The organism is Arthrobacter sp. UYEF20, assembly GCF_040546335.1.
Classification (GTDB): Bacteria; Actinomycetota; Actinomycetes; order Actinomycetales; family Micrococcaceae; genus Arthrobacter.
In genome coordinates this window covers 1-114,986 of the sequence record NZ_JBEPNP010000012.1, presented here as the reverse complement: position 1 = coordinate 114,986, position 114,986 = coordinate 1, and the positions used below count along the sequence as shown (strand labels likewise).

General features: G+C 67.6%; 104 protein-coding genes and 1 tRNA gene (1 of these 105 running past the window's edge). 45 read left to right on the top strand and 60 right to left on the bottom strand.

Going from position 1 to position 114,986, the window contains the following annotated elements; genetic code table 11:
* From ABIB26_RS14585 to ABIB26_RS14575, 3 genes are all read left to right on the top strand, one after another.
* Positions 1–909, top strand: partial view of an extracellular solute-binding protein gene (locus ABIB26_RS14585; protein ID WP_354244403.1) — the 3' portion only. Its footprint begins 318 nt before the window's first position; the window shows 909 of its 1,227 coding nt (coding positions 319–1,227); its start codon lies beyond the left edge, outside the window; the stop codon is at positions 907–909.
* Positions 910–1,173: 264 nt separating this feature from the next.
* Positions 1,174–2,229 carry a LacI family DNA-binding transcriptional regulator gene (locus ABIB26_RS14580; RefSeq protein WP_354244401.1) on the top strand — a complete coding sequence of 352 codons (1,056 nt, stop codon included), beginning with the start codon at positions 1,174–1,176 and terminating at the stop codon, positions 2,227–2,229.
* 179 nt (positions 2,230–2,408) lie between these two features.
* Entirely contained in the window at positions 2,409–3,500 is a 1,092-nt protein-coding gene (locus ABIB26_RS14575) for a metallophosphoesterase family protein (RefSeq protein ID WP_354244398.1), read from the top strand.
* Positions 3,501–3,571: 71 nt separating this feature from the next.
* On the opposite strand, the gene ABIB26_RS14570 is transcribed toward ABIB26_RS14575, so the two are convergent.
* Positions 3,572–4,762: a carboxylate-amine ligase gene (locus ABIB26_RS14570; RefSeq protein WP_354244397.1), complete on the bottom strand. Its 1,191-nt coding sequence runs from the start codon at positions 4,760–4,762 to the stop codon at positions 3,572–3,574.
* A gap of 577 nt (positions 4,763–5,339) precedes the next feature.
* Between ABIB26_RS14570 and ABIB26_RS14565 the strand changes: the two genes are divergently transcribed.
* The 3 genes from ABIB26_RS14565 (at position 5,340) to ABIB26_RS14555 (ending at position 7,863) form a co-directional block, all read left to right on the top strand.
* Complete coding sequence (locus ABIB26_RS14565) at positions 5,340–6,149, top strand: DUF4386 domain-containing protein (protein WP_354244396.1); 810 nt, start codon at positions 5,340–5,342, stop codon at positions 6,147–6,149.
* 198 nt (positions 6,150–6,347) lie between these two features.
* Positions 6,348–7,070, top strand: a complete 723-nt coding sequence (locus ABIB26_RS14560; RefSeq protein ID WP_354244394.1) for a DUF2306 domain-containing protein — start codon at positions 6,348–6,350, stop codon at positions 7,068–7,070.
* Positions 7,071–7,221: 151 nt separating this feature from the next.
* Positions 7,222–7,863, top strand: a complete 642-nt coding sequence (locus ABIB26_RS14555) for a hypothetical protein (RefSeq protein ID WP_354244392.1) — start codon at positions 7,222–7,224, stop codon at positions 7,861–7,863.
* Between the two features lie 388 nt (positions 7,864–8,251).
* Here ABIB26_RS14555 and ABIB26_RS14550 read toward each other — a convergent pair whose 3' ends face one another.
* The gene (locus ABIB26_RS14550; RefSeq protein WP_354244389.1) at positions 8,252–8,674 is read right to left on the bottom strand and encodes a hypothetical protein; all 423 of its coding nucleotides are present in this window, start codon (positions 8,672–8,674) and stop codon (positions 8,252–8,254) included.
* 289 nt (positions 8,675–8,963) lie between these two features.
* Between ABIB26_RS14550 and ABIB26_RS14545 the strand changes: the two genes are divergently transcribed.
* Positions 8,964–11,180 carry a S9 family peptidase gene (locus ABIB26_RS14545; RefSeq protein ID WP_354244386.1) on the top strand — a complete coding sequence of 739 codons (2,217 nt, stop codon included), beginning with the start codon at positions 8,964–8,966 and terminating at the stop codon, positions 11,178–11,180.
* Between the two features lie 678 nt (positions 11,181–11,858).
* On the opposite strand, the gene ABIB26_RS14540 is transcribed toward ABIB26_RS14545, so the two are convergent.
* The 3 genes from ABIB26_RS14540 to pta are packed head-to-tail and all read right to left on the bottom strand — an operon-like array spanning position 11,859 to position 15,736.
* Complete coding sequence (locus tag ABIB26_RS14540; RefSeq protein WP_354244383.1) at positions 11,859–12,422, bottom strand: GNAT family N-acetyltransferase; 564 nt, start codon at positions 12,420–12,422, stop codon at positions 11,859–11,861.
* 3 nt (positions 12,423–12,425) lie between these two features.
* A complete protein-coding gene (locus tag ABIB26_RS14535; protein WP_354244381.1) occupies positions 12,426–13,595 on the bottom strand; it encodes an acetate kinase in 1,170 nt (389 codons plus the stop codon).
* 8 nt (positions 13,596–13,603) lie between these two features.
* The gene (gene pta / locus ABIB26_RS14530; RefSeq protein ID WP_354244378.1) at positions 13,604–15,736 is read right to left on the bottom strand and encodes a phosphate acetyltransferase; all 2,133 of its coding nucleotides are present in this window, start codon (positions 15,734–15,736) and stop codon (positions 13,604–13,606) included.
* Between the two features lie 185 nt (positions 15,737–15,921).
* On the opposite strand from pta, the gene ABIB26_RS14525 reads away from it, so the two are divergent.
* From ABIB26_RS14525 to ABIB26_RS14510, 4 genes are all read left to right on the top strand, one after another.
* Positions 15,922–16,464, top strand: coding sequence for a hotdog fold thioesterase (locus ABIB26_RS14525; protein ID WP_354244376.1), 543 nt, complete (start codon positions 15,922–15,924; stop codon positions 16,462–16,464).
* Between the two features lie 16 nt (positions 16,465–16,480).
* Positions 16,481–17,809: a phenylacetate--CoA ligase PaaK gene (gene paaK / locus ABIB26_RS14520; RefSeq protein WP_354244373.1), complete on the top strand. Its 1,329-nt coding sequence runs from the start codon at positions 16,481–16,483 to the stop codon at positions 17,807–17,809.
* A 43-nt stretch (positions 17,810–17,852) separates the two neighbouring features.
* Positions 17,853–18,458 carry a TetR/AcrR family transcriptional regulator gene (locus ABIB26_RS14515; RefSeq protein ID WP_354244370.1) on the top strand — a complete coding sequence of 202 codons (606 nt, stop codon included), beginning with the start codon at positions 17,853–17,855 and terminating at the stop codon, positions 18,456–18,458.
* 122 nt (positions 18,459–18,580) lie between these two features.
* Positions 18,581–19,435 (top strand): DUF427 domain-containing protein, encoded by an 855-nt coding sequence (locus ABIB26_RS14510; RefSeq protein ID WP_354244367.1) that lies wholly within the window; start codon positions 18,581–18,583, stop codon positions 19,433–19,435.
* 153 nt (positions 19,436–19,588) lie between these two features.
* Here the strand turns inward: ABIB26_RS14510 and ABIB26_RS14505 are convergent, their stop codons facing one another.
* Positions 19,589–19,996 (bottom strand): VOC family protein, encoded by a 408-nt coding sequence (locus ABIB26_RS14505; protein WP_354244364.1) that lies wholly within the window; start codon positions 19,994–19,996, stop codon positions 19,589–19,591.
* Between the two features lie 208 nt (positions 19,997–20,204).
* On the bottom strand, positions 20,205–22,316 hold the full coding sequence (gene paaZ, locus ABIB26_RS14500) for a phenylacetic acid degradation bifunctional protein PaaZ (protein WP_354244361.1): 2,112 nt from the start codon (positions 22,314–22,316) through the stop codon (positions 20,205–20,207).
* A gap of 157 nt (positions 22,317–22,473) precedes the next feature.
* Here paaZ and ABIB26_RS14495 point away from each other — a divergent pair, with 157 nt between their 5' ends.
* A complete protein-coding gene (locus tag ABIB26_RS14495; protein ID WP_354244358.1) occupies positions 22,474–22,890 on the top strand; it encodes a PaaI family thioesterase in 417 nt (138 codons plus the stop codon).
* A gap of 254 nt (positions 22,891–23,144) precedes the next feature.
* A complete protein-coding gene (locus ABIB26_RS14490) occupies positions 23,145–24,353 on the top strand; it encodes a globin domain-containing protein (protein WP_354244355.1) in 1,209 nt (402 codons plus the stop codon).
* A gap of 9 nt (positions 24,354–24,362) precedes the next feature.
* On the opposite strand, the gene ABIB26_RS14485 is transcribed toward ABIB26_RS14490, so the two are convergent.
* Both ABIB26_RS14485 and ABIB26_RS14480 read right to left on the bottom strand, forming a co-directional pair.
* Complete coding sequence (locus ABIB26_RS14485) at positions 24,363–26,738, bottom strand: trypsin-like serine protease (RefSeq protein ID WP_354244352.1); 2,376 nt, start codon at positions 26,736–26,738, stop codon at positions 24,363–24,365.
* Positions 26,739–26,747: 9 nt separating this feature from the next.
* Positions 26,748–27,440 carry a tyrosine-protein phosphatase gene (locus ABIB26_RS14480; RefSeq protein ID WP_502913675.1) on the bottom strand — a complete coding sequence of 231 codons (693 nt, stop codon included), beginning with the start codon at positions 27,438–27,440 and terminating at the stop codon, positions 26,748–26,750.
* A 261-nt stretch (positions 27,441–27,701) separates the two neighbouring features.
* Here ABIB26_RS14480 and ABIB26_RS14475 point away from each other — a divergent pair, with 261 nt between their 5' ends.
* Complete coding sequence (locus ABIB26_RS14475; protein WP_354244349.1) at positions 27,702–28,541, top strand: SGNH/GDSL hydrolase family protein; 840 nt, start codon at positions 27,702–27,704, stop codon at positions 28,539–28,541.
* Here ABIB26_RS14475 and ABIB26_RS14470 read toward each other — a convergent pair.
* The 6 genes from ABIB26_RS14470 to ABIB26_RS14445 form a co-directional block, all read right to left on the bottom strand.
* On the bottom strand, positions 28,538–29,161 hold the full coding sequence (locus ABIB26_RS14470; protein WP_354244346.1) for a GNAT family N-acetyltransferase: 624 nt from the start codon (positions 29,159–29,161) through the stop codon (positions 28,538–28,540). The genes ABIB26_RS14475 and ABIB26_RS14470 overlap by 4 nt on opposite strands.
* Positions 29,162–29,187: 26 nt before the next feature.
* Complete coding sequence (locus ABIB26_RS14465) at positions 29,188–29,997, bottom strand: 3-hydroxyacyl-CoA dehydrogenase family protein (protein WP_502913681.1); 810 nt, start codon at positions 29,995–29,997, stop codon at positions 29,188–29,190.
* Between the two features lie 101 nt (positions 29,998–30,098).
* The gene (locus ABIB26_RS14460; RefSeq protein ID WP_354244340.1) at positions 30,099–30,968 is read right to left on the bottom strand and encodes an enoyl-CoA hydratase/isomerase family protein; all 870 of its coding nucleotides are present in this window, start codon (positions 30,966–30,968) and stop codon (positions 30,099–30,101) included.
* Complete coding sequence (locus ABIB26_RS14455; protein ID WP_354244337.1) at positions 30,968–32,197, bottom strand: thiolase family protein; 1,230 nt, start codon at positions 32,195–32,197, stop codon at positions 30,968–30,970. Before ABIB26_RS14455 ends, ABIB26_RS14460 begins: the two co-directional genes overlap by 1 nt.
* Before the next feature lie 182 nt (positions 32,198–32,379).
* Positions 32,380–33,069: a pentapeptide repeat-containing protein gene (locus ABIB26_RS14450; RefSeq protein WP_354244333.1), complete on the bottom strand. Its 690-nt coding sequence runs from the start codon at positions 33,067–33,069 to the stop codon at positions 32,380–32,382.
* Positions 33,069–33,578, bottom strand: a complete 510-nt coding sequence (locus ABIB26_RS14445; RefSeq protein ID WP_354244330.1) for an SRPBCC family protein — start codon at positions 33,576–33,578, stop codon at positions 33,069–33,071. Before ABIB26_RS14445 ends, ABIB26_RS14450 begins: the two co-directional genes overlap by 1 nt.
* Before the next feature lie 123 nt (positions 33,579–33,701).
* Between ABIB26_RS14445 and ABIB26_RS14440 the strand changes: the two genes are divergently transcribed.
* Positions 33,702–33,878, top strand: coding sequence for a CsbD family protein (locus ABIB26_RS14440; protein WP_354244327.1), 177 nt, complete (start codon positions 33,702–33,704; stop codon positions 33,876–33,878).
* A gap of 474 nt (positions 33,879–34,352) precedes the next feature.
* Here ABIB26_RS14440 and ABIB26_RS14435 read toward each other — a convergent pair whose 3' ends face one another.
* Complete coding sequence (locus ABIB26_RS14435) at positions 34,353–35,813, bottom strand: amino acid permease (RefSeq protein ID WP_354244324.1); 1,461 nt, start codon at positions 35,811–35,813, stop codon at positions 34,353–34,355.
* A 263-nt stretch (positions 35,814–36,076) separates the two neighbouring features.
* The gene (locus tag ABIB26_RS14430; protein WP_354244321.1) at positions 36,077–37,738 is read right to left on the bottom strand and encodes an ABC-F family ATP-binding cassette domain-containing protein; all 1,662 of its coding nucleotides are present in this window, start codon (positions 37,736–37,738) and stop codon (positions 36,077–36,079) included.
* A gap of 251 nt (positions 37,739–37,989) precedes the next feature.
* On the opposite strand from ABIB26_RS14430, the gene ABIB26_RS14425 reads away from it, so the two are divergent.
* The 5 genes from ABIB26_RS14425 (at position 37,990) to ABIB26_RS14405 (ending at position 42,439) form a co-directional block, all read left to right on the top strand.
* A complete protein-coding gene (locus ABIB26_RS14425) occupies positions 37,990–38,751 on the top strand; it encodes a CPBP family intramembrane glutamic endopeptidase (RefSeq protein WP_354244318.1) in 762 nt (253 codons plus the stop codon).
* Between the two features lie 155 nt (positions 38,752–38,906).
* A complete protein-coding gene (locus ABIB26_RS14420; RefSeq protein WP_354244315.1) occupies positions 38,907–39,347 on the top strand; it encodes a VOC family protein in 441 nt (146 codons plus the stop codon).
* Between the two features lie 21 nt (positions 39,348–39,368).
* The gene (locus tag ABIB26_RS14415; protein WP_354244312.1) at positions 39,369–40,346 is read left to right on the top strand and encodes a 1,4-dihydroxy-2-naphthoyl-CoA synthase; all 978 of its coding nucleotides are present in this window, start codon (positions 39,369–39,371) and stop codon (positions 40,344–40,346) included.
* An 8-nt stretch (positions 40,347–40,354) separates the two neighbouring features.
* Entirely contained in the window at positions 40,355–41,509 is a 1,155-nt protein-coding gene (locus tag ABIB26_RS14410; RefSeq protein ID WP_502913674.1) for an AMP-binding protein, read from the top strand.
* A 48-nt stretch (positions 41,510–41,557) separates the two neighbouring features.
* On the top strand, positions 41,558–42,439 hold the full coding sequence (locus ABIB26_RS14405; protein ID WP_354244310.1) for a 1,4-dihydroxy-2-naphthoate polyprenyltransferase: 882 nt from the start codon (positions 41,558–41,560) through the stop codon (positions 42,437–42,439).
* A 135-nt stretch (positions 42,440–42,574) separates the two neighbouring features.
* On the opposite strand, the gene ABIB26_RS14400 is transcribed toward ABIB26_RS14405, so the two are convergent.
* On the bottom strand, positions 42,575–42,883 hold the full coding sequence (locus ABIB26_RS14400) for a DUF4229 domain-containing protein (protein WP_354244307.1): 309 nt from the start codon (positions 42,881–42,883) through the stop codon (positions 42,575–42,577).
* A gap of 116 nt (positions 42,884–42,999) precedes the next feature.
* On the opposite strand from ABIB26_RS14400, the gene ABIB26_RS14395 reads away from it, so the two are divergent.
* Positions 43,000–43,431 (top strand): PLD nuclease N-terminal domain-containing protein, encoded by a 432-nt coding sequence (locus tag ABIB26_RS14395; protein ID WP_354244305.1) that lies wholly within the window; start codon positions 43,000–43,002, stop codon positions 43,429–43,431.
* A 250-nt stretch (positions 43,432–43,681) separates the two neighbouring features.
* Complete coding sequence (locus tag ABIB26_RS14390; RefSeq protein ID WP_354244302.1) at positions 43,682–44,671, top strand: hypothetical protein; 990 nt, start codon at positions 43,682–43,684, stop codon at positions 44,669–44,671.
* A 71-nt stretch (positions 44,672–44,742) separates the two neighbouring features.
* Here ABIB26_RS14390 and ccsB read toward each other — a convergent pair whose 3' ends face one another.
* From ccsB to ABIB26_RS14365, 5 genes are all read right to left on the bottom strand, one after another.
* Positions 44,743–45,876 carry a c-type cytochrome biogenesis protein CcsB gene (ccsB, locus tag ABIB26_RS14385; RefSeq protein ID WP_354244299.1) on the bottom strand — a complete coding sequence of 378 codons (1,134 nt, stop codon included), beginning with the start codon at positions 45,874–45,876 and terminating at the stop codon, positions 44,743–44,745.
* Complete coding sequence (gene resB, locus ABIB26_RS14380) at positions 45,876–47,624, bottom strand: cytochrome c biogenesis protein ResB (protein WP_354244480.1); 1,749 nt, start codon at positions 47,622–47,624, stop codon at positions 45,876–45,878. Before resB ends, ccsB begins: the two co-directional genes overlap by 1 nt.
* A gap of 191 nt (positions 47,625–47,815) precedes the next feature.
* Positions 47,816–48,571, bottom strand: a complete 756-nt coding sequence (locus ABIB26_RS14375; RefSeq protein WP_354244296.1) for a cytochrome c biogenesis CcdA family protein — start codon at positions 48,569–48,571, stop codon at positions 47,816–47,818.
* Positions 48,572–48,586: 15 nt separating this feature from the next.
* Positions 48,587–49,198 (bottom strand): TlpA family protein disulfide reductase, encoded by a 612-nt coding sequence (locus ABIB26_RS14370; protein WP_354244294.1) that lies wholly within the window; start codon positions 49,196–49,198, stop codon positions 48,587–48,589.
* Positions 49,199–49,200: 2 nt separating this feature from the next.
* Positions 49,201–49,866: a histidine phosphatase family protein gene (locus ABIB26_RS14365; RefSeq protein ID WP_354244291.1), complete on the bottom strand. Its 666-nt coding sequence runs from the start codon at positions 49,864–49,866 to the stop codon at positions 49,201–49,203.
* Positions 49,867–50,078: 212 nt separating this feature from the next.
* Here ABIB26_RS14365 and ABIB26_RS14360 point away from each other — a divergent pair, with 212 nt between their 5' ends.
* From ABIB26_RS14360 to ABIB26_RS14350, 3 genes are all read left to right on the top strand, one after another.
* Positions 50,079–50,627 (top strand): YceI family protein, encoded by a 549-nt coding sequence (locus ABIB26_RS14360; protein WP_354244288.1) that lies wholly within the window; start codon positions 50,079–50,081, stop codon positions 50,625–50,627.
* A gap of 258 nt (positions 50,628–50,885) precedes the next feature.
* Complete coding sequence (locus ABIB26_RS14355; RefSeq protein WP_354244285.1) at positions 50,886–51,632, top strand: hypothetical protein; 747 nt, start codon at positions 50,886–50,888, stop codon at positions 51,630–51,632.
* A gap of 226 nt (positions 51,633–51,858) precedes the next feature.
* Positions 51,859–52,608, top strand: a complete 750-nt coding sequence (locus ABIB26_RS14350) for a hypothetical protein (RefSeq protein ID WP_354244282.1) — start codon at positions 51,859–51,861, stop codon at positions 52,606–52,608.
* Between the two features lie 51 nt (positions 52,609–52,659).
* On the opposite strand, the gene ABIB26_RS14345 is transcribed toward ABIB26_RS14350, so the two are convergent.
* Together ABIB26_RS14345 and ABIB26_RS14340 are read right to left on the bottom strand one after the other, a co-directional pair.
* The gene (locus tag ABIB26_RS14345) at positions 52,660–53,355 is read right to left on the bottom strand and encodes a redox-sensing transcriptional repressor Rex (protein WP_502913680.1); all 696 of its coding nucleotides are present in this window, start codon (positions 53,353–53,355) and stop codon (positions 52,660–52,662) included.
* A gap of 74 nt (positions 53,356–53,429) precedes the next feature.
* Positions 53,430–53,702: a glutaredoxin family protein gene (locus ABIB26_RS14340; RefSeq protein WP_354244276.1), complete on the bottom strand. Its 273-nt coding sequence runs from the start codon at positions 53,700–53,702 to the stop codon at positions 53,430–53,432.
* 108 nt (positions 53,703–53,810) lie between these two features.
* On the opposite strand from ABIB26_RS14340, the gene ABIB26_RS14335 reads away from it, so the two are divergent.
* Positions 53,811–54,629: an HAD family hydrolase gene (locus ABIB26_RS14335; protein ID WP_354244273.1), complete on the top strand. Its 819-nt coding sequence runs from the start codon at positions 53,811–53,813 to the stop codon at positions 54,627–54,629.
* 102 nt (positions 54,630–54,731) lie between these two features.
* Here ABIB26_RS14335 and ABIB26_RS14330 read toward each other — a convergent pair whose 3' ends face one another.
* The 4 genes from ABIB26_RS14330 to ABIB26_RS14315 form a co-directional block, all read right to left on the bottom strand.
* On the bottom strand, positions 54,732–54,830 hold the full coding sequence (locus tag ABIB26_RS14330; protein ID WP_003792170.1) for a 30S ribosomal protein bS22: 99 nt from the start codon (positions 54,828–54,830) through the stop codon (positions 54,732–54,734).
* A 191-nt stretch (positions 54,831–55,021) separates the two neighbouring features.
* On the bottom strand, positions 55,022–55,234 hold the full coding sequence (locus ABIB26_RS14325) for a helix-turn-helix domain-containing protein (RefSeq protein WP_354244270.1): 213 nt from the start codon (positions 55,232–55,234) through the stop codon (positions 55,022–55,024).
* A gap of 177 nt (positions 55,235–55,411) precedes the next feature.
* The gene (locus ABIB26_RS14320; RefSeq protein WP_354244267.1) at positions 55,412–56,539 is read right to left on the bottom strand and encodes a 3-deoxy-7-phosphoheptulonate synthase; all 1,128 of its coding nucleotides are present in this window, start codon (positions 56,537–56,539) and stop codon (positions 55,412–55,414) included.
* A 247-nt stretch (positions 56,540–56,786) separates the two neighbouring features.
* A complete protein-coding gene (locus ABIB26_RS14315; protein ID WP_354244264.1) occupies positions 56,787–57,476 on the bottom strand; it encodes a FadR/GntR family transcriptional regulator in 690 nt (229 codons plus the stop codon).
* Between the two features lie 295 nt (positions 57,477–57,771).
* Between ABIB26_RS14315 and ABIB26_RS14310 the strand changes: the two genes are divergently transcribed.
* Positions 57,772–58,950, top strand: a complete 1,179-nt coding sequence (locus ABIB26_RS14310; protein WP_502913679.1) for an alpha-hydroxy acid oxidase — start codon at positions 57,772–57,774, stop codon at positions 58,948–58,950.
* A 105-nt stretch (positions 58,951–59,055) separates the two neighbouring features.
* On the opposite strand, the gene ABIB26_RS14305 is transcribed toward ABIB26_RS14310, so the two are convergent.
* Positions 59,056–59,610: an ArsR/SmtB family transcription factor gene (locus ABIB26_RS14305; RefSeq protein WP_354244261.1), complete on the bottom strand. Its 555-nt coding sequence runs from the start codon at positions 59,608–59,610 to the stop codon at positions 59,056–59,058.
* 78 nt (positions 59,611–59,688) lie between these two features.
* Positions 59,689–60,912, bottom strand: coding sequence for an acetoin utilization protein AcuC (locus ABIB26_RS14300; protein ID WP_354244260.1), 1,224 nt, complete (start codon positions 60,910–60,912; stop codon positions 59,689–59,691).
* A 103-nt stretch (positions 60,913–61,015) separates the two neighbouring features.
* On the opposite strand from ABIB26_RS14300, the gene ABIB26_RS14295 reads away from it, so the two are divergent.
* Complete coding sequence (locus ABIB26_RS14295) at positions 61,016–62,449, top strand: TrkH family potassium uptake protein (protein WP_354244258.1); 1,434 nt, start codon at positions 61,016–61,018, stop codon at positions 62,447–62,449.
* 40 nt (positions 62,450–62,489) lie between these two features.
* Positions 62,490–63,128 carry a potassium channel family protein gene (locus ABIB26_RS14290; RefSeq protein WP_502913678.1) on the top strand — a complete coding sequence of 213 codons (639 nt, stop codon included), beginning with the start codon at positions 62,490–62,492 and terminating at the stop codon, positions 63,126–63,128.
* Between the two features lie 16 nt (positions 63,129–63,144).
* Here the strand turns inward: ABIB26_RS14290 and proC are convergent, their stop codons facing one another.
* The 9 genes from proC to ABIB26_RS14245 all read right to left on the bottom strand — a co-directional run bounded on the left by proC (position 63,145) and on the right by ABIB26_RS14245 (position 74,415).
* Positions 63,145–63,978 carry a pyrroline-5-carboxylate reductase gene (proC, locus tag ABIB26_RS14285; RefSeq protein WP_354244253.1) on the bottom strand — a complete coding sequence of 278 codons (834 nt, stop codon included), beginning with the start codon at positions 63,976–63,978 and terminating at the stop codon, positions 63,145–63,147.
* Positions 63,979–64,467: 489 nt separating this feature from the next.
* On the bottom strand, positions 64,468–65,967 hold the full coding sequence (locus tag ABIB26_RS14280) for an FAD-dependent monooxygenase (RefSeq protein WP_354244250.1): 1,500 nt from the start codon (positions 65,965–65,967) through the stop codon (positions 64,468–64,470).
* Positions 65,968–66,046: 79 nt separating this feature from the next.
* Positions 66,047–66,553, bottom strand: a complete 507-nt coding sequence (locus ABIB26_RS14275; RefSeq protein ID WP_354244248.1) for a hypothetical protein — start codon at positions 66,551–66,553, stop codon at positions 66,047–66,049.
* Between the two features lie 34 nt (positions 66,554–66,587).
* Positions 66,588–67,580 (bottom strand): Ppx/GppA phosphatase family protein, encoded by a 993-nt coding sequence (locus tag ABIB26_RS14270; protein WP_354244245.1) that lies wholly within the window; start codon positions 67,578–67,580, stop codon positions 66,588–66,590.
* A gap of 56 nt (positions 67,581–67,636) precedes the next feature.
* Positions 67,637–68,089, bottom strand: coding sequence for an SseB family protein (locus ABIB26_RS14265; RefSeq protein ID WP_354244242.1), 453 nt, complete (start codon positions 68,087–68,089; stop codon positions 67,637–67,639).
* Between the two features lie 116 nt (positions 68,090–68,205).
* Positions 68,206–70,944: a type I DNA topoisomerase gene (gene topA, locus ABIB26_RS14260; RefSeq protein WP_354244239.1), complete on the bottom strand. Its 2,739-nt coding sequence runs from the start codon at positions 70,942–70,944 to the stop codon at positions 68,206–68,208.
* A gap of 229 nt (positions 70,945–71,173) precedes the next feature.
* The gene (locus tag ABIB26_RS14255) at positions 71,174–71,773 is read right to left on the bottom strand and encodes an ArsR/SmtB family transcription factor (protein ID WP_354244236.1); all 600 of its coding nucleotides are present in this window, start codon (positions 71,771–71,773) and stop codon (positions 71,174–71,176) included.
* Between the two features lie 198 nt (positions 71,774–71,971).
* On the bottom strand, positions 71,972–73,609 hold the full coding sequence (locus tag ABIB26_RS14250; RefSeq protein WP_354244233.1) for a DUF7059 domain-containing protein: 1,638 nt from the start codon (positions 73,607–73,609) through the stop codon (positions 71,972–71,974).
* 35 nt (positions 73,610–73,644) lie between these two features.
* Positions 73,645–74,415, bottom strand: a complete 771-nt coding sequence (locus tag ABIB26_RS14245; protein ID WP_354244230.1) for a MerR family transcriptional regulator — start codon at positions 74,413–74,415, stop codon at positions 73,645–73,647.
* Positions 74,416–74,745: 330 nt separating this feature from the next.
* Between ABIB26_RS14245 and srmL the strand changes: the two genes are divergently transcribed.
* The 3 genes from srmL to ABIB26_RS14230 all read left to right on the top strand — a co-directional run bounded on the left by srmL (position 74,746) and on the right by ABIB26_RS14230 (position 77,154).
* Positions 74,746–75,903 carry a PheS-related mystery ligase SrmL gene (gene srmL, locus ABIB26_RS14240; RefSeq protein WP_354244228.1) on the top strand — a complete coding sequence of 386 codons (1,158 nt, stop codon included), beginning with the start codon at positions 74,746–74,748 and terminating at the stop codon, positions 75,901–75,903.
* A 96-nt stretch (positions 75,904–75,999) separates the two neighbouring features.
* Positions 76,000–76,461, top strand: a complete 462-nt coding sequence (locus ABIB26_RS14235) for a DUF6023 family protein (RefSeq protein WP_354244227.1) — start codon at positions 76,000–76,002, stop codon at positions 76,459–76,461.
* Positions 76,462–76,635: 174 nt separating this feature from the next.
* On the top strand, positions 76,636–77,154 hold the full coding sequence (locus ABIB26_RS14230; RefSeq protein ID WP_354244225.1) for a DUF6023 family protein: 519 nt from the start codon (positions 76,636–76,638) through the stop codon (positions 77,152–77,154).
* Between the two features lie 38 nt (positions 77,155–77,192).
* Here ABIB26_RS14230 and trhO read toward each other — a convergent pair whose 3' ends face one another.
* Positions 77,193–78,086 (bottom strand): oxygen-dependent tRNA uridine(34) hydroxylase TrhO, encoded by an 894-nt coding sequence (gene trhO / locus ABIB26_RS14225; protein ID WP_354244223.1) that lies wholly within the window; start codon positions 78,084–78,086, stop codon positions 77,193–77,195.
* Positions 78,087–78,245: 159 nt separating this feature from the next.
* On the opposite strand from trhO, the gene ABIB26_RS14220 reads away from it, so the two are divergent.
* Together ABIB26_RS14220 and ABIB26_RS14215 are read left to right on the top strand one after the other, a co-directional pair.
* Positions 78,246–78,938, top strand: a complete 693-nt coding sequence (locus tag ABIB26_RS14220; RefSeq protein ID WP_354244220.1) for a GNAT family N-acetyltransferase — start codon at positions 78,246–78,248, stop codon at positions 78,936–78,938.
* Positions 78,939–78,993: 55 nt separating this feature from the next.
* A complete protein-coding gene (locus ABIB26_RS14215; RefSeq protein ID WP_354244218.1) occupies positions 78,994–81,456 on the top strand; it encodes a DEAD/DEAH box helicase in 2,463 nt (820 codons plus the stop codon).
* A gap of 123 nt (positions 81,457–81,579) precedes the next feature.
* Here ABIB26_RS14215 and ABIB26_RS14210 read toward each other — a convergent pair whose 3' ends face one another.
* The 8 genes from ABIB26_RS14210 to ssd form a co-directional block, all read right to left on the bottom strand.
* Positions 81,580–81,978: an Rv3654c family TadE-like protein gene (locus ABIB26_RS14210; protein ID WP_354244215.1), complete on the bottom strand. Its 399-nt coding sequence runs from the start codon at positions 81,976–81,978 to the stop codon at positions 81,580–81,582.
* Complete coding sequence (locus ABIB26_RS14205) at positions 81,975–82,358, bottom strand: TadE family type IV pilus minor pilin (protein ID WP_354244212.1); 384 nt, start codon at positions 82,356–82,358, stop codon at positions 81,975–81,977. Before ABIB26_RS14205 ends, ABIB26_RS14210 begins: the two co-directional genes overlap by 4 nt.
* Positions 82,359–82,501: 143 nt before the next feature.
* Positions 82,502–82,786, bottom strand: coding sequence for a DUF4244 domain-containing protein (locus ABIB26_RS14200; RefSeq protein ID WP_354244210.1), 285 nt, complete (start codon positions 82,784–82,786; stop codon positions 82,502–82,504).
* Between the two features lie 325 nt (positions 82,787–83,111).
* Positions 83,112–84,962 (bottom strand): hypothetical protein, encoded by a 1,851-nt coding sequence (locus ABIB26_RS14195; RefSeq protein ID WP_354244208.1) that lies wholly within the window; start codon positions 84,960–84,962, stop codon positions 83,112–83,114.
* A 227-nt stretch (positions 84,963–85,189) separates the two neighbouring features.
* Positions 85,190–85,801: a type II secretion system F family protein gene (locus ABIB26_RS14190; protein ID WP_502913673.1), complete on the bottom strand. Its 612-nt coding sequence runs from the start codon at positions 85,799–85,801 to the stop codon at positions 85,190–85,192.
* A complete protein-coding gene (locus tag ABIB26_RS14185; protein ID WP_354244206.1) occupies positions 85,798–86,643 on the bottom strand; it encodes a hypothetical protein in 846 nt (281 codons plus the stop codon). The genes ABIB26_RS14190 and ABIB26_RS14185 overlap by 4 nt, the downstream gene beginning before the upstream one ends.
* On the bottom strand, positions 86,640–87,887 hold the full coding sequence (locus ABIB26_RS14180; RefSeq protein WP_354244203.1) for a TadA family conjugal transfer-associated ATPase: 1,248 nt from the start codon (positions 87,885–87,887) through the stop codon (positions 86,640–86,642). The genes ABIB26_RS14185 and ABIB26_RS14180 overlap by 4 nt, the downstream gene beginning before the upstream one ends.
* Entirely contained in the window at positions 87,884–88,993 is a 1,110-nt protein-coding gene (gene ssd / locus ABIB26_RS14175; protein ID WP_354244201.1) for a septum site-determining protein Ssd, read from the bottom strand. Before ssd ends, ABIB26_RS14180 begins: the two co-directional genes overlap by 4 nt.
* A 92-nt stretch (positions 88,994–89,085) precedes the next feature.
* Between ssd and ABIB26_RS14170 the strand changes: the two genes are divergently transcribed.
* A complete protein-coding gene (locus ABIB26_RS14170; RefSeq protein WP_354244199.1) occupies positions 89,086–90,801 on the top strand; it encodes a bifunctional 3'-5' exonuclease/DNA polymerase in 1,716 nt (571 codons plus the stop codon).
* Between the two features lie 142 nt (positions 90,802–90,943).
* Positions 90,944–91,180 carry a YegP family protein gene (locus ABIB26_RS14165; protein WP_354244196.1) on the top strand — a complete coding sequence of 79 codons (237 nt, stop codon included), beginning with the start codon at positions 90,944–90,946 and terminating at the stop codon, positions 91,178–91,180.
* 35 nt (positions 91,181–91,215) lie between these two features.
* Here the strand turns inward: ABIB26_RS14165 and ABIB26_RS14160 are convergent, their stop codons facing one another.
* The 3 genes from ABIB26_RS14160 to ABIB26_RS14150 all read right to left on the bottom strand — a co-directional run bounded on the left by ABIB26_RS14160 (position 91,216) and on the right by ABIB26_RS14150 (position 94,233).
* Positions 91,216–91,896 (bottom strand): NUDIX hydrolase, encoded by a 681-nt coding sequence (locus tag ABIB26_RS14160; RefSeq protein WP_354244193.1) that lies wholly within the window; start codon positions 91,894–91,896, stop codon positions 91,216–91,218.
* The gene (gene nth / locus ABIB26_RS14155) at positions 91,893–92,663 is read right to left on the bottom strand and encodes an endonuclease III (protein ID WP_354244475.1); all 771 of its coding nucleotides are present in this window, start codon (positions 92,661–92,663) and stop codon (positions 91,893–91,895) included. The genes ABIB26_RS14160 and nth overlap by 4 nt, the downstream gene beginning before the upstream one ends.
* Positions 92,664–92,805: 142 nt before the next feature.
* On the bottom strand, positions 92,806–94,233 hold the full coding sequence (locus tag ABIB26_RS14150; protein WP_354244190.1) for a hypothetical protein: 1,428 nt from the start codon (positions 94,231–94,233) through the stop codon (positions 92,806–92,808).
* Positions 94,234–94,771: 538 nt separating this feature from the next.
* Here ABIB26_RS14150 and acs point away from each other — a divergent pair.
* Positions 94,772–96,832, top strand: a complete 2,061-nt coding sequence (gene acs / locus ABIB26_RS14145; RefSeq protein WP_354244187.1) for an acetate--CoA ligase — start codon at positions 94,772–94,774, stop codon at positions 96,830–96,832.
* Positions 96,833–96,894: 62 nt separating this feature from the next.
* On the opposite strand, the gene ABIB26_RS14140 is transcribed toward acs, so the two are convergent.
* Entirely contained in the window at positions 96,895–97,854 is a 960-nt protein-coding gene (locus ABIB26_RS14140; RefSeq protein WP_354244184.1) for an SMP-30/gluconolactonase/LRE family protein, read from the bottom strand.
* A 141-nt stretch (positions 97,855–97,995) separates the two neighbouring features.
* On the opposite strand from ABIB26_RS14140, the gene aroQ reads away from it, so the two are divergent.
* A complete protein-coding gene (gene aroQ, locus ABIB26_RS14135; protein WP_354244181.1) occupies positions 97,996–98,472 on the top strand; it encodes a type II 3-dehydroquinate dehydratase in 477 nt (158 codons plus the stop codon).
* 200 nt (positions 98,473–98,672) lie between these two features.
* Here the strand turns inward: aroQ and ABIB26_RS14130 are convergent, their stop codons facing one another.
* Positions 98,673–99,857, bottom strand: a complete 1,185-nt coding sequence (locus ABIB26_RS14130) for a MarP family serine protease (protein ID WP_354244178.1) — start codon at positions 99,855–99,857, stop codon at positions 98,673–98,675.
* A gap of 191 nt (positions 99,858–100,048) precedes the next feature.
* Here ABIB26_RS14130 and ABIB26_RS14125 point away from each other — a divergent pair, with 191 nt between their 5' ends.
* Positions 100,049–100,726: a Crp/Fnr family transcriptional regulator gene (locus ABIB26_RS14125; protein ID WP_011693220.1), complete on the top strand. Its 678-nt coding sequence runs from the start codon at positions 100,049–100,051 to the stop codon at positions 100,724–100,726.
* Positions 100,727–101,060: 334 nt separating this feature from the next.
* Here the strand turns inward: ABIB26_RS14125 and ABIB26_RS14120 are convergent, their stop codons facing one another.
* Genes ABIB26_RS14120 through sp36 form a run of 3 tightly spaced genes read right to left on the bottom strand, consistent with a single transcriptional unit; the run spans position 101,061 to position 102,732 of the window.
* The gene (locus ABIB26_RS14120) at positions 101,061–101,975 is read right to left on the bottom strand and encodes an NUDIX hydrolase (RefSeq protein ID WP_354244175.1); all 915 of its coding nucleotides are present in this window, start codon (positions 101,973–101,975) and stop codon (positions 101,061–101,063) included.
* 17 nt (positions 101,976–101,992) lie between these two features.
* On the bottom strand, positions 101,993–102,574 hold the full coding sequence (locus tag ABIB26_RS14115; protein WP_354244173.1) for a RidA family protein: 582 nt from the start codon (positions 102,572–102,574) through the stop codon (positions 101,993–101,995).
* 2 nt (positions 102,575–102,576) lie between these two features.
* Positions 102,577–102,732, bottom strand: coding sequence for a Sp36 family protein (gene sp36 / locus ABIB26_RS14110; RefSeq protein ID WP_009359196.1), 156 nt, complete (start codon positions 102,730–102,732; stop codon positions 102,577–102,579).
* 37 nt (positions 102,733–102,769) lie between these two features.
* Here sp36 and ABIB26_RS14105 point away from each other — a divergent pair, with 37 nt between their 5' ends.
* The 5 genes from ABIB26_RS14105 (at position 102,770) to ABIB26_RS14085 (ending at position 110,159) form a co-directional block, all read left to right on the top strand.
* The gene (locus tag ABIB26_RS14105) at positions 102,770–105,028 is read left to right on the top strand and encodes a transglycosylase domain-containing protein (protein ID WP_354244170.1); all 2,259 of its coding nucleotides are present in this window, start codon (positions 102,770–102,772) and stop codon (positions 105,026–105,028) included.
* A 3-nt stretch (positions 105,029–105,031) separates the two neighbouring features.
* On the top strand, positions 105,032–105,979 hold the full coding sequence (locus tag ABIB26_RS14100; protein ID WP_354244167.1) for a metallophosphoesterase: 948 nt from the start codon (positions 105,032–105,034) through the stop codon (positions 105,977–105,979).
* A 310-nt stretch (positions 105,980–106,289) separates the two neighbouring features.
* Positions 106,290–108,134 carry an ABC transporter ATP-binding protein gene (locus ABIB26_RS14095; protein WP_354244164.1) on the top strand — a complete coding sequence of 615 codons (1,845 nt, stop codon included), beginning with the start codon at positions 106,290–106,292 and terminating at the stop codon, positions 108,132–108,134.
* Positions 108,131–109,960 (top strand): ABC transporter ATP-binding protein, encoded by a 1,830-nt coding sequence (locus tag ABIB26_RS14090; RefSeq protein WP_354244162.1) that lies wholly within the window; start codon positions 108,131–108,133, stop codon positions 109,958–109,960. Before ABIB26_RS14095 ends, ABIB26_RS14090 begins: the two co-directional genes overlap by 4 nt.
* 122 nt (positions 109,961–110,082) lie before the next feature.
* Positions 110,083–110,159, top strand: a tRNA-Pro gene (locus ABIB26_RS14085).
* Between the two features lie 142 nt (positions 110,160–110,301).
* Here the strand turns inward: ABIB26_RS14085 and ABIB26_RS14080 are convergent.
* Entirely contained in the window at positions 110,302–110,520 is a 219-nt protein-coding gene (locus ABIB26_RS14080; protein ID WP_354244159.1) for a hypothetical protein, read from the bottom strand.
* 130 nt (positions 110,521–110,650) lie between these two features.
* On the opposite strand from ABIB26_RS14080, the gene ABIB26_RS14075 reads away from it, so the two are divergent.
* A complete protein-coding gene (locus ABIB26_RS14075) occupies positions 110,651–111,919 on the top strand; it encodes a helix-turn-helix domain-containing protein (protein WP_354244156.1) in 1,269 nt (422 codons plus the stop codon).
* A gap of 56 nt (positions 111,920–111,975) precedes the next feature.
* On the opposite strand, the gene ABIB26_RS14070 is transcribed toward ABIB26_RS14075, so the two are convergent.
* Together ABIB26_RS14070 and purD are read right to left on the bottom strand one after the other, a co-directional pair.
* Positions 111,976–112,953 carry a phosphoribosylaminoimidazolesuccinocarboxamide synthase gene (locus ABIB26_RS14070; protein WP_354244154.1) on the bottom strand — a complete coding sequence of 326 codons (978 nt, stop codon included), beginning with the start codon at positions 112,951–112,953 and terminating at the stop codon, positions 111,976–111,978.
* Positions 112,954–112,955: 2 nt separating this feature from the next.
* Positions 112,956–114,266: a phosphoribosylamine--glycine ligase gene (purD, locus tag ABIB26_RS14065; RefSeq protein WP_354244152.1), complete on the bottom strand. Its 1,311-nt coding sequence runs from the start codon at positions 114,264–114,266 to the stop codon at positions 112,956–112,958.
* Between the last annotated feature and the right edge of the window lie 720 nt (positions 114,267–114,986).

Sequence of the window (114,986 nt, the reverse complement as noted above, 5' to 3'; positions counted from 1 at the left end):
GACCTCGTCCTCACCGGCACCGACGGCCTCGCCGCCGGCATCAGCGAGAGCCTGTTCGCCCCGGTCGCCAAGGACTACAAGGACCGGCTCGGCAACATGGCCAACTACCAGGAGCCGGCCGCGGAAATGCAGAAGCTCGCCCAGGACCAGGGCGTCGCGCTGACCTACTACCCCTCCGGCCCCCTGCTCGAATACAACCCGGACAAGGTCCCGAACCCGCCCACCACCGCGGAGGAACTCCTGACCTGGGCCAAAGAAAACCCCGGACGCTTCGGCTACGCCCGTCCCGCGAACTCCGGACCGGGCCGGACCTTCCTGATGGGCCTGCCGTACATCCTTGGCGACTCGGATCCCAAGGACCCGGTCAACGGCTGGTCCAAGACTTGGGACTACCTCAAGGCGCTGAACCAGAACGTCTCGACCTACCCCACCGGCACCGGCGTCACCATGAACAACCTCAAGAACGGCACCTGGGACATGGCCATCACCACCACCGGCTGGGACATCAACCCCCGCGCCCTGGGCCAGGTCCCGGAAACCTTCAAGACCCAGGCCCTAAAGGGCTTCACCTGGGTCACCGACGCCCAGTACGCCGCCGTGCCCAAGGGCGTCTCGGCGGACAAAATGTCCGCCATCCTGCAGGTCCTGCAGTACGCCCTGACTCCCGAGCAGCAGGCCAAGACCTACGACACCGGCTACTTCTACCCCGGACCGGCCATCAAGGACGTCAGCATCGACCTGGCCCCGCAGGAAAGCCAGGACGTCATCAAGAAGTTCGGCCGCCCCGAGTACGACGCCCTGATCAAGGACAACCCCAAGGCAACCCCGATCGACGCCGCCTCCCTGGTCAAAGCCTTCGACACCTGGGACACCCAGGTCGCCACCGGAAAGGTCGAACAGAAAAAATGAGCATCCACGCCACCAGCTTCGACACTCTCAAGCGACTCGGCTGGTCTCACGGCTAAAATCTCACAGCTAAAAGACGGCGCCGATTAGTACCAGACCGGGCAGAGGCCGCAACAGCCGTCTTTGGCCGGGAGCGGCGGAGCGCTGCGACATGCGGGCGCACCGCCGCTCCCGGAGCCGATATGCGGCCTGGGATCTCGGCGCTGCCGCTGTTGCCGTCACTGCCTTGTTGCCGTCACTGCCCTGCTGCCAATCAGGAAGGGTCGCATGACTCTCACCAGAAGCCTGCCGACCATCTATGACGTGGCGCGCGCCGCTGCGGTATCCCCCTCAACCGTTTCGCGGGCCTTTGCGCGCCCGGGCCGGGTAAGTCACAGCACGGCGCAGCGTATCTTCGCCGCAGCCGCGGACGTGGGTTACAGGTCCACCCACGTCGCGGGTATCCGGCACACCGGACCCGCGAAAAGATCCATGATCGCCTTGATCATTGCGGACATCCGCAACCCCGTATATGCCGAAATGGTCCGCGGCGCCGAAGCTGCGGCCGCCGAAGCTGATTACATAATGCTGCTGGCGCATACGCAGGAGTCCGAACAAAAAGAACGCCAGGCGCTCGAACGCCTGATGCCCTCTGTCGACGGGATCGTCCTGTCAAGTTCGCGGATGTCGGATTTGGCAATCCGGATGATTGCCAAGCAGAAACCCACGATAGTGATGAACCGCGCCGTGACGGACGTGGCCAGCGTGGTCACGGACAACCCCCGGGGTATCCGGCGTGCGGCGGAGCACCTGGGCGAGTTGGGCCATCGGAACATCGCCTATCTGGCAGGGCCGGAGTCGTTCTGGGCAGATGGCATGCGGTGGCGCTCCCTTCGCGAGGCCGCCTGGGAGCTGGAGCTGAACGTACGGCGTATCGGCCCCGGGGTGCCAACCGTAGAGGGAGGCGAGGAAGTGGCCCTGGAATGGCTGCAGCACCAGACCTCCGCAGTGATCGCTTACAACGATCAGATGGCCATGGGGTTCATCCGCGCCCTCCAAAAGCGCGGCATCCAAGTCCCCGAGGATGTCAGCGTCGTGGGCTTTGACAATAGTTACGGAGCCGGGCTTGTGACCCCTGCCCTGACAACGGTAGAGGCTCCGTTGTACGCACTCGGATCCACAGCCGTCCATAACCTGCTGGCATTCGCACGTGGTGCGCTCTCCCAGTCGGGCCAGCCGGTGGTCCTGCCAACACGCCTGTTAGTACGGGGTTCAACCTCAGTCCCGGCTGGCCCTCCCCGCCCTCATCCGGCCGGCCGTCATCAAACCGTCCCTGGGCCATGACCGGCGGTTCATAGGCCCCGGACAGATCCCTGGATGCTTGGTACAAGGCACAAATAACAGCAGCAGCACCGGGTTTTCACGCGCGGGTCATCCAGCGGCCCCCGGCTGCTCACCGGCGCTCACAACACTGACAGGGACCGTTCATCCCTGCGTGACCTTGTTCAGCCCGGAGGCTCTCCATGACTTCATCCCTTTCACGACGCGGGTTCCTCGGCGGTCCGTCCATGTCATTTCGCATCCTTGCCGCCGCCGGCCTTGCCGCGCTGACGGCCGCCACTGCACTCCCCCCGGCCAAAGCAGCCCCTGACCCGGCCGAGAAGGCCGCGCACGAATCCTTCAGCTTCGGCGTGATCGGAGACATCCCCTACGGCCAGCAGGAAGCCGACCTGTTCCCGACCCGCATCGGCGACCTCAACGCCGACCGGGGCCTTGACTTCGTGGCCCACGTCGGCGACATCAAGAACGGCTCATCGGCCTGCACCGATGAGTACTTCGCCCGAATCCGTGCAACCTTCGACACCTTCGAGCATCCCCTGGTCTACACCCCGGGCGACAACGAGTGGGTGGACTGTCACCGGGAAAACAACGGCCGCTACAATCCCCTGGAGCGCCTGGACAAACTGCGCGAAGTCTTCTTCCCGGCGGCCGGAAAGACGCTCGGCGCAACCATGCCGGTCAAGTCCCAGAACGCTCTCGGCCTGCCCGAGAACGTCCGCTTCACCCACAACCGCCTAGCCTTCTCCGTCCTGAACATCCAGGGCAGCAACAACTCGCTGCAGCCCTGGACCGGACTGGGCCGCACCGAAACCACGCCGGAGCAGCAGGCGGAAGCCAAACACCGGATCGAGGCCACTATCGACCAACTGCGCGACACCTTTGCCGACGCAACCCGGCGCAACGACCGGGCCGTGGTGATCATGACCCAGGCCGACATGTTCGACCCCTCGCTGCTGGCTGCCGCCACGGCGGACCCGAAGACCATGTCCGGCTTCCGGGAAATCATCGACACTCTGGTCGAGGAAACCAACGATTTCGATGCCCCGGTCTACCTGGTCAACGGCGACAGCCACGTCTACGCCGAGGACCGGCCCCTGGGGGACGGCTCACCCTGGCTGCCGGTCTACGGCCAGGACACCGCCGCTGATGACCTGCAGCGCATCACCGTCGACGGATCCGCCAACGCCACCAACTATGTGAAGTTCACCGTTGCGGCGAACAGTGACGCCACCGGCAAAGTGCTCGGCTGGAAGAAAGTCCCCTTCACGAACTGACCTGTTCGGCCGGCGTCGGGAGTGTCCTCAGGCATCCCCTACGCCGAACAGCGGGCTGTTCGCGGTTAGCGTTAGCCGGCGATGGCGGCTAAATGGCCGCTTGGGATGGCGGTTTCTGCGTCCCAGGTAACGAGCCGGTCCCCGAGCAGGCCGTAATCGTTGGGTTCCTGATGGGTAAGGGCAGTGGCGTGGGCGACGACGTCGGCAAGTCTGCCGTTGCGTTCGAAGGTTTGCCGCTGCCGGGTGGCCCCCGTGCCGTGGCTGAGGATCCGTTGCAGGGACTCCGCGGCGTAGGCCGCGTCCCCGGTCTCGTTCAGGGCATCACTTACATGGTCGTGGAGTGCAGTGAGGACATTTCGTGCCGTGGCCGGCCGGTGCGATACCGGGTGGAGCAGCTCCCCGCCGACGCCGAACCGGCTGGCCCGCCAGGCACCCTGGCGCAGGACGGCTGCGGGAACCATGTCCGGCGGCTGTCCGGCCTCCCATTCCCGGGCCGCAGTCTCCACCAAACCCCGCACCAACGCAGCGATCAGGGCGGCGTCCCGGGCATCCAGGCAAACATCGGCTACCCGGACCTCGACGGTGGGGTGCCGCGCGGACAGGCGCGCGTCAAAATCCGGGCTGGTGACGACCCCGGTGGCCGACAGGTCCTCCACCAATGAGTGATATGCCTGTGCCGACCCGAAGACCTCCGTCGGCCCGGCAGAGGACCACCGGTTCCAGGCCTGGGTGCGGAAACTGGCGTAGCCGCTCTCCGTGCCGTTCCAGAACGGTGAATTCGAGCTCAAAGCTATAAGCGGCGGCAGCCAGGCCCTGATCCGGTCCAGGACCGCGACTCCTTCCTCATCCGAGGCGACTGAAACATCGACATGGAATCCGCAGGTCAGCTGCTCCCGGGCAGTCAGGGCAAACTTTTCCATCAGCGCGTCATAACGGTCGTTGCGGGTGTGGCGCGGTGCGACCGGCACCGGGGACGTGGCGAGGGCAGCGATCCGCCCACCCGCCCTCCGGGCCAGCCCGTCGGCATAGGTGCGGCCAGCCCTTATCTCAGCGGCGAGGCCGCTCAGGCTGCCGTGCGGGCGGGTTATGACTTCCAGTTGTTCCTGCTGCAGCTCGACGGCCAGAACCGGGAGCGGAGAAGGGCGGTTCACCACCAGGCGGCCGGGGTCATGGAGGCGCAGCAGGTCTGCGGCCAAGGGCAGGGGGCTGCCGTTGTGGGGATCCACGATCAGAAATTCTTCCTCAACACCAAAAGTACGCACGTGCTAAGTGTGGGCCACGAAAGCACCAGCGAAGGACCACACCCCAACATAACGGCCACCGCACCGGAGGCGACGGCGGCATCCCACCCCGCCGGTTGGGCCGGCGCTGTTAGATTGCCGTCGTCGGTACGGCGAGGCCGGAGGGAGGCCCGGGATGGCGCAGGCAGGCAGGCCGTGGACACCGGAGGACCAGGGGTGGGTCGGGGAGAATCGCCCTCTTCCTGGACAGCAGTGAAGAAAGTGAGCCATCACTGCTGACCGAAGCGGACCTGGAATCCCTCGTCCGCGACTGACGCTTTGGCGCCGCTTTGGCCCCGCTTGGGCCGGTGGAAGGCGAGGGTCCCCTGAGCTTTGGACCGGTCAATCCCGGGGTTTATCTGTGACGTCCAGAAGGCCGCTGAGGGCATGGACCGGCTTGAGCGCGGAACACCCGCCGTCGGCCATTGCAGGCCTTGACAGCGAGGAGGACCATGGGCCTCAGTCGACGCTAAAGAAAGTGCCGCGTGCTCTCTGACATGGGGGCACGGCCGCTCAACCAGCGCAGCGATCTGCCGGAATCACCGGACATCACGTCAGCATGCATCGGAACCAAGGCGAACCACGATCCAAGGGGACAGTCACCATGCAGAACCAATTACGGACGAATGCACCGCGACGAAACGGCGTCGGACCCTACAGAACGACAGCCAGGACCGTAGGGGTGATTTATCTGGCGGGGATGTTTATTGGCATTCCTGCAAATATCCTCATCCTGTCCGTCCTTTCTGCGCCGGATCGGCTCGCCTTGCTTTCGCAAAACAGCACGCTGCTGGCCATCGGAGCAGTGCTCTGGATGCTGACCGTGGCCGGCGACGCCGCTCACGGGATCCTGATGTTCCCCGTCCTGAAGCAGCACAACGAACGCATAGCCATCGGCTACCTCGGTTTCAGGATCATCGATGCCACCTTCATTGCCATCATGGGCCTTCTGATCCTTGCCCAGATTCCCATTGGCACCCTAAGCAAGCAGGCAGAAGCACCCGACGGGCCCTACTTACAAGGCCTGAGCGCGGTGCTCATGCAGACGCACCATTATGCCTACAGCATCGCCATGCTTACCCTGGGCGTCGCCGGTCTGCTCGTGTGTTCTGCCTTCTACAAGACGAACCTGCTTCCACGGCCGTTGGCCGTCTGGGGGCTCGCCGGGTACGCGGTCATTCTTTGCGGGTCCGTGCTGGAACTCTTCGGGTTCGATCTGATGACGATCCACGCGATTCCGGGCGGCCTCTGGGAGCTGTTCGTCGGCGTATGGCTGATCGTCAAGGGCTTCACGCCCATATCCGGCCCATCCGAGTCGCCCATGTCCTCGACGACACCCACCCCCACGTCGCTCCCCGCTACATCCTGACGCCCCGATACGGCGGCCCGTAGGCAAAAGGCACGGCGAGAAGGCCGGGCGCGATCGATGCAACTGCTGATCGCAACGCTGCGACCCGGAGGTCGGCGTACCGGCCGAAGTAATCATTCCGCGGTGCCAAGCCCATGCCACCTCGACTGACTCAACCCGGGCGAGTGCGTGGGGCGCCCCAACCAGAGAGTGCAAATCATGAAATCTGCAACCATTCCCCGCTCCCGTCGATCGCCCTGGGCCCGGTGGCTCGTGCCCTCTGCCTTGATCTTTGTCAGCCTCATCCCGGTGATTTTCGGGACGGCGCGCCTTAACCAGTTGGCGGGCGGTGCCGCGGTCACGGCGGAGAACGGGCGGTTCTTCGACTCGCCCATCCCCGTGCTGATCCACATCCCCGCCGTCATCGTGTACAGCCTTCTCGGGGCGTTCCAGTTCGTTCCCTCACTTCGCCGGGGCAAGCGCGGCCGGCCCAGCTGGCACCGCGTCGCCGGACGCGTTCTGGTCCCCGCTGGCCTGCTCGTTGCCCTGTCCGGCCTGTGGATGGCGGTCTTCTACGATCTCCCGCCGTCCGACGGCGTGATTCTACTCATCCTTCGCCTCGTGTTCGGCTCGGCGATGGTGGTGAGCATTGTCCTCGGGTTCCTCGCGGTGCGCCGCCGCGACTTCGTCCGGCACAGCGCGTGGATGGCACGTGCCTACGCCATCGGCATCGCCGCAGGAACCCAGGCCCTGGTGTCGATCCCCTGGCTTCTACTGGTCGGCCCGGCCGACGTGCTGACCCGGGCAGTTCTCCTGGGCGCCTCCTGGGTGCTCAACCTCGCTGTGGCCGAATACTTCATCCACCGGCGATCCCAGGGATCCGCGCGGCCGTCCCGGCCACCCGGACGACCCGTTGAACCCCAAGCTGCAGCTTCGCTTTGAGAGCCTGATGCCTGATGCCTGCGGAACACCACGAGCCGCGGCGGTACGGCTCCGCCACAAGGGACACCTCGACGGTTGCCGGGCCCGTTACTTCCACTCACAAACCACCTGAACCGGCTGCTGTCCACAGCAGTCGAAACAAGGAGAACTAATGTCATCCGTGACTGCACGCAAGAACGATTCCACCGACTTTCCTCTCAGATTTGCAGCAATTGCCGGCATGTTGGCGGCCGCAATCCTCTTTGTCAATGCCGGCAAGCGTGCCGGACTCATACCCCTCAGTCCGCTCACCCAGTTAATAGCGCCGCTGGCACAGGCCTTCGCGATTGTCCTGATCGTCGGGATCGCGCAGGCCGCGCTGCGCAGGACAGGACGGTTTTCCGCCATAGCAATCGGAGTGAATCTTGTTGGACTGGCTGCAGCAACCGGAACCGAATGGGTAATCAACCTGGTATTCGCGCAGCTCGACGCTGCACATGTCACAACCTTGCGTTCGGGACCGCTGGGGACTGCGTTCCTGGTTGCTTCGGTAGTGTTCCTCGCAGGCTCGCTGCTGTTTTGCATCGCCCTCTTCAGAAATGGAACAGCACCTAAGATTCCGACCGTGGCCTACGCACTGGCCTCGATTCCTATCGGAATTCGCAACCTGGTGCCCGAGATTATCCTTGACTTGGCACTAGCTATCCTTGCCGCATCCGTGCTCTGGCTGGCGCTCTGGCTAGTCACCCTGCCCAAGTCAGCCAACGCCCAAAAGGATCACGCAAAATACAGGCCTCTCACCAAACAGGCATGAGAACAGACAAGAACCTGATTCATCGAAGCTGCTTGGCTGGGCCGGGGGATGCGTCCGCGCTCAGATCCCTGCGCCTCGTGCTGCATTTTGCGGCGGTGGTAGCGTCCGCTCATGGGAAACCCTCCGAAGCCGGCCCTGTCCGGACAGCCGCCAGGACAGCGCCGGCGGCCGGGAACGGACGACGACGGCGGACCCTGCTAGCTGCGATTGCGGCGGGCCTGCTGGTGCTCGCCGTCGTCGTCGTCGCATACGTCCTCGGCCGGCCGAGTCCCACCGGCCCAACAGGGGCACTTTGACACGGACTCGCCGCATTCCGGCGCGAAATCGCCGGTTCCACCTCAAAGCAGCCCCGGACGGCGGCGCCAGCCCGAGGCGCCCAGCCCCAGTCCTAGGCTGCCAGCCGCAGGGCCTCCCGTGCGCGAACTGCCGCCCGGGCGCGCACTGCCGACCGGGACCCAGCACAAATTCGGCCCGGAGTACCGGCACCAACCGGGGCCTCGGCGTCGGCTCCGGCGTCGAAAGCGTCGACGGGAGCCACGATGCTCAGCCGGCACTCCGACTGCATCGGATCAATGGCGGCGGGCAGGTGGTGGGATTCCGAGCAGGCCTGCAACTGCTCCATGGCGGCCGGTTCCACGCGGGCGTGGCTGACATCCACCACCAGGCGAAGGCCTTCCCGTAGGTGGTTGGCCCGCTTCACCACCACATACAGGGCCTGGAGGCTTCTCGCCGTCACATGCCCCTGGGCTGCCACTTCAGCCTGTCCGCAATCTAGGTCGAGCCGGACAAGAACTCTCAGCTTGTCGTTCAAATGCTTCCCCTGTTCGTGCATTTTCGTAGCCGGCCGCGACGCTGCGACCGCACCCCAGCCTAGGAAGAGAATGTGACGCACGCAACATTTAGCGTCATATCGGAAAACCGCGCGTTATGAACAGGCTGACTATTGAAGGACCCGCCAGCCTGCTGTGTGGGCCGGCCGTCCCGGCGCGGGCCAGTTGGCGCGGGCCGGCCGTCCCGGTGCGGGCCAGTCGGAGCGTGCCAGCAGAGGCCGGTAGCGAACGCCGGCCGCCCGCCGCGGAATAGCTTTATATATTGGGTCAATGACCCAGATTCCTGCGCAGCCCTCCCTGCAGCCACCCGTCGCCAAGAAGGTTCCGGCCCTCCGCACCCACCACGGCGACTCCGTCGAGGACAACTACGAGTGGCTGCGCGACAAGGAATCGGCCGACGTCGTGGAACTCCTCAAGGCCGAAAACGCCTACCAGGAAGCGGTGACGGCCCACCAGGAGCCGCTGCGCGGGGCCATCTTCCAGGAGATCAAGGGCCGCACCCAGGAGACAGACCTCTCCGTACCGAACCGCAAGGACGGCTGGTGGTACTACACCCGCTCGGTGGAGGGGAAGGAATACGGCATCCACTGCCGCGTCAAGGCCGTGGATACCGGGGACCCCGTGGCGGACTGGACTCCCCCGGCGGTGGAGGCTGGCGTCGAACTTCCCGGCGAGGAGATCCTGCTGGACGGCAACATCGAGGCCGAAGGCAAGCCGTTCTTCGCCGTCGGCGGCGCCGCCGTGACCATTGACGGCAACCTCTACGCCTATGCCGTGGACAACGCCGGCGACGAACGATTCACGCTGCGCATCAAGGACCTCCGGACCGGCGAACTCCTGCCGGACGTGATCGAAAACGTCTTCTACGGGATCTCCTTCTCCCCCGACGGCACCCGGATCTTCTACACCGTGGTGGATGATGCCTGGCGGCCCTACCAGGTGAAGTCCCATCTGCTGGGCGCCCCCGTCACCGGGGATGAGGTGATCTACCAGGAGGACGACGTCGCCATGTGGCTGGGCTTCGAGCTCTCCGCCGACCGGCGCAACCTCGTGCTGAGCATCGGCTGCTCGGAGTTCAGCGAGACCCGGCTGCTGCGTTTCGACGCGCCCGACGCCGGCCTGCGCACCGTGATCTCCCGGGACGAGCGGATCCTCTACGAGGCCGAGCCGTTCCTGCTGGCGGACGCGGCCGGCCGGAGCCAGGAGCGGATCCTGCTGAGCCACAACAAGGACGCCGCCAACTCCATGGTCTCGCTCGTGGACCCGGCGGAGCTCGCCAAACCGGCCGCCGAGCAGCACTGGACCACCGTCGTCGCGCATTCGGACGAGGTGCGCGTCAACGGCGCCGGCGTCACATCGACGCACCTGGTGGTCTCCATCCGCAAGGACACGATCGAGCGCGTGCAGGTCCTGCCCCTGGCCGGGCTCGGAACGCCGGAGCAGGGCGAGCCGGTGGAACCCTCCTTCGACGAGGAGCTGTACACGGCCGGCGTCGCCGGATCCGACTACGAGGCCCCCGTGATCCGGATGGGCTACACCTCCTACTTCACCCCGTCGCGGGTCTACGACTTCGTGCTGCCCACAGCGGAGAGGCCTGCCGGTGAACTGCTGCTGCGCAAGGAAAGCCCGGTCCTGGGTGGCTACTCGCCGTCTGACTATGTGGCCACCAGGGAATGGGCCGTGGCCGCGGACGGGACCCGGATCCCGCTCTCCGTGCTGCGCCACGCCTCCGTTGCGCGTGACGCGACGGCGGCCGGGCTGGTGTACGGCTACGGCTCCTATGAGCTGAGCATGGATCCGGGATTCGGCATCCCCCGGCTCTCCCTGCTGGACCGGGGCGTAGTGTTCGTGATCGCCCACATCCGCGGCGGCGGGGAACTCGGCCGGCACTGGTACGACACCGGCAAGAAGCTGCACAAGAAGAACACCTTCACCGATTTCATCGCCGCCACCGACTGGCTTGCCGGCTCCGGCTGGGTTGATCCGGCGCGGATCGCCGCCATGGGTGGTTCCGCCGGCGGCCTGCTGGTGGGCGCCGTCGCCAACATCGCACCGGAAAAGTATGCCGCGATCGTGGCCGCCGTCCCGTTCGTGGACGCCCTGACCACCATCCTGGACCCGGAGCTTCCCCTCTCCGCGCTGGAATGGGAGGAATGGGGAAACCCCATCACGGACCCGGATGTGTACGCCTACATGAAGTCCTACACACCGTATGAAAACGTCCGCGAGGTGGCCTACCCCAAGATCGCCGCCGTGACGAGCTTCAACGACACCCGGGTGCTCTACGTGGAGCCCGCGAAATGGGTGCAGCGCCTGCGCGAACTGAACACCGGCAGCGAGCCGATCGTGATGAAGATCGAGATGGAAGGCGGCCATGGCGGTGCCTCCGGACGCTACGTGCAGTGGAAGGAGCGCGCCTGGGACTACGCCTTCGTAGCCGATTCCCTGGGCGCCACCGAGCTGCTGCCGGGCGCCGGGCTGAAGTAGGCCGGGCTGCGGGGCGGCTCGCGGGCTCTGCCGGGCGCCGGGCTGAAGTAGGCCGGGCTGCCGCAGCGGCTCGCGGGCTCGGCCGGGGCGGCTCGGGCGCGGGCTGGCTCGCGGGGCGCTTGGGCGCAGGCTCGGCCGCGGCTCGCCCATTCGCCAAAGATGGCCGGTGTGGACCCCTCATAGCGGCCATCTTCGTCGAATCGTTGAGACCTGAGCGGGCTGCCGGGACTCCCATCCGTCCTCGAGGATGGCGTGGCCGACTTCCTCGGCCTGCAACCTCCCCGCCACTGAGCATGCTCAGTGGCGGGGTGGCTGCCTTCGTCCTTGCTGCCCGGGTGGCGACGCTCCAGCCCAGTTACTCGGTGCCGGAACCCGTTTCAACCCAAGGAACCGCGGGATTCCACGGGTGCGGGCTGTTGCGTGTGGGAGCAACTGGGCGGGAGCGTCGTGCCGGAGCCCGTCCGGGGCTCAGCTGCGCTTCAGGAACAGGCTGACGTCGTCGTTGATGCGGCGGGCGGGTCGATGGCCGCTCCCTGGCCGGTGAGGACCTTGAGTCCGATGCCGGCGCCGCTGGCCGGGTGCCGCCTGCGTGCACCGTTCGCCCAAGATGGCCGGAATGAGACCCCTCATTCCGGCCATCCTTGGCGAACCGCCGAGTCTTAAGCGAACCGCCGAGTCTTAAGCGGGCGGCCGGGCCTTCCATTCGTTCTCGAGGATGGCGTAGACGACTTCCGTGGCCCACTGTCCCTTGTAGTGCCACTTGTCCACCTGGGTGGACTCCAGCCGCATGCCGAGGCGTTCGCACAGCGCCGCGGAGGCCGTGTTGAGGGCATCCAGCTTGGCGTCGATCCGGTGGAAGCCGAGCTCCTCAAAGCCCAGCTTGAGCAGTGCGTAGGCGGCCTCGGACGCGATGCCCCTGCCGCGCGCTTCCGGCGCCAGGCTCCAGCCGATCTCGGCCTGCCCGCGGACGGGCAGCCATTTGAGCACCACCTCGCCGAGCAGCACGCCGGGTGAGTCCGCGGCCTCGATGGCCAGACACACCCAGTCGCCCTCCTTCTCGAAGACGAAGTTGGCGTATTTACCCACGGACTCCATGGACTGCGAGTAGCTCTTCGCCTCGCCAGGCAGGAACCGTGCCGTCTCCGGCAGCGAATGGTAGGCGTGGTACGCGTCCAGGTCCGCGGCCTCGAAGCGGCGCAGCACCAGCCGCCCGGTGCGCAGGGGAAGGTCCAGTTCCGTCATGGCCTAACCCGCCTCACCGGACACCCCGACGACGGCGGCCGTGGCCTCCGCGATCGCGCGTTCCTCGTCGGTGGGCACCACCAGCACCGGCAGGGCCGAGGCGGGGGTGGAAATCACCCGGGGCTCCTTGGAGCGCTGCCGGTTCAGGCCGGCGTCGAGCTGCACGCCAAGGGCGCCCAGCCGGTCCGCCACGAGGGCACGGAACTGGTGCGAGTTCTCGCCGATCCCGGCCGTGAAGACGAGCGCTTTGGCCCCGCCCACCGCCACATGGTAGCCGCCGATGTACTTCGCGAGCCGGTAGGAGGCGACGGCGAGGGCCATGGCCGCCCTGGCATCGCCGCCTTCCGCGGCCTCCACCACGGAGCGCATGTCGTTGTCTCCGGCCAGGCCCTTGAGGCCGGACTGCCGGTTGAGCATGGAATCGAGGTCCTCGGGCGACCAGCCGGCCCGTCCGAGAAACACCAGGATCGACGGATCCAGGTCGCCGGAACGGGTGCCCATCACGAGACCCTCCAGCGGGGTGAAGCCCATGGATGTGTCCACAGACTGTCCGCCGCGGATCGCCGTGACGGAGGCGCCGTTGCCCAGGTGGGCGATGACGGCGTCGAACTCCTCCACCGGGACGTCCAGCAGCCCCGCGGCCCGGTGCGCCACATATTCGTGCGAGGTGCCATGGAAGCCGTAGCGGCGGATGCCATGGTTCGTGTACAGCTCGTCCGGCACCGCGTAGCGCCAGGCGTGCTCGGGCAGGGTGCGGTGGAAGGCGGTGTCGAACACGGCCACCTGCGGCAGCTCGGGCCACTTCTTCGAGATGGCGCGGATCCCGAGGACGTTGGCGGGGTTGTGCAGCGGCGCGAGCGGGTTGAGCCGTTCGATCGCCCGGGTGATCTCGCTGTTGACCAGCACCGGCTCGGCAAAGCGCTCCCCGCCGTGCACCACGCGGTGCCCGACGGCGTCCAGCACCCGGTCCCCCAGCGCCGCGTGGATGGCGGCGTCCACCTGCTCCAGGGCCTCGGCGTGGTCCCGCGGGCCTTCGATTTCACCGTCGCCGTCACCGCCGTTGCCCATCCCGATTTTCTCGACCAGGCCTTCGGCCAGCACGCTGCCGGCTTCGACGTCGCGCACCTGGTACTTGAGCGAGGAGGAGCCTGAGTTGATGACGAGCACGAGCATGGGGACTCCTACGCCTGGGCTTCGAGGGACTGGGCTTCGAGGGACGGCACGGACTGGACGGACTGCCCGTCCACGGATTGGGCCTGGATCGCGGTGATGGCCACCGTATTGACGATGTCCTCCACCGTGCAGCCGCGGGACAGGTCGTTCACCGGTTTGCGCAGCCCCTGCAGCACGGGCCCGACGGCGACCGCACCGGAGGTCTGCTGGACCGCCTTGTAGGTGTTGTTGCCGGTGTTCAGGTCCGGGAAGATGAAGACGGTCGCCTGCCCGGCCACCGAGGAGCCCGGCATCTTGGACTCGGCGATGGCGGCGTCCACGGCGGCGTCGTACTGGATGGGTCCCTCCACCGGGAGGTCCGGGCGCCGGGCGCGGACGAGCTCGGTGGCGGACCGGACCTTGTCGACGGCCCCGCCGGTCCCGGAAACGCCGGTGGAGTAGGACAGCATGGCCACCCGCGGCTCCACGCCGAACTGCGCGGCCGTCTCGGCCGAGGCCAGGGCGATGTCCGCCAGCTGCTCGGCGTTTGGTTCCGGGTTCACGGCGCAGTCGCCGTACACCAGCACCCGGTCCGGCATCAGCATCAGGAACACGGAGGAGACGATCTTGACGCCGTCGCGGGTTTTGACGAACTCCAGCGCCGGACGGATGGTGCGGGCCGTGGTGTGGGCGGCACCGGACACCATGCCGTCCACCACCCCCAGTTGGACCATCATGGTGCCGAAATAGCTGCCGTCCAGCATGGCTTCCAACGCCCGGGCCAGGTCCACGCCCTTGTGCGCACGCAGCTGCGCGTACTTCTGCGCGAAGCCCTGGCGGAGCTCCGAGCCGGCCGGGTCAATGATGTTGATGCCGGTCAGGTCGATGCCGTGGGTGGAGGCGATCTCGCGGACCTCGGACTCGCGGCCCAGTACTGTCAGCTCGCAGACGTCGCGGCGGTGCAGGATTTCGGCCGCGCGCAGGATCCGGACGTCCGTGCCTTCGGGCAGGACGATGTGCCGGCGCTGCGAGCGGGCCCGTTGGATCAGCTCGTGCAGGAAGCGCAGCGGCGTCATCCGTTCCGGCCGCGGCAGGTGCAGCCGTTCGATGAGTTCGGCCTCGTCTACGCGCCTGGACCACAGGCCCAGGGCGGAGGCCACCTTGCGGCGGTGCCCGGACCAGATCTCGCTGCGCACCTCGGAGACCCGCTTGGCCGTAACATACGTATCGTCCGGGGCGGCAAACACCGGGAACGGGGCCTGCGCCAGCAGCGAGTAGATGTTGGGGTCCGGGGCCAGGCCGCCGGTGAGGATCAGCGCGGAGGGCACGGGGAACTCCGGCGAAAACGAGGATGCGAGGCAGGCAACCAGCACGTCCGCCCGGTCGCCGGGCACGATCACCAGCGCGCCGTCGTCGAGCTCGTGCAGGAAGTTGGCCACGCTCATGGCGGCCACCTTGATGGAGTGCACATCGCGTTCCAGGTCCGGCAGCCCGGCCACCTGGCCGATCCCCAGGGCGGAGGCCACCTCGCCCGTGGTGGGGCGCGCGATGTCCTCCAGCTCCGGGAAAACGTAGACCGGCCTGCCGGAGGCTCCGGGGCGGACCGCGGCGGCAATGGCCTCAAAGTCCGCCGGGGCGGCGCGGTTGACCATGATGGCCAGGAGCGAGCACCGCGCGGCGAGGAGTTCCTTGCGGGCCACCTCGACGGCGTCGGCGGCCTCCGCGACGGTGCGCCCCTTCGCCCCGACGACGGCGACCACCGGGGCGGCGAGGTTGTTCGCGAGCCTCGCGTTGAGGTCGAACTCGACAGCGGCGTCCTGACCGGTCAGATCGGTCCCCTCGACGATCACGACGTCGCAGTGCCGGCCCATCTCGGAAAAAATTTCCACGCAGCGGGAGTCGATCTCCTCGCGCTTTCCTTCGGCGAGCAGTCCGCGGACTGCGGCGTACGTCAGCCCGCCGCGGCAGCGGTCGTCGTCGAGGTCGAAGCGGGCCTTCATCAGCGCCACCATCGGGTCCGAAGCAGCGTCAGGGCCGTGGACCACGGGTTTGAAGAAGCCGATCCGGTCGGCATGCCGGTGCAGGGTGTCCGCCAGGCCCAGGGCTATCAGCGACTTGCCGGAACCCGGGGTGGTCGCGCTGACGTAGATTCCCTTGGCCATGGCCCGCCCTTTGCTGTGAAGTGGTGCTGCTCCGCTCCCAGCCTACTTCTCTTGCCGACAAGCCTGCGTCCGGCCTGGATTGCGGTATCCGGCAGCAGCCTAATCCCGCGCCCGTCCTTGACAGCGGGCCCCCACATGGGATTACCTAATGAACATTCGGTAAATAAAGCTGGAGGCAATGACGCATGGCTGAACTGACGGTTTCCGGTGGCACGCACCCCATCCTGAAAGACGACTACGCCTCGGAGTGGATGGGCATCGAAGTTGTGGCGCTGGACGACGGACATGCCACGGTCCGGATGACGCTCCGGCAGGAAATGCTCAACGGCTTCGGCATGGCCCACGGCGGAATGATCTTCGCCTTCGGCGACACCGCCTTCGCGCTGGCCTGCAACCCGGCCAACCCGCAGCCCGGCGAAGCCGGGATCAACACAGACACCATCACCGTTGCCGCCGGCGTCGACATCAACTTCCTGCAGCCGGCCTTCCGCGGACAGGTACTGACCGCCGTCGCCAACCGCCGCGCCAGCACCGGGCGCAGCGGCCTGTACGACGTCCAGATCTACGCCGCAGACCCCGGCGCCACCCCGACGGCGGCATCCCCTGCCGGCGCGGCCCTCCCGGCCACGCGCCCTGGGGAACTCCCCACCGACACCGCCACCGATGCCCCTTCGTGGGAACTCATCGCCGAGTTCCGCGGCCGCAGCCGCACCATCTCCAAGAAATAGAAACAGGGAAACCCAGATGACCCAAGAAACCGTCGCCGCCACCAGTGATGCCGTCCTGGACCGCGAAGAAACCATCTCCCGCGACGAGCTCGAGGCGCTCCAGCTCGGCCGCCTGCAGCACACCGTGGCCTACGCCTATGACCGCGTTGCGCTCTACAAGCGCAAGTTCGACGAGGCCGGCGTCCACCCCACGGACCTCCGCGAGCTCTCCGACCTGGCCAAGTTCCCCTTCACCACCAAGGAAGACCTCCGCCTGGAGTACCCCTTCGGCATGTTCGCCGTGCCCCAGCACGAGGTGGCCCGGATCCACGCCAGCTCCGGCACCACCGGCCGCGCCACGGTGGTTGGCTACACCAAGAAGGACCTCGCCGACTGGGCCAAACTCGTGGCACGCTCGCTGCGCGCCTCCGGCGTCCGTCCGGGGATGAAGGTCCACAACGCCTACGGCTACGGCCTGTTCACCGGCGGCATGGGCGCCCACGCCGGCGCCGAGGCCCTGGGCTGCACCGTCATCCCCATCTCCGGCGGCCAGACCGAGCGCCAGATCACCCTCATCCAGGACTTCAAGCCGGACGCGATCCTGGCCACCCCCACCTACCTGCTGACCATCGCCGACGCCATGATCAAGCAGGGTATCGACCCGGCCTCCACCTCACTCAAATACGCCGTTCTGGGCGCCGAGCCATGGACCGAGGAAATGCGGCACGAGCTCGAAGTGACCATGAACATCAAGGCCTGCGACATCTACGGCCTCTCCGAGGTCATGGGCCCCGGCGTGGCCGGCGAAGCCGTGGAAACCCAGGACGGCTGCCACATCTGGGAGGACCACTTCCGCCCCGAAATCATCGACGCCTTCGACCCCACCACAGTCCTCGGCGACGGCCAACCGGGCGAGCTCGTCTTCACCTCGCTCACCAAGGAAGCGCTGCCGATCATCCGGTACCGCACCAAGGACCTCACCCGCCTGCTGCCGGGCACCGCGCGCCCGGCGCACCGCCGCATGGGCCGCATCACCGGCCGCAGCGACGACATGATCATCCTGCGCGGCGTGAACCTGTTCCCCTCGCAGATCGAGGAAATCGCGCTGCGCATCCCGGAGCTGAGCCCGCACTTCCAGCTCGAACTCACGCGCCCCGAGGGCCAGCGCATGGACCAACTCACGGTGAAAATCGAACGGCGCGAATCCGTCACCCTCGAGGGAAGCACGACGGCGGCCCGCACCCTGCAGCAGCAGATCAAGATCCATGTGGGGTCCTCCTGCACCGTCGACGTCGTCGAACCGGGATCCTTGGAGCGGTCCAACGGCAAGCTCCGCCGGATCTACGACCTGCGCCCCAAGGCCTGACGCCTTTCCCGTCCGGCCGACCTACCGTGAGAAACTAGCGAGTATGCCCAGCACAGCAACCACCACCAAGCGCGGCCGTCCCGGTTATGACCAGCAGTCGGTGCTGGTGATCGCCGTCGAGGTCTTCAACCGCCATGGCTACGACGCCACCTCCATGGGAATCCTCGCCGAGAATCTGGGCATCTCCAAGTCCGCGATCTACCACCACGTGCCGTCCAAGGGCGAGCTGCTGAAGCTGGCGCTGGACCATGCCCTGGGCGGCCTTGAATCAATCCTCGACCAGCCCGCGGCCACGTCCGGTTCCGCCGATGCCCGGCTGGAGTTTGTGGTCCGCCAGACCGTCTCCGTGCTGGTGGAGCGGCTGCCCTTCGTGACGCTGCTGCTGCGCCTGCGCGGAAACACGGAGATCGAGCGAAACGCGCTGGAACGGCGCCGTACCTTCGACCACAAGGTCGCCGCGCTGATTTCCGAGGCCCGGGACCAGGGCTTGCTCCGCCAGGACATCGATCCCCGCACCGTCACGCGCCTGCTGTTCGGCACCATCAACTCGATCGTCGAATGGTACAAGCCCGGCGGCTCGCTGTCCCCGGAAAAGCTGGCCGACGACGTCATCACCATGGCGTTCCACGGCCTGCACGTCCCCCGCTGATCTCCGGGGCGCCGGGGGCGCCCGGGGCGCCGGGGCTCCTGACCTCCGGGGCGCCGGCAATTGAAGGAACGCCGGGGTTCGGGAAGCTTGACGCTTCGGGGCTCCGAGGCCACGCTGGGCGTATGGCCACGAAACTATCCGACGTCATCGTTGGCGTCTTTCCCCAGCTGCGCTACCAACCCACCGCCAAGCGGATCCGCGCGAGGCTCGCAGGGCACACCGTCGTCGACACCCTGCACGCCTACCTGATCTGGGAACCGCGGCGCATCACCCCCATCTTTGCAGTGCCGGAGCCGGAACTCCTGGCGGAACTCGCGACGCCGGGCGGCCCGGGAACCGATTCCCCCGAGTTCGGCGTCAAACTCTCCGTGGACGCGCCACGGTTGCTGGACCCACGCACGGGCTTCGGCAGGCATACAACCCCCGGGGAACAGTTCGACGTCGTGACGGCAGCGGCGACGGCTCCTGGAGCCGCTTTCCGGCCCGAGGACCCGGATCTGGCCGGCTACGTGGTCCTGGATTTCGGCGCCTTCGAATGGCTGGAGGATGACGAGGAGATCATCGGCCATCCCCGCGACCCGTTCCACCGCGTGGATATCCGCGCGTCGTCCCTGGACGTGGAGGTATCGCTCGACGGCGTGACGCTCGCCAGCACGAACGGCGCGCAACTGCTGTACGAGACGATGCTCCCGGTCCGGTATTACATCCCCCCGGCGGATGTGCGGCTGGATCTGATGGAGGAAAGCCACGAGAGGACGGTCTGCCCGTACAAGGGGGAGGCCCGCTATTGGACCTTCCCCGGCTCCGAGAGCGGCAGCAACATCGCGTGGAGTTACGACCGGCGCTTCCGTGACGCGGCACAGATCCACGGCCTGGTGAGTTTTTATAACGAGCGCGTGGACCTGACGGTGGACGGAGTGCTGCAGACCCGGCCCGTGACGCCCTGGTCCCGCCCGAGCGGTCCGGGGGCACTTTGACGGCCGCGGCACGCGTTTCGCCGACGAATACCGGCGTGTCCGTGTCAATGTTCCCCCGCCCGGCCGGCGTCCAACCCTGGAGCACAGAAAAAGCGCCCCGGGGAGCCGGGACGCCTTTTCTGTCCGCCGGTGCGGGGCGTTCAGTACTCCACGTCAGAGCTGGTAGTCAGCCTGCGAGGTGATGTTCTCGTGAACGCAGAGGATGTTGTGCTCCGAGTCCATGAACCAGGCGCACTTCTCCGAATCCGTTGTACAAATGTGGTTCTCGGTCTTGAGATCCGGGAGGTCGTAGTCCTGGAACTGGACTCCCTTCGATTCCATCTCCTGGACCGTCTTCTCGATCCCGTCGACCTCGAAACTCAGGGTCGTGTGCTCGGAATGCATTCCGTCCCTGACAGGCATGAGCTGCAGCATCGGGCCGCCGTCGCTGCCGAATAGTTCACTTCCGTCGTCCGCCACTCCACGGTGCGGGAGACCCAGCGTGTCGGCATAGAAATGCCGGGCGCGTTCTGCATCGTCGACTGGCAGGACTGTTGTGGCTTTGTTCAGTACTAGGGTCATTTCGCCACCTCCTACGTTGAAAATTTTACGCCGGTGCCGGGCGGAAAGAGCCTGCCAATATACGCGCCCACCAACCGACGCTCCCTCACGTCCGGCAGCCCAACAACCAACGCTCCCTCACCTCCGGCAGCCCAACAACCGACGCTCCCTCAGGGGATGAGGGAGGATCCGCACCGGAACTGCAGGACGTGAGGGAGCGTCGGAGGGGTTATTTCGCCACCAGGGTGAGGACGTCGTAGCTTGCCACGATCTCGTCGTCCTGGTTAGTCAGGACGGCATCCCAGGCCACCTCGCCGTACTCGTCGGTCTCGCGCGGGGTGATCTTCTTGGCCGTCAGGGTCACCCGGATGGAGTCGCCCGCGGCGACGGGGGTGATGAAGCGCAGGTTCTCCAGGCCGTAGTTGGCCAGGACGGGGCCCGGCGCGGGTTCCACGAAGAGTCCGGCGCCCCAGGCCAGCAGCAGGTAGCCGTGCGCCACGATGCCCGGGAAGAACGGGTTGGCCGCGGCGGCCTCCTGGTTGGTGTGGGCGTAGAAGGTGTCGCCGGTGGAGTTGGCGAACTTCGTGATCTCGTCCAGGCTCACCTCGCGCAGCCCGGAGCGGATGGCGTCGCCGATGTGCAGGGTCCCCAGGGATTTCCGGAACGGGTGCAGGCCTTCGGTGTCCAGGGTGAAGTTGCGGTCGGAGCCGGTGTGCCAGACGCCGGTGACGGCGGTCAGCATGTTCGGCGAGCCCTGGATGGCGGTGCGCTGCATGTGGTGCATGACCGAGCGGATGCCGCCGAGCTCCTCGCCGCCGCCGGCCCGGCCGGGACCGCCGTGGACCAGCTGCGGGACCGGCGAGCCGTGCCCGGTGGAGCTGCGGGCGTCCTCGCGGTTGAGCATCAGCACGCGGCCGTGGTGGGCGGCAATGCCGGCCACGAGTTCGCGGGCGACCTCGGGGTCGTTGGTGCAGACCGAGGCGACGAGCGAGCCGCCGCCGCGGGCGGCGAGGCGGACGGCGTCGGCCAGGTCCGAGTAGCCGATCACCGAGGATACCGGTCCGAACGCCTCAAGGGAGTGGACCTCGTCGGCTTCCGGATCGGCCCAGCTCAGCAGCACCGGGGACATGAATGCGCCGTCCTCGACGACGCCGACGGTCCCGTCTGCGCTGGTGACCTTCGGCGAATCGAGGGTGCCGTACGCCAGTTCGCCGCCGGCGTCGAGCATGGTCTGGACGGCGGCGCGGACATCGGCGAGCTGCTCGCGGGAGGCCAGGGCACCCATGGTGACGCCCTCGGCGCGGGGGTCACCCAGCACCACGCGTTCCCGGATCCGGTCCCCCACGGCCGCAACGACGTCGGACACGATTTCCTGCGGCACGATCGCGCGGCGGATCGAGGTGCACTTCTGCCCGGCCTTGGCGGTCATCTCGGTGACGAGGGACTTGATGAAGGCATCGAATTCCGGCGTGCCCTTGACCGCGTCCGGGCCCAGGATCGCGGCGTTCAGCGAATCGGTTTCCGAGGTGAAGCGGACGCCGCCCTTGACCACATTGGGGTGGGACTTCAGCGTGTTGGCGGTGGACGCGGAGCCGGTGAAGGCCACGAGGTCGCGGTAGTCGAGGTGGTCCAGCAGGGTGCGGACAGAGCCGGAGATCAGCTGCAGCGAGCCCTTGGGCAGGATGCCGGATTCGTCGATCGCCTTCACCACTGCCGCGGCCACGTAGCCGGTGGGGGTGGCCGGCTTGACGATGGTCGGCACGCCGGCGATGAACGCGGGGGCGAGCTTCTCGAGCATGCCCCAGACCGGGAAGTTGAAGGCGTTGATCTGCGCGGCCACGCCGGGGATTCGGGTGTAAATGTGCTCGCCGGCGAAGGATCCGTCCTTGGAGAGCACTTCCATCGGGCCGTCCACCACCACTTGGGAGTTGGGCAGCTCCCGCCGGCCCTTGGAACCGAAGGTGAAGAGCACGCCGATGCCGCCGTCGATGTCGATCATCGAGTCGATCTTGGTGGCGCCGGTCTGTGCCGAGAGCGCGTAGAACTCGTCGCGGCGGCCGTTGAGGTACTGCGCCAGCTCCTTGAGCTTGAGCGCGCGCTGGTGGAAAGTCAGCTTGCCAAGTTCCGCCTGCCCGGTGCTGCGTCCGTAGTCCACGACGGCGGCAAGGTCGAGTCCTTCGGTGCTCACCTTGGCGAGGAGTTCACCCGTGCTGGCATCGAGGACAGAGGCTGCACCGGCTGCGGAGCCGGCGTCGGGGGTCCACCAGGAATCCTGGATGAAACTGGGAACGATCCCCACAGTGTCTACTGTGGATTCCGGAGCAGTTGCGGTGGTGGTCATCGTTGACGGGTCCTTCCAACGGGGGCAAGATCAACACGGCCAGTGCATTACTGACCGTCCGTTCGGTAATATGTCTACAGTACATGAACGAGGCCTGCCGCACACTAGCTGCGGCAGCACAGACCGGCCTGAACCACCCGGCCACAGAGGAGACGCCATGACGCCCGAGCCGCGGAACACCGAGCTGTGGAAGATCACCCTCGGGGAACTCGACGAGAAAATGGGCGTGAAAATAGTCGAGGAATCCGTCGAGCGCGTCGTCGCGACCATGCCGGTGGAAGGCAACCGGCAGTCCTTCGGGCTGCTGCACGGCGGCGCCTCGCTGGCCGTCGGCGAGGCGGTGGGCTCCTGGGCAGCCGTCATTCACGCGAGCACGCTCGGGAAGACCGCCGTGGGCGTGGACGTCTCGGCGACCCACCACAGGTCGGCCCGCGAGGGGCTCATCACGATCACGGCCACCCCCATCCATCTCGGCGGGACCGTGACCACCCACGAGGTAGTGCTCACCAACGAGGCCGGCCAGCGGCTGTGCACCCTGCGGATCACCAACCTGCTGCTGGACCGCAAGGCCTGACAGGGCGAAGCCACCGGGGTCGCCCAAAAGCTGCGGGCTCGCCGTAGCCGTACGGCGACCCCGCAAGCTTTCGGCGAGCTGAGCGTCAGGTTCCGGCAGGTTCCGGCGGCCTCAGGCCGGGCTCGCCTACGCCGGTCCCGCCGAGTGATGTAGGGCCGATGGACCCGGACGACCCCAGGCCGGGACTGTTAGCGTGGAAGTGCTGATTCGCCCGGCACCGCTGGGTATTACCGGTCGCACGGAAGGGATCCACCATGCTCTCAGACAGCTCACTTCCCGTCATCAAGGCAACGCTGCCCGTCGTGGGCGAGCACATCGAGGAGATCGCCAAGCGCTTCTACAAACACATGTTCGAGGCGCGGCCGGATTTGCTGGATGGACTCTTCAACCGGGGGAATCAGGCCGACGGCCGCCAGCAGCAGGCACTCGCGGGTTCCATCGCGGCGTTCGCCGGACTGCTCGTGGACAACGTGGACCAGGTGCCGGACCATCTCCTGCCCCGCGTCGCCCACAAGCACGTCTCGCTGGGGTTGAGCCCGGACCAGTACCAGATTGTCCATGACCACTTGATGTGGGCGATCGTGGATGTGCTCGGGGATGCCGTGACGCCCGATGTTGCCGCAGCGTGGGACGAGGTCTATTGGCTGATGGCGAACATGCTCATCAACAAGGAACGGGGCCTGTACAACGCAGTGCACCTCAGCCCCGACACGATCTGGCGGACCTGGCGGGTGGCCGAGCGGATCCAGGAGACGGACGACGTGGTCAGGTTCGTAGTCGAGCGGACTGATGAACGCGAGGTCAAGCCGTCCCTGCCCGGGCAATACGTCACGATCAAGATGCGCATGCACGACGGCGTGCACCAGCCCCGGCAATACAGCCTCACGAAGGCCGACGACGGGCAGCACCGCCAGTTCGCGGTGAAGCGGGTCCACGGACTTGAGACTCCCGACGGCGAGATGTCCAATCTGCTGCACAGCGAGGTCCAGGTGGGCGACGAGGTGGTGCTCTCAGCACCCTTCGGCGATGTGGTGCTGGAGTACACGGACCGGCCCCTGGTCCTGGCCAGCGCCGGGATCGGGATCACCCCGATGGCCGGCATGCTCTCCCACGTCGTCAAGTCCGGCTCCCCGCGCCAGGTGGTGCTGCTCCACGCGGATGACAGCGAGGCATCCTTCCCGCTCCGGGGACAGGTCAGGGAGGATCTGGCCGCCTTGCCGGACGGGACGTTGAAGACGTGGTTCCTTAATCCCACGGTGGGCGGGACTGCGTCCGGGTCCGAGTTCTCAGGCTTTATGGACGTTGGAGCGGTGGATCTCCCCGACGACGCCGAGTACTACCTTTGCGGTCCCCTGCCATTCCTGAAGTCCGTCCGGAGCGCGCTGGTGGCCGGCGGCGTCCCGGCAAAAGACATCCAGTACGAGGTGTTCGGCCCGGACCTCTGGCTGGCCGACTTCCAGTAGCGGCCCCAGTCAGCGGGCCGCGCGGCGCCGAGCCGCTGTCAGCCTAACACCGGCGAGCAGGACGCTGCCCAAGAGGATCGCGCCGCCAGCGAGCCCCGCCGTCGTCAGGAGCGAACCGGCGCCGGTGTCCGCCAGTTGGCCGGCGCCTGCCGGAAGGACGGGGCTGGGCTGGGCGGCCGCGTTCCCGGGCGCCGCCGGTTCAACAGTCGGGGCAGCGGGCGCCGCCGCGACAACTGCTGGCGCGTCAACGGCGAAGTTCCGGGTGATGGAGGGGCTATCCGCCCCGCCGCGAGAGGTTTGGACGGCGTGGATGGAGTATCGGCCCGGTGCGGGTTCATCGACGCGGATGGTCCAAAGGCCGTCCGACGCGACCACTGCTGAGCCGTTGAGGTCGCCGTTGAGTTTCACTGTCAGCCCGGGGGTTCCGGTGCCGTCGATGCGGGTGACGGATTTCAGTGCCGCCCCTTCGGCCGGGGTGGTGATCACCGGTGCGTCCAGGCCTGTGACCGTGACGGCCAGGGAAGCTGTGCCCGAGCGGCTGAATCCGTTCACCGTCTCGGCAGTGAGTGTCAGCGGGCCGGTGGTCTCGGGGGCCGGGTAAGCCCAGTTGCCGGCAGCGTCGACCGGCACCTCGACCGTTTTCTTGCCCGCGGTGATGCGCACTTTCGAGTTGGCGGCAACGGCCGACGCCGGGGCCGCCGGGACCCGGCCGGTGATGGGATGCCCGGCCGTGACCGTCTGGCCCGACGGCGCCACCAGCTCAGGCTTGTTGAGGAACACCTGGAGCTGCACGCCGCCGGGAATGTGGGAGAGAGAGTCCTCCAGCGTCGTGGCAATGGCGAAGTTCTCGGTGGCTCCGGCACCCTCTCCAGCGGAGTGGGTCCCGACCGCAAAGTTGCCGCTGATCCAGGGTCCGCCCGAGTCTCCGCCGCTGGACTGGACGTCCTTGGACAGGAAGCCCCGGAAGGCCCGCAGGTCGGCGGGATCAGGGGTGGTGCCGCCGACGACGTAGATGCCAAGCTCCTGCACCGTGCCGCAGGACCAACCGGTGGTCCGTCCGGAGCGGCACACCTGCTGGCCCTGGAAAGGAGCGACCGTTCCGATGATCTTGACAGCCGTGGGGCCCGGGTCGACGGCGGCGCCGGGAGCCCAGACCGTCGCGGCCGGCTGGACATGGAGGCCCTTCCGGAGGGACTCAATGACGGCGATGTCGGTCCCGACGTTGCCCGGCTTGTTCTCATCCCCGGTGATCCACGAGCTCTGGGCACCGCCGAACTGGCTGAAACCGAAGGTGCCGAGCGCCGGGTAGGGGGGAGCCGGCGGCGCCGTCGTCCCGGACGCAGGTGCCGAGCTCCGGGGCTCGACGCCAGCAGTCTTGGCCCTGCCGTCTTCAGCGCAGTGACCCGCCGTCAGCACCACCGGCTTGCCGGCAGGACTGAACCCTCCGAAGCCCGCAGAACAGGTGGCGTTCCGCTCGGTGACGTACCCCTGCCCGCCGAACACGTCCTCCTCCGTGGCAATGGGTGAGCCTTGTTCCAGGGCAACATTCGCGTAACGGGCGACGAAGGCGGCCGGCGAGACCTTGCCCGGTGCCGTGCCGGTCGGTGCAGCCTGGCCGGGTACGCCGGCCAGGATCGCTCCGGCCGGCGTACCGGCTTCGGCCGCGTTCGCTCCCCCGGTACGGATGACGAAGCGGCCGTCCGTGTAGGCAACGGCCTGCAACCCGGCGGTCCCGACTTCGCGGACAAAAGCCTGGAAAAGCTGCTCGGTGCTCGACGCCACCAGCTCTTCGGCTGTAGCAACCACGGGCGCCACCGCCCCGGCCGCTCGCGTTTCCGAAGGTGCCGGGCCTTCCGAAGGTGCCGGCGTTTCCGAAGGTGCCGGGGTCGATACCGGGACGGCCGCGGGGGCCACCAGGACGAAGTGTGCCGGACCGGCATGGTTTAGCTCGTCCACCCGGGACTGCAGCTCGGCGCCGGCGCCTTCAACCACGATGCTGCCCTTGCTCAGCCTGGTCGACACGTAGCCGGGGAGCGTCCGCAAGGTGGGCAATGCGTCGGCAGCGCGCCTGGCCTGTTCGCCTGCGGCATTGAATTCGCCAAGCGTCATGCCGAGATCCCGCCGGACGGCCTGCGCGAGTCCGGCATCGCTCGGGCCCGGCGCGCTGGACGGCGCGCTGGCCGGCACGCTGGGGCCCGGCGCGCTGGGGCCCGGCGCGCTGGCCGGCACGCTGGGGGACGGCGCCGGCACGCTGGGGGCGGACGCCGTCGTCGCGGGTTCCGCTGCGGCGTCGGCGAGCGCCGGTATGGCGTAGAACGAGCCGGTGAGGGCGAGGGCGGCAGCTGACACTGCCCGCAGTACCAGCTGAATCTTCGGAGTCTTCACTCGGCTACCTTATCTGCCCATTTTGGCCAGGATGGCCGCGACCTCCCGGTCCGTCACACCTTTGCCGCGCAGGAACTCCTCCACCTTCAGGGCGCGGACGAACTGCAACAGGCTTTCACCACGCACTTCGAGCAGCGGCCCCAGCAACTCTTCGGGCAGGTACCGCTCGTGTGGATGAGGCGTTGCCGACCGCCGGTGGTGCTCATTGATCCCCCGCATCGAGCGCTGATAGCCCCGCACAATTGCTTCCTCGCTGTCTCCGGCGAGGTCCTGGAGCATGGCGGCGATCATCCCGCTGCGGTCCCGCCCGGCCGAGCAGTGGATCACGACGCCGCCGTGCGCCGCCGCAATCGCCTGGAAGACCCTGACCAGCTTCTCGGGGAAGATCCGGGCGTTGTCGGCGTACGAGGCGGGATTGTTCAGGTACGGACCGCAGAGCCGCCGGAATTCGCTGTTGTCAGGGTCTTCCGTGGGAGCCAGCACGACGTCGAACGCCGCGAGCGCCGCGGCACCCACCAGGGGATCTGTCTCCCGGCGCGTCCTCTCGTCCTCGTTCCGCAGGTCAATGACCGTCCGGATGCCTGATTCGTAGGCCTGCTGCCAGCCCGCCTCGGTGAGCCATTCCCGGCGCCCCATCCGGAAGACGACGCCGCCAATGTGCCAGGCGTTGACGGCCCCGTCCCAGCCCACTGTTCCGGACACGATCATCCCTTTGGCTTGGCCTCCGGGAGCGGCAGGAATCGTCATCATGAAAGCTAAGCACACGCACCGGCGCCGATCCACGGGCAGGATTCACGAAAGATCTCCACAACGGGACTATTGGCATGGTGTGGGGTGCAGACGCCCGCGTAAGGTGGCGGTGAACCCGGTGGCCGCCGGGCTCTTTTCGGTTCGCCTGCCGCCGGGACTGACACCACCTCGCGGCACGGGGCGCTGAACCTACGTGCTACTGAGGGGAACACCATGGGAATCTTGAATCTTCGACGCCGGCGAACGGCTCTGGCTGCCGGTCTGGCCACCGTGGCGATGACCATGGGATTGGCGGCGGTCCCAGCGGAAGCCGCGGAGAAGATCAATTACATTGCGCTCGGAGACTCCTACGCCGCCGGGCAGGGGGCGGGTCCGTACCTCGACGATTGTTTCCGCAGTGAGAACACGTATTCGGAACTCGCTGATGACGCCAAATCCATCAAGCTGGTCACGAACGCGGCCTGCAGCGGCAAGACGACCCAGGACGTCCTGAAGACCCAGCTGAAGAAGCTGAACAAGAGCACCGAGCTTGTCACCATCACTGCTGGCGGCAACAACCTCGGGTTTGGGGATATCGTCACCAACTGCGGCTCTGCAGATCCCGCCTTTGCTGCGGCGTGCGCCCAAGCCAGCGCTACGGCGACGGCCCTGCTCGTCAGCGGACAGCTGGCCGGTGACGTTGCCGCGATGATCCAGAGCGTGCAGGCGGCCGCGCCGAACGCCAAGATTGTGGTGACCGGCTACCCATACCTCTTCGACCCGCTCAACCTCGATCCGGCCGATCCGATGACCCCGTTCATCTACCGGGCCACTGCCTTGGCTGACGGCCTGAACCGGTCCATCGCCCTAGCCGCCGGGGCCACCGATACCGAGGACAACCAGGTGCAGTATGTCGACGTCCGGGCCGCTTTCGCCGGCCACGGCATCAACTCTGAACGCCCGTGGATCAACGGCGCCATCCCGGGCAGCCCCGATAGCTTCCACCCGAACGCCAAGGGCTACCAGGCGTACTACACAGCACTGAGCGACGCCGGAGCCTATTCAGCACGCTAGCGCTGCTTGGCCAGCCTGGATTCGAGGGCGTTCCGGACCATCGGCCATTCGTGTTCCAGGATGGAGAACACCACGGTGTCCCGCAGCGCTCCGTCGGCCGAGCGGGTGTGGCTGCGCAGCACACCGTCCTGTTTGGCGCCCAGCCGTGCGATGGCCTCCCGGGACTGGTGGTTGAGCCAGTGGGTCCGGAACTCGACGGCGGGGCAGCCCAGCGTTTCGAAGGCGTGCCGCAGCAGCAGCAGCTTGGAATCCGGGTTGCTGCCGCTGCCGTGCACGGACGCCGCGTTCCAGGTGGAGCCGATCTCCGCCCGGGGCGTGGCGGCGTCGATGTTCATGTAGCTGGTCATCCCGATCACCTTGCCGGGTCCGCCGGTGGCGGGGTCAATCAGCCGCGTGGTGAAGGGCAGCATGGAGCCGGCGTCCTGGAGAGCCAGGCGCCGGCTGATCTCCGCCGCCATCCCGTCCGGGGCGGGCACGCTGGTGTACCAGAGGTGCCACAGTTCGCCGTCCCGGGCCGCATCGACGAGGCCGTCGTGGTGGTCCTGGCTCAGCGGTTCGAGGACCACGTGCCGGCCGGTGAGGGTGATCGGTTCAAGGACGGATCCGTTCGGGGAAGTCACGGAACCATCCTAGAGGCCCGTGATGATCAGTCGGTCCAGTCGAAGAAGCCCTTGCCGCTCTTGCGGCCCAGTTCGCCGCGCGCCACCTTGTCACGCAGGATCTGCGGCGGCGCAAACCGCTCGCCCAAGGTCGAGGCAAGGTACTCGGCGATGCCGAGCCGTACGTCCAGTCCCACGATGTCGGTGGTGCGCAGCGGGCCGGTGGGGTGCTTGTAACCGAGCACCATGGCGTTGTCGATGTCCTCTGCCGAGGCCACCCCCTCTTCCACCATGCGCATCGCCTCCAGGGCGATCGCGACGCCAAGCCGTGAGGACGCGAAGCCCGGCGCGTCATTGACGACGACGGCGGTCTTGCCGAGTGCCTCGACCCAGCCGCGCGCGGCCTGGGCCAGCGGCTCGGAGGTGTGCTCCCCGAGGACGACCTCGATCAGGGTTGACGCGGGCACCGGGTTGAAGAAATGCAGGCCGAGGAAGCTCTGCGGCCGCTTCAGCTCGCGGGCCAGGCCGTTGACGGAGAGGGACGAGGTGTTGGAGGCGAGGTACGCGTCAGCGGCGAGACGCTCCTCGATCCCGCGCAGCGCGGAAACTTTGAGGTCCCAGTCTTCGGGCACGGCCTCGATGACCAGCTGGCGGTCCTTGAAGTCGTCGAAGTCCACCGTCACGGAGAGCCGGGAGACCATCTCGTCCAGGTTGCCGTCCGTGGCGCCGCGCTCGATGCTCTTGGCCGCCGCCGATTCCACCCGCTCGCGGGCAGCCTCGGCCGATTCCTCGTCGCGCTCGACCACGAGGACGTTGGCCCCGTTGATCAGGAAGGCGTGGGCGATGCCGGCCCCCATGCGTCCGCCGCCGAGAACCCCCACGAACTGGGGAAAATTGCTGTCGGGGAGGTTACTGGCGGGGAGGTCCGCGGGAGGGTTCGCGGGGAGTGCGGGGCTGCTCATGTCTGCTTCTTCCGGCCTGACGTCGTGGAGGGCTTCGTGGAGGGCTTCATGTCCGACGTCGTGGAGGGCTTCGCGCCGGACGTCATATCGGACTTCTTGGCCGACTTCTTATCCAGGAAAGCCTGCATCCGGTCGAACTTGGCCTGGGACTCGAAGAGGATGCCCTGGGCCAACTGGTCGATCAGGGGGTGCGAATCGGCCGGGGCGTGGAACACGGACTTGGTGATCCGCGCCGCCAGGGGATCCTGCCGGGCGATCCTGTCGGCGAGGGCGTGGGCTGCGTCCATCAGCTCCGGGGCCTCATGGATCTCGGTGATGAGGTTGACGGCGAGGGCGCGCTCGGCGCGCAGCACAACGCCGGCGAGCAGGATCTCCTTGGCCACGGCCTCCCCCACGAGCTCCTTGAGCCGCCAGCTGGCACCGGCCGCGGCAAGGATGCCCAGTCCCGTCTCCGGGTTCCCGATCCGCACGCCGGGCGTGCCGATCCGGAAGTCCGCGGCATAGGCCAGTTCGGCCCCGCCGCCCAGGCAGAAGCCGTCCAGGGCCGCGATGACGGGCAGCGGGAGCTTGGCGATCCGCACGAAAATGGTGGAGTTGATGCCCTGCAGCGCGTCGTCCCGCCGGCGCCCGCGCAGCTGTCCGATGTCCGCCCCGGACGCAAAGACGCCCTCCGTGCCGGCGATGATGAGCACCTTGGGAGTCTGCTCGAGGTGCGCGCAGACCAGGTGGAGCTCGTCGACCATCTGCTGGTCGATGGCGTTGCGGACCTCGGGGCGGTTGAGCAGCACAACCAGCCGGTCCTCGCGCTCCTCGATCTTTAGCGTGCTGAAGTCGTCCGGGCGGAGCCCCGTGCGGGCGGCCGCCACTAGACACGCTCCAGCAGCATCGCGGTGCCCTGGCCGACGCCGATGCACATCGTGGCGAGGCCGATCCTGGCGTCCTCGCGTTCCATCCGGCCGAGCAGGGTGATGGCGAGCCGCGAGCCGGACGAACCCAGCGGGTGCCCCAGGGAGATGGCGCCGCCGTCGCGGTTCACAATCTCCGGGTCCAGGCCGAGCCGGCGCATGCTGGCGAGCGACTGGGTGGCGAACGCCTCATTGAGTTCGACGGCGCCGAGGTCACCGACGCTGAGCCCGGTCCGGGCCAGCACCTTCTGCGTGGCGGGGACGGGGCCGATGCCCATGATCTCGGGCTCGCAGCCGGCGGAGGCGCCGTCCACGATGCGGGCCCGCGGCGTCAGGCCGAGCTTCTTGATCGCCGCTTCGGAGGCCACGATGATGGCGGAGGCGCCGTCGTTGAGGGTGGAGGAGTTGCCTGCGGTGACGATCGAGCCACCGGCAACGACGGGGCGGAGACCGGCGAGCACGTCCATGGTGGTGCCGGCGCGGGGGCCTTCGTCGGTGTCGACGACGGTCTCGCCCTTGCGGGACTTGACGGTCACGGGGACGATTTCCGCGGCGAAGCGGCCCGCGGCGATGGCGGCGAGGGAGCGTTCGTGGGAGCGGACGGCGAACGCGTCGGCGTCCTCCCGGGAGATGCCGTCCACGCGGCCCACTTCCTCGGCCGTTTCCGGCATGGAGAACGTCATTTTGCCGTCCCGGGAGAGGCCGCCCTTCTTGAACAGCGGGTTGACGAAGCGCCAGCCGATGGAGGTGTCGAAGATTTCGCCCGGCTTCGCGAAGGCGGTCCGGGGCTTCTCCTGGACCCAGGGCGCCCGGCTCATGGATTCGACGCCGCCGGCGATCACGATGTCCGCGGCGCCGGACCTGATCATCTGGCTGGCCATGATGATGGCGCTCAGGCCCGAGGCGCAGAGCCGGTTTACCGTGATGCCGGAAATGTGCAGGGGCAGGCCGGCCAGGATGGTGGCCATCCGGGCCACGTTGCGGTTTTCCTCGCCGGCGCCGTTGGCGTTGCCGAGGATCACCTCGTCGATGCTGTCCGGGTCGACGCCGGCACGGGCCACAGCTTCGCGGACCACCAGGGCGGCCAGGTCATCGGGGCGGACGGCGGAAAGGGCGCCGCCGTAACGGCCGACGGGAGTCCGGGCACCGCCTACGAGAAATGCCTGCGGTCCTGCAACTGCTGATGCCATGGGTACACCCTTCACGCGATAAACGTCTCCGTCACCGAAAACCTGTCATCGAAAATCTGTCATCAAGACGAACTGTCGGCGGCGGCAATCAGCGTCGACCGAGCAAACGCCCTAATTTACCGACCGTTCGTTCTATAAAGATTACACGGCGGGGCAAGAGGGTCAACCAAAGCCCCGCAGGGTTACGCGACGACGACGCCGAGGTGGCTGGCCAGCAGCGGGGCCAGCAGGGTGAGCTGGTAGTCGTCGATCACGAGGCCGGCGAGACTGCCCAGCCCGCTGAGGATGCGGAAGTCCGTGCCGCGGAGGTCGAAGTCCTTGAGCTTCGCACCGCTCACGTCGAGGGTGCCGATGGTGCAGTTCTTGAGCGCCACCCGGGTTGCCGTGGCGGACCCGAGGTCCAGTTCGTTGATGATGCAGTCACTGATCTGCACGTCGGTCAGTTTGGAGCCGCGCAGGTTCAGGTAATCGAATTTGCCGCCGTCGATCCGCACCGACTGCCAGTTGCTTTCATAGAGTTCGGCGGAACCCCAGCGGGGGTTGCCTATCTCGACGTCGCGCAGGCTGCTCCTGGCCGCCGTAAACACCGGGGCGTACAGCTCCGCCACGATGCAGTCGCGGAACGTGGCACCCCGCAGTTGCGTCTCGTTGAAGGAGACGCCGGAAAACTCGCACTCGGCGAAGTCCGTTCCGCTCAGTTCCAGCCCGTCGGCGACCGCACGGCTGTACCGGACGCCGTCGTACCGCTCCCCGCGCTGGAAGTCCGGGGAGGGGTCGTCCCGCAGCTCTTCCAGCCGGACCGGCGTGAGCCGCGGGGCCGTGACCTTGGGCGCCTTGGCGGCGGTGCCGGATGCCCTGGCAGCAGCCGCCATCAGAGCGACTCGGCCTTGGCCGCGATTTCCGCCAGGTCCTTGGCGAGGGCCTTGCGGGTGATGCGCATTCCGATCGCGCCGAAGACGGCCATCATGACCTTGCTGAGCCGCGTCGGCTGGACCACCTCGGCGCCGAACGTCAGGGTGAGGTCCGTTCCGCCGTCACGATCGACCAGCACGAAACAGGTGGTGTAGTCGGCACCGCCCTGCAGCGCCTTGACCGTGGTGCTGCCGGCAGCAGTCCCGGCGGCACTGTCGCCAGCACTCCCGCCAGTGCGGTGCGAGGGAGGCTCGCTTTGGGACACCCACATCTCCACTGTTTCCGCGCGCCCCATCATGGTGCGGGTTTCCTTCCAGCGGGTGCCTTCGGCGTAGGGCCCTTCGGTGAGCATCTGGATCGAATCAACGCTGGACAGTGTTGCGGCCGATCCAGGGATGTCCGAAATGACCGCCCACACCTTGTCCGCGGGGGCATTGATGTGCTGGGTAAGGCTGGTTTTGTGGTCCATGGCTTCGAGCCTAGCGGGAAGATCGCCCATTGAAACCCTTGAAACCCTTGAATTAGTAAGCATGCTTTGTGTTATGGTGAAACACCGTTGAATTTCAACCGGAAACGAAAGGTGGTTCGCGCCATGGGTATCGGAGACAAGATTCAGAACGAAGCAGAGCACCTCGGCGGCAAGGCCAAGGAAGCCACTGGAAATGCCACTGACAACGACCAGTTGCGCGCCGAGGGCCAGAAGGACCAGGTGGTCGCCGACGCGAAGAAGGTCGGCGAAAACGTCAAGGACGCCGTCAAGAAGGATTAATCCTCAAAGAATGCGGCGGCGGATATTCCTTTGGGGGATATCCGACGCCGCTTTTTGTGCCCGGGCGGTTGCTGTCTCCGGGTGCGCGTTCCGGGCCGGCGTTCCGGGCCGGCGTTCCGGGCCGGCGATTCGGAGCCGGCGATTCGCCACAGATGGCCGCTACCCCACCCGGATAGCGGCCATCTCCGTCACTTCGGTGTGAACCCGGCGCATCCAAGGCGTCTGGGGGTGCCCCAGTGACCCGCACTGCCTCCAAGGCCGCGATTCGCCACAGATGGCCGCTATCCCACCCGGATGGCGGCCATCTCCGTCAGTTGGATGCGGCGTTGGCGCGACCACGGCCCTTGGGGCAAGACGCGGCGGCGGCTCCGGCCCATGGGTGCTCACTCACCGCGGCGACGGCTTAAGCGAACGGCGGCGGGCCCCCTCACCGGAGGCCCGCCGCCGTCGTCGTGTCTGCCCAGTTTTTCGGAGCTAGCTGAAGAGCTCGCTCTTGGGCTCGTTGTTCTTGACCTTCTGCCAGCCCAACCACAGCAGCAGGGCGAAGAACGGGACGGTGGCCAGCGTCCACAGGCCCAGGTGGAACACCTCGCCGGACTTGCTAGTCATCGTGTCGAAGCCGATCAGTACGGTGATGGCCAGCAGTGCGATCAGGCCGGCCCAGCTGCTCCACGGCGAACCCGGCATCGGCAGGCTGGAGACGCGGCCCTTCTGGTGGCGCAGCGCGATCTGGCTGGCGAAGATGGCGCCCCAGGTGAAGATGACGCCGATGGAGGCCGTGTTGAGCGCGAGGTCGAAGGCGTGCGAGCCGCCCAGCCAGATGTTGAGCATGATGCCCACGAGGTAGAACGCGGCGATGGCGAGGATCGCCATGTACGGCACGTGGCGTGAGGACATCTTCGTGAGCCACTGCGGGGCGTGGCCGTTGTTGGCCATGGTGCGGAAGACGCGGCCGATCGAATAGAGGCCGGAGTTGCAGGAGGAGAGCGCGGCGGTGATGACGATCATGTTCATCACGTCGCCCACCCAGCCGAGGCCCATCTGGCCGAACACGGTGACGAACGGCGACACGCCGGCCTTGTACTGGTCCGACGGCAGCAGCATGGCCAGCAGCAGGACGGAACCGACGTAGAACACCACGATGCGGAGGACGACGGCGCGGATCGCCTTGGGCACTTCACGCTTGGGATTCTGCATCTCGCCAGCGGTGATGCCGACCAGTTCGATGCCGTTGTAGGCGAAGATGACGGCGTTCAGGACGAGGACCATCACGAGTGCACCCTTTGGGAACATGCCGCCCTCGTCGTGGAACAGGTTCGCCACGGAGGCGTGGCCGTTGCCCACCTGGGCGTTCGTGACCACCATGAAGGTGCCGACGGTGAGGAAGATCAGGATGGCGCCGACCTTGAGGCAGGACGCCCAGAATTCAAACTCGCCGAACGCCTTGACGCTGAGCAGGTTCACGGCGACGAGCAGCGCGAGCGCGGCAATGGCGGACGCTTCGACCGGCACGTTGGGGAAGAAGAACTGGAAGTACAGGCCGATTGCGATCAGTTCCGCGATCCCGGTCATGCCCCAGTTGATGAAGTACATCCAGCCGGAAATGAAGGCGCCCTTCTTGCCGAACATTTCGCCCGCGTAGCTGACGAAGGAGCCCGAGGTCTGGCGGTACATGATGAGCTCGCCCAGGGCACGCATCAGCAGGTACGCGATGAGGCCGGCAATGGCGTAGGAGAAGATCAGCGCGGGGCCCGTCGAGGCCAGGCGTCCGCCGGCCCCCATGAAGAGGCCGACGCCGATGGCGCCGCCCATGGAAATCATGGTGACGTGGCGGCCGCTCAGGGTCTTCTTGTAGCCCTCGGCGCTGAGGGTCGAGTCGACGGCGGTGGATTGCTCCGGCGCGCTCTTGAGTTCTGTGGGGGTAAGTGATGGCACAGCGGTTCCTTGTAGGTCGGGGTGTTGCCGGGACAGGACCGTGGATTCGGGTACATTCGGGTTTTGCCCCGGTGGGGCAGGAATGTGTACCGAACCTCACAAGGTCAAAGCTTTGCGCGGCTCATCCATCGTACTAGAATTCAGGGCCTGGCCGTGACGCGGGCAACACCAGACGGGTGCTATCCCTAACTAATGACGCCTAATCGGCCGAATGGCCGAATAATATTCTATCTTGGCCCCGAATATCCCGGCGTTTCCGTCAGCTACGCCAGGGCGCCGTCCCGCATGGCATACCGGAGCCAGGTCCCGGTGCCGGCGCCGTGCCCGGTGCGGTTCCCGCTGCTGTTTACACCGGCGCACGCGCTGAACCACTCCCCCAGCGCGCGGTCGTGGCTGACCATGACCAGTGCCCCTGCGAAGTCCGAAAGCGCCGCTTCAAGCTGTTCCACCACAACGGGCGCCAGGTGGTTGGTGGGCTCATCCACGAGCATTGTTCCGAACCCGCCCAACAGGAGCCGGGCGAGCGCCAGCCTGCGTTGTTGTCCTGCGGACAGGCTTCCCACCGGGACGTGGAATTCGGTGGTCCGGAAGAGCCCCAGGCGCAGCAACGCGTCCGCGTGCTCATCGATGTTGCCGCCCAGGCCCGAGGCAAAAGCGGGCAAAAGACGCAACCCCGGGCGCTGTGGAAGCTCCAACTCCTGCTGCAGGTATCCAATCCGGCCGTGCCCCACCACGGTGCCCTTGGCCGGTTCCAGCGTGCCCGCGAGGACAGAGAGCAGTGTGGACTTGCCTGCGCCATTGGGACCCGTGATGAGGATCTTCTGGCCCGCCTCCACCCGGAAGTCCGTTGGTTCCAGGCGGCCGGGCACCGTCACTCCCCGGGCTTCAAGCGCGGGTCCCGCCGCAACGTCCGCCCGCAGGTCCGTCGCCAGCTTCAGGGGCACCGGCGGACGGTCGATGGGGTTTGCCTCCAGCCTGCGCAGCCGCTCCTGGGCATTGCGGACCTTGCTGGTGGCCGCCTTTTGCCACGTGCCCGCCTTGAAGTCAAACCCCATTTTGTCGCCGTCGCGTTTGCGGGCGTAGCCCATCTTCCCCGCGATCGTGTCCGCCTGGAGCCGTTCGGCAGCCATCGCGTCCTGCCACCCGTGGTACTGCTGCGCCCAGCGCTGGCGTTCGGCAGCCTTCTCCCGCAGGTACCCTTCGTAGCCGTTGCCATACCGGTTGACCGTCCGGCGTTCGGCATCCACCTCAATCACGGTTGAGGCCACTTTGCGCAACAGCACGCGGTCGTGGGAGACCACCACCACGGTTCCGCGGTGCGCCGCCAGCCGCGCCTCCAGCCAGGCCGTGCCGCTCGCGTCAAGGTGGTTGGTGGGTTCGTCCAGGAGGAGGATGTCCGCGGGATCGGCGAGTACGCAGGCCAGTGCCACACGTTCCTGTTCCCCGCCGGAAAGTGAACCCAGTGTCCGCATCCGGTCCAGCCCGCCCAGGCCAAGCCGGTCCAGCGCCGCCTCCACCCTGGATTCCGCGGCGTAGCCTTCCCTGAGCTGGTACTGCGTCTGCAGGTTTCCGTAGCGCTCCAGTTCGTCCGCTTCCGCGCCGGCAAGCCCGTCCTCCAGACGGTCCAGCTCGGTCTCCAGTGCGCGGAGCGATTCCAGTGCGGCGTCGATCGCGTTGCTGACGGTGAACTGATCAGGCAGGCCGTGGGTCTGGGCAAGGTAGCCCACGCGGCCGTGGCTGACGGCGGTGCCCTCGTCCGGGGCCTCGAGCCCGGCCAAAATCCGGAGCAGCGTGGATTTGCCCGCCCCGTTTTCGCCGACGATCGCCACATGTTCGCCGGCTGTGATGGCAATTTCGACGCCGGCAAACAGCTGGCGGTCCCCGTAACCATGGGATACGCCCGAAAGGCGGAGATGTTCGCTCAAGGAGTCCTCGCAAGTAGGTGCCCAGCCTGCCCGGCGGCGGCTTGCGTCGTCAAGTTCGCCGCCGCAGGTCAATACTGGCGTGCGTCCGCCGTCGGCACGTGCCGCCGTCAGTTGGCGGCTCAGGCGGCGAGCACAACCGCCTTCTTGCGCCACGGGTTGGGACGGCGACTTCGGCGCACTGAAAAGAAAATTTAGGCGTCCCGAATATTGTACTTGACCGTGCCACCCTGCCTCGGCGCTAGGCTGGTGGCATGGGCACTGCTCTCCGCATACCACCGGCTCCACGACCGGAACTTTATCGCGCCTCCCGGCTCGATCTCAGCACCGCCGGACTCTACGTGGCCGCGGTCGCATTCTTCACCGCGGCCGGTGATGTGTTGGCGCCGCTGCTGCTGCAGATCTCGCCGAACCCGGCCGTGGCGTCCTATTCGGTGAACCTGATCTTCTACGGGACCATCGGCATCCTGGCCCTGGCTGCGGTGCGCCGCGTCGCCGGGCGCGATCTCCGCGTCCTGGCCACGAGGCCGTGGTTCACGCTCCTCATGGTCCCGCTGGCGGTGGTGGTCATGATGATCCTGACCGCGATCCTCGTCGCCTTGAGCGGACCGGTGCAGACCTCGGCGAACCAGGCCGGACTGCAGGCGCTCATGCAGCAGGTCCCGGTCTGGCTGATGGTGCCTCTGCTGGTGGTCGTAGGCCCCTTCGTGGAGGAGTACATCTTCCGCCACCTGCTGATCGGCAAGCTGAGCCGGCGGGTCAACATCTGGCTCTGCTGCGCCCTGTCCGTGGTGCTGTTTGCGGCCCTGCACATCGTCGGCCAGGAAGACCTGAGCCTGCCCGTGCTGATGCCCTACCTCGCGATGGGCGCCGTCCTGGTGTTCGTCTACGTCTGGACCGGCAAGAACGTGATGTTCTCCTATTTCGTGCACGCCGCGAAGAACCTGCTGGCCGTCATCTTCATCTATGCCATCCCGCCCGAGGTCCTCGAGCAGCTGCAGCAGATGCAGGGCTGACCCGAGTAGCGGCGGGGCCACAGCGACCGCTGGGCGCCGTCGAGATGACACTTCACGGCAGTCCCGGGCGAAAACACTTCCGTGAACTGTCATCTCGCGGGCATTTTCAGGCCCGGGACCTACCGGCGGGGGCGCCGACGTCGTAGTTTCATTCCATGACACTGAACATCCAGATCGCCGTCGACTGCTCGAAGCCGCATGAACTTGCCGACTGGTGGGCCGAAACGCTGGACTGGGCCGTGGAGCCGCAGGACGAGGGCTTCATCCGCTCCATGGTCGAGCAGGGCTTCGCGACGGAGGCGGACACCATGACCCACCACGGCAAGCTCGTGTGGGGTGCCGGGGCAGCCATCCGCCCGCCCGAAGAACTCGACGCCAAAGCGCCCGCCCGCCGGATTCTCTTCCAGACCGTCCCGGAGAAAAAGACGATCAAGAACCGGGTGCATTGGGACGTGAGACTCGCCGGCGCGGACAAGGACGAGGTCCGCAAGGCCCTCGAAGCCCGCGGCGCCACGTTCCTCTGGACCGCCAGCCAGGGACCGCATTCCTGGCACACCATGGCCGACCCGGAAGGCAACGAGTTCTGCATCAGCTAAGCCGATTACTAGACTCGGACTGTGAGCAACGAAATCCCCGCCAAGGTATCCGACGTCTTTGACCCCGCCCGGTGGCGCACCGTGTCCGGTTTCGACGACTTCCAGGACATGACCTACCACCGGCAGGTGGAGCGCTCCGCCGACGGCACCGTGGTCCTGGACCTGCCGACGGTCCGCATCGCCTTCAACCGGCCCGAGGTCCGCAACGCGTTCCGCCCCGGCACCGTGGATGAGCTCTACCGCGCCATGGACCACGCCCGGATGACCCCGGATGTGGCCACGGTGCTGCTCACCGGCAACGGCCCCTCCGAAAAGGACGGCGGCCACTCCTTCTGCTCCGGCGGGGACCAGCGGATCCGCGGCCGCGACGGCTACCGGTACACAGTACAAAATGCGGGACAAGACACAGCCGGTGAAACGACGGAAACCATCGACCCCGCCCGCGCCGGCCGGCTGCACATCCTCGAGGTCCAGCGGCTCATGCGCACCATGCCCAAGGTGGTCATCGCGGTGGTCAACGGCTGGGCGGCCGGCGGCGGGCACTCGCTGCACGTCGTCTCCGACCTCACCGTCGCCTCCCGCCAGCACGGCAGGTTCAAGCAGACCGACGCCACCGTGGGCAGTTTCGACGCCGGCTACGGCTCCGCGCTGCTGGCCCGCCAGATCGGCCAGAAAGCCGCCCGCGAGATCTTCTTCCTGGCCCGCGAATACTCGGCCGAGGACATGGTCCGGCTGGGAGCGGTCAACGAGGCCGTGGACCATGAACGCCTCGAGGAGGTCGCCCTGGAGTACGCCGCGGACATCGCCCGGCAGTCCCCGCAGGCCATCCGGATGCTCAAGTTCGCCTTCAACCTCGCCGACGACGGCCTGGCCGGCCAGCAGGTCTTCGCCGGCGAGGCCACCCGGCTGGCGTACATGACCGACGAGGCGGTGGAGGGCAAGGAGGCCTTCCTGGAGAAGCGCGACCCGGACTGGTCCAAATTCCCGTACTACTTCTAAGGCGCCCCGTGACTTCCGCAGCTGTGAAGATCGAACCTGCCCTCGCGGCGCTGGCCGCAGCGCTGCGCGGCGAGGGACCCGCCGTCGAACTGTCCGTCGGCCCCGACGGTGCCCCGGCCGTTGAGCGGGTCGATACGCCCGGGATCGAGGACGCCGCAGTTGTGGTGCGCACCTCCGGCTCCACCGGCACGCCCAAGGCGACCGTCCTGACGCTGGACGCGCTGGCCGCGTCCTCGATGGCCACGGCCGTGGCGCTCGAGGGCGAAGGCCAGTGGCTGCTGGCGCTTCCGGTGCAGTACGTGGCCGGCCTCCAGGTGCTGGTCCGCTCGCTCTTCGCCGGGACCCGGCCGTGGGTGATGGACCTCGGCGGCGGCTTCACGCCCGAGGCCTTCACCGCCGCCGCGCTCGAACTGACGGACAAGATGCGGTTCACCTCGCTCGTCCCCACCCAGCTGCAGCGGCTGCTGGACTCCCCCTCGGCCGAGACCCTCGCCGCGCTCCGGCGCTTCAACGGAATCCTGCTGGGGGGAGCGCCGGCGTCGCCGGAGCTGCTCGCCGCGGCGCGCGGGGCCGGCGTCCGCGTGGTGACGACCTACGGCTCCGCCGAAACCAGCGGCGGCTGCGTGTACGACGGCGTGCCGCTGGACGGCGTCGAGGTGAAGATTGCCGACGACGGCCGCATCCTGCTCGGCGGCGCCACCATCGCCGCCGGCTATCTGGACGCCCCGGGACTCACCGCGGAAACCTTCGTGGAGGACGACGGCGTCCGCTGGTACCGCACCAACGACCTCGGCGCGCTGGACGCGGCCGGGAGGCTCACCGTCCTGGGCCGCGCCGACGACGTCGTCATAACCGGCGGCGTAAAGGTTTCCGCCGCGCATGTGCAGGCGGAGCTGGAGCAGCTCGACGGCGTGCTGGCCGCTTTCGTGGCCGGCGTTCCCTCCGCCGAGTGGGGACAGGCACTTGCCGCCTACGTGGCGGTGGCCGACAGCTCCCCGGGAGCCATCGCGGCCTTCACCGCCAGTGCCGCCTGGGTGCCGGTCCTGGGCCGGCTGGCCCCGAAGACCGTGCTGGCCGCCGGCGAACTGCTGATGCTGCCGAACGGGAAACCGGACCGGATGGGCATGACGGTTCGGCTCCACGAGCTGCATCAGGGAAAATAGATGAGCCGGGCACTCCCGGCTTCGCCAAACCAACACGAGGTACTGAACGTGGCAACAGCCGCTCAATGGATCCAAGGCGCCCGTCTGCGCACCCTGCCGGCCGCGATCGCGCCCGTCCTGATCGGCACCGCAGCAGCGTACGAGATGGAGGGTTTGCGCCCGCTCAACGCCGTCCTGGCCACGCTGGTGGCCCTGCTGCTGCAGATCGGCGTCAACTACGCCAACGATTATTCGGACGGCATCCGCGGCACCGACGAGGACCGCGTCGGCCCGCTGCGGCTGGTCGGCTCCGGCGCCGCAAAGCCCGAGCAGGTCAAGTACGCTGCCTTCGCCGCGTTCGGGCTGGCCATGGTGTTCGGGCTGACGCTGGTCATCATCACGCAGAGCTGGTGGCTGATCCTGGTGGGTCTCGGCTGCGTCCTCGCCGCATGGGGCTACACGGGAGGCAGGAACCCCTACGGCTACCTCGGCCTCGGCGACGTGTTCGTCTTTGTGTTCTTCGGGCTCGTGGCCACGCTCGGCACCACCTACACGCAGGCCGGCCAGCTGAGCCTGGCTGCCATCATCGGCGCGATCGGCACGGGACTCATTGCCTGCGCCCTGCTCATGGCCAACAATGTCCGCGATATCCCGACGGACCGGAAAGCCGGGAAGAAGACCCTGGCAGTCCGGCTCGGGGACAAGCACGCCCGGGAAAGCTACGTACTGATGCTCGCCGTCGCGATCCTGCTCGTGATTGTGCTGGCGCCGACCCGGCCCTGGATGCTCATTGTGCTGCTGCTGATCCCCGCCTGCCTGATGCCGTCCTGGCTGATGATCGCCGGCCGCAGGCGCAAGAGCCTGATTCCGGTGCTCAAGCAGACCGGGCTGATCAACCTCGGTTACGCTGTGCTGTTCTCGCTGGGGCTGGTGCTGAGCCGCGGATTCTAGCGGCGCTCGGGAAGCTCGGGGCCGGCAGGGCCTGGCTGAGGGGCCGGCTTGAGCGGCCGGATCTCCGGGCGGACAGGGCCGACAGGGCCTGCCTGAGGGGCCTGCCCCTCCGGGCGGCTTGAGGGAATCCTTGGTCTATGAGTCCTTGGGCCGGCTGTCTTTGTGGACGGTGATGTCCGGGTGCTCATCGACCAGGCGGTCCTCGGCGTCGGCGTCGGCGACTTCACCGGCGCTGCGCAGCGGCTTCGCGTGGCCCGAGAACCGCTGGTGGAGCGTTGCTGCCGCCGCGTCCCGCTGCTTCTGGAAGAACAGGTAGCTGATGGCGAACGCCATCATGCCGGCGCAGAGGACGGCCAGCAGCCATCCGAGCTGCAGGTAGACAAACAACGCGAACAATGGCGCGAACAACGCGAGCCGGATCAGGGAGTATTTCAGGAAAGCCACACTCCAAGTTTAGCCTTCCGGCCGTGGGCGCATCCGCCGGCAGACCCGTCGGTCCCCTGACTCCCGACGGAGGCAGCGGCAACGCCGGAGACTCCCCCGGAGGCTAGACTGATTACATGCTCCGTGTAGTGGTCGCCGTCGCCGTTCTGGTTGTCTTTGTCTATGGACTCATCGACGTGATCCGCACTGATTCGCGCCAGACCAGGGGCATTTCCAAGCCGGCGTGGATCGTCGTGCAGATTGTCCTGCCCGTGATCGGCGCCATCCTGTGGTTCCTGATCGGCCGCCCGCGCGGCACCGGCCCTGCTCCCGTTACCTACAGCCACCCCATCGCCCCGGACGACGATCCGGACTTCCTGCGCAACCTTGAGATCCGCCGCCGCAACCAGGCCGAGTCGGACCGGCTCAAGAAGCTCAAGGACGAGCTGGATGCCAAGGGGCGCAAGCTCGACGGCGGCGGCAGCCCGGGTGAGGGCCAAGGCTCCGAATCCGGCGAGACGCACGGCTCCGGCGACGCCGGCACACAGGGCACCGACGAGGTCAAATAGCACCTTCTGGCCCTGCCGGCAGGCATTGCCTTCCCCGGCACCCACGCTCGGCTGCGTCCTCCCATCGTGGGTCGTGACGTTACCCGTTCGCCACACATGGCCGCTATACCGGCCCCATAGCGGCCATCTCCGGCAAGTGGGCGCTATGGGGGCCGGTGCATTGCTGCTCACTAGTCCCACTCCTCCCTCACACCGCGCCCGTCCTGTGGATAACCCCCGGCACCCCTTCGGTCGGGAGCAGAATGCTCGTATGCACCATCCCAGCGAGCTTCCCCCGCATCTTCGAAACCAGCCTTTCACCGTGGCCGAGGCCCGCACCGCCGGGCTGGGCCGACGTCGGACGCGGGCTCGGGATCTCGTCAGCCCCTGTTACGGAGTGCGTGCCACGGCCGCCACCCCGGACAGTTTGCTGGAACGCGTGCATGCCCTCACTGCTGTGACCGGCGCAGTCGTGAGCCATCTGTCTGCGGCAGTGCTGTGGGGCTTCCCCCTGCCGCAGGCCTTGGAGAACCTGGCTGTCGTCCATCTGACGAGTCGGCCGGGCCAGCGGGCTGTGCGGCGCAAGAACGTTGTGGGTCATGAGCAGTCACTTGGACCGGAGGAGATCGTGGCCGGCGTCAGGGTGAGCTGCACTTCCCCGCTGCGGACGTGGTTCGACCTCGCCGGCATAGTGAGCCTCGATGACTTGGTGATTGCAGGGGATTTCCTGCTGCGGCGGAGGAACCCACTGACCACTATTGATGCACTGGACGCATTCCTCGCCGGGAAGCAGGGCAGGACGGGCTACCGGGGCGCTTTGCGGGCCAGGGCCCTGATTCGCGCCGGCACGGACTCCCCCAAAGAGACCGAACTCCGGCTGCTGCTGGTTCGACATGGCCTGCCCGAACCCGGAATCAACGTCCCCATGTTCGACGAGACCGGCGGTTGGATCCAGGACCCAGACCTGTCCTATGAGCAAGAAAAGATAGCGATCCAGTACGACGGCGGTCATCACGCCGGTCCGGCGCAGCGTCGCAGCGACATCTTCCGGGATGAGAACGCCAGGGATGCAGGGTGGCGCGTTGTCGTATTGACCCAGTGGGATTTGACCCCGTTTGCTCCCGGGATGGACCCGACTGCAGTGACCCGGGTGCGGGCGGCGCTGACCGAGCGCGGCTGGACCCCTGCCCCTGGCCTGAGGCCAAGGCGAAATCGCGGTGCTCGCGACGCCCGGCACCCATCTGACACGAATGGCCGCTAAACAAGGCGCCATAGAGGCCTTCCGTGGCGAATCGATGGAGTGGGGCCCACAAGGGCCTCCGCAGCGGAGGTCTACAGCGGAGGCAGCCCCGAGTAGGAGTGCAGGCCATTGAAGAACTGGTTCACAATGGTGAAGTTGAAGACCACGCAGAGGTAGCCGACAATCGACAGCCAGGCGGCACGGGTTCCGGTCCAGCCGCGGGTGGCGCGGGCGTGCAGGTAGCCGGCGTAAACCACCCAGATCACGAATGTCCAGACTTCCTTGGTGTCCCAGCCCCAGAAGCGGCCCCAGGCCTTCTCAGCCCAGATGGCGCCGAACATGAGCGTGAAGGTCCAGCCGACGAAAGCGATGGCGTTGATCCGGTAGGACAGGTTCTCGAGGCTGAGCGCGGACGGAACCAGACGCATGAAGCCCAGCTTGTCCCCGCCGCCGGCTGCGACAGTCTTCTGCCGGTGTGCCTGGACCAGCTGCAGCGCGGACATCGCGAAGGTCAGGGTGAAGAGCGCGGAGGAGATCACCGCGATGGAGACGTGGATGATCAGCCAGTAGCTCTGCAATGCGGGAACGAGGTGGCCGACGGGCGTCCAGAAGGCCACGGCGGCCGCAACCAGCATGATGATGGCCAGGCCGATCACGAACGTGCCCAGGAAGCGGAGATCGCGCCGGATCAGTACCAGCAGGAAGACCGCCACGGCCACGAATGCGCCGGTGGTCAGGAATTCGTACATATTCCCCCAAGGCACCCGGCCTGCACCAAGTGCCCGCGTGATGACGCCGGCCGCGTGGATCGCCGCGCCAAGCACGGTCACGGCGACGGCCACCCGGGCCGGGACGCGGCGCTCGGTGGCGTAGCGCATACCGCCGTCGGCCGTGTGGCCGATCCCGGCGCTGTTCCCGGGCACAGCCCGCGAGAGGGACGACGACGGGCGCTCGGAACGGCCGACAGGCCCGGCCACGTCCGAATCGGCGCGGTCAACAGCGCCCGAAGCGGCCCCTACGCCCACGCCGGCACCTACCGGAACACGGGCTGCCTCGGGGCTGGTGGCACCCGAGAGCTCGGCAGCTTTGAGGTCCACCGCGCGCAATACCTTGCTGCTCTTGGCCAGGTCCCAGGCGAAGGCGATGAAAGCCACCGTGTAGGTGCCCGCCGCGAGGAGCATGAACAGCTCGCTGTACTGGCCCATGGTTTCGTTGATGGGGAACATTACTGATCCTTCTTTGACTCAGGCGAGCCGGCTGATGACGGGATGAAGTCTGTTGCGGGATGGTCCGGGGAGGTCTGATCTCGGCTGGCACCGGGCACGTCCGCAGCCGCCCGGTCATTATCCGTCTTTCCGCTGGGAGCTGACTGGGAACCCGTTGCCGAACCGGCGCCTGACGCCCCGGCGCCCGCCCCCGTGCCGGGCGCCCCCGTGCCGGGATCGAGCAGCTCCCATTCGTCCGCCAGCAGCGCCCGGATCCTGGCGGCTTCGCCGGCGAGCCGGTGGTCCTCGCCGCGGGCCAGGAGGCCGTATTCGACCATCGTGCGGCCGTCCGCGTGAGTTCCGGTCCGCACCCAGACGCGGCGGCGGTTCACGTAGAGGGAGGTGACCAGGCCGGCGACCGCCAAAAGCGCGAAGATCAGGGCGTAGAGCTGGCCCGGGTTGTGGTGGATGTCCACGCCGACGTAGCGCTTCACGCCGTCGAAGCTGATGGATCCCTTGCCGTCCGGCAGGGTTTGCGTGGTTCCCGGCGTCAGGACGATGCCCTTGGTCTCCAGGTTCCGGGCGTTGAGCGGCGTCAGTTTCTTGACGTCGAGCTCGAAGACGTTCTGCGGGGCGCCGTCGTTCAGGCCGAGGTCGCCGAAGTACGAGTTCAGGGTCAGCTGAGGGTTGATCAGCTCCGGATCGCCGCTGAAGGACACGCCCTGGTCGGTGACGAAGGCCGTGGGGAGGAAGAAGCCGGCAAAGGCGAGCTGGTCCGGCTTGGCGTCGGGGACCTTGATGACCACCGAAGAGTAGTAGTTGTCGCCCTGGAGCTTGGCGACCACCGGGCCCTGCATGGCGACGTTACCGGCGGCGTCGCGGATCGTGACGATGGGGGCGTAGCCGTTGCCGGTGAGGTACATGCTCGTGCCGCCCAAGCTCAGGGGGTCGTTGACCTTGAGCACCTCCTTCTTGGCGGGTGCGTCCGGGGTTTCCTTGGTGGTCACGTCCGCCTTGAAGTCGATGGGCTGGCCAAACTTGCCCTTCGATTCGCGGTCGAAGGTGACCTGGAACTTGTCCAGCTGGACCGAATACGGCTGCAGCTGGCCGCTCTGGAAGTTGGTGCCCGGCGTGAACTGGTCGTAGCCGACCAGCGTGTTCACGAAGGTGTCCCCTTCCACCAGGATCCGCTGCCCGCTGTACCCGAAGAGGCCGCCGATCGCCACCGAGACCAGCACGCCGATCAGCGAGGTGTGGAACAGGAGGTTGCCGACTTCACGCAGGAACCCCCGCTCCGCCCCCAGCGACGGCCGCGCGCCGTCGCGGTCCCGGACATCGACGCGGTAGCCGCGCTTCTTCAGCAGTCCGGCCGCCTCGGTGATGGCGAGCGACGCCGGGATCCCGGCGTCGGCGGGGATCACGAGCGTGCCGTACTCGGGCAGCCGGGACAGCCGGGCAGGCGTGCGCGGCGGCTGCGAGCGCATGGCCTTGTAGTGCGCGATGGCCCGGGGCACGACGCAGCCGATCAGGGAGATGAACAGCAGTATGTAGATGGCCGAGAACCAGGCCGAGGAGTACACGTCGTACAGCTGCAGCGTGTCCAGGAGCTTGCCGTAATCCGGGTGGTCCTTGATGTACTGCGTGACGATGGAAGGGTTGGCGGGCCGCTGCGGGAACAGCGAGCCGGGCACCGCCGCGACCGCGAGCATCAACAGGAGGAACAGCGCCGTGCGCATGCTGGTCAGCTGGGCCCAGGCCCAGCGGAGCATGCCCAGCGGGCCGAGCACCGGAAGGACAGCTTCCGCCTTTGCGGCGGACACCGCGGCCTTAACGGGGTTGGTGGAATCAGCCGAGGCAGGGCGGTTGGGCGTGGTGCCGGGGGCATCTGGGGTGGTGCCGGGGGCATCGGGCGTGGCGCCGGGGTCCGGGGACTTCTTGTCTGCGTTCACTCGCTCGCTCATCAGATTGGCAATTTCACATCGGTTTGGAACCAGTACTGCAACCCGGAAACCCAGGTCCCCCACACGCCGCTGGCCATCAGCAGGCCCAGCACAATCAGGATGCCGCCGCCGGTGCGCTGGATCGCGAGCCGGTGTTTGCGGAAGAAGGACATCACGCCGATGCCGCGACGCACGGCCAGGGCGATCAGCAGGAACGGAATGCCCAGCCCCAGGCTGTACACGAAGGCCAGGAAGGCGCCCTTGGCCGCGGAGGATCCGCCGGAGAGGCTCAGGAGCTGGACCGCGGAATAGGTGGGCCCGATGCACGGCGCCCAGCCAAGGCCGAAGGTAATGCCCAGCAACGGCGCACCCCACAGCCCTGCGGGCGGCTTGGCATGGATCTTGGCGTCGCGCTGGAGCCAGCCGAAACCGCCCATGAACACGACGCCCATGATGATCACCAGCACGCCGAGCAGCTGGGTGATCCATTTGTTCTGCGAGCCCGTGATCAGTGTCCCCAGCTGCCCGAATGCCCCGCCGAGCAGCACGAAGATCACCGAGAAGCCCAGGACGAAGAGCCCGATGCCGGCCAGCATCCGGCCGCGCTTCTGCTTCTGGAGGTCGACGCCGGTCAGCCCGGTGACGTAGCCCAGGTAGCCCGGGACGAGGGGCAGCACGCAGGGCGAGAGGAAGGAGGCGAATCCGGCCAGCAGCGCCACGGGGATTGCGAGCAGGAGCGAACCGTTCAGGATGGCTTCGGCGAAGGGGCTGTTCACGGTGGGGGCCGTCCGTTACTCGGCCACGGCGGCGGCAATAAGGGACTTCAGGGTGCCCTTCTGGATTTCGCCGAGGACGCGGGAAGCTACCCGGCCCTGCTTGTCCAGCACCAGCGTGGTGGGGACGGCTCCCGGCGGGACGAGGCCGGAGACGGCCAACAGCACGGCGCCGTCCTTGTCGTTGAAGCTCGGGTAGGTGAGGTTGAACGTCTTGTCGAACGCATCCGCGGTGGCCTTTTCGTCACGGAGGTTCACGCCATAGAACTGCACACCCTGGTCCTTGAACTCCTGGTGCAGGGCCTCCAGCGAGGGCGCTTCCACCCGGCACGGGGCGCAGGCGGCGAACCAGAAGTTGAGCACGGTGACCTTGCCCTGGAAGTCCTCGGCGGCCACGGAGGTTCCGTCGAATAGCGTGCCCTTGATGGCAATCGGATTCTTGCGGTCCGCGGCGGCGAACTCCGTCACCGACCCGTCGCCGGCCACGTAGTTCTTGTTGTCGCCCGCCTTAGCCTGCTTCGCCAAGGCATCTTCCTGGGCGCAGCCGGAGAGCCCCAGCACGACGGCGAGCGCCGCACCGCCTGCTGTCAGGACGCTGCGGCGGGAGAGTGGTCCGTTCCGGTCGCTCATGCTCAGGCCCCCGGGGTGCTGGACGCACCGGGAAGAAGGGCGGCAGCCGGTTCGCTGTAGTCGACCCTCAGGAGGTTCCCGGCGTCGTCGAACACCAGGGAGGTGACCGAGGTAAGGGTGCATTCCCGCTTGCGTGGGTCGTGCCAGAGGGGCTTGCCTTCGGCGCTGAGCCGGGTGGCCCAGATGGGCAGCTGGTGGCTGACGAGGATGGCTTCGGCGCCGTCGCCGCCGAGTTCGATGGCCCGCATCCGTGCGTCCTGGACGGCGGCGATGACCCGGGCGGCCTGATCCTTGTACGGCTCGCCCCAGGAGGGCCGGAACGGGTTGCGCAGCATCGGCCAGTGCTTCGGCCTGAGGATTTCCGCCTTGCTGACGTGGAGCCCCTGGAAGTAGTTGGCGGCCTCGATGATCCGGGCCTCGGTGGTGATCTCGAGGCCTAGCGCTTCGGCGATCGGCTGCGCCGTCTCCTGCGCGCGGGTCAGCGGTGACGCAGCGAGGTGGACGATCTTCGCCCCCTGCGCGGACCGCTCCCTGAAGTGCTCCGCCAGCGTCCGGGCCATCTCCCGGCCGAGCTCGGAGAGGTGGAACTCCGGCAGCCTGCCATACAGGATGCCGTCGGGATTGTTGACCTCGCCGTGGCGGAGCAAATGAACAGTGGCTTGGGGCATGTGTACCAGTTTCTCAAAGGGCAGGGGCAATGACGAAATCTTCTACAAGAAGTAGAACTCAAGTGTTTTGAAAAATGTTCCCCAGAGTTGGAATAAAAGATGCAAATGCATGTTTATACTGGGTGAAGCAGTTAGTTGAGACTTCAACAACTGAGGTTTCAATTGACGATCAGACCAACCGCACCACCCACGCGACTCAAGGAGAAAACACCATGGCACTTCCCGCTAACGTCACCACCGGCACCTGGACCCTCGACAACTCGCACAGCGAGGTTGCCTTCACCGTCCGCCACGCGGGCATCAGCAAGGTCCGCGGTCAGTTCAAGGACGCCGAAGCCACCCTGGACCTCGCCGAGAACGTCGCCGACTCCAAGGTGAATGCCACCATCAAGACGGCGAGCTTCGACTCCGGCGACGTCAACCGCGACGGCCACGTCCGCGGCGAAGACTTCTTCGACGTCGAGAAGTTCCCGGAAATCTCCTTCGTCTCCAGCAACATCGTCCCCAAGGGTGACGCCTACGAGCTCCAGGGCGAGCTCACCATCAAGGGTGTCACCCGCCCGGTGGCCCTTGAGACCGAGTTCAACGGCGTTGCCGTGGACCCGTTCGGCATGACCCGCGCCGGCCTGTCCGCCGAGACCACCATCAGCCGCAAGGACTTCGGCCTGACCTGGAACGCAGTCCTCGACGCCGGCGGCGTACTGGTCAGCGACAAGGTTGCCGTCAACCTCGAACTGGCTTTCATCGCCCCCGCAGCATAGTCAACGCCTGCAGCAGCACCCCGCTTCATCCCTGGGATGGGGCGGGGTGCTGTGTTTAAGCCGGACAATGTTTAAGCCGGACTGAGCTTAATCCGGGCTGTGTTTAATCCGGGCGATGCCCGGGCGCTGGCTTCCGCCACTGCGTTGGTCCGGCTTCCGCCAGCGCGTTAACGGACCCGCCCAGCCGAGTTCCGGCATGGTCCGCAACGGGCTGAAATTCCCTAGATTACGGCTGTTTCGCGGTCTACAGTGAGAGCCATGAGCAACCCTAATGATGTACCCCCGCCGCAGCAGCCGGGTGCCCAGCCTCCGCCGCCCAGCAATGTTCCGCCGACACGTTCCGAACCACCCCTGGCCAGCCCGCCGGCCCCGGAGGGCTACCAGCCGCCGGGGCAGCAGCCCTACCAGCCGCCGCAGCAGCCTCAGGGTTACCAGCCGCCGCAGCAGCCGCCTCAGGGTTACCAGCCGCCGGGGCTGCAGCCCTACCAGCCGCCGCAGCAGCCTGCGTCCCCTGGAGGCTTCCGCTTCGAGATGCCCACCGACAGGCCCCGGAACTTCAACGATGTCATGCCCCGGGGCGGATTCTCCAGCATGTTCAGCGTCACGGGAATGCCGACAGAGTTGAAGGTGTCCTACTGGGTCTGGCTGATCGGAGGCCTCCTCGGCCTGCTGGGAGGCGTTGTCGGTCTGTTCGGTTCCTTCGTCCTTCTGGCCGTCGTTCCAGGCATTGGCTTTGTGGTGCTTCTACTGGTGCTGGTGGCACTCGCGCTGGCCGCCGCCCAGATCATCCTGGCCATGAAGATGAAGGAAGGCCGGGAGTGGGCCCGCTTCGCCCTCACGATCGTTGCCGGAGTGTCCCTGCTCCTGGCCATCATCAGCGCCAGCGCCGCGGACGGCCGGAACGGCAACAGTTGGCCAGGCTTCATCGTCAGCCTCGCGGCCACCGTATTGATGTGGCTGCCCAATTCGCAGGCCTGGTTCGAGTCACTGCGGGGCCGCGTCTGACCCGCCGTCCGGCAAGAGCACGCAGCGGGAGTCCGCCGTCGGGGTGCCGGCCCCGTCGCAGCCTCCCAGCGGCCGGAGTCCGCCGTCGGAACGGGGCTGAGAATACCTCTCCGGAATGATCCGCGCAGCCGCCGGCCCGCTGTACGGTTGAAGTGAACCATGCTGGGGGCAGGGCAGGATTACTGGTCCCGGTAGCCGATCCCGTTCGACACACAAAGGACCGACCATGAGTATTCCTCCAGTCCCGCCGTCAAACCCGGACGGCCCCGCCCAGGGCGATCAGCCGACGCCCGGCTACGGCCAGAACGAGCCGCAGTACGGCCAGCAGACTCCCCCGGCCCCGCAATACGGCCAGCAGGCACCGCAGGCCCCGCAATACGGCCAGCAGGCACCCCCGGCCCCGCAGTACGGCCAGCAGGCACCGCAATACGGCCAGCAGGCACCCGGCTACGGGGCACCACAGTACGGCCAGTCCCCCTATGCCCAGTACCCCGCCGGCCAGCAGCAGGCGCCCGGCGGTGTGCCCAAGCTCGTCAACATCGCCTTCTGGCTGATCGTCGCCTCCGGCGCGGTATGGCTGATCTCGCTCCTGCTGTCCATCAGCACGCTGGATACCCCCGCCGTCCGGAACATGTTCGAGGAGCAGATGGCGGCAGGCGGCGCCCAGGTCAACTTCAGCGAGATCAAGCCCTTCCTGGTCGGCACCATTGTGGTCTTCGCCGTGGTCAGTGCCGGCCTTTATGCCCTCGTTGCCCTCAACGTCCGCAAGGGCAAGAACTGGGCGCGCATCCTCGGCACGGTCCTCGCCGCAATCTCGATCCTCAGCCTCTTCCCGCTGAGCATCGGCACCCTGGCGGCACTTGCCGGCATTGCGGCAATCGTGATGCTGTATCTGCCAACGACGTCCCCGTACTTCCGAAAGCAGCAGCCTTTCGCAAACCCCTACGGGCAGCCTGGCAACCCGTTCGGCAAATAGTCCGCAAGGCACCTGCGCACAGGGCGTGGGACCCGGAAAGATTGACTGAAACTAGTCAGCATCTTCCGGATCCTGCGCCCTTTGTGCATGGTAGGCGAGGATCTGGAGCTCGGTTGCCATGTCCACCTTGCGGAGGTTGACTCCGGGCGGGACCTGCAGCATCACCGGGGCAAAACTGAGGATGCTCCGCACACCGGCGGCAATGACACGGTCGCACACGCCCTGCGCCACTGCGGCCGGAAGAGCCAGGACCACCATGTTGGCGCCAGTCCGCTGCAGGACCGGCTCGAGGTCTGCCGCGTCGCTGACCCGCAGCCAACCCACCTCGCTGCCCACCACCATCTGGTCGGCATCGAAAATCGCGACAATATCAAATCCGCGGGATTCAAAGCCGCCGTAGCGGGCAAGGGCCTTGCCCAGATTGCCGGCGCCGACAATCGCGACCTTCCAGTCGTGCGTCAGCCCCAGGGCCGCCGCAATATTCCGGTTGAGGTACTGAACCTCGTAGCCCACGCCGCGCGTCCCGTAGGAGCCCACGTAGGACAGGTCCTTGCGGAGGGTCGAGGAACTGACACCGGAGGCCTCTGCCAGCGACTCGGAAGAGACACGGTCCACACCATCGGCCAGCAATGTCGTGAGGGCGCGCAGATAGATCGTCAGCCGGGCCACGGCCGCGGGCGGAATCTGCTTGCCGGCAGCCCCGGCTCCCCCGGGCACAGCCTCGGGGGATGAATCCAGCGAAGTCACCATCTGCTCCATTGCGTCGCGTTGTGGTTCCCACTCTAAAGCCCCCGCAGTTCAGCCAACAAAGCAGCCGCGTCTCAGGGCTGCGTGTCCAACACCCGCCGCAGGGTCCGGGCCAGGCGGACTTCATCGATCTTCCAGAAGTCGCGCTGGACGCCGTCGACCAGCACCACGGGGATCTCCTCCGCGAATCGCTCACGCAACGCCGCATCGTCATCCACCGATTCCTCCGTCCAGCCGATCCCCAGTGCGGCGGTGACGCGCCCGACGGCGGCGCGCGCCTCGGCGCAGAGGTGGCAGTCAGCTTTGGTGATGAGAACTACATCGGGGCGGGGCGCGTGCTTGGGCATGGTTCCACGGTAACCCGGCCGGCCGGCCGGCGTCGAAGCGCGGCGCTCATTGGCCCGTCCTCGATCCGCGCGACGGGACCCCGCCGCGGCATTGACTAGACTCGATGCATGCCTGAGGAGAAGTACGTCGCTGTGGCCACGCAGCCTGTTGCATCATCGCAGCACGGCGAAGCCGCCTTTTTCGACGTCGACAACACCCTCATGAAGGGCGCCAGCCTGTTCCATGTGGCCCGCAAGATGCACCAGCGCGGGGCCTTCACCATCCCCCAGGCGGCCGGGTTCGCCTGGAAGCAGCTCATGTTCGTGCTGCGCGGCGAAAACATGGACGACGTGCACGCCGTCCGCGACTCCGCCCTGACGCTGGCCTCCGGTTTCACGGTCGAAGACGTCGAGGCGCTCGGCGAAGAAGTCTACGACGAAATGATCGAATCCCGGATCTGGCCGGGAGCCAAGGCCCTGGCCGAACAGCACCTCAGGGTGGGCCGCAGGGTCTGGCTCGTGACAGCGACACCGATCGAGGTCGCCACGGTGATCGCCTCCCGGCTGGGCCTCACGGGAGCCCTTGGCACTGTCGGCGAGATTCTGGATGGCTCCTACACCGGCCGGCTGGTGGGCGATATCCTGCATGGCCCGGCCAAGGCCGTGGCCGTCCTCGAGATCGCCCGGGCCGAAGGCCTGGACCTCAACCGGTGCTGGGCTTACAGCGATTCGCACAATGACATTCCGCTGCTGAGCATGGTGGGGCACCCCGTGGCCATCAACCCTGACTCCCGGTTGCGCCGCCACGCCCGCGAGCACAACTGGCCGGTCTACGATTTCCGCTCCGGACGACGGGCCGCCACACTGGGCCTCAAGGCTGCCACGCTCGGAGGGGCGATCTACGGCCTCTGGCGGGGCTTCTCCCGCTTCCGCGGCCCCACGCGCTGACCACTCTCTTTCCCGCCTGCGTCCGGATTCGCAGCGAAAAACGCCAAAGAAAATGCCCGCCGCCTGGAAGGCAACGGACATCTCACGCAGTGCGAAGTATTGCTACTTCTTATTGCGGCGCTGGTGGCGCGTCTTGCGAAGCAGCTTGCGGTGCTTCTTCTTGGCCATACGCTTGCGACGCTTCTTAATAACTGAACCCACGAAAGTTCCTTACCGGCTAGACGTAGTACCTGCCTGTTGGGAAGGGTCCGCGGGCTAAGCAGCAGACTGTACAACTGACAGGTTCTTACAATGACGTAAAACGTTCCTTAACAGGGTACCGCCTATCCGGGGCACACCACGACCGTAGCCCCGGTACAGAGCCCGCAGCCGGGTATTCGACTCAAGAAGACTCAGGCGGTTTCCGTGTGTCCGTCGACTACGGCACCCTTGAGGTACTTTTCGACGGCGTTTTCCGGCACCCGATACGAGCGGCCGAAACGGACAGCGGGCATCTCGCCGGAGTGAACGAGACGGTACACGGTCATTTTCGACACCCGCATGAGTTCCGCGACTTCGGCCACGGTCAAGAATCGTGCGTTGGAGAAGTTTGCCTCCGGAGACATCTCTATTCCTTTTACTCAAGCGAACGGCAGCCCATCTGAATGACATGGCGGTGTGCCGATACTGAGCCATCCAACAACCATGTGTTAGTAACTCTAGGTGCTCGTGGTGCCAATGTGAAAGGTTTCGCAGGAATCCCCACGGACTTTCCGCAGGATATCGGCAAAGACTGCGGTGCCCTAGCCGCGGCTGCGACGCGTCCGGGCCGACGCCGCCAACTGGCCCAGCACCGATGCCGTGACGTCCCAGTCCATGCACGCATCCGTGACGCTCTGGCCGTAGAGCAGTTCGTCACGCCCTGCCGCATGCGCAGCGACGTCGAGGTTCTGCGCCCCTCCGACGAGGAAGCTCTCCAGCATGACGCCGGCAACGGCGCCCGCCGACGGTCCCGCGTTCTCCAGCTGGGAACCGATCTCCAGGGCCACCTCGGCCTGGCGGTGGTGGTTCTTGCCGCTGTTGGCGTGGCTCGCGTCCACGATCAGTCGCGGATTCAACTGCCGCGCGGCAAGCGCGGCAGAGGCGGCCCCTACGTCGGCGGCGGAGTAATTGGGGCCCTTGCGCCCACCACGAAGGATGATGTGGGCGTCGGGATTGCCGGCGGTGGAGACGAGCGCGGCCCGGCCCTCGCCGTCGATCCCGAGGAACGCCTGGGCCGCACCGGCGGCGCTGCACGCATCCAGGGCGACCTGGAGGTCGCCGTCGGTCCCGTTCTTGAAGCCGATCGGCATGGACAGCCCGGAGGCGAGCTGCCGGTGGATCTGGCTTTCCGTGGTGCGCGCCCCGATGGCTCCCCAGGAGACGAGGTCCGCCATGTACTGGGGGCTGATCGGCTCGAGGAATTCGGTGGCGGCGGGCAGGCCGAGGGCCGTGACCTGCTGCAGGAACCGGCGGGCCGCACGCAGCCCGGCGGCGATGTCGTGGCTGCCGTCGAGCCGCGGATCGTTGATCAGGCCCTTCCAGCCCACCGTGGTGCGGGGCTTCTCGAAGTACGTGCGCATCACGATCAGCAGGTCTTCCCGGTGCTTCTCGGCCTGGCTGACCAGCCGGCGGGCGTACTCCAGCCCGGCCCTGGGGTCGTGGATGGAGCAGGGTCCCACGATCACCAGCAGGCGGTCATCGACGCCGTCCATGATGGCCCGGATCTCGTCCCGGCCGCGGCCGACGACGTCGGCGGTGCGGTTGTCCAGCGGCAGTTCAGCCATCACGGCCTGCGGGGTGGGCAGCGGGGTGAACTCGCTGACGCGCAGGTTGGAGGTGGGCAGATTGGAGGTGGACTGCTGGGATTCGGGGGCTGCGTCGATGCTCATGTTCTGGTCCTGTTCCGGGGTGCGGAGCGGGCCCTGAACAGAACCCGCCGAGAAATGGCGAAGGGCAGAGAATGATCTCCGCCCTGTTGGCTCTGAAGGAAGGTTGGATGCGTGTCAGTTAGACGCGGGCCCCTCCAGAGCCAACGAAAAATACGCATACCAACGGTTTGTCATAACCCCGACCATAGCCGTGGACTTGCCTCCGCGGCAAATTCCGGCACGTAGCATTCAATCGCGGCCCGCGGGATCAGCCGCCGGAGCCCAGCCCGGCTTCCGCGTAGTAGCCCTCGATGTGGTCCGCCACCAGCTGCGCGGCGCGGCCGCCGTCGTGGTTGGTGATGGCCGAAAGAATGTCCCGATGTTCCGCACGGAGCCGGGCCGCGGTGGCGTTCCAGTCCGGAAGGTTGCCGGTGAGCCGGCCGGCATAGTCCTGGATGGCTTCGCGGAGGGAACCCATCATGGCGCTGACCACGGCGTTTCCCGCGGCATCCGCCAGCGCCAGATGGAAACGGACGTCCAGGGCAAGGAACGCCTCGGTGTCGGCGCAGCTGTCCATCTGCTCCAGCAGCCGGGCCGCCTCCGTGAGCGCGGGCGACTCCGGGCGGGCCCGGGAAGCGGCCCAGGATTCCAGCAGCACCCGCGTCTCCACGATGTCGTTTACGGGCAGGTGCGAGGTGGCCACGTGCAGGCGTAGCGCGGAGCCGAGGGCCGCGGTGGGGTCGGCGATGACCACGGTCCCCGCGTCCGGTCCGGAACCTACGCCGGCGCGGAGCACGCCCATGGCCTCAAGTACCCGGATGGCCTCGCGGACGGAGGTGCGGGAGACCTTGAGCTGCTCTGCAAGCGAGCGTTCAGCCGGAAGCCGTCCGCCCAGGGCAAGCTGACCGTTGGAGAGCTGCCCCTCGATCCATTGCAGGACAAGCTGGTGGGTGCGCATGGGCCAATCGTACTTGATGTGGTTGGACCACACGCCTAGACTGTGGTTGGACCACACGCCCGGTGACGTTTCGCCGGGGAACCGAACCATCCAGGAACACGAGACCTGCCCGGAGGCAGCAATGACGCAGACGATCGAGCCCGGCAACCCCGAGGCGCCCGGCACGCCGGCAGACCCTAGGCCGTCAGGCACCACGCCGGCAGGCACCAGGCCGTCCAGCCGCACCGCCGGTGGGGCCGGGACCATTCCGGCACTGAAGCGTCGCGTTCCGAAGTACTCGGACCTCGCTCCGCTGATGCAGTTCAAGAAGCCCGAATTCAGCCGCGCGGCGAAGCTCCGTCGCGCCAGCACCATCTGGGATCTGCGTGACATGGCCAAGCGCCGCACGCCGCAGGCCCCGTTCGACTACACCGACGGTGCCGCCGAAGCCGAAATCACGCTGCGCCGGGCCCGCCAGGCGTTCCTGGACATCGAGTTCCGGCCCGGCATCCTGCGGGATGTCTCGAGTGTCCACCTCGGCACCGAGATCCTGGGCCGGCCGTCCAGGCTGCCGGTGGGGATCGCGCCCACCGGCTTCACCCGGATGATGCAGTCCGAGGGCGAGTACGCCGGTTCCCGGGCCGCCGCGGCGGCCGGCATCCCGTACACGCTCTCCACGATGGGCACGGCGTCCATCGAGGACGTGGCTGCCGCCGCACCCGACGGCCGGAACTGGTTCCAGCTCTACCTGTGGACGGACCGGGACCGTTCCCTGGAACTGATCGAACGCGCCGCCCAGGCCGGCAACGACACACTCATGGTCACCGTGGACACCGCCGTCGCCGGCGCCCGCCTCCGCGATGTCCGCAACGGCATGACCATCCCGCCCGCGCTCACCATCAGGACTGTGCTGGATGCGTCCTACCGCCCTGCGTGGTGGTTCAACTTCCTTACCCACGAGCCGCTGACGTTCGCGTCGCTCTCCCGCTACACCGGGACCGTGGCGGACCTCATCAACTCCATGTTCGATCCGACGCTCACCTTCGACGACCTCGACTGGCTGCGCGAAACGTGGAAGGGCAAGCTGGTGGTCAAGGGTATCCAGACCGTGGACGACGCCCGCAAGGTGGTGGACCACGGCGCGGACGGCATCATCCTGTCCAACCACGGCGGACGCCAGCTGGACCGTGCCCCCATCCCGTTCCACCTGCTGCCCGAGGTTTCCGCCGCGTTCAAGGCGGATCACAGCGACGCCGCCATCATCCTGGACACCGGCATCATGAGCGGCGCGGACATCATTGCCGCCCTGGCCCTGGGGGCGGACTTCACGCTGATCGGCCGGGCGTACCTGTACGGGCTCATGGCCGGCGGCCGGCCCGGCGTGGACCGGGCGATCCAGATCTTGGAGACGGACATGCTCCGCACCATGGCCCTGCTGGGCGTCAGCCGGATCTCCGAGCTGACCCCCGACCACGTGCGGATTCTCGGCAAGTAGCCCCTGGCCCGCTTCCGAAAAGCCCACCCGACTGACTCGCAGTTGTTGTCGTTCTGAGCCCTCAAAACGACAACAACTGCGGGTCAGTTGGGTTACTTCGTCCGGTTACTTCTTCCGGCCGAATTTTGGCAGGTTGGCCAGCAGGTCGGCGGCCTTCGTCGCGGCGCGGCCGACGGTGCGGCCGATCTGTTGCGGCATTTTGTCCTCGCCAGCCGTGCCGACGGGGAGAACAACGGCCGGACTCAGCGGGCTGTCGGCGGTGCGGCCGGCCAGGGCGGCGGCGACCGGCTGCGGCGCAGCAGTGACAGCAGCTGTCGCGGCAGCAGCCAGGCTGTCCGGGCCGGGCTGGGGCCCGACCTCGGGAACCCTCGCCGGTACCGCCTCAGGCGCTGCCGGGGTGCCGACGTCGAACGTCTCCAGCCAACTGGCGATGCCCGCCAGCGGTTTGGAGTTCAGGGCGTAGTACCGCTTCTGGCCCTGGGCGCGCATGCTGACGAGATCCGCCTCGCGGAGAACCTTGAGATGTTTGGAAATGGTGGGCTGGCTTGCCGCAAGCTCCTGGACCAGTTCCCCCACTGCCTTGTCCCCCTTGCGGAGGGCCACCAGAATGTCACGCCGGGTTGCCTCGGCAATGACGGCAAATACGTCGTCTGTCACCATGCCCTCCACACTAGCGACATATACGCCGGATGGCATCCACTATTTCCGCGGCCCGCTGCCGGGAGCGCGCCGGACCCGTCAGTCGAACCAGGGGTCCAGCCCGTAGAGCGGAAACACTTCCTTGCGCGTCGCCATCACGGTGCGGTCCACTTCGTCGTTGGGGTCCCAGCCGACCTCCCAGGAGCGCCACCACAGGTCGACGCCGTCCCCCATGGACTCCGGCGGTTCCACGCCGTACTTCGCCCCGTATTTCTCCCGCACGTAGCGGCGCCAGTCCTCCGGGACCGGGGCGCGGAGCGGGATGGGCCTGCCGGCCGCGATCGCGATCAGGTGGCTCCAGGACCGCGGGACCACGCTGATGACGTTGTAGCCGCCGCCGCCGGTGGAGATCCAGCGGTTGTCGCAGTACCGTGCCGCGAGATTACCGACGGCGGTGGCCGCCTCGCGCTGGCCGTCCACGCTGATTTTCAGGTGGGTCAGCGGATCCAGCCGGTGCGAGTCGCAGCCGTGCTGGCTGACGATCACCTCCGGCTCAAAGGCGCCCACCAGTTGGGGCACCACCGCATGGAAGGCGCGGAGCCAGCCGGCGTCGCCGGTGCGGGCCGGGAGCGCAACGTTCACGGCGCTGCCCTGGGCGTTCGGTCCGCCGATCTCGTTGGCGAAGCCGGTGCCCGGGAAGAGTGTCAGTCCGGTCTCGTGCAGGGAAATGGTCAGGACCCGGGAATCGTCCCAGAAGATGCTTTGCGTGCCGTCGCCGTGGTGGGCGTCGACGTCGATGTATGCCACCCGCTGTATGCCGCCGTCGAGCAACCGCTGGATGGCGAGGGCGGCGTCGTTGTAGATGCAGAAGCCGCTCGCCCGCTCCCGCGAGGCGTGGTGCATGCCCCCGCCGAAGTTCACCGCGCGGACCGCACTGCCGTCCAGGATCGCGGCGGCGGCCAGGAGGGAGCCGCCGGCCAGCCGGGCGCTGGCCTCGTGCATGCCGGAAAATGCGGGGTCATCCTCGGTGCCGAGTCCACGCTCCAGGTCCGGGGTTTCCGGATCCGCGCTGACGCGCCGGACGGCGGCGACGAAGTCCGGGCTGTGAACCGTGCACAGCTCCGCGTCGGACGCCACCTCCGGTGCCGCCACGGTGACGTGGTCCAGTTCCAGCAGCCCGAGGCTGCCGGCCAGGCGCGCCGTGAGCTCCATCCGCTCCGGCGCCATCGGGTGGCTGTGGCCGAAGTTGTAGGCGGTCATGGCCGGGTCCCACACCACGGTCGTTGGCAGTGCGGACTGAGCGAGCCCCGGCAGGTATGTCATCAATCACAGGCTACCCGAGCGTCGTGGCCCGCTCCCCAGTCATTGCGCGGGGTTTAGTGGTTTACTACTGAAGGAAGCAGTTTCAACCGAGGACAAGCCACACATGACGCAAAGCCAGTCGAGGTCCACGAGCCCGGCCAGCTGGCACCCCGGCGCTCCAGAGCGGGACGGCCTGTGGATCTTCACACGCCTGCGCGATTTCATCGACGGCATCGCCAACAGTTCGCCGGCCCGGCTCGCCCTGACGACGTTCGCCGTCGTCATCCTGATCTTCACAGCCCTGCTCTCGCTGCCGATTTCCTCCGCAACGGGCCAGCCCACGCCGCTGCACCAGGCCCTGTTCACTGCGGCGTCCGCCGTCTGCGTCACCGGGCTGACCGTGGTCTCCACCGCCGTGCACTGGTCCTTCTTCGGCCAGCTTGTCATCCTGGTCGGCATCTTCGTCGGAGGCCTGGGCACCCTGACGCTGGCCTCGCTGCTGGCGCTCATGGTGAGCAAGAAGCTCGGCGTCCGCGGCAAGCTGATCGCGCAGGAAGCCATGAACAACGCCGGCCGCCTCGGCGAGGTCGGCACGCTGCTGCGGATCGTGATCGTCACGTCCGTGGTGATCGAAGGCGCACTGGCGCTGGCCCTCGTCCCCCGGTTCCTGGTCCTCGGCGAAAGCTTCGGCCAGTCGCTCTGGCATGGCGTCTTCTACGCGATTTCCGCGTTCAACAACGCCGGCTTCACCCCGCACTCTGACGGTATCGTCCCCTATGAGACCGATCTGTGGATCCTCATCCCGCTCATGGTCGGCGTCTTCCTCGGCAGCCTGGGCTTCCCGGTGGTGATGGTGCTCCAGCAGAACGGCCTGAACTGGAAGAAATGGAACCTGCACACCAAGCTGACCATCCAGGTGTCCTTCATCCTCCTCGCCGCGGGCACCGTGCTCTGGGGGCTCATGGAGTGGGAGAACGTGCGGACCATCGGCTCCATGAACCTCGGCGATAAGATCACGCATTCGCTCTTCGCCTCCGTGATGACCCGCTCGGGCGGCTTCAACCTGGTGGACCAGAACCACATGGATTCCACCACCATGCTGCTGACCGACGCCCTCATGTTCGCCGGCGGCGGCTCCGCGTCGACGGCCGGCGGCATCAAAGTGACCACCATCGCCGTGATGTTCCTCGCGATCGTCGCCGAGGCCCGCGGTGACTCCGATGTGAAGATCTACGGCCGCACCATCCCGGAGGGGACCATGCGGGTGGCCATCTCGGTGATCGTCGCCGGTGCCACCCTGGTCTCCGTCTCGGCGTTCCTGCTCCTGCAGATCAGCGGCGCGTCCCTGGACCGGGTGCTCTTTGAAACGATTTCCGCCTTCGCCACCGTCGGGCTGAGCACGAACCTCAGTGCCGAGCTGCCGCCGGCGGGGGTCTACGTCCTCGCAGCCTTGATGTTTGCCGGACGCGTCGGCACCGTCACCCTTGCCGCTGCCCTGGCCCTGCGCCAGCGCAACCAGCTATACCACTACCCGGAAGAGAGACCGATCATTGGCTAATTCCTCAGGCGCCGTCAACAGGCCGGCCCACAACGCACCCGTGCTGGTGATCGGGCTGGGCCGCTTCGGCGCATCCACCGCCGAGCAGCTGGTCAAGCAGGGCCGCGAAGTGCTCGCCATTGAACGCGACCGGAACCTGGTGCAGAAGTGGGCCAGCGTCCTGACGCACGTCGTCGAGGCCGACGCCACCAACATGGACGCCCTCCGCCAGCTCGGCGCCCAGGAGTTCACTTCCGCCGTCTGTGGCGTGGGCACTTCGATCGAGTCCTCCGTGCTGATCACCGTCAACCTCGTGGACCTCGGGATCGAGCACCTCTGGGTCAAGGCGATCACCCCTTCGCACGGCAAGATCCTGACCCGGATCGGCGCCAACCACGTCATCTACCCGGAGGCCGACGCCGGTGTCCGCGCCGCACACCTGGTCTCCGGGCGCATGCTGGACTTCATCGAGTTCGACGACGACTTCGCGATCGTGAAGATGTACCCGCCGCGCGAAACCGTGGGCTTCACCCTGGACGAATCCAAGGTCCGCTCCAAGTACGGCGTCACCATTGTGGGCGTGAAGTCCCCGGGTGAGGACTTCACCTACGCGCGGCCGGAGACGAAGGTCTCCTCACGGGACATGCTCATCGTTTCGGGCCACGTGGACCTGCTGGAACGGTTCGCGGCGAGGCCGTAAGGCTTGCGGCCCGGGGCTAGGCGAGCTGCCTCGTGATCTCCGCGGCGCGGGCGGCAGCGGCGCGGGCGCCGTCGGCAATAATCGCGGGAAGGCCGCGCTCGTCAAAGGTGGCAATGGCGCGTTCGGTGGTGCCGTTGGGGCTCGTGACGGCCTTGCGGAGCGCCGTCGGATCCGCGCCCGGCTCGGCCAGCATGGCGCCGGCCCCGGCGACGGTTTCACGAGCGATCAGCAGCGACAGTTCCGGGTCAAGTCCCAGTTCGACGCCGGCGGCGGCCATGGCCTCGGCCAGGTAGAACGCGTACGCCGGGCCTGAGCCGCTGATCGCCGACAGCGCATCGACCTGGTCTTCGGGGATTTCGACGACGGTGCCGGCGGCGGCCAGGAGGTCCTTGGCCAGCTGGAGCTGAGCGGCGGAGCAGTTGGTCCCCGGCGACACGGAGACTACGCCGCGGCCCAGCTTCGCCGGGGTGTTGGGCATGGACCTGATCACGGGCTGGCCGGCCGGCAGTGCCGCTTCCAGCTGCTCGAGCGACACGGCGGCGGCGACGCTGATGACGATCGTGTCCGGTGCCAGCGAATCGCCGATCTCGCGGGCCAGATCAGCGATGCCCACGGGTTTGACCCCCAGGATCACGACGTCGGAGCCGGTGGCCGCCTGTTTGTTGTTCTCCGGCTCCTCCTCGCCGGCGATGGCCGTGATGCCTTGGTGCCGTGCGGCAAGTTCGGCGGCCCGTCCGGCGCGGCGGACCGTGGCGACGATGTCCGCCGGGTCGGTTCCGCCGGCGATCAGGCCGCCCATGATTGCCTCGTTCATTGACCCACAGCCCAGGAATGCGATTCGGTTGCTCATGCCCCCATCATTGCAGTCCGGCCCGATTCACAGCCAGCTCACATCCGCGGCGCAGTGTTTTCACAAACTGCGGGATTACCTTGGTAAGTACCTCATTGAGGGTGCGAGTGATACGGCAACCATGCGGATGGTTGCCCGGCACCGGTGGTCTGCAGCGGGATTTCCCCCATTTTCCCGCAGCGGACGGCCGGTGCCTTCGCCGTTAAACCGCACTTCGGGCGCGGCCCGGCTGGCGTCTCCGGAACGGATGCCACCGAAATCAGCCTGCCAGCCAATGCACAGGTAAATCTGCTGGAAAACCCAAGCTCGGCGTATAGCTTGGAGAGTGCCTCCTCAACCAAGGCGCGAGTGATGATAGTAGCGCCGGGCGGCCGCGGTAGAGATCCCCCCAGTTCCTTCCGCGGAGCCGCCCGGCGCTTACTCATTTAACCCCGGCTGTCATTTTTCGAAGTCGTCTGCGCGGAGGGCAATCGTGAGTTGAAGGGTGCGCTACGGCGCGGTAGGCGGTCCGAACCAAGTGGCTAGCGCGTCAGCGAGGCCCAGCTGGGTTAGGTCTCCCACCCAGGCCACATATCCGTCGGGCCGAATCAACACGGCGGTGGGAGCAGTGACCGCCCCGAGTGCCGGAAGCTCCCACGTACCAAGATATTTGGCGTCGATCACCTGAACCCGATCTGCCCATGGAGTGGTGTCGAAGCCGCCGGGCTCGCCGAGGTTGAGCAGCACCGGCCGGGCATGGTGCAGCAGGGTGAAGACCCGCAGAGGCCCGTCGGCGGTGACGAGGTCGAGATCGGGCATGCGGCGTCCGAGCAGCGGGTGCCCCTCGCCGACGCCGTAATGGATGTCCAGGCCGGACTGCATCGCGGCGAATCGCTTGCGCGGCTCCTCCATGCTGAGCAGCTCGGCGATGACCTCGCCCACGGCCTTGATGCGGTCGTCCGGGCGGCGAAGCGCGACTTGCGCCATCGTGTTGCGCAGCACGCGGGCAGCGACCGGGTGACGCTCGGCGTGGTAGGTGTCCAGGAGGCTTTCCGGGGCTGTCCGGTTGACCACCTGGGCCAGCTTCCATCCCAGATTCACCGCATCCTGCACACCGGTATTGAGGCCCTGTCCACCGTCCGGGGCATGCACGTGCGCGGCGTCGCCGGCCAGGAGGACCCGCCTGTCCCGGTAGGCCGCGGCCTGCCGCGTCATATCGGTGAACCTGGAGATCCAGGTGGGGCTGTGGATCCCGTAATCGGTCCCGTACACGGCGATGAGCGCCTCGCTGAGGTCGCGCAGGGTGGGTTCGCTCGTGGGTCCGACGTGCTCTTCGGTCACCATGACCCCTACCGGGCCTTCATCCTTGTAGACCACCTCGCCGTCGCGGATCTCGTACGCCAACCTGCCGAAGGAGTGGACGCCAAAGGCATTGCGGCGGATGCCCAATTCCGGCTCCTCGGCCACCTCGACCTCGGCGATCAGGCTGCTGGTGGTCGGATCCCACCCGGGGAACTCGATGCCGGCCGCTTTACGGATCAGGCTGCGTCCTCCGTCGCACCCGACGAGATATTCGGCCCGCAGCGACTCGCCGTCGGACAGCTCGACATCAACGCCGGTGCCGTCCTGCGCGATACCGGTCACCTCACGTCCGCGATAGATCGTCACCGCCAGTTCCCCGACCCAGCCGGCCAGTATGCGCTCGATGTGGTTCTGCCACAGCCCGAGCCCGTAGGGGTGCCGGGTGGGAAAGTCGCTGATGTCCAACCGGGTCCCGGCGAAGCCCGCGACCTGAGCCACCTGTCCCTCCGAGAGGAACCGATCAGCGATCCCGCGCTGATCGAGGACCTCGATGGTGCGCGAGTGCAGACCGCCTGCGCGCGAGCCGGCGAGGTCCTGGCTGGCGCGCCGCTCGACGATGACGGCGTCGACACCCGCCAACGCCAGCTCGCCCGCCAGCATGAGTCCTGTCGGCCCTCCGCCGACGATCACCACCGTATGCTCGGTCACCGCCACACTCCGGTCATTGCCACACTCCGGTCATTGCCACCCCAACACACCAGCGTGGCCGGCCTCCAGGGTGGGAGTCCTATCCGCGGCTTCGGAGCCGGATTGTCCGGGCCTGGTGGATGGCGGCCAGGGCAACGGCGCTGGCGGTAAGCCTGAGGGCGTGGACCCTGTACCACCGCTTCAACAGGGGTTTGCGGCGCATCTCGCTAAGCGGTTGCGGGCTGAAGAACAGCTTGGGGTTGATGGACCGGAGCAGGTACGCTGTAGCGGCCGCACCCGTCGTGGAGCTGGCGGCAGCCACGATCAGCCAGACCCTGCTGTTGGAATGATGCCAACCTGCCACGAGGGCAGCGACGGCGGCTGGGGCGTTGATCGGGGCGATCGGGGCGTAGTAGCGGCCGGGGCTTCCCGCCCCAAAGGGGGACCGCGGGAGTTCACTGCTTGCTTCCGAGGCCGCGACCCGGTGCGGGATTTTGACGAGGGCCTCATAGAGGTTGCCAAAGAACCAGTGCGCGTGGCTGAACTCCGCGACACCCAAAAGCCGATCAGCGAGCACATCTCGACGGTCCGAGGAAATCTGTCCCATGCCCACAATCTACCCCCGATGCCGGTTCAGGGACTCAAGTTCCTGCACGCTCGGCGGACAGTGCCAGGCCCACATGCGGCGCGGGCTCCAGCGGCCGGTCGAAGACCAGCTGGTCCAGGCGCCGGAGAATGAGTCCTTCACGCAGTGCCCAGGGGCAGATTTCCATGCTCGGGAACTCGAACAACTCAAGGGCCGCTTCCGCCACGAGTGCCCCTGCCAGCAGCTGGGGTGCCCGGGCTTCAGAGACACCGGGGAGGTGCAGCCGGTCCTCCACCTCCATGGCCGAGATGCGCTGCGCCCAGAGTCCCAGGTCCGTGGCGAACAGTTCCCGTTTGACGTACGGGCCCGCGGCGCTGGGCGCGGCCCCGGCGATCCGGGCCAGCGAGCGGAATGTCTTGGACGTACCTGCCACGAGGTTCGCCTTGCCCAGCCCCTCGAAGTTCCGTACCACCGGCTTTAGCGTGGCCCGGATATAGCGGCGAAGTTCCTTGACGCTCCTGGCCGAGGGCGGGTCCTCGTGCAGCCAGTCCCGGGTGAGCCGGCTTGCTCCGAGCGGGACGGACATCGCGAGTTCGGGGAGTTCATCCTGCCCATACGCCATCTCGAACGAGCCGCCGCCGATATCCAGGTCCAGGATGGGTCCGGCGCCCCAGCCGTACCAGCGGCGGACCGCGAAGAACGTCATCGACGCTTCCTCGCTGCCGGTCAGTTCCTGGAGCGTCACGGTGGTCTCATGCTTGACGCGGGCCAGTACAGCCGGCCCGTTCGTGGCCTCGCGGATCGCCGAGGTGCAGAAAGCCAGGAGGTCGTCGGCTTTGTGCTTGGCCGCGAATTCCCACGCTTCGAGGACAAACTCGCTCAGCTCATGCTGGCCGGCGTCATTGATGTTGCCTTCGCCGTCGAGGAACTGGACGAGGGACAGCGGGCGCTTATGCGAGGCGAACGGCACCGGGCGCGCGCCCGGATGCGCGTCGACCAGCAGGAGGTGGACGGTATTTGAGCCGATATCGAGGACGCCTAGACGCATGCTGCCATTATTCCCCCGGTGAGGCGGCTGGCCTAACCGCCGTCAGCTAACCGCCATCAGGCCTGCTCGCCATCCTGTCCGGGAGCATCTCCCGGGTCTTCGGCGGGCTTGAAGTCGCGGCGGATGTTAGCCACGCCTTCCTTATCGATTTCGAAGCCGAAGGCGGCACCGGGGTTGATGACCATGCCGAGTTCATCCCCAAGGTTGCCCAGGACCGCGGCGCCCTGCGTACCGAGCACGTTGGGAGCGGCCGCGAGGTACTGCTCGGCGACCCGGCTCGGGTGCGAAAACACAGCCAGGACGGGCTGTCCGGCGGAGTTCGCCAGCACGAGCGGTTCGACCTGGGCATCGGGGCCTGCGAGCGCGTCGGAGCTGACGACGTAGACCTCGTTGTTGAGGAAGGCGAGGATGACGTCCACCGGGTTCGCGTCAGGTTGCTCGCCCCGGGCGAGCTCCTCCTCGAGTTCGTTCAGCGGCTGCGGTTCCAGGTGATCGGGCTGTTCAGTCATGTTCCTACTCGATCACGTTGGGCCCGGCACCGCAAACACGGATTCGCCGGACAGCCGCCGGGTTCGCCGGGAACTCCCGGCGAACCCGCGCCCCTCCGGCGAATCCGGCGGCACCCCTACTTCTTGGCCGCGGCCTTGCGGGCGGGGGCCTTGCGGGCCGTCGTCGTGCGCTTGACCGGCCCCTTGGCGCGCTTCTCCGCGAGGAGTTCGACGGCGTGTTCCCGCGTCAGTTCCTCCAGCGAAGTTGTGCGCGGCACGGTGATGTTGGTGACGCCGTCGGTGATGTACGGGCCGAAGCGGCCTTCCTTGACCACGATGTTCTTCTCCGAGACCGGGTCCGGGCCGAACTCCGCCAGCGGAGGGACGGCCGCGCGGGCCCCGCGCTGCTTCGGCTGCGAGTAGATCTCCAGTGCCTGTTCCAGCGTGATCGTGAAGATTTCCTCCTCCGAACCGATGGACCGGGAGTCCGTGCCCTTCTTCAGGTACGGGCCGAAGCGGCCGTTCTGGACCGTGATCGGGTTGCCTTCGGCGTCCTGGCCGAGCACCCGGGGCAGGCTCATGAGCTGCAGGGCCTCGTCCAGGGTGACCGTGTCGACACCCATCGAGGCGAACAAGGACCCGGTGCGCGGCTTGGCCTTGACGGGCTTCTTCGGCGGCTTCGGCTTGCCGTTCTTGTAGTACTCCACAGGCTGGTTGGAGAGCTGCTCCTCGGTCATCTCGGGGATGACCTCGGTGACGTAGGCGCCGTAGCGGCCATTCTTGGCGACGACGGTGTGCCCGGTGTGCGGGTCCGCGCCGAGTACCCGCTCCTCGGGGGCAGCGGTCTCCATCAGCTCGATCGCCTTAGCGGCCGTGAGTTCGTCCGGAGCCAGGTCCTCGGGGACGTTGGCGCGGGCGGCTTCAACCACCTCACCAGTCTCGGGATCCACGGTGGCGATGGAACTCTCCAGGTACGGCCCGAACTTGCCGACGCGCAGTGTGATGCTGTCCGTAATGGGAATGGAGTTGATGTCCCGGGCATCGATTTCGCCGAGGTTGTTCACGATGCTCAGCAGGCCGGGTTCGGAGTCTTCACCGAAGTAGAAGTGCTTGAGCCAGGCGGGGCCCCCTGCCTGGCCGTTGGCGATCTTGTCCAGATCGGCTTCCATGTCCGCTGTGAACTCGTAGTCCACGTAGTCCTTGAAGTGCTGCTCGAGGAGCCGGATCACGGAGAACGCGACCCAGCTCGGGACCAGCGCGGAGCCCTGCTTCCGGACGTAGCCGCGGTCCTGGATGGTGGAGATGGTGGAGGCATAGGTGGACGGGCGTCCGATGCCCTTCTTCTCCAGCTCGGCGGTCAGCGACGCTTCCGTGAAGCGCGGCGGCGGGGAGGTCTCGTGTCCGACGGCGACGATCTCCGCGGCGGTGAGCACGTCGTCCTTGGCCACGTTCGGCAGCCGGCGTGCTTCCTCGGATTCGTCGTCGACGCGGCTTTCGTCCTTGCCTTCTTCGTAGGCGGCGAGGAAGCCGGGGAAGGTGATGACGGTGCCCGACGCCGAGAATTCGGCGTCGCGGCCGCTGGCGGCGCCACCTACAGTCACCGCGCCGAGGCGGATCGTGGCGGTGGAGCCCTTGGCGTCGGCCATCTGCGAGGCGACGGTGCGCTTCCAGATCAGCTCGTAGAGCCGGAATTCGTCGCCGGAGAGCTGCTTGGCGACCTGGGCCGGGGTGCGGAAGGAGTCACCGGCGGGACGGATGGCCTCGTGGGCCTCCTGCGCGTTGGCCGCCTTGCTGCTGTAGACCCGCGGGGACGCCGGCACGTACTCCGGGCCGTACAGCTCGGAGGCCTGGCGCCGTGCGGCTGTGACGGCCTCGTTGCTCAGCGCGGACGAGTCCGTACGCATATAGGTGATGTAGCCGTTTTCGTAGAGGCGCTGGGCAACCTGCATGGTGCTCTTCGAGGAGAAGCGCAGCTTGCGGCCGGCCTCCTGCTGCAGCGTGGAGGTGGTGAACGGGGCGGCTGGACGGCGGGTGTACGGCTTGGTGTCGACGGAGCGGACGCGGAAGTCAGCGGACTGCAGGCCTTCCGCCAGCGAGGTGGCGAGCTCCTCGTTGAGGTGCACGGCGTTGCGCGAGGTGAGCTCGCCGTCGTCGTTGAAATCGCGGCCGCTGGCCACCTTGGCGCCGTCGACGGCGGCGAGTTTGGCTTTGAAGGAACCGGATCCGGCGCCGAACTGGCCCGTCAGGTCCCAGTAGGAGGCGGACTTGAAGGCCATCCGCTCACGCTCGCGGTCCACCACCATGCGGGTCACCACCGACTGCACCCTGCCGGCGGAGAGTCCGCGGGCCACCTTGCGCCACAGCACCGGGGAAATCTCGTAGCCGTAGAGGCGGTCCAGCACCCGGCGGGTCTCCTGCGCGTCCACGAGGTCCTGGTCCACGTCGCGCAGGTTGTCCATGGCGCGGTGGATGGCTTCCTTGGTGATTTCACCGAAGGTCATCCGGTAGACCGGGACCTTGGGCTTGAGCACTTCCAGCAGGTGCCACGCGATGGCCTCGCCCTCGCGGTCCCCATCGGTTGCGAGATAGAGAGCGTCGGCGTCTTTGAGCTGCGCCTTGAGCTCGGCGACCTTTTTCTTCTTGTCCGGGGACACCACGTAATACGGCTTGAAGTCGTTTTCAATGTCGACGGCGAACTTGCCCAGCGGGGTCTTCTTCAGGTCCGCGGGGAGCTCCGAGGGCTGCGGGAGGTCGCGGATGTGACCGATGGAGGCCTCAACGATGAAGCCCTCGCCGAGGTACTTGGCGATGGTCTTGCTCTTGGCGGGAGACTCGACAATCACGAGTTTCTTGCCGGTTTTGGCCTTGCTTGGCACGGTGCTCCTACAGAAAAAGGTTGCTCGGGCAGATGCGCCCATACCCGCCTAGTTCACCATATTTTGGGGATTCCCGCGCATTCAGGTGGAAAACGCAGGTCTCCCGCCTCGACTTCCGGGCTTAATGAAACGACGGTCCGTGGCCGCCGGGCGGCCGGTTCACGGGGCCCGGATCAGGGCCCGCGCCGGGCCTTTGTCAGGTGCGGGCCTTTGCCAGGTGCGGGCCCAGTCAACTGCGGGCCACCCGGGCCGGTGCGGCCGGTGCGGCAGGCGCCCTGCCGCGGTCATCCGGAATCATGGACCACATAGTGGCCATCCTTTCCGCCTCCTCGGGCACATGGTCGGGGTCCTCGAGCTCATAGCCGCGCAGGAGGCCGAAGATTTTCTCCGTCAGCTCGGTCCGCTGGGCCGGCGTCAAGTACAGCAGGTTGCTGGCCAGCACCACGGAGGAATCCGCGGGTTCGCCGCGCCGGCGCCGCTCGTCCCGGGTCTTGGCGTAGGCATTGACGCGGCGGCGGAAGGCGTCCAGCTCGAGGTCCAGCACGGCGAATTCCGGGCTCGCCACTCCCCCGCCGGAGTTGATGGTGAAATCGGTCCCCGCGGCTTTCCAGCGGCGTTCCCGGGCATCGCCGGCGGTGGCTGCCGGAACCACTATTCCCCACTTCTGCAGGGCGCGCAGGTGGTAGCTCATGGCGCTCGGCGTGAGGCCGGTCTGCGCGGCGAGTTCGGTGGCGGTCCGGCTCACCTGGGTGGAGTACAGCTCGGAAATGACCTCCAGCCGGGCGGCGTGGGCCAGTGCCCGGATCGCCTTCGGATCGGTGATTTCCACCTACTTGTCCGGACGCTGCCGGCGTTTGGCGGCCGGCGGATCCGGCGACTCCGCCATTGGGGTTTCTGCATTCACGGAACCAGTCTATCGAGCACCGCCACACTATGAAAGAAATGCTTGACACATCATGCCGCGAAAGGTGCTGCCGCGGCGGTCGCTGCGGCAGCCGGCCGCCGGCCGCCGGCCGCCGCCGAAGCGTCAGGCGGGCAGCAGGAAGCCGTCGCGGACCAGGTTCCCCACGTCGCTGAGCAGCCCGCTGCGGAAGGTCTCTGCGTCGAAGCCGTCGTCTCCACCCAGCAGCGCCTCGAGGGCGCCGACAATCTGCCCGACGGACAGGTCGCCGTCGCACGCTGAGACAAGGCCGGCGAGCTCGGTGCTCAGCAGGTTGGTGCGGCGCAGCCCGGCACCCTGGCGCAGCAGGATGACGCCGGGGTGTTCGGCGCCGGGGCGCTGGTGCCGTTCCTCGGTGACGTCTTCGGCGACCAGGAGGTGCGCGTCCGCCAGCTCGTGGGCGGCCAGCCAGTCGGCGCGTTCGACGGCGGCGCCCAGATGCGGTCCGACGGGCTGTTCGATCGGGTAGGTGATCTCCTCGAAGCGGGAGATCACCGGTTTGGAGCCTTCCGCCGGACGGCGCAGCCAGATCATCCCGAACCCGATGGCCTGGACACTCCGGGAGGCGAAGTCGTCCAGGTACGCCGCATAGGAGTCCTGGTAGAGCCGCCGGTCGCGGGCCTCGGAGGCGTCCTGCAGCCAGGTCTCGGCGTACTGCTCCGGACCCACCCGTTCGCGCTGGATGAACCACACATCGGCGTCCGGGCTGGCCCAACTCTGCGGCCGGCCGGCCCAGGACGAGCCCGCGGGGATCTCCCAGTTGCCCAGGAGCTGGGCTGTTCCGCCGGGGGCGAGAACCGAGGGCAGCGCCCGGACGAGCGAGGCGACGATGCCGTCGCCGGGGAGGCCGCCGTCGCGGTAGGTGAACTGGTCCGCGGCGGCCTCCCCGGTGCTGCGGGGCGTGATGACGAACGGCGGGTTGGAGACCACGAGCTCGAATTCCTCTCCCGCCACGGGTTCGAGCAGCGAACCCAGCCGCAGGCTCACCCGGCTCTCAAGGTCGGCCGGATCCACGTGCAGCTCTTCGGCGTTGAGCAGCAGGTTGAAGCGCGTGAACGCCAGGGCGCGTTCGGAGATGTCGGTCGCTGTCACATGCTCCGCGTGGTGCAGCAGGTGGAAGGTCTGGATGCCGCAGCCGGTCCCGAGATCAAGCGCCCGGGCCACATGCCGGCGGGCCGTGACCTGCACCAGGGTGGTGGAGGCCTGACCGATCCCCAGCACGTGGTCGTGGCGCAGCACGCCGGCGCTCTGGTGGGCCGCGAGGTCGCTGGCCACCCACAGCTCCGCCCCGCCGCCGTCGTCGGTATCAGTCCCGGCCGCGCCGTCCCAGCCGTAGGGCCGCAGGTCCGCCCGCGCCTGCACCAGGCCCTCGGCGGACGGCTCCACGAGGCCCAGCTCCAGCAGGCCTTCCGTGCGCGTGCCGGGAAGGGCGGCGTCGAGCGTCTCCGCCCGCTGCGGCTCGGCCAGCAGCCACAGGCGTACGACGGCGGCAAGCGCCGCCGTCGTCGGCTCCCCGTGAGCGGCACGATCGGTGACGATCAGCGCGGGGATGAGCTGGTCCCGGCTCAGGGCGGAATGCGCGGCCTCGCCGAGCAGATCCGCCACTCCGTCGACGGTGTAGCGGATGGTCCGCAGGTCAGAGGCCAGCGCCCCGAGCAGGCCGGGAAGGTCGCTGCGGGGAGCGTCGGGGGTGTTGCCGGCCGTGAATTGCGTGGAGTCAGTCACCGGACAAGTTTAGTCGCGCCGCGCAGGCCTTCCGGCTAGAGGTGCTTCCCCGCGTAGATCCGCAGGGCGTCGCGGACGAAGGCCGCCCCGGCCTCGCCGCCGTAGTTCGCGGCGAAGCGGGGATCCGCCACGTACATCTCGCCGAGGCCGGCCACGTAGCCCTTGAGGTCGCTGTTGCTGCCTGTGGCGGGTGCCGCCGCGGGCGTCCCCGGGATGCCGGTGAGCCACTCCACCTGGCGCCGGGCCAGGTCCTGGGCCTCCGGGCTGTCCGCCGCTACGCCCGACTCCGCCGCCGCGGTCCAGTCGCTCCCCAACTGGGCCGAGCGCCGCTTCCACGCGTCCTTCTCGGCCGTGCCCATGCCGCGCCACCAGGCGTCGGACGTGACATAGGCTTCCTGGCCCCAGCGCTCTTCCACCTCCTCCTTGTACTGGGTGTGGTCAAAGCCGTCGAACATCTTTTCTGCCATGATCTCTCCTCCTTCTTTCACTGCTTCAATGGTTTGCTGGACCGAGGCGATCTGCCGGGCCAGCCTGTCCTGTTCCTGCCGGAGCCACTCCAGATGGCGGCCCAGGGCCCTTTCCGCATCCGCTTCGTGGCCGATAACCTCGGCCACCGCAGCCAGCCCCAGTCCGAGCTCGCGCAGGAGCAGAATGCGCTGCAGCCGCACGAGAGCGCCGTGATCGTAGTACCGGTAGCCGTTGTTGCCGGTGCGGCTGGGCTTGAGCAGCCCGACGTCGTCGTAGTGGCGCAGCGTCCGGCTCGTGGTGCCGGCGAGCTTCGCGATCTGTTGCACGGACCAGTCCATGTGGCGGGCCTCCTCCCGGATCTTTTCTGCCTGTGACCCGACTCTAAAGCTTGACGTTACGTCAAGGTCAAGGGGGTCGGCCGGCGGGCGGAACGGCGGCCCTACGACGACGGCGCTCCCCGTGCAGAAATGCCCCCGGGAGGAACCGGCCCCGACAGCGGCCTGCCGTACCATGGAGCCATGCAGATACAGCAGCGATTTATTAGCCCTCGGCCCCTTTCCGGCCGCACGGGCTACGTGACGCGCGCATAACTGCAGCCGCCGGGGTCCGTCCGGTGCAGCGGCTGAGGGTGAATTCCCGCTTCCAGCCCCGACCTTAAGGACCCCATCATGAAGAAATACCTGACCACTGCCGAGTTGCATTCCGCCCTGGAACTCCGCGACCTCAGCGATCCCGCCGCCGGCCCCCACGCCCTGCAGCTGCTGCTGGAGGAGGTGACGGGAGGCCTCGAGCGGCTCTGGCATGTTGAGACCTCGACGCACCGGCTCAGCCCCCTCGTCGCGACGGCCGACAACTACGACCGGCTGGGCTACTCCCCCGACGACGTGACGAGGGACTCGCGCTACTCGCGGCACGTGAGCCCCACAGTGATGCTGCGCAGCCATACGTCCGCCGGCATGCCGGCACTGCTGGACTCGCTCCGCGGCGAACTCGGCCACTACGACCGGCTGCACGTCCTGCCCGGGCTGGTGTACCGGCGGGACTCGATCGACCGCACCCATGTGGGCGCCCCGCACCAGGTGGACCTCTGGCGGCTCAAGGCGCGCGGCCTCCTCGGTCCGGCCGAACTGCACAGGATGATGGCCGCCGTGGTGGAGGCCGTGCTGCCGCCCTCCCGGTACCCGGACGTGCAGTGGCGGGCCACCCCGGCGAACCACAGTTACACGGACGGCGGCCAGCAGCTGGATATGCTCCTCACGCAGCCTGACGGCAGCCGGGAGTGGCTTGAGCTGGCCGAGTGCGGACTCGTGGGGTCGCAGATCCTGCGCGGCTCCGGGCTGAACCCCGGACGCTGGGCCGGGCTCGCCCTTGGCCTGGGGCTGGACCGCGCAGTGATGCTGCGCAAGGGCATCACCGACATCCGGCTCCTGCGCTCGGCGAACCCCGACGTCCGGGCGCAGATGCTGGATCTACACCCTTACCGCCCGGTATCTGCCCTGCCCGAGGTCCGGCGCGATCTTTCCCTCGTCCTCGGAACAGCGCAAGACGCCGACATCGAGCTGCTGGGCGACCTGGCCCGCACCGTCCTCGGAACGGAGGCCGAGGTGCTCGCCGCCCTGGAGATCAAGGCGGTGACACCGGCGGACAAACTGCCGGCAGCGGCGGTCGAACGCCTTCGGATGGCGCCGGGGCAGGTGAACGTGCTCCTCCGCCTGGTGCTGCAGCCGCTGGACCGGACGCTTACGGATGAGGAGGCGAACCGCCTGCGCGACAGGGTGTACCTCGCGTTGCACCGGGGGGAAGTGCTCGAACTGATTGCGGGCTAGGGCAGGCAGGGGCGTCCAAAGTGGAAACGGCGGACGCCCCTGCGCCGGGGCGGGGCCGGGGCCGGGGCCGGCGTCCGCACGCGGTAAATTGGAGGAATGCCTTTCCGTACCGTCCGACTCCTCGGCCACCCGATGCTGCGGCGGCGATTCGCCGGCGCGGCCGCCGGCGCCGCCGTCGTACTCGCCGCCTCAGCATGCTCACCCGCTGGCTCCATCGAATCCGCCGATGTACCGGCGTGGAAGGCCACCGCCCTGCCTTCGGCCAGCGGGATTGTGCTGGAGGACGCGGGCAAGATCCTCGACCGGAATCCGATCGTCAAGACGGCCACAGGAGTCCCGGCCGGCAGCTACACCCTGACCGTCAGCTGCGACGGCGGAGGCAAGGCCTTCTTCGATGTCTCCCTGGACGGACACCAACTCACCGAGGCGGGTGCGGCGTGCAACGGCAGCAGGGAGACGGCGCGGATCGAGGTGCTGGCCGCAGGTACTGTGCAGATCAGGACGGCCAGCGTGGACGCCCCGCTGATCTATGCCTACCAGCTGACGCGCGCCAGCTGACGCGCGCCGTGCAGCAGCCCTGCGTTCCCGGCCCCAGCCGCAGGCTCGGGGGCCTGCCTGCCACCGGGAACCCCACGCGGCGTTTCCTGACTAGGCCGTTCGACTCTGGCCAATTCGTTCCGCCGACCCTAAAGTCAGGGCATGCCTGTGCTGGGAACTGTGCCGGGAAAAAGGATGCCGCGGTCGCGTACCACGGCATCCGCCGTCGTGGTCTGCCTTGCGCTGCTTGGCGGGGTGCTGAGCGGCTGCGCCTACGAGTATGACGACGGCCTGTCAAATGAAGACGGGGCCTCGCCCTCCGCACCGGCCTTCACGGATGCTGCAGTGCCGCAGGATCCCGGCCTGAACCAGCCCGTATCCGGTGCGGAACTTGATGCCTGGGTCCTGCAGGTGCTGCCCGACGCCGAGGGCCAGGTCTTCCACTCGGGCTCCGGAACGCTGGAAGCCGACGAGGAGCGGAAAGAGACTACCGTCCAGCTGCCGAAGGGCACCTACGCGCTGACCCTCGCCTGCCGGAGTACCCGCCGCGTGTCCTTTTCCATCGACAACGGCGAGAACGAACTGGTGGACCTGAGCCTCCGGTGCGGTACTTCCAGGGTCAACGTGGTGTATCTGGCCGCCGACGCGGTGCTCGAGGTCAAGGTGGACGCGAATGCGCCGGCCAACTTTGCGTACCGCGTCAGCCGCATCTGAGCACAGTCCGAACCGACAGTGACCGCACGGGCGACGCGTCAGGCGGCGCAGCCTTCGGGGCAGCGAAGCGTCTCCGGGCTGGCGGCGCAGCCAGCGCAGTACAGGGTGAGCGTGCGGCACGCCGGGTTCGAACAGTTCTCGAATTTGCTGGTCGGGGCCGAGCAGCGGACGCACTCGCCGATCGTTTTTGCGTCCTCGCTGAATTCGACGTGCATGCGCTTGTCGAACACGTAGAGCGAACCTTCCCAGAGGCCCTGGTCCCGGAATGTCTCGCCGTAGCGGACGATCCCGCCGTCGAGCTGGTAGACCTCTTTGAAGCCGCGGTTCACCATCAGGCTGGAGAGCACTTCGCACCGGACGCCGCCCGTGCAGTAGGTGACCACCGGCTTGTCCTTGAGCGCGTCGTATTTTCCGGAGTCGAGCTCCTTGATGAAGTCGTGGGTGGTGGCGACGTCGGGGACGATTGCGTCCTTGAACTTGCCGATCTGGGCCTCGAACCCGTTGCGTCCGTCAAAGAACACCACCTCGTCGCCTGCGGCTTTCTTGGCCTCCACAAGCTCGTGGAGTTCGGTGGGCTGGAGGTGCGTGCCGCCGCCTACGACGCCGCTGCCATCCACCTTGAGCTCGCCGGGCGCACCGAAGGACACGATCTCGTCCCGCACCTTGACGCTCAGCCGCGGGAAGTCTGCGGCGCCGCCGTCGGACCATTTCACGTCGATGCCGTGGAAGCCCCGGTATTCGCGGGTGGTCTTCACGTACTGCTTGACCGCCGGCAGCTCGCCGCCGACCGTCGCATTGATGCCATCCTTGGAGATGATGATACGGCCCGTCAGCCCGAGTTTCTCGCACAGGGCGCGCTGCCAGAGCCGGACGGCATCCGGGTCTGGCAGAGGGGTAAAGCCGTAAAAGAGCACAATTCGGTTCAAAGCCACGTATTAAAGCGTACTGGAGGGGCCGAACGGCGGGGACACGCGGTGCCTTCCGGCGGCGGGCCGGACCGGGCCCGGGGGCCCGGTCGCAATTTCGTATGCACGGCGGGTTCCCCACCCCGGCCACTGTTGCTTGTGGCGGGGCTGGAATACGCTCATCACATGAGTGTGGACGCCATGGTTGGAGACACTACCCACCTGTTGGAAATCTGGGTGGCCGGCTGGGCCGGCTGCCGTGGTTATGAGACGCGCCGGGAGGGCCGGTTCCCGGCGGCTCTGCGCGCCGACACAACCCGCGACTGGGAGTATTTCGCCCACGATCCCTCGGATTCGGAGTTCGCTCAGCTGGCCACCAGGACCGCGGAAGTGCCGGCCCGGATCCTCACCGTCTTCACCAACGACGTGGCGCGCTACACCGGGTTGGCGCGGACCCAGGGGCTCAACGTCACGTCGGCTTCCCAGACGATGATGATCGTGGACATGGAGACCCAGGACTCCGAGGACCCCTGGCTCTCCGACGACGACCTCAAGCTTGCGACTTCCCAGACCGGGGGTGCCCACCATGCCGTGGTCCGTGCCGGCGAGGAACTGGCCGCCAGCGGGCGCGTCTTCGTCGTGGACCGCACGGCGATCTTCGACAAAATCGTCACCGAGCCGGGCTATCAGCGGCGCGGGCTGGGCAGCTTCATCATGAAGGCCCTGGCCGCCCAGGCATTCGAGCACGACGTCGAAACCGGGCTGCTGCTGGCTTCACTGGACGGCCAGAAACTGTACTCCCACCTCGGCTGGAGCACCGTCTGCAATGTGCTGCTGCTCTCGGCCTCGGACGAGGGCACGGACCTGTCGGTGGGCTGAATCCGCCCCGGAGGCCGCGCCCGGCTGATTTGAGCCCGGGTGAAAGAATGGATGAGTGAACCCACATGAGTCCCTGATTCCGTTGCTGGGCCGTGGTCCGGACCCGGAGCAGCTCCGCCATGTGCGCACCATCCCCGCCCGCCAGGCTGTCAACGCGCCATGGCCGGAGTGGGCCCATCCCGAGCTCGTGGCGGCCTACGGCTCCCTCGGGATCCACGAGCCGTACCGCCACCAGATCCAGGCCGCCGAGCTGGCCCACGCCGGCGAGCACGTCGTGATCGCCACGGGAACTGCCTCCGGCAAGTCGCTGGCTTATCAGCTGCCGGCGCTCGACGCCATCCACCGGTCCGAGCTGCGCGTCCTCGCCGATCCGGGCAAGATCCACGACGACGGGGCCGTCACGCTCTACCTCTCTCCTACCAAAGCGCTCGCGGCCGACCAGCTGGCCGCCATCCGGGCACTGAAACTCCCCACCGTGCGGGCCGAAACCTACGACGGTGATACCGATCCGGCGTCGCGGCGCTGGATCCGGGACCACGCGAACTTCATCCTGGCCAATCCGGACATGCTGCACTTCGGGATCCTGCCCAACCACGCCTGGTGGGCCCGGTTCTTCCGCCGGCTGCGCTACGTGATCGTGGACGAGGCCCACAGCTACCGCGGGGTTTTCGGATCCCATGTGGCCAACCTGATGCGCCGGCTGCGCCGCATCTGCGCCTACTACAGCCCGGGCGGCTCGCATCCGGGCCCCGTGTTCATCGCCGCTTCCGCCACCGCGTCCGAGCCGGGGACATCCTTCGGCCGGCTCATCGGTGCACCGGTCCGCGCGGTGTCCGAGGACTCCTCGCCGCATGGCTCCACCACCGTCGCGTTCTGGGAGCCGGCGCTGACCGAGCTCCGCGGCGAGAATGGCGCCAAGGAGCGCCGGACGGCGGTAGCTGAAACCGCGGACCTGCTGGCCAATCTGGTGTCCTCCCGGATCCGGACCATTGCGTTTATCAAGTCACGGCGCGGCGCCGAGACGATTGCCTCCATCACCAAGCGGCTCCTGGACGAGGTGGATCCCAGCCTGCCGCAGCGGGTCGCCGCCTACCGCTCGGGCTACCTCCCGGAGGAGCGGCGGGCCCTGGAGAAATCCCTGCGGTCCGGCGAACTTTTGGGCGTCTCCAGCACCTCCGCGCTGGAACTCGGCATCGACATCTCCGGGCTCGACGCGGTGCTCGTCGCCGGCTGGCCGGGCACCCGCGCGTCGTTGTTCCAGCAGATCGGCCGGGCCGGGCGCGCCGGTCAGGATGCCATCGCCGCCTTCGTGGCGAGCGATGACCCGCTGGATACCTACCTCGTGAATCATCCCGAGGCGATCTTCGACGTGTCGGTCGAAGCGACGGTCTTCGACCCCTCCAATCCCTATGTGTTGGGCCCGCACCTGTGCGCGGCCGCCGCCGAACTGCCGCTGGGCTATGCCGAACTGGAGCTGTTTGGCGGCACCGCGGAAAAGCTGCTGGACCGGCTCGTGTCCCAGGGCTACCTGCGCAAACGTCCCGCCGGCTGGTTCTGGACCCACCCGCAGAGTGCGGCGGCCATGGTGAACCTGCGGGCCGACGGCGGCGGTCCGGTGAGCATCGTGGACGCTGACACCGGCTCCCTGCTGGGGACCATGGATTCGCCGCAGACGCATTACCAGGCCCACACCGGGGCCGTGTATGTCCACCAGGGCGAGAGCTACGTGGTGGAGGACTTGAACGAGGACGATCACTGCGTGGTGGTGCGCCGGGCGAACCCGGACTACTACACCACTGCCCGGGACGTGACCCAGATCGAGGTGCTGGAGACGCAGCGCACCACCCAGTGGGGCGACGTCGCGGTGCATTTCGGCGACGTGAAAGTGACAACGCAGGTGGTCTCCTTCCAGCGCAAGGCACTGATCTCGAATGAAATCCTCGGTGAAGAACCGCTTCAGCTGGGCGCCCGGGACCTGTTTACCAAAGCTGTCTGGTTTGTCATGGACAATCGGTCACTGACCGGTGCGGGACTGATCGAGGCGCAGTTCCCCGGGGCCCTGCATGCCGCCGAACACGCCGCGATCGGCCTGCTGCCACTGGTTGCCTCCAGCGACCGCTGGGACATCGGCGGGGTGTCGACTGCCATCCATGCAGACACCGGAGTGCCCACGATCTTCGTGTACGACGGGCACCCGGGCGGCGCGGGCTTCGCCGAACGCGGCTACGACAAGGCCAGGGTGTGGCTGTCCGCCACCCGCGACGCCATCAAGGCCTGCGAATGCGAGTCCGGCTGCCCGTCCTGCGTACAGTCGCCCAAATGCGGCAACAAGAACAACCCGCTGGAGAAGGACGCCGCCGTCACGCTCATCGATGTGCTGTTGAAGGACGCCACCGAGCGGATGGACGCCGGTCCGGTTGGTGGCCTGCACCCTGGCGACGGGCCGGCAGGCGACGGACGAGTGCCTAACGGCCGGCTGGGCCTCTCGGACCGGTCAGCGGCTCCGCTCCAGGCCTGACTCCGGCCCGCGGCCGACGCCGCGGCGCTCTCCACGGCGGCCCTGCCCGGCGGCGGCACGTGGCCGCCCCGGCCACGCCTGGGCATGTCCGGGGCCGGCGCCGGCAGATCGGCTGGTCGCTGGCTACGGCCCGGTTCCTGGCGGTGGCGGACCGGCGCGGGCCAGCCCGGTGGCCGCCCCGAACACCGTGCCGGCGTTGAGCTCCGTCCGGACCTGAACCGTTTCGCCGGTCCCCTCGGAACAGCTGAGGACCCTTGCGTTGTTGCGCCGTGCGACCTCCGAAGCCACGGCGCACGGTTCGCCGGCAGTGAGTCCCCGGACCGCATCCGCGGCTGCCAGCGCCGCGAGATCGGCGGCAGCAGCGGCCCGGGACGCCATCACAGCCGACTGTGCAAGGAACAGGATCAAGACGGTTGCCGTGATGAGGACCAGCCCCAGTCCCAGGGCCAGGACCGTTCCTGAGCCGCGTTCCGGCTGATGCACCGGCACGGGGGCCGCGGGGCCAGCCCGGGGCGGCCTCACGCGCTCAGCCTCAGGGGCTGGTGACGATGGGCCGCGCCGACCCTGGCGAGGGCCGAGGCCGGGGACGACTCGCTCAGTGCCCAGGAGCGTGCGGAGAGAGTCCATGGGACAAGTGAACCGACGGAGCCGGGCACCCGGCCGGAGACCGTAACGCTGAGCCACCCGCCGTCGGACGTCACAGCTGACCCTGCTGACTCGCCGGCGAGGCGGCGGACGATTCCGTCGACGGCGGCAGCTCCCTCGCCCCGGGCCAAGGCCCGCACACCTGCCCGGGCGGCTTCCTCGAAGCGGAGCTGTGTGACTCCTGCGGCTGATCCCGCCAGCAGCAGGGCCAGCAAGAGCATCACAGCGGGCAAGGCGACAGCAAATTCGGCCGTCACGGCGCCGTGACAGGAGCCTTTGCACGGATCTGGCCGTTCCTGGAAGCGGCCGTGTGCCGGTGGTGAAGCGGCTCCCCGGGATCCCCGCAACTTCGCCCGGACGACTCGCTCGTGTGCCCCGTCGGCGACGGCACTTCCGGACTTCATGGCAACGCCAGGGCCGTGCGGATGAGGTTGAGCAAGAACCCCCGGACCTCGTCACTGCGCATGATGAAGACGAGTACCCCCGCAAATCCCACCGCTGCCAGGGTGGCGATGGCGTACTCGGCCGTGGCCATCCCGGCCTCGGAGCCGCGAAGCCTCGTGCGGCCGCGGGTGTGGACCGGGATGGCGGTGCGGGCACCGGGATAGATCTCCAGCACCTGCGCAGAGCCAGCCTCGGCCGGAACTCGGCGGTTTTCGGCGGGCGCGTCTCGATGGATCGACATGTGTTTTCCTTTCACGGGTTCCGGCGGAATTGCCGGCTGCTTCGACTCTCCCGGTTCCGGGACATGCCGGTAAGTAGCGAGGCGGCCCAAGTGGAAAACGTCGCGATCCGGCCGGATGACGAGGAGCACTCAAGGGATGCGAGGAGCACTCAGGGACGGTCAGCGGCTCCGGCGCTCGAAGGCCGGCGGCGGGGCTCGAAGGCCGGTGGCCGGGATCCCTTCATGACAGACATGACGAAGGCCTCTTAGCCGTTGGTGGTGCGCAACAGGCTAAGAGGCCTTCAACCGTTCAGGAATTAACTCATGGCCCCGCTCGGTGCCCCTACTAGAGGAAGTACCCCGCGATGTCCGCAATGAGCTGGGAGCTGCCCGAGGACCGGTTGAACAGCGACACCCGGCCGTCGGAGCCTACCGGGACAGCGACCAGGTTCGGAATGGTCTGGCCTTTGTCGAAGTTCAGGTTGGACGCATTGGGACGTGCCGTACCGGAAGCAAACGCGGTGACGAAACCGAAGGACTTGGGCGAGGTAACGGTGAGGTTGAAGACGACGGCGGACACGTTGGCGGGGATGCCGTTGGCTCCGGAGACCGGGAAGGAAACGGCGGAGTCCGCCCCGACGGCCGAGCCGTTCCTGGTGTCCAGTGCCCGGGTGGGCCCGATGGCTTTGAACGCGCCCGACGCAGTCGGTGTGCCGGGGAGATAATACCCGGCGACGTCGGCGATCAGCTGTGTTGTCCCGCCGGAGCGGTTGAACACGGTGACCTTCCCGTCGGCCCCGACCGGGACCGTGACCATGTTCGGCACGTCCTGGCCGGTGTTGAAGTTCAGGTTGGACGCGTTGGGCCGCGCCGTGCCTGAGGCGTAGGCGGTGACGAATCCGAAGGACTTCGGGCCGGTCACGGTGAGGTTGAAGACCACCGCTGCCACCGAGGCGGGGATCCCGTTGACGCCGGCGACCTGGAAGGACAACGCCGTATCGGGTGCCACGGCAGAGGCATTCCTGGTGTCCAGGATCCGGGACGGCGCCAGCGACGCGAAGGCTCCCGGGGTGGCCGGGGTGCCCGGGGCGTAGTAGCCGGTGACGTCCGCTATCAGGTGGGAGCTGCCGGCGGAGCGGTTGAAGAGCGTGACCTTCCCGTCGGCCCCCACCGGGACCGTGACCAGGTTCGGCACGGTCTGGCCGGCGCTGAAGTTCAGGTTGGACGCGTTCGGGCGCTTGGAACCGGAGGCATAGGCGGTGGCGAAGCCTGCGGCCTTGGGCGAGGTGACCGTCAGGTTGAACACGACCGATGCCACCTTGGCCGGGATTCCGTTGACTCCCGCGACCTGGAAGGACACGGCGGAATCCGCACCGACCGGGGAACCGCTCCGGGTGTCAAGCAGCCGGGCGGGCGTGATCGGAGCAAAGGTTCCGGGAAGGCCGGCTCCGTTTGCCGAAGCCTTGATGATCACGTCGTCGATGTAGACGTCCCCCGCTTGCCTCCGGTGTTCGGCACCCATCTGCACTGCGGACAGCGTGTCGACGTCGATCTTGACCTGGTTGCTGGACAAGACCGTTTTGTCATCAAACGAGATCTCCACCGTTGTGGCCGCGCCGTTGGCTATGGCATGCATTGTCAGGTGATGCCAGCCGTTCAGTGCGACGCTGGGCACCAGCCGGGTATAGGTGAGTTTCCCGGTCGGCGATGCGACGCGCAGCCACAGTGCGCCAAGGCCGAGGTTCGCGCGAAAGACGTCGAGGACCCTTGTACCGTTGTTGAAGAACCGGAAGTAGGGAACGTTGTTGGTGTCGACGCCCTTGGCGGTGACGTTAAACCAGCCGTCGGCGTAGACGTCCTTGCTGCCGCTCGGCAGGGGCGCGGAGAAGTTGGCCAGGGACCCCGCCGTGTTGGTCACGTGCAGGAGGGCGGCGCACCGTCCGGAATGTTTGTTTTTCTCGGAGATCGTGGCCGTGCCTGTCCCGCCGAGATTGGGGGCGTTGAAGCCGGACGCTGAGATTGTTTTTTCCTCGAAACTGGTCGCAACGACCGTTGTGCCGGGAAAGTTGTTGGTGGGTGGCGGTGTGCCCGGGGCGCACGTGACGGCGGCTTGGGCCGGCGCCGCCCCGACGGCCACTCCGGCCAACACCAACAGATTTAGTGCCGCAATAACGCCGGCCCTTCGCAGTCGAATCATTGACCTGCCCCCTGCCTTAAATTCAAACTCCCGAATATTTTTTCCAGACGTACCGAGATAGCGGACGCCCTTGGCGGGTAAATATGGGTGGGCCACACACGAGGGCGCTCGTACTGCGATGCCTACCGCACGATATCGGCGGCGACTTGAGAAAACCTTGGACTGGGAACGCCGTGAGCCGTTGCCGCCGGGCCACGCCATTCACCCCGTCGACGGACCGGCTTGGATCAGCCGGGGAGCAGCGCCAGCAGCACCGGAACGACGCCGAGACACACGAAGGCCGGCAGGGAGCATAGGCCCAGCGGGACCACAAGCTTCACGCCAAGGGCAGCGGCGGCTTTCTCTGCGGTCCTGAAGCGGTCGCGGCGGATCCGGGCCGCCTGGGCATAGAGAATGGCAGAAGATGGCGCCCCGGTGAGGGCGGCGAATCCCAGGGCGTCGCGCAGGGCCAACAGCTGGGGCGACCGGTTGCGTGAACTGCGCCAGGCCGTGTCCCAGTCGGCGCCGATAGCGAGCGCGGACACCACCGGGCGAAGCGGGACGCTGAACTCCTGGGCGGCCAGGGCCGCCACGAGCTCCAGGGAGCGGCCAAGACCGGCGCCCGCGTCCAGCATCGCGCCGATCAGTTCGAGCATCATGGCCGTGTCACCCAGGCCCGCAGCGCCGGACGTTCCTTCGTCGCCGTGCGCCTTCCCGGCCAGCCCGCTACGGCCTGCTTCCGGCCGTCCGGGCTTGAGCCGCCCGAGTCTTCGCCTGGCCTGTGAGCGGTGGGCAAACGACACCCACGCAGCGCCCGCCAGAAGAGCCGTAACCGCCATGCCGGCGAGCTCGGCACTCACCCTGTTTCCCCCGCCGCCGACCTGACGAGCCTGGCCGACCAGATCCGTCCCGCGGCGGTGAGGACAACACCGGCCGCCAGGGCCGCCAGGCCTAGCGGCGCCCCCAGCAGGATGTCTATCGGGTCCACGCCCAGCAGCATGCCCAGGCCCAGACCCAGGACCGGCAACCAGCTGAGCAATCGAACTGTTGCCCGGGGACCAGCCAGCGCAGTCTGCCGGGCGGCTTCCGCATCCTCCTCGGCTTCAAGCTGGGCGGCGAAGCGCGTCAGAATGTCGGCCAGCGGGCAGCCGCTGACCTCGGCCACGTCGAAGCACGCGGCCAATTCGATCCAGTTGGCGCGCTCCCGGCCGGCGTCACCCTTTCCGAATCCCGGACCGGTACGGGCGCGTCGGCCGGCGGCGGCGCTTCTGATGGCCTCGCCCACGGGGGCCCCGCACCTCGCTGCGGCGCGGGCTGCAGCGAGACTGGCCAGCGAGTCCGGGGCAAGCGCTGCGTCCCGGGGCGGGCCATCGGACGTGGACCGGTCCGGCGGAGGGTCCCCGCCGTAGAGGTGCCACAGCTCATCCCACAGCCGCGAGGGCGTACGGCCCCCTCTGAGCAGGGCAGCCAGCTGCTGGACCAGCACGGTCATCGGTACTGGAGCCGCACCGCGGGGATTCCGTCCTGGCCGGCGCAGGCCGCGGCGGGCCCGGCCGCGGCGCGGGCGGGAATCGGCCGGCTCCGGCGCAGTTTGAGGTGGCGGCCCGGCGAGCTGCCGGCGGAACCGCCGGCCGGGGCCACCAGGCGGTGCAAGGGCCAACCAGACGGCGAGCGCCAGCACACCGATCAGGGCGGAAGTCACACCGGAACCCTGTCCAGGCCGGGATCCAGGCCGAGCCGGTCCGCCAGCCGCGGCCAAGCCGGGCCGTACCGTACGCCGCCGTCAACGACGTCGAGTGCAACGGTGACCGCCAGGGCTCTTTCGCGCTCCTCCAGAAGGCCGACAGACGCCACGAACCGCCGGTTCCCCGCCCGTCCCACATGGACGACGGCGTCGAGCGCGCTTGCCACCTGCAGGCGCACGGCATCCTGGCCCATACCGGCCAGGGCGCCCAGTGCCGTCAGCCGTGCAGGAACGGCGGCCGCGGTGTTCGCGTGGATGGTTCCGCCGCCTCCGGTGTGGCCGGTATTCATGGCTGTGAGCAGTTCCCGGACCTCGGCACCCCGGCACTCACCCACCACCAGCCGGTCCGGCCGCATCCTCAACGCCTGGCGGACCAGCTCACCGAGATCCACGACACCGCTTCCCTCAAGGTTTCCATGCCGGGATTCCAGCGACACGACGTGCGGGTGGACAGGGTTGAGCTCCGAGGCGTCTTCAATCAGGACCAGCCGCTCAGCCGGATGGCACAGGCCGAGGAGCGTCGCGAGCAGCGTGGTCTTTCCTGAGCCTGTTGCGCCACTGACCAGAAAGCCCAGCCGCCGGTCGATGATGCGTTCCAGCACCGCCTGGACGAGGGGTCCGAACATGCCGTTCCGCCGCAACTCCAGCATGGTGAAGACCTTGTCCCGCCGGATTCTCACGCTGAGGAGTGTTCCCGTCGTGGAGATCGGCGGCAGGACTGCGTGGACCCGGTAGCCGCCGTCGAGCCTGACGTCCACGCACGGAGACCCATCATCAAGTCGCCGGCCACCCGCCGCCACGAGCCGTGCGGCAAGTGCGCGGATTTGCGGCTCGCCGGAAAAGACGACCCGCGCCTTCTCCAAGCCGTTGCCGCGGTCCAGCCAGACCTCATCCGGGCCGTTGACGAAGACGTCCGTCACGGCGGGATCCCTCACCAGCGCCTGCAACGGGCCCAGCCCGCTCAGCTCCGCGCTGATGCTTTCCACGGCGGCCAGGGCACCCGCGGTGCCCAGCAGCCGCCCGGTAGCCTGCACAGCGGCGGCCACCCGGGAAGGAGTCAGCGGGCCGGTCTCGGACATGACGGATTCCCGGACGGATTCCAACAGTCGTGCGTCGACGGCGCTGTGTGCCCGCTTACGTTGTCCGGGTGAGCGCAGGGCGCTGTTCGAGTCCGGCGGCCCCGGCGCCGCATGCGCACTCATCCGGGGTCTCCGCCGCTGAGGTCAAGAAGTGTCGCGGCGAACCGGCGGACGCTGCGTTGCTGGCCGATTTCCAGCAGACGCCCGCGTTCCGTGGCGGATGCGACCCCCCTGACCTCGGGCAGAATCCCGTGCAGCGGAAGCCCCACGGAATCGGCGATGTGGAACTCGTCCAGCGCGGCCCCGGGCTTACCCCGGACCACGAGGGAGATTTCCACCGGGGGCAGTTCCTGCAGCAGCTGCGCGGTGGCGACAGCCGCGCGCAGCTGGGCGGGGGCGAGGACCACAAGTCGGTCACACTCCCAGGCGAAAGTCCGAAGCACCTCGCGACCGCGGCCAATGTCCAGAACCACCAGCTCGTAGCCGCGCCGGGCTGCGTCCAGGACCCCGGACACCGAGCCCGTATCGACCCCGGCAGCCCGCTCCCGGCGGCCGGGCCAAGACAGAAACGAGAAGCCGCCAACCACCGGCAAGGCATCAGCGAGCTGGTAAGGATCGATGCTGCCGCTGGCCCCCGCGAGGTCCGGCCAGCGAAGCCCGTCGGAGTCCTCGGCGGCGAGCGCCAGTTCCAGGCCGCCACCCCAGGGGTCCCCGTCCACCAAGAGGACCCGAGCCCCGTGCCGGGCAGCGGCCTGGGCAAGCCAGATGGACGCCGTCGTTGCTCCGGCCCCGCCGCAGCCGCCGATGACGCCGAGGACGAGCCCTCCGGCCTCGGGCGAGCGGGAGCGGCTGAGGTATTCGGCCAGCCAGGATGAGGCGTCGGGGAGGACGGCAACCCTTTCGGCCCCGATCACAGCCGCGAGCTGCCACGGGCTGTCCCCGTCCCCGCTCAGGCCAACGAGCACGGCCGGTGCTCGCCGCCGTAGCGGCAAGTCCAGGATGTCGCTGCCGACCAGCACCGCTGCCGCAGTGTCCCAGAACGGAGCTGCTTCCTGCACGTCCCGCACCGTCCGCAACCGGCCCCCGGCTGCCGCCATGATGCGTTCCACCTCACTGCGCAGCACCTCGATTCCGGTGACCAGCAACGTCTCCGCGGACTCGTCCGGCAGCCACTGCTCTGGCCCCTCTGCGGGAACCGGGAAGGAATCGGGTAACTGGTGCCTGCTCATACCGTCACTCTGCCCTCCTGCCACAGGGCCCATAGCCCGTGCCCCGCGCTATGTGGACAAGCCGCCCCGCCCCACAGGGCAGAATTGATCCTATGTATCTGCTGCTCGCCGCCCACGCTGACGGCGCAGCCCTCCAGGAACTCACCGCCGGCGGCGCCCCGCACCCGGCCACCCCCGAACCGAGGGTGATCAGCGCCGCCGAACTGGCCGGCGTCGTGCTCCGGCTTGAGAAGCAGCGACCGCGCTGGATCTGGCACCGCACACAGGACTGGTACCCCACCCTGCTGGCCGCCGGGGTGGAACTGGAACGCTGCTACGACCTCACGCTCTGCGGCGCGATCCTGGCCCACTCGGAATTCACCGCACATACTCCCTATGCCAGGAACGCGGAGAAGCTGACCCAGGACGATGACCTGCAGCAGCCGCCGCGAGCACTCCAGCCGCCTCCTCCGCCAGCGGACCAGGGTGCACTGTTCGACGATCCAGGACTTCGCCGGACGCCGCGGCACACCCCCGGGGACCTCCGCGAAGAGTATGCCGCGCAGCAGGAGGCGCTCAGCCAGGCCGGAGCGGCAAACCAGCCCGACAACCGCAGGCAGCGCCTCCAGCTCCTTCTGGCGGCTGAGTCCGCGGGGGCCATGATCGCCGCGGAAATGCAGCACACCGGCGTACCCTGGCGGGAGGAGCTGCATGAGCAGATCCTCGCGGGCCACCTCGGGCCGCGTCCTCCGCACGGCCACCGGCCGGCCAAACTCGAGGCCCTCACCACGGCGCTGCGCCAGCTGCTGCTTGCTCCTGCGCTCAACCCGGATTCACCGCAGGAGCTCATGCGGGCCCTGCACCGGAACGGGATCGAGGTGAAGACGACCCGCCAGTGGGAGCTGAAGGAATCCACGCACCCGGCAATCGAGCCGCTCCTGGAGTACAAGAAACTCTCCCGGCTCCATGCAGCCAACGGCTGGGCCTGGCTCGATGCCTGGGTCAAGGACGGCCGTTTCCAGCCGGAGTACGTTGTCGGCGGGGTGGTCTCGGGACGCTGGGCCTCCCGCGGCGGCGGCGCGCTGCAGATCCCGCGGCAGATCCGAGGCGCCGTGCATGCCGATCCTGGCCACAAGCTGATCGTCGCAGACGCCTCCCAGCTCGAACCGCGGGTGCTCGTGGCGCTCGCCCAGGACTCAAAGATGGCCGAGGCCGCGCGGGACAAGGACCTCTACGCCGGCATCGCGGCGCAGGGGTTCGGCGGCGACCGGGCCCAGGCCAAGGTGGCGCTCCTGGGCGCCATCTACGGAGCCACGACCGGCGAGTCCGGCCGCCTCATGCCGCAGCTTGCCCGCACCTACCCCCGCGCGGTCGGATTCGTGGAACAAGCGGCCCGTGAGGGCGAAGCCGGGAAGACCGTCACGTCCCGGCTGGGCCGCAGCAGCCCGCCGCCGTCGGAGGGCTGGCTGCGGAGCCAGCAGTCCGCCACCGCCGAAGAACAGCGCCGGGCCGATTCGGCGGCCCGTTCGCGGGGGCGGTTCACCCGGAACTTCGTGGTGCAGGGCTCCGCCGCGGACTGGGCGGCCTGCTGGCTGGCCGAATTACGACGGCGGCTCCGGGCCATGCGCGCGGCCGGCGTCCCGGCCGGGGAACTGGTTTTCTTCCTGCATGACGAAGTCATGGTCCACTGCCCGGAGAAAGCCGTAGCGGATTGCATCCTGGCGATCGAGGAAGCCGCGAATGCCGCCAAGGAGTTGCTCTTCGGCCGGATCCCGGTGGAATTCCCGGTGAGCGTGGCCGTCGTGGACTCGTATGACAAGGCCAAGTAGGTGGCAGGCGGCACCAGAAGTAACCTACCCGCCGGTAGCTTTGTGCATTGTCCGGACCCCGGTTACGCTCGAAAATGGCGGCATCCATTTTGAGTGTTCCGCCGGCTGGTGCAACGAGGCATGGATTTGGGGAGGCAGCAGATTGGCTGGCATTTTTGAGATCGCCGAAGCTGGAGAGAAAGAGTACTTCTTCAAACTGACCGCACCGGATGGAACGGTTGTCGCCGTTTCGCCAATGTTCAACTCCATCAAGGGCGCTGCGGCAGGCATCACAGCCGTGCGCGAGAACGCCGCCACCGGACTGGTGGTCGACAAGTCCCGGAAGTCGCCGTCATCCGGGAAGGCCGCCGCCAGGCCGGCCACGCGGACACAGCGCTAAAAAAGCACCACGCTAGAGGGACCGTTCCGGCCGGTTCAGACGTCGATCCCGTAGAGCCGTGAGTGGTCCCAGGGAACCGCCCAGCCCAGCTGCTCGAACAGCTGGTTGAGGATCATCCCGGTGAAGCCCCACACCACCACGCCATTGACGGTGAACGCCGGGCTTTGGAAGGTCTGGCCGGCACGGCTGACGGTCGCCATCACCCGGTTGTCCGGGTCAAGCAGGTCCCGGACGGGCACCCGGAAGACCTGGGAGGACTCGCCGTAGTCCACCACCCGCACGGGTGATTGCGCGGCCCACCAGCCCAGGACGGGTGTCACCAGGAAGTTGCCGCGGGGCAGTGACAGCTCCGGCATGACGCCGAGTACCTCGACACCGGCGGGATCCAGCCCCGTTTCCTCCTCCGCCTCGCGCAGGGCGGCGTCGATCACGGCTTCACCGGGGTCGATGCCGCCGCCGGGAAAGGCGACTTGTCCGGGATGGTCGTCCAGAGTCTGGGCACGCTGCAGCAGCAGGACGTCCAGATCTGCCGGAGCCAGCAGCTTGACGGAGGCTGCGGGGACACGATCGAGGGCGCCAAACAGCATGAGCACGGCGGCCCTGCGGATGCGCTCCCCCGGTTCCACGGTGAGTTCGCGCCAGCGCGGGTCCGGTGCAGGCGCCGTGCCCGCCTCAACCGCCGCCACCAGATCGATGAGGTCCTGACGTGCGGTCACCGGGGCTTCCTCTGGGATTCCATCCTGATGTCCGCAGCCCGGTGCGTCTCGGCAAGGAGCTTCGCCAGCAGCTCTTCCTGCCCCGGCGCCAGCTCGTACTTCAGAAGCTTCTTCGCCTTCTCCGGGTCGGTCTCGCCCATCCCGTAGCTGGGGCACCAGTTGGCCACCGAGCAGGCCCCGCAGGCCGGCTTGCGCGAATGGCAGACCCGCCGCCCGTGGAACACCACCCGGTGCGAGAGCATGGTCCAATCCTTGGGCTCGAACAGTTCAGCGACGTCGGACTCGATCTGCACCGGATCATCGGACTCCGTCCAGTCGAAGCGCCGGGCCAGCCGGCCGAAATGAGTGTCCACCGTGATGCCGGGAATGCCGAAGGCGTTCCCCAGGACAACGTTGGCGGTCTTGCGGCCGACGCCGGGCAGCGTCACCAGATCATCGAGCCGTCCCGGCACCTCGCCGTCGTACTCGTCCACCAGCCGGTTGCACAGGGCCAGCAGGTTGCGGGCCTTCGCGCGGAAGAACCCGGTGGGTCTGATGATGGCTTCCAGTTCGGCGGGATCCGCCTCGGACATGCTCCGCGCGTCGGGGTAGCGGGCGAACAGCAGCTGCGTGATCTGGTTGACCAGCACGTCCGTCGTCTGCGCCGAAAGCACGGTGGCCACTACGAGCTCGAACGGATTGCGGAAATCCAGTTCTGCGTGCGCGTACGGATACTGCTCCGCCAGCGCTCGGTTGATCCGTCGCGCACGCCGCTTGAGTCCCAGCAAGGATTCGCCGGCCGCCTTCGGGCGTGCTGCCTTCGGGCGTGCTGCCTTCGGGGTGGCTGCCTTGGCGCTGGCAGGCCTGGCGCTGGCAGGCTTGGCGCTGGCGGGCTGGGAACCCTCGGAATCGTTGGCCACCGGCGTCGGGCTAGCCGCGCTCGATATTGCTGAGGTCGCGCAGCACGCCCACCCGGCCATCGGTGTGCTGGACCAGGAACTCGTGGCCCCGGTCCTCGAGGGCAAGGACCCAGCCGCCGGGTTCAATAACGAACGCCGGTGCACCGGTGTGTTCATCGACGGCGGTGCGCGGCTGGGCGACGGCGAACCAGAATGCCTCGTGGACGGGCTGGGCCTGTCGCTGCTCGGGCCGGCTGGCCGGATCGACGGTGGCCCCGATCGGTTCCTGCGAGCGCACCTGCGGATTGACAGTGGTGGGAGCGCCGGTACCGGTGCTCGCCGGCACGTCCGCTACGCGTGTTTGTTCGGCATCCGCGGCTGCTGCTGAATTCGCGGCAGGCGTTACGACGCCGGAAACCTGCGTCGGCTCAGCGGCGGACGGGGCGGACGGCCCTGATGCAGCGGACGGCGCGGACGGTACCACGCCGGAGACCTGGGTTGCCGGGGCAGCAGCGGCCTGGGCGGGAGCCGAACCCTGGGCAGCAGCGGCCTGGGTGACGGCAGCCGGGGGCGCGGCCGGGCCGGCAGAAGGCGTGGCGGCAGCCGTGCCTGCAGAAGGGCCGGCGGCGGCCGCGCCGGCAGAAGGCGTGGCGGCAGAAGGCGTGGCGGCAGCCGTGCCTGGAACGGCGTCGCTCGAAGCGGGGCCGGGGGGCTCCTGGCCGCGCGGGGCGGCCTCCGGGGCTGCTGCCTGGCCGCGAGGTGTCATGCGCTTGGCCCAGCCTGCGACCGCGCCCGTCGCGCTTTCCTTGTGCTCCTTGGGCTCCTTGGCTTCCTTGGGCTCCTTGGGTGTCTTCGGGGCACGGGGTTTCCGGACCGGGACCGCGGCTTGGCGTGCCACCACGTGCGCCGGGGCGTCGTTGCGGTCCAGGAAGTCACCGGCGAAATACGGGACCAGGCGGGCGAGGACGGTGGCGGCAAAGAGTCCCAGGGCACCGACAAGGGCCAGCAGCATGCTCGGGACGTAGGCGCCCGCCACGGCAAGGAAGAAGAAGGCGACGGCGAAGGACGCCACCACGGAGGCGAACTGGTCCACGGACAAGGAACCGATCCAGATCCGGGTTCCGGGGCTGACGCGGCGCGCCACAAACAGTGCGCTCACGATCAGCGGCAGCAGGATCCCGAGGCCCAGGAAGAAGAGACTCCCCAGGTTCCACAGGTTGTAGCTGACGGCGAACATCGGAATCAGCGAGGCGATGAAGAGAACCAGCGTGGAGCCGAAAACAGTGAGATCCCGGATGGTGAAAGGTCCGAGGACGGCCTCGTTCTTCTTGCCGGTTTTGCCGTTCGCCTTGTCCACCGTGAAACGGGGCGCATCTTCGAAGCCGGCCGGATGGGCCGGGCCGCCGTTTGCCCTGTCCTGGGAAGGCGCGTGGAGCTGCCCGTTGGCTTGCTCGTTCATTCTGTTCTCCTTAGCATGGCGTCACCCTGGACGGTGCCGCCGAACGGCAGGCTGATACCAGACCGCGCGCGGTCCTGTCGCCTCCATCGGATGTCACAACTCCATCTCAGCCTAGCCAAGTGCTTGTCCGATCACTAGCAGGCAAGCCGTGGGCGGGAGCGGGAAAACAGCGTCGTTCTTCGGATCAGCCGGTGTCCGCGGCTGGGACGAGCGCCCCGCTGCAGCTGACCGGGTCTTTCCAAATCCCGGCCGGCACGGCGAGATGGCGGTTCCCGCCGTCTGGGCTTTGCTGATGCAGCGCCGCCTCCGCCCCCGTGTTGGGGCAGAAGCAGCCGCTCGGCGCTTAACAAACACCGCTCGCGGCTCACATTGTGACGGGGCGCACCAACTGTCGTACCCAAGTATTAGTGTTTACTGCGGAACAGCTCTTTGCGGTACGCCCGTGATCGGCCGCTGCCCGCCGTCGCGTTTGCGGCCCCGGAGCGGGGGAGGTCCGGGCGCCCCGCGCAGCACGGATCGATGAATGATGAGGTTCACCATGTCCCAGCAGACACCCGGCGCCACGACCACGCACGTCCCCGGCACCACGCCTTCCGCCACCGCGGCCCACCAGGGCGACGCGTTCGAAAACCTGTCGCATGAGGACCGCAAGTTCGCCCCCTCGGCCGAGTTCGCCCGCAACGCCGTGGTCACCGCCGCCGACTACGCAGAAGCCGACGCCGACCGCCCGGCTTTCTGGGCAAAGCAGGCCCGCGAGCTGTTGAGCTGGAGCAAGGACTTCAACCAGACGCTGGACTGGTCCACGCCGCCGTTCGCCAAATGGTTCGTCGGCGGCGAGGTCAACGCCGCGTACAACGCCCTGGACCGCCACGTGGAAAACGGCCACGGCGACAGGGTCGCGATCTACTTCGAGGGCGAACCGGGCGATACCCGCACCTATACGTACGCCCAGCTCACCGAAGAAGTCAAGAAGGCCGCCAACGCCTTCGAGTCCCTCGGCGTGGCCAAGGGCGACCGGGTCGCGGTCTACCTCCCCATGATTCCCGAGGCCGTCATCACACTGCTGGCGTGCGCCCGGATCGGCGCCATCCACTCGGTGGTCTTTGGCGGCTTCTCCGCCGAAGCGCTCCGCTCCCGGATCGACGACGCCGAGGCCAAGCTCGTGGTCACCGCCGACGGCACCTACCGCCGCGGCAAGCCCAGCGCGCTGAAGCCCGCCGTTGATGAGGCCTTGTCCCACGAGGGAAATGCTGACGGGCACACCGTCCAGAACGTCGTGGTGGTCAAGCGCAACGGCCAGCACGTGGACTGGCATGAGGGCCGTGACCACTGGTGGGCGGACACGGTCGGGGTGGCCTCCCCCGAGCACACCGCCGTCGGGCACGACGCCGAGCACCCGCTGTTCATTCTCTACACCTCCGGCACCACCGGTAAGCCCAAGGGCATCCTGCACAGCACCGGCGGTTACCTCACCCAGGGCGCCTACACGCACAAGGCGGTCTTCGACCTGCACCCGGAGACGGACGTCTACTGGTGCACCGCCGACGTCGGCTGGATCACCGGGCACTCCTATGTCGCCTATGCCCCGCTCATCAACGGAGCCACCCAGGTCATGTACGAGGGCACCCCGGACTTCCCGCATCAGGGCCGCTGGTGGGAGATCGTCGAGAAGTACAAGGTGTCCATCCTGTACACCGCTCCGACCGCCATCCGCACCTTCATGAAGTGGGGCAAGGAGATCCCGGCCCGGTTCGACCTCTCCTCGATCCGCGTCCTGGGCTCGGTCGGCGAACCCATCAACCCGGAAGCCTGGATGTGGTACCGCGAGGTCATCGGAGCCAACGGGGGCAAGAACGGCGAACGGAAAGAAACCCCGGCCCCGATCGTGGACACCTGGTGGCAGACCGAAACCGGGGCGCAGATGATCGCACCGCTTCCCGGTGTGACGGCCACCAAGCCCGGCTCGGCCCAGGTCCCGCTCCCCGGCATCGCCGTGGACGTCGTGGACGAGCTCGGCGAGTCGGTGCCCAACGGCTCCGGCGGCTACCTCGTGATCCGCGAACCGTGGCCGGCCATGCTGCGCGGCATCTGGGGCGACCCGGAGCGGTTCAAGGAGACCTACTGGTCCCGCTTCGAGAGCATCTACTTCGCCGGCGACGGCGCCAAGAAGGACGAGGACGGCGACATCTGGCTGCTCGGCCGGGTGGATGACGTGATGAACATTTCCGGCCACCGGCTCTCCACTGCTGAGATCGAGTCCGCGCTGGTCAGCCACCCTGCGGTGGCGGAGGCCGCCGTCGTCGGGGCTGCGGACGAGACCACCGGCCAGGCCGTCGTCGCGTTCGTGATCCTTCGCGGGGATGCCGTGGACACCGGCGACGCGATCGTCCAGGAGCTCCGCAACCACGTGGGCAAGGAAATCGGCCCGATCGCCAAGCCCAAGACCATCCTCGTGGTGCCGGAACTGCCCAAGACCCGCTCCGGCAAGATCATGCGCCGCCTGCTCAAGGACGTCGCGGAAGGCCGCGAGGTGGGCGATGCGAGCACCCTGGCGGACAACACGGTCATGGCCCAGATCGCAAGCTCGCTGCGGAAGTAAGTACGCGGTTCGGACTGCGGCGCCGCCCACTCCAGGAAAGTCGGCGCCGCCGTCTTGACCGGTTAGCGGGAGTCGACCAGGACAGCTTCGAAGCTCGAGGCGTCAGGGGTGCTGAACTTCGCGTTGACCAGGGCCAGGGTGTCACCGAAGAGGGCCGCCGTCGTCGGGACGTCGAAATGCTTGCTGGTGATGACCTGCCGCACCTCACCGGAGCCGAGACCGTGGTTGAGGCGGATGCGGCTGACCTGGTTGCTGAAGTTCTGCACCGCCCACAGCGTGCCGTCCCGGACGATGATGCCGTCCACGTTGGGAACGCTCACGCCCGCGATGGATGCGCTCGCCCCGGTTTCCGGATCCACCGTGTACAGGGCGCCACGGGCGGAGTTGGCGACGATCAGCGCGTCTCCGTCCCGGACCGAGGCGATGCCGTTGAGGTTGAACCCTTTTTCAAGTTCCGTAGCCGGTCCCTTCAGAGCCAGGGTCCGCGAAGAGCCCGGGACGCCATGGCGATTGACTGGCACGAAGTACAGCTCGCCGGCCTGTGAGTTGGTGAACCAGGCTCCGTCCCCGGTGAGGGTGACGTCGTTGATGAAGCTCGCGCCGGCCGCGGCCAGCTGGTAGGTGGCTTCGGTTTTCTTCGTCTCGATGTTGTAGACGTAGGCCTGGCCGGTGGCGCCTCCGGCGACGAAGAGGAGGTCGTTGTGCTCATCGACCTTCATGCCGAGGGCCGCCCGGCCCGCGGGGGCGGTGAGGAAAAGTTTCGCTTTCCCGCTGCCGATGTCGCCGCGGTAGATGTTCCCGTTGAGCCGGTCGCCGGCGAAGAACGTGGCGCCCTCCCCCGCCGCGATGCCTTCCGCTCCGGTGGCACCGGGAAGGGTGATCACGGCCGGGCGGTCCCCGGCGTCGGACTGGCCCGCGGACTGGCTCGCCGCTGCCGTGGGCGCCGCGACGAAGACGGCCGCCAAGGCCAGCAGCCCCGCCGCTGCCTGGCGGATGGAAATCCGTGGATGAATGTTGCGCATGATGACGCTCCCAGATCGGGCTTTCCGCGCGAACTGGCCGGTACGGGAGCTCCGCACGATGGTCCTCTTAGTCTAGGCAGGGCCGCCGGTGCGGGCCAGAGCCGGGAGGAATCCGGGGCGCTCTGCGATACATTGGCAGGCATGAGTGAAGCCACCCCCGCCGGCCGCGGCACCGTCATGGTCCTCAACGGACCCAATCTGAACCTGCTCGGCACCCGCGAACCCGAGAAATACGGCACGGCCACGCTGGCCGACGTCGAACAGCTCGCCAAGGACACCGGCGCGGCGCACGGCCTGGACGTCGAGTGCTTCCAGTCCAACCACGAGGGTGCCCTCGTGGATGCCATCCACGCTGCCCGGGGCAGGGCGATCGGCATCGTCATCAACGCCGGCGCCTACACGCACACCTCGGTTGCAATCCGGGACGCCATCTCGGCGGTGCAGCTGCCCGCCGTCGAAGTCCACATCACCAACGTCCACGCCCGGGAGGAGTTCCGGCACCATTCGTACCTCTCGGACGTCAGCAATGCCGTGATTGCCGGGGCCGGGATCCTTGGCTACCGCTTCGCAGTGGAATACCTCGCCGGGCTGCACGCCGGCCAGGGACCGGTTCCGTAGCACCGTGGCCGGCCTGGCCAGGGAGCGGGGCTGCCATTGGCTGTCCAACGAGGGCCACACCGTGATCATCCAGCGGACGGCTCCAACGTGGTGCCGGAAATGGACGACGGCCGGCTTCAGGGCCGTTCCTGCTGCTGCACGACGGAGTTCCCGTGGCCATCGCCGGCCGCACGGCCAGAGCCTGGAATGGCTGCAGCCGGCTACTTCCTGATGCACTGCCCCGCTGAGACGGGGCTGTCGAGCCCGGGCGCCTGGGCGGCGACCGGGCCCAGATCGGTCATCGTGATCGCGAACCCGAGCGAGGGTTCGGTCGTGGCCTTGGCGAAGACCACCCCGGCCACCTGCCCGTCAGTGCTCAGCAAGGGACCACCGGAATTGCCCGGCTGCACGTCTCCGGCCAGGCGGTACACGTCTTCAGGGGCCGGGTTGTTGCCGTAGATGTCAGGGACGAGCACGGTGGCGATGTCCTGCACCGTCGCCGGCTTGGACTGGAACGGTCCGCCGTGCGGATAGCCGGCGAATGCCGCCGGGCTGCCGGCGGGAAGGCCGGAACTGAGCGGCAGCGGCGCGGAGCGCAACCCGTCCACGGCCAGGACGGCGAGGTCGTGCTGGCTGTCGAAGTACACGACGCGACCAGGCAAGGCGCCGCCGCCCGGGATGTCAACCACCGGCTCCGGAACACCAGCCACCACGTGAGCGTTCGTGACTACGCGGCCCGGTGAGACCACAAAGCCGGTTCCCGTCTGGTTCTGTCCGCACTGGTAGGCGGTTCCGGCGATCTTCAGCACGGAGGCCGCGGCCCGGTTCAGCGCGGGCGTGTCCGTACTGGCGTCGGGAACGGCCACGGGCTGTCCCTGGCCGATGCCCTCGAAGAGGGTCGGGATCCCCTCGCCGATCACGGCGGACCGCAGCTGGGCCATCGATGCCTTGAGCGGGGTGGGCGTCATGCCGTCGATGAACCGGATCACCTTGGACTCGGCGAGCTGCTGGGACACGAAGGGGACACCGAGCGCGCCGATACTGAACGCGAGCATGGACAGGACCAAGGCGGACACCACCACATTCACGCCGCCGCCGGCCAGCCGGTCAACGGTCCGTAGTGGGCTGATCCTCACGACGCTGCGGATGCTCCGCCCGATCGCGGTGCCGAGCCCGTGGCCAAGAACGATCAGCAGCACGGCAGCGGCGATGATCGCCGTCAGCCGCCAGCCGCTGTCCTCCACCAGGCCGCTGACAATTGGGACGGACACGAACGCGGCCACCGCCCCCGCGGCGAACCCTGCGATGCCGCCGACTGTCACCAGGAACCCGTTGCGCAGGCCATGGATCAGGTAGGAGAGCAGCATCACAATCAACACGAGATCCAAGATGGTCAAGCCGAACACCGATGCTCCTTATAGGCAGGTAAGCCCCAATTCTACCGGCGGTGGCTGACAGTTTGCCGTGCACCCCGGCCCACCGGATGCGCACAGCGGCCCCGTTTGGCGCGTTTCGGTGCCAAGTACGTCACAGAGACGCCAAAATTCTGAAACAATGGCTCAAGCGCCCCAGCCGACACAGTTAGTCAGGAGATTTCATGGACATCGAGGTATTGCGCCGCGCACCCCTTTTCGCCACGCTCGACGACGAGGCGTTCCGTCTGTTGACGGACGAGCTCACCGAGGTGGATCTCTCACGCGGAGCCTCGGTATTCCGGGAAGGCGACCAGGGTGACCAGCTGTACTTCATCGTGTCCGGCAAGGTGAAGCTGGGCCGCACCTCCCCCGACGGCCGCGAGTCGCTGCTCGCCATCCTCGGCCCGGGCGAGCTGTTCGGCGAAATGGCGCTGTTCGATCCGAGCCCCCGCACTGCCACAGCTACGGCTGTTTCGGAAACGCGGCTGGCCGGGCTGAAGAACGAGAGCCTCAACGCCCTGCTGCGTACGCGCCCGGAAGTTTCCGCACAGCTGCTGCAGGCGCTGGCCCGCCGGCTGCGCCGCACCAACGATTCTCTGTCCGACCTCGTGTTCTCCGACGTCCCCGGCCGCGTTGCCAAGGCCCTGCTGGACCTCGCCGACCGCTTCGGCCGCCCCGCAACCGACGGCGTCCTGGTGGCCCATGAGCTGACCCAGGAAGAACTGGCCCAGCTGGTGGGCGCATCCCGAGAGACAGTCAACAAGGCACTCGCCGAGTTCGTCCAGCGCGGCTGGCTGCGCCTCGAAGCCCGCGCCGTCGTCATCCTCGACATGCAGCGCCTCCGCCAGCGCTCCCGCTGACAGTATTCAGCGTCACACGAAGGCCGGCCCCGTATAGACGGAGCCGGCCTTCGGCGTTTAAGCCCCCGTTTAGCCCACCCCGCGGGACCGCCCAGTCCTGGCGACCGGGCCGGCGGGACATGCCCAGTGCTGGCGGCGAGGAGTGGACATAATGCCACTATGTCCACCGGTCAGCGGAAGGGCAGCGCATGTCCCTCAGACGGCAAGATGAGCGGAGGGCATGTCCAGTGGTGGGGTCGAAGATGGGGCATGCTCGCGGACCGGGGCCCGGCTGAGGACACAGAGCGGGTCACCATAGGGCACAGCGCCCGTCAGCGTTCGGCAAGGAGCCTGGTCAGCGTTCCCGTTGCGGCTCGCCGGCGACGGTTTTCGCGGCCTCCACCTCGAGCATGAGCCGGCCGTCTTCTTCCTCGACGAGCTTGGGCTGGTAGACGTGGGCCTTGCGCTTGTAGCTCAGGTACGCGATGCAGCCGTTGGCGGCGGCCATCTTCTCCATCATGATCTCGGAGCCGGGCACCAGGAGCTGGCCCAGGGGCAGCCCGACGGTGTTCTCCTGGCCCACCTCGTCGCCGAGTACCGTCGTGTCCCGCTCGATCATGGCATTGCGGACGCAGACCCACCGGCCCCACACGCCCTTGCTGGCCAGCAGTGAGGGCTGCTGGTTCACGGGCACGGTGGCCGCGAAATAGCGCGTGTTGAAGCGGCGGTGCGCGAAGTCGGGGCTGAGCCAGTTGACCAGCGGCTTCAGCAGGTCGGTCCGCACCGAGAGCCCGCGTTTGGCGAGGACATCCGTGAACGACTTTTCCTGTGCAGCCACGGCTTCGCGGGCACGCATCCACTCGGCGGTTGAGGTCGCCTCCACGGTGGCGGACAGGTCCGGCCCGGCCAGCAGGATGCCGGCCTCCTCGAACAGCTCGCGGATGGCGCCCACCACGTGGCGGCGCGCCAGCCCGACGTCGGCCGTGCCCATCTGCTCGGCCCAATGCTGGGGCGAGGGGCCCAGCCAGCCGACGGCGTCGTCGTCGGACGCGTCCAGTGAGCCTCCCGGGAAGGCCAGCACGCCCAGCGGCGAAGATCCCGGCCGGTAACCCAGCCAGGTCTCCAGGCCGGTCGGCGAATCACGCAGCAGGACCACGGAGGACGCGAAGCGGGCGGCGCGGGGCGTCCTCTCGCCGTGTTCAATCCAGCTGCGGGCCGCCCCCTCAAGATCCGGGGGAAGAACGAACAGGCGTCGGGCTAACTGAGGCACGGGAAGTGACCGGCCCTCTAGGCGAATTCGGCGATCAGTTCGACTTCAACGGGAGAGTCGAGCGGCAGGACAGATACGCCGACGGCCGAACGTGCGTGCTGGCCGGCGTCCCCGAGGACCTTGCCCAGCAGCTCGGAGGCACCGTTGATGACGCCGGGCTGGCCGGTGAAGGACGGATCGGACGAGACGAAGCCGACCACCTTGACGATCCGCGTGATGCGGTCGAGGTCTCCGATGACGCTCTTCACCGCGGCCAGCGCGTTCACGGCACACACGGCCGCGTAGTCCTTCGCCGCTTCCGGGGAAACGGTGGGCTCGTCGGAGGTACCCTCCGTGCCGGCGGAGACCTTGCCGGTGGCCTCGAGCTTGCCGTTGATGAACGGCAGCTGGCCGGAGGTGTAGACGTGGTTGCCGGAAATGACGGCCGGGACGTAGGCGGCCACCGGGGCGGCGACCTCCGGCAGGGTCAGGCCGAGCTCGGCGAGGCGCTGTTCGACGGCGGACGACGCGCCCGTGTTTGCGGTGTTGCTGTCGCTGTTGCTGTCCGTGTTTTCGGCGCGTTCCGGTGCCCCCGGAGTGGCGGCTGCTGGGGTGCTCATGGCTACTGCTTCTCCCTCTTCAGGTAGGCAACCAAGCCGTTTCCGTCAGGGCCGGGAACAACTTGGACAAGCTCCCAGCCGTCCTCGCCCCACTGGTCCAGGATCTGCTTTGTGGCGTGGATGATCAGCGGAATCGTGGCGTACTCCCATTTCGTCATGAACGTAAGCCTAGTCGTTGCCGGTAAAGTGGAAAACATGGCGACTGGTAAGAACCCTTTATTCGACACGGCCACCACCCTCGGAAAGATCTTTCTTTTCCTGGGCGTGAGCGCCCTTTGTGGTGTCCTGGTGGCGGGGCTGCTGGTCCCGGCGGCTGCTGTTTCCGGCAGTGCAGCCAGCGGGTCGATCAAATTCTTTGACACCCTCCCGGCCGAGCTCAAGGTGGATCCGCCCAGCCAGTCGACCACGATCCTGGCCTCGGACGGCAGCGTGATCGCCAACCTCTACGATGAAAACCGCACCAAGGTGTCACTGGACCAGATGTCCCCGTACATCAAGGACGCGGTCATCGCGATCGAGGACAGCCGCTTCTACGAGCACGGCGGCGTGGACACCACCGGCATCCTGCGCGCCCTCGTCAGCACCGCCCGCGGCAACAAACAGGGCGCCTCGACCATCACGCAGCAGTACGTCAACAACGTCATCAACTCCTCCCTCGAGGCCGAGGGCAAGAGCGACCAGGTGCTCCTGAACGGCGTCAACAAGGGCGTTGGGGACAAGCTCCGCGAGATGAAGCTCGCCATCGCACTGGAGAAGACGTTCACCAAGGAACAGATCCTTGAGGGCTACCTGAATATCGTGTTCTTCAACCGGGACGCCTACGGCATCGAAGCCGCGTCCAGTTTATTTTTCAGCACCACGGCCAAGGACCTCACCCTTCCGCAGGCCGCGCTGCTGGCCGGCGTCGTGAACAGCCCGTCCTACTTTGACCCCGTCACCAACCCGGAGAACGCCAAGAACCGGCGAGACCTCGTGCTCCATGCCATGCTGAGCCAGGGCAAGATCCAGCAGGCCGACTATGACGCCGCCGTCGCGACGCCGGTGGAAACCAAAGTCACTCAGCCGCGCCAGGGCTGCGCCTACTCGACGACGGCACCGTACTTCTGCGACTACGCGCTGCACCTGCTCCTGAATAACCCGGCCTACGGCGCCGACGCCAAAGAGCGCGAGCGGAAGATTTTCCGCGGCGGCCTGACCATCAAGACCACGCTCGATCCCAATGCCCAGGCCGTGGCCCAGACCCAGGTCGACGCTTCCGCCGGCGCCAACCCGGACAAGTGGGGCGCCTCGCTGGTGTCCGTGCAGCCGGGCTCGGGCAAGATCGTCTCCATGGCCCAGAACACGCAATGGCTGGAAGCCGAAGGAAAGTTCAACAACGTCATCAACTTCAACGTTGATTCCAAGGACGCCCAGGGCGGAGACCTCAACGGCCTGGGCGGTTTCCAGCCGGGCTCCACGATGAAGCCCTTCACCTTCGCGGAGTGGCTCAATGAGGGCAAGTCCATGAACACCGTCCTCAACGGTGCCGTGCGGCGGTACCCCTTGAACTACCGGTGGCGGAACACCTGCCCTACCCCCAAGGACGGTGCCTACAACACCGCCGAGAAGGGCCTGGGTGCGGCCGATGACCTGCAGAACGCCGAGGAGGGCTACTACAAGAACATGTCCGTCCTGGACGGCCTGGCGAACTCCATCAACACCATGACGTTCGCCACCGCGGCCCAGGTGGACCTCTGCGGCATCCAGAAGGTCGTCGACGCCGTGGGCATCCACGCGGGGCAGACCAACGAACCGGTCCCCATGACCAGGCTCTCCAACCTGATCGGCGCCACCCAGACGTCGCCGCTGACCATGGCCAGCGCGTTTGCCACCTTCGCCAACGACGGCAAGTACTGCGAACCGATCGCCATCGAGTCGGTGACGGACCAGAGCGGCGCCCAGCTTCCTGCCCAGGCCACGAACTGCCGGGACGCGATCAACCCGGAGGTGGCCCGCGGCGTGAGCTACGCCCTCCAGGAAGTCCTTAACCGGGGCTCCGGCTCCCTGATCCAGCCGCGGATTTCCACCCGGACCACGTTCCCCATCGCGGCCAAGACCGGCACCAACGACCCCAACAACTCCACCTGGGTGGTCGGTTACACCAGCGGCCTGGCGACGGCGTCCTGGTTCGGCGATGCCCTCGGCGCCCAGGACCGGTTCGGGCGTAACATCACGATCAACGGCAAGTTCTACAAGGGCATCGACGGTTACATGATCGCGGGGCCGCAGTTCTCGAACTACATGGCCCAGGTGGCGCCGGCCTACGGCACCAACCCGTTCCCCGCCCCGCCGTCCAACCTGGTCACCGGTCCCGCGCCGATCGTGCGCCCGACGACGCCGCCGACCAAGGAAGACGAGCCGTCGCCCACCGACAAACCGAAGCCATCACCGAGCCCCAGCGACAAGAAGAAGTAGTCGGTGGCCGGGGAAACCACGCTGGCAGGCCGCGTCCGAGGTATCGGGCGCGGCTTTGCCGTCACCGCGGCGGTCGGCGCAGCGACCGGGGCGGCCGCCGTCGGCTACGGGCTGTGGGAGAAGAACCAGTTTGTCCTGCGCGAAGAATCCCTGGCCATCCTGCCGCCGGGCCACGGCCCGCTCCGGGTGCTGCACCTCAGCGACATCCACTTCGTACCCGGCCAGCACCGGAAGGCCGGATGGCTCGCCTCGCTGGCGGAGCTGCAGCCCGATCTCGTCGTGAACACCGGGGACAACCTCAGTCATGTCAAGGCGGTGGAACCCCTGCTGCAGGCAATGGGGCCCCTGATGGAGTTCCCGGGCGTCTTCGTGCCCGGTTCCAACGACTACTTCGGCCCGCAGCTCAGGAATCCCGCCACCTACCTGCGCGGGCCGTCCGGCGAGCGCCAGAACCCGGTCGAGCTGGACTGGCCGCGGCTACGCGCCGGCTTCGGGATGGGCGGCTGGGTGGACCTCACCAACCGGTCCCAGTCACTTGTCATCAAGGGCCTGCGCGTTGATTTCTCCGGCGTCGACGATCCGCACCTGGGCCTGGAGCGCTACGCGGGCTGGCCGCGCGGCACCAAGGGCCAGGACGCGTCAGCGCACCTGCGGGTCGCCGTCGCGCATGCCCCCTACCAGCGGGTGCTGGACCACTTCACGGCGGACGGGGCGGACCTGCTGCTCGCAGGGCACACCCACGGCGGCCAGATCTGCATCCCGGGCTACGGCGCCCTCGTCGCCAACTGCGACCTCCCCACGTGGCGCGCCAAGGGACTCAACGATTGGGAAAGCAACGGACGCACGACGCCGGTGAACGTCTCCGGCGGGATCGGCACCTCCCGCTTCGCCCCGGTCCGCATCGCCTGCAGACCCGAGGCCGTGCTGCTCACCCTGACCTCGCGTTCCTGAGCCCACCGCGGGACATGCCCTCCCCTGGGGTCCACGGATGGACATAGCGGGCCTATGCCCACTCCCCGCCGCCAGGAGGGGACATGTACCACGGACGGACGGGTCTATGCCCACTCCCCGCCACCAGGACGGGGCATGTCCCACTGGGGCAGCCGCGCCGGGCGGCCATTGCGGAATGTAATTACCAGGCGAGATCCTGAAGCTGTCCAATTTCATGTGAACCCGGTCACCCGATGGCCTAAGGTAGTTGCTACAGGAAACTACATCCTGTTGCGTTAGATACTTCGCAGGCGCGTTTTAAGAAGCAGGCATGGCCAAGCAGACTCCCTTTTTCTCCTCCATCAGCCGTCTCTATCCCCACGTCAGGCCGATTTTGCCGCGGCTCGTCATGGGCCTGCTCTGCGCGCTGCTGGCCAGCGTGGTGGCGCTGACCATACCCCAGGTGCTGCGGGTCCTGGTCAATGAATCCCTCCGCCCGGGCGGGAATGCGGACGCGGTCTGGATCGCCTCACTCGTGATCCTGGGCCTGGGCGTGGCCGAAGCGGGCCTCGTGGCCCTGCGGCGGCAGTTCGTCATCAACCCCGCCACCACCGTCGAGACCCGGATGCGGGTGTCGCTGTACGGCCACCTGCAGGACCTCACGGTGACCTTCCATGACCGCTGGGGTTCCGGACAGCTACTCTCCCGCGCCATGACCGACCTGAACTTCCTGCGGCGCTGGATGGCCTTCGGCGCGATCATGCTCGTGGTCACCACCCTGACCGTGGTGATCGGCGTCGTCGTGATGTTCTCCATGAGCTGGCAGCTGGCCCTGATCTTCCTCGCCGCCGCGGTGCCGATCATGATCTACGGCTTCCGCTTCCGCACCCGCTTCAGCAAGGTGGCGCGCCGCAGCCAGGACCAGGCCGGCGATCTCGCCACCACGGTGGAGGAATCCGTCCACGGCATCCGCGTGCTCAAGGCCTTCGGCCGCAGCCGGGAGGCGCTGGAGAACTTCAACGAACAGGCCGAGGAACTCCGCCAGACCGAGATCGCCAAGGCCAAGCATCTGGCCGCCTTCAGCCTGGTGGTGACGCTGCTGCCCGAGCTGGCCCTCGGCGCAGGTCTCGTCGCCGGCATCCTGCTGGCCTCCACCGGCGAACTGAGCATCGGCGCCCTCGTGGCCTTCTTCGCCACCGCGGCCGTGATCGCGGCCCCGGTCGAGTTCTGCGGCATGCTGCTGGCCATGGCACTCACGGCCAAGACGGCGGTGGACCGCCACTTCGAGGTGATGGACTCGGCCAACACCATCACCAGCCCGGAGGACCCGCGCCGCCCCGCCGAGCTCAACGGCGCCCTCAGCTTCCACCACGCCACGTTCGCCTTCGAGGACGCCCCGGACAAGCCGATCCTGAAGGACATCAGCCTGGAGATCAAACCGGGCGAGACCATGGCCCTGGTCGGCATCACGGGAAGCGGCAAAAGCGCCCTGCTCCAGCTGGTGCCAAGGCTCTACGACGTCACGGACGGCTCCATCACGATCGACGGCGTGGACCTGCGCGAGTTCAGCGTCGAGGAACTGCGGACCGTCGTCGCCGTGGCCTTCGAGGACACCACCCTGTTCTCCAGCTCCGTGCGGGACAACGTGCTGCTCGGCGTCCCCGGCACCAGTTCGGCGGAGCGCCGCGAGGAAGCCCGCGAGGAAGCCCTGGCGGAGGCGCTCGACGTCGCCCAGGCCCACTTCGCGTACTCCCTGCCGGAGGGGCTCGACACCCTGATCGGCGACGAAGGGCTCAGCCTCTCCGGCGGCCAGCGGCAGCGCATCGCCCTGGCCCGGGCCATCGCCGCGAGGCCCAGGGTGCTGGTCCTCGACGATCCCCTCTCGGCCCTGGACGTGAATACGGAGAAACTCGTCGAGCACCGGCTGCGGGAGGTCCTCGCGGACACCACCACGCTGGTCGTCGCGCACCGCCCGTCCACCGTGGTGCTGGCGGACCGGGTGGCGCTGCTGGAGGACGGCCGCATCACCGCCGTCGGCACCCACGCCGAGCTGCTGGCGCAGAACAGCCACTACCGCTACGTGATCGCCAGCCTGGACCCGGAACCGCGGGACCTCGACTCCGAACTGCAGGACTCCGAACTGTCAGCCCTCGAGGCCGAGGAGATTTCCCGATGAGCAGCGCAACCTTCGGCACCGCCAACGAGGACAACGCGCACCTGTCCAGGAGCGAGAGCAAGACCGTCCAGCGCCGTTCCCTGGCCCTGCTGGGCTCCCTGATCCGCCCGGTCCGCCGCCGGTTCTGGCTGACCATCGCCGCGGTGGTGCTCTCCCAGGCCGCGCGCGTGGCCGGACCGGCACTGATCGCCTTCGGCATCGACCGCGCCCTGCCGGCCCTGCGCGGCGGCGACAACCTCCCGCTGGTGCTCACGGGCGCCGCCTACCTCGCCGCCGCCGTCGCGACGGCGGGCCTCACCGCCCTGTACGTCACCTCGACGGCGAAACTCAGCCAGGCGATGCTGCTGGACCTCCGGGTCCGGGTCTTCCGGCACACCCAGCGGCTGAGTCTGGAATTCCACGAAAAATACACCTCCGGCCGGATCATCGCCCGGCAGACCTCGGATCTGGAGGCGCTGCGCGAGCTCCTGGACTCCGGCGTCAGCTCGCTCGCGTCCGGGATGCTGTTCATGGTGTTCACGGCCGCCACCATCTTCGCGCTCGACTGGCGCAGCGGGCTGCTGGTGCTGGCCGCCGGCGTGCCGATGTACTTCCTGGCCCGCTGGTACCAGAAGCACTCCCAGATCGCCTTCCGCGAATCGCGCGTGGTCTCGGCCCGGCTGATCGTCCACTTCGTCGAGACCATGACGGGGATCCGCGCGGTCAAGGCCTTCCGCAAGGAACGCGAAAACTCCGCACGCTACACCGAGCTCTCCGAGGACTACCGCAAGGTCACCGTCCGGTCGATCAACCTCAACGGCATCTTCCAGCCCGGCCTGGTGCTGATCGGGAACGTCTGCGTCGCCGTCGTGCTGCTCTCCGGGGGCTTCCGGGTGCTCGGCGGCGAGCTCGCCGTCGGCGTGCTGCTGGCCCTGATCCTGTCCACCAAGCGCTTCTTCCAGCCGGTGGACCAGATGGCGATGTTCTACAACTCCTTCCAGAGCGCCCAGGCGGCCCTTGAAAAGGTCTCCGGGCTGCTCGAGGAGGTCCCCACCGTCCGGCCGCCCAGGGACCCGGTGGCCCTGCACGACGCGAAGGGCACGATCGATTTCCGCGGGGTCGAATTCCGTTACGGGGACGGCCCGGTGATCATCCCGACGATGGACCTGCACATCCCCGCCGGACAGACCGTGGCCCTGGTGGGCCAGACCGGCGCCGGGAAATCCACGCTGGCCAAGCTGATTGCCCGCTTTTACGACGTCTCCTCCGGCTCCCTCACGCTCGACGGCGTGGACCTGCGCCGGCTCACGACGGCGGATCTGCGGCGGAACGTTGTCATGGTCACCCAGGAGGCCTTCCTGTTCAGCGGATCGGTGGCGGACAACATCGCCCTGGGCCGGCCCGGGGCCTCCCGGCAGGAGATCGAGGACGCGGCCCGGGCCGTGGGCGCCCACGGCTTCATCCAGGACCTCCCGGAGGGCTATGACACCGATGTCAACAAGCGCGGCGGCCGCGTCTCGGCCGGGCAGCGGCAGCTGATCAGCTTCGCCCGGGCCTTCCTGGCGCGCCCGGCGGTGCTGATCCTTGACGAGGCGACGTCTTCGCTCGACATCCCGTCCGAGCGGCTCGTGCAGACCGGCCTTGCGGGCCTGCTGCGGGGCACCGGCAGCGACGCCGGGAGGACGGCGCTGATCATCGCGCACCGCCTGTCCACGGTGGAGACCGCTGACCGGGTCCTGGTGGTCCACGACGGCCGGGTGGTCGAGGACGGGACCCCGGAGGAACTGATCGGCGGCGGCGGGCGCTTCGCGCAGCTGCACGGGGCGTGGAAAGACTCGCTGGTCTGAGCCGCCTGGTGTGCCGCGGCCGGGCCCGGCGCCGGGGCGTTCCGCGGGCCGGGCGTCCGGCCGATTTCGCATCCGGGGCTCCAATCGGATACTCTTGTGAAGTTGCTTTTGTAGCAGCGGATCGGGATGTGGCGCAGCTTGGTAGCGCGCGTCGTTCGGGACGACGAGGTCGCAGGTTCAAATCCTGTCATCCCGACCAATCAAGAAGAGGGTCTTCCATTCGGAGGGCCCTCTTCTTTGCGTGCCGATGTGGGGACGGGGGCGGGGCGGTCCCCAACCAAAGAAACAGCCCCGGGACATGGTTCCGCATGTCCCGGGGCTGTGACGCCTAGCTGTGGAAGTTACATTGGGTCGGGCCAGTTGCCGACGTTGGTGGCGTTGGACATCGGATCCGGCCAGTTGCCTACCGCCTGGGGGGCGCGCATCGGATCCGGCCAGTTACCGACCCTCGTGATACCGGCGTTGTCGGCGATGGAAGCAGCGGACAGAACGGCCGGAGCCGCAGCAGAGAAAGCCAGGGCGCCCGCCAGAACGGCGCCGGCTGCAATCTTCTTCAACATAGAGTTCCTCAATATGGGTCGGAATCCTTTACCAAGTCAGCACTACCCTTGTTGACATCCATTGTAAAATGTTTTCCACAGGGTCTGTCAAGCATTTAGTACATAGAATGTCCGGAATTAGGAGGTCTCCGTGGGGAACGGATTTGGGGAGAAGCTCCGCGCGGAACGGCTGGAACGTGGCCTGACCCAGGCGGAACTGGGCCGGGACCTGTACTCGCCCAGCTACATCTCGCTGCTGGAAACCGGACGCCGCGAACCCACCGCAGAGGTCATCGAGGAGCTGGCCCGCCGGCTCGAACTCGCGCCCAAGGCACTGGAGGCCTGGAGCCATCCCGTGTCCGTCAGCGACGCCGAGTACGTGCTCGCCGGCCTATACGCCCGGCAGGCCTGGGACCTCCGGGACTACCCGCTGGCGGCCACGCACGCGGCGAACGCCGCCCAGATCGCCCAGGCAGCCAAAAACACCAGCGCGTGGTGGAACATGACCTACATGCAGGCCGAATGCCTGATCAAGCAGGGCCTGTGGCAGGAGTGCAAGAACGTGGTCCAGCACCTGCTGGACCACCCCCTTGCCGCGGAATCGGCGGGCCTTGGCGTCAGGGCGCAGCAGATGCTCGCCGCCGCCTCGCAGGGGCAAGGTCAGCTGACGGCCGCCGTCGGGCATGCGCAGGAAGCGGTGCGGCTCTGCGCCCAGCTGCCCCAGGGCTCGACCATGATCATCGGCGCCCTGCGTGCGCTCATTGGCGCGCTGGCCGAGAGCGGACGGCTGGATGAGGCGTGGGGGTACTGCCAGGCCATGAACGAGCAGATGGACGACCAGTCGATGACGCAGCTCGCCGGCGAAGTCGCCTGGGTCATCGGGAACGTCGCCTTCATGCGCCACGACTATCCCGAGGGCATCAAGTACCACGAGCGTGCCGCGAAGCTGCTCTCCCCCGCCAATGACATTGATCTCTGGGCCAGGTTCAATAAGGCCTCCGCCGCCGTCCGGCTGTCCTCGGGGATCGTGGAGCCGGAGACCCTGTCCTCGATCGAACGGGCCGAACTGGCGCTCTCGATCGTGGGCGGCAACAAGACGGACCAGCTTGAGGTCGCTTTCATCCGCGCCCGCTGGCTCTACCTGACCGGCGACATCGTTGCCGCCGTGCAGAAACTGCGGGAGATCCATGCCGAGCGCGAGGCACTGGCCCGGCACACCGCGGGGGAGGTGTCGCTGCTGCTCGGAAAGGCGCTCAAGGCCGCCGGCGAAGCGTCCGAGGCCCTCGTCTACCTCGAGGAGTCCCAGAAGGAGTTCAGCGCCGCCGGCGCCTCCGACCGGGTCCAGCAGGCCATGGACGCCGTGCTGGAAATCCGGCTGGCGCAGCGCCGCGCGGAGGCCGCCGCCTCGGCGGAAGCCTAGCCGGGCGTCCGGCCGGCCGGGGTTGCGTCCCGGCCTGCGGGCTTCCGTCCGGCCGGCTAGGCGAAGGTCCGGCCGGTGAGCTTTTCGTACGCCTCCACGTAGCGGCTGCGGGTCCGGGCGACCACGTCGGCCGGCAGCGCGGGCGGCACCGCATCGGAGGCCTTGTCCCAGCCCGAATCGGGCGAGGTCAGCCAGTCCCGGACGTACTGCTTGTCATAGGAGGGCTGCGCACTGCCGGGTTCATACGAGCCGGCATCCCAGAACCGGGAGGAGTCCGGAGTGAGCACCTCATCGCCCAGGGTGATGACGCCGTTGGCGACGTCGAAGCCGAACTCCACTTTGGTGTCGGCCAGGATGATGCCGCGGCCGCGGGCGATTTCCTCGGCCTTCGTGTAGATCTCCAGGGTGAGTTCGCGCAGCCGGGCGGCGATGTCCTCGCCCACCATGCCGACGACGGCGTCATAGGTGATGTTTTCGTCGTGCTCGCCCACCTCGGCTTTCGCCGAGGGGGTGAAGATCGCCCCGGCGAGCCGGGACCCGTCCACCAGGCCGTCCGGCAGCGGGATGCTGCACACGGTGCCGGACTGCCGGTATTCGGCCAGGCCGGAACCGGTGAGGTAGCCGCGGGCGATGCATTCGACCGGGAACATGTCCAGCTTCTTGCAGATCATCGCGCGGCCCTCCACCGCGGCGGGAACCCCGCCGTCGACCGTGGACGCAAGCACATGGTGCTCCACGCCCAGCTGCTCGAACCACCAGAGGCTGAGCTGGGTGAGGATGCGGCCCTTGTCCGGGATTTCGCTGGCCAGGACGTGGTCGTAGGCGCTGATCCGGTCGCTTGCCACCACCAGGACGCACTCGTGGCCCATCCGCTCGGTAATGCTCTCATCCACCGGAAGGTACAGGTCACGGACCTTGCCCGAATACACGTGCGTCCAGCCCGGCAGGTCCAGGGTCGCGGTGTCCAGGCCGCCCCTCGGCGCGGACGGGGTGGGTTCAGTGGCTTCCGGGAGGGAGGAGTCGGGCGTGGTCATGCTCAGGCCTTCGCTTTCGTGGCCGCCGGGGCGCCGGGCGTCGCGACCTTGATCTCGCCGCGGGCGGCCTTGCCGCCGATGTCGGTGCGGAACTGGCTGCCCTCCAGTTGGACCAGCTCGACGCCGTCGTACGCCCGTTCCCGGGCCTCGACGAGATCGGTTCCCAGCGCCACCACGGCGAGCACGCGCCCGCCGGCGGACACCACCTTGCCCTCGGCGTCGAGCCTGGTGCCGGCATGGATGACGTGGACGCCCTCGATCTTCTCGACTTTCTTGAGCCCGCGGATCCGGTCCCCTGTGCGCGGCGTTCCTGGGTAGTTTTCGGCGGCGACGACGACGGCGACGGCCGACTCCTTGGACCAGCGCAGCGGCTGGACCTTGTCCAGTTCGCCCCTGGCGGCCGCCATCAACAGGCCGCCGAGAGGCGTCTTGAGCCGGGCCAGGACTGCCTGGGTTTCCGGGTCGCCGAAGCGGACGTTGAATTCGATGACGCGGGTTCCGCGCGAGGTCAGTGCCAGGCCGACGAAGAGCACGCCGACGAACGGCGTGCCGCGGTGGGCCATCTGGTTGACCGTGGGCTGGGCGACGCGGTCGAGGACTTCCTGGACGAGGCCTTCGGGGGCCCATTCCAGCGGGGTGTAGGCACCCATGCCGCCGGTGTTCGGGCCTTCATCGTTGTCGAAGATGCGCTTGAAGTCCTGGGCCGGGGAGAGAGCCACGGTGTTGCGGCCGTCGCAGAGCACGAATACGGAGACCTCGGGGCCGTCGAGGAATTCCTCGATCACCACGGTGCCGCCGGCGTCGAAGCAGCTCTGGGCGTGCGCCAGGGCCTCGTCGCGGTTGTTCGTGACGACGACGCCCTTGCCGGCGGCCAGGCCGTCGTCCTTCACCACATAGGGCGCCCCGAAAATGTCGAGCGCGTCGGCGGCCTCCTCGGCGTTGCCGGCCACCCGCGCCATCGCGGTGGGGACCCCCGCCTCGGCCATGACTTCCTTGGCGAAGGCCTTCGAGGCCTCGAGCTGGGCTGCTGCCTTGCCGGGACCGAACACCGGGATGCCGGCGGCGCGGACGGCGTCGGACACGCCGGAGGCGAGGGGCGCCTCGGGACCCACCACCACCAGATCGACCGTCAGCTTCGTGGCCAGGGCCGCGACGGCGTCGGGGTCGTTCGCGTCGATCGCGTGTGTGGGGACCAGCTTGCTGATGCCGGCGTTGCCCGGGGCCGCGTGGACCTCGGAAACGTTGGGGTCTGCGAGCAAGGATCGGACAATGGCGTGTTCGCGGCCGCCGGGGCCGATGACAAGTACCTTCACAGTCCCCAAGCGTACTTTGTGGACCGGGCAGGCTCCTAAGCTGTGTCTGCCACTGGACATGCCCCGTCTTCAGCGCCTGCGAATGCGGGACATGCCCAGCGCGGGACATGCCCAGTCCTGCCCGCGGGCACTGGACATAATGCCACAATGTCCATCCCTGCAGGCGAGGGATGGGCATGTCCCGCGGGGCGGGGACAATCCGCGGGAACTGGACATGCCCACTCTTCAACGCCCACGAACGCGGGACATGCCCAGTCCTGCCCGCGGGCACTGGACATAATGCCACCATGTCCATCCCTGCAGGCGAGGGATGGACATGTCCCGTGGGGCACGGACAATCCGCGGGGCCCGCCCAGTCCAAACGCCCGCGAACGCGGGACATGCCCAGCGCGGGCCGCGGGCACTGGACATAAGCCAACATGTCCGTCCCTGCGCCCGAGGGGAGGGCATGTCCCGTGGGTCAGGGACTATCCGCGGGGCCCGCCCAGTCCAAACGCCCTGCGAACGCGGGACATGCCCAGTCCGGGCCGCGGGCACTGGACATAATGCCACCATGTCCATCCAAACGCCCGAGGGATGGGCATGTCCCGTGGGTCAGGGACTATCCGCGGGGCCCGCCCAGTCTAAACGCCCTGCGAACGCGGGACATGCCCAGTCCGGGCCGCGGGCACTGGACATAATGCCACCATGTCCATCCAAACGCCCGAGGGATGGGCATGT

Coding starts and splice junctions, on each gene's coding strand:
- ABIB26_RS14370 (WP_354244294.1), bottom strand. CDS start 49,198: ATGAGCGACCGGAACGGACCACTCTCCCGCCGCAGCGTCCTGACAGCA.
- ABIB26_RS14580 (WP_354244401.1), top strand. CDS start 1,174: ATGACTCTCACCAGAAGCCTGCCGACCATCTATGACGTGGCGCGCGCC.
- ABIB26_RS14565 (WP_354244396.1), top strand. CDS start 5,340: ATGCATCGGAACCAAGGCGAACCACGATCCAAGGGGACAGTCACCATG.
- ssd (WP_354244201.1), bottom strand. CDS start 88,993: ATGAGCAGGCACCAGTTACCCGATTCCTTCCCGGTTCCCGCAGAGGGG.
- ABIB26_RS14115 (WP_354244173.1), bottom strand. CDS start 102,574: ATGAGCACCCCAGCAGCCGCCACTCCGGGGGCACCGGAACGCGCCGAA.
- ABIB26_RS14355 (WP_354244285.1), top strand. CDS start 50,886: ATGAGCAACCCTAATGATGTACCCCCGCCGCAGCAGCCGGGTGCCCAG.
- ABIB26_RS14105 (WP_354244170.1), top strand. CDS start 102,770: ATGGCGACTGGTAAGAACCCTTTATTCGACACGGCCACCACCCTCGGA.
- ABIB26_RS14150 (WP_354244190.1), bottom strand. CDS start 94,233: ATGAACGAGCAAGCCAACGGGCAGCTCCACGCGCCTTCCCAGGACAGG.
- ABIB26_RS14525 (WP_354244376.1), top strand. CDS start 15,922: ATGGCTGAACTGACGGTTTCCGGTGGCACGCACCCCATCCTGAAAGAC.
- ABIB26_RS14230 (WP_354244225.1), top strand. CDS start 76,636: ATGCCGCGGTCGCGTACCACGGCATCCGCCGTCGTGGTCTGCCTTGCG.
- ABIB26_RS14140 (WP_354244184.1), bottom strand. CDS start 97,854: ATGCGCAACATTCATCCACGGATTTCCATCCGCCAGGCAGCGGCGGGG.
- ABIB26_RS14170 (WP_354244199.1), top strand. CDS start 89,086: ATGTATCTGCTGCTCGCCGCCCACGCTGACGGCGCAGCCCTCCAGGAA.
- aroQ (WP_354244181.1), top strand. CDS start 97,996: ATGAGTGAAGCCACCCCCGCCGGCCGCGGCACCGTCATGGTCCTCAAC.
- ABIB26_RS14535 (WP_354244381.1), bottom strand. CDS start 13,595: ATGCTCGTGCTCGTCATCAACTCAGGCTCCTCCTCGCTCAAGTACCAG.
- ABIB26_RS14495 (WP_354244358.1), top strand. CDS start 22,474: ATGACGCCCGAGCCGCGGAACACCGAGCTGTGGAAGATCACCCTCGGG.
- ccsB (WP_354244299.1), bottom strand. CDS start 45,876: ATGTTCCCCATCAACGAAACCATGGGCCAGTACAGCGAGCTGTTCATG.
- ABIB26_RS14395 (WP_354244305.1), top strand. CDS start 43,000: ATGCTCCGTGTAGTGGTCGCCGTCGCCGTTCTGGTTGTCTTTGTCTAT.
- ABIB26_RS14095 (WP_354244164.1), top strand. CDS start 106,290: ATGGCCAAGCAGACTCCCTTTTTCTCCTCCATCAGCCGTCTCTATCCC.
- paaZ (WP_354244361.1), bottom strand. CDS start 22,316: ATGACCACCACCGCAACTGCTCCGGAATCCACAGTAGACACTGTGGGG.
- ABIB26_RS14455 (WP_354244337.1), bottom strand. CDS start 32,197: ATGGCATCAGCAGTTGCAGGACCGCAGGCATTTCTCGTAGGCGGTGCC.
- ABIB26_RS14490 (WP_354244355.1), top strand. CDS start 23,145: ATGCTCTCAGACAGCTCACTTCCCGTCATCAAGGCAACGCTGCCCGTC.
- ABIB26_RS14335 (WP_354244273.1), top strand. CDS start 53,811: ATGCCTGAGGAGAAGTACGTCGCTGTGGCCACGCAGCCTGTTGCATCA.
- ABIB26_RS14560 (WP_354244394.1), top strand. CDS start 6,348: ATGAAATCTGCAACCATTCCCCGCTCCCGTCGATCGCCCTGGGCCCGG.
- ABIB26_RS14390 (WP_354244302.1), top strand. CDS start 43,682: ATGCACCATCCCAGCGAGCTTCCCCCGCATCTTCGAAACCAGCCTTTC.
- ABIB26_RS14070 (WP_354244154.1), bottom strand. CDS start 112,953: ATGACCACGCCCGACTCCTCCCTCCCGGAAGCCACTGAACCCACCCCG.
- ABIB26_RS14195 (WP_354244208.1), bottom strand. CDS start 84,962: ATGATTCGACTGCGAAGGGCCGGCGTTATTGCGGCACTAAATCTGTTG.
- ABIB26_RS14575 (WP_354244398.1), top strand. CDS start 2,409: ATGACTTCATCCCTTTCACGACGCGGGTTCCTCGGCGGTCCGTCCATG.
- pta (WP_354244378.1), bottom strand. CDS start 15,736: ATGGCCAAGGGAATCTACGTCAGCGCGACCACCCCGGGTTCCGGCAAG.
- ABIB26_RS14275 (WP_354244248.1), bottom strand. CDS start 66,553: ATGGGACAGATTTCCTCGGACCGTCGAGATGTGCTCGCTGATCGGCTT.
- ABIB26_RS14220 (WP_354244220.1), top strand. CDS start 78,246: ATGAGTGTGGACGCCATGGTTGGAGACACTACCCACCTGTTGGAAATC.
- ABIB26_RS14235 (WP_354244227.1), top strand. CDS start 76,000: ATGCCTTTCCGTACCGTCCGACTCCTCGGCCACCCGATGCTGCGGCGG.
- ABIB26_RS14180 (WP_354244203.1), bottom strand. CDS start 87,887: ATGAGTGCGCATGCGGCGCCGGGGCCGCCGGACTCGAACAGCGCCCTG.
- sp36 (WP_009359196.1), bottom strand. CDS start 102,732: ATGACGAAATGGGAGTACGCCACGATTCCGCTGATCATCCACGCCACA.
- srmL (WP_354244228.1), top strand. CDS start 74,746: ATGAAGAAATACCTGACCACTGCCGAGTTGCATTCCGCCCTGGAACTC.
- resB (WP_354244480.1), bottom strand. CDS start 47,624: ATGCTCCGCTGGGCCTGGGCCCAGCTGACCAGCATGCGCACGGCGCTG.
- ABIB26_RS14125 (WP_011693220.1), top strand. CDS start 100,049: ATGGACATCGAGGTATTGCGCCGCGCACCCCTTTTCGCCACGCTCGAC.
- acs (WP_354244187.1), top strand. CDS start 94,772: ATGTCCCAGCAGACACCCGGCGCCACGACCACGCACGTCCCCGGCACC.
- ABIB26_RS14265 (WP_354244242.1), bottom strand. CDS start 68,089: ATGACTGAACAGCCCGATCACCTGGAACCGCAGCCGCTGAACGAACTC.
- ABIB26_RS14295 (WP_354244258.1), top strand. CDS start 61,016: ATGACGCAAAGCCAGTCGAGGTCCACGAGCCCGGCCAGCTGGCACCCC.
- ABIB26_RS14310 (WP_502913679.1), top strand. CDS start 57,772: ATGCAGTTCAAGAAGCCCGAATTCAGCCGCGCGGCGAAGCTCCGTCGC.
- ABIB26_RS14540 (WP_354244383.1), bottom strand. CDS start 12,422: ATGACGGAACTGGACCTTCCCCTGCGCACCGGGCGGCTGGTGCTGCGC.
- proC (WP_354244253.1), bottom strand. CDS start 63,978: ATGAGCAACCGAATCGCATTCCTGGGCTGTGGGTCAATGAACGAGGCA.
- ABIB26_RS14515 (WP_354244370.1), top strand. CDS start 17,853: ATGCCCAGCACAGCAACCACCACCAAGCGCGGCCGTCCCGGTTATGAC.
- ABIB26_RS14545 (WP_354244386.1), top strand. CDS start 8,964: ATGACCCAGATTCCTGCGCAGCCCTCCCTGCAGCCACCCGTCGCCAAG.
- ABIB26_RS14305 (WP_354244261.1), bottom strand. CDS start 59,610: ATGGTGACAGACGACGTATTTGCCGTCATTGCCGAGGCAACCCGGCGT.
- ABIB26_RS14315 (WP_354244264.1), bottom strand. CDS start 57,476: ATGCGCACCCACCAGCTTGTCCTGCAATGGATCGAGGGGCAGCTCTCC.
- ABIB26_RS14350 (WP_354244282.1), top strand. CDS start 51,859: ATGAGTATTCCTCCAGTCCCGCCGTCAAACCCGGACGGCCCCGCCCAG.
- ABIB26_RS14425 (WP_354244318.1), top strand. CDS start 37,990: ATGGGCACTGCTCTCCGCATACCACCGGCTCCACGACCGGAACTTTAT.
- ABIB26_RS14365 (WP_354244291.1), bottom strand. CDS start 49,866: ATGCCCCAAGCCACTGTTCATTTGCTCCGCCACGGCGAGGTCAACAAT.
- ABIB26_RS14505 (WP_354244364.1), bottom strand. CDS start 19,996: ATGACCCTAGTACTGAACAAAGCCACAACAGTCCTGCCAGTCGACGAT.
- ABIB26_RS14270 (WP_354244245.1), bottom strand. CDS start 67,580: ATGCGTCTAGGCGTCCTCGATATCGGCTCAAATACCGTCCACCTCCTG.
- ABIB26_RS14465 (WP_502913681.1), bottom strand. CDS start 29,997: ATGGGGGCCGGCATCGCCCACGCCTTCCTGATCAACGGGGCCAACGTC.
- ABIB26_RS14340 (WP_354244276.1), bottom strand. CDS start 53,702: ATGCCCAAGCACGCGCCCCGCCCCGATGTAGTTCTCATCACCAAAGCT.
- ABIB26_RS14325 (WP_354244270.1), bottom strand. CDS start 55,234: ATGTCTCCGGAGGCAAACTTCTCCAACGCACGATTCTTGACCGTGGCC.
- ABIB26_RS14080 (WP_354244159.1), bottom strand. CDS start 110,520: ATGTTGAAGAAGATTGCAGCCGGCGCCGTTCTGGCGGGCGCCCTGGCT.
- ABIB26_RS14090 (WP_354244162.1), top strand. CDS start 108,131: ATGAGCAGCGCAACCTTCGGCACCGCCAACGAGGACAACGCGCACCTG.
- ABIB26_RS14555 (WP_354244392.1), top strand. CDS start 7,222: ATGTCATCCGTGACTGCACGCAAGAACGATTCCACCGACTTTCCTCTC.
- ABIB26_RS14200 (WP_354244210.1), bottom strand. CDS start 82,786: ATGTCGATCCATCGAGACGCGCCCGCCGAAAACCGCCGAGTTCCGGCC.
- ABIB26_RS14300 (WP_354244260.1), bottom strand. CDS start 60,912: ATGACATACCTGCCGGGGCTCGCTCAGTCCGCACTGCCAACGACCGTG.
- ABIB26_RS14475 (WP_354244349.1), top strand. CDS start 27,702: ATGGGAATCTTGAATCTTCGACGCCGGCGAACGGCTCTGGCTGCCGGT.
- paaK (WP_354244373.1), top strand. CDS start 16,481: ATGACCCAAGAAACCGTCGCCGCCACCAGTGATGCCGTCCTGGACCGC.
- ABIB26_RS14440 (WP_354244327.1), top strand. CDS start 33,702: ATGGGTATCGGAGACAAGATTCAGAACGAAGCAGAGCACCTCGGCGGC.
- ABIB26_RS14360 (WP_354244288.1), top strand. CDS start 50,079: ATGGCACTTCCCGCTAACGTCACCACCGGCACCTGGACCCTCGACAAC.
- ABIB26_RS14420 (WP_354244315.1), top strand. CDS start 38,907: ATGACACTGAACATCCAGATCGCCGTCGACTGCTCGAAGCCGCATGAA.
- ABIB26_RS14510 (WP_354244367.1), top strand. CDS start 18,581: ATGGCCACGAAACTATCCGACGTCATCGTTGGCGTCTTTCCCCAGCTG.
- ABIB26_RS14450 (WP_354244333.1), bottom strand. CDS start 33,069: ATGGCGGCTGCTGCCAGGGCATCCGGCACCGCCGCCAAGGCGCCCAAG.
- ABIB26_RS14320 (WP_354244267.1), bottom strand. CDS start 56,539: ATGAGCATCGACGCAGCCCCCGAATCCCAGCAGTCCACCTCCAATCTG.
- ABIB26_RS14445 (WP_354244330.1), bottom strand. CDS start 33,578: ATGGACCACAAAACCAGCCTTACCCAGCACATCAATGCCCCCGCGGAC.
- ABIB26_RS14245 (WP_354244230.1), bottom strand. CDS start 74,415: ATGGACTGGTCCGTGCAACAGATCGCGAAGCTCGCCGGCACCACGAGC.